A 115,343-nucleotide genomic window follows, 5' to 3' on the forward strand; every position below is an offset into this window, starting at 1 on the left:
TGTCTTCCTGAAGCTTACAAGGGTACAGACCGAGACGAAGCGTTCCTCCGAGATCCTCGACATCTTTTTGTTCAGGAAGAAGGTCAATGATCGGATAAGGAGTGGACGGATCGATCTCCGCAGAGTGAGCCCCTTCCAGACCTAATACGTTTCGCGCATATTCAATAGATGCAATCTGCATACCGAGGCAAATGCCGAAGAACGGAATTTTATTTTCACGCGCGTACTTGGCGGCGATGATTTTTCCTTCTACACCGCGGTCTCCGAAACCGCCGGGCACGATGATTCCGTCTGTGCCGTCAGTCAGCTCTTGAATATTGCTTTCTGTCACTTCTTCGGCGTTAATCCATTTGATCTTCACATCAGCGTCAAACGCATAGCCCGCATGGCGCAGTGATTCAACGACTGAAATGTAAGCGTCCTGAAGCTCGACGTATTTTCCGACGAGGCTGATTGTAATGGTTTTAGACAAGTTTTTCACTCTTGTGACAAGGTCTTTCCATTCCGTCATATCCGGATCTTTGCACTCTAATTTCATATGATCGCAGACAAGCTTATCGAGTCCCTGCTCCTGAAGGTTAAGCGGGATGGAGTAAAGGTTGTCCGCATCTTCACATTCAATAACCGCTTTCGTGTCAATATCGCAGAAGAGCGCGATTTTATCTTTCATATCTTGAGAAATCGGCATTTCTGTGCGCACGACGATGATATTAGGCTGAATGCCGAGGCTTCTCAGCTCTTTTACGCTGTGCTGCGTCGGTTTTGTTTTCAGCTCGCCCGCCGCTTTGATGTACGGAACAAGCGTACAGTGAATGTACATTACGTTTTCATGACCGATGTCGCTTTTCATTTGACGGATGGCTTCAAGGAACGGAAGGGATTCGATATCTCCCACAGTTCCGCCGATCTCAGTAATGACTACATCTGCATTTGTTTCTTTGCCGGCGCGGTAAACGCGGTCTTTCAATTCATTTGTGATATGCGGAATGACCTGAACCGTTCCCCCGAGGTAGTCCCCGCGGCGTTCTTTCTTCAATACAGCAGAGTAGATTTTACCGGTCGTCACGTTGCTGAATCTGTTCAGATTAATGTCAATGAAACGCTCGTAGTGCCCTAAGTCAAGGTCAGTCTCAGCGCCGTCATCGGTTACGAACACCTCACCGTGCTGGTACGGGCTCATCGTTCCCGGGTCAACGTTGATATAAGGGTCAAATTTTTGGATGGTGACGCTCATGCCTCTGTTTTTCAACAGGCGGCCCAGTGATGCTGCCACAATTCCTTTTCCGAGTGAAGATACAACTCCCCCGGTTACAAAAATATATTTCGTCATTTCGTTTGCTCCTCTCTTCGGTCTGCGCTACATTCTTTAAAATGTGCCGTTTTATAGAAAATCATTTCACTAAAAACAAATGATGTATAAAAGAATTTGGGAGATGAAAATAAGAAAGCTCCCTTTCAATTTCTTGAAAGGGAGCGTAGCACTCTTATGAATTCTCTTCTTTTTGAAGAGCCCAAAATACATACTACATAGTTCGACAATGAAAGTCAAGATCGTTTTGCTGCTATGAAATCAGCGTTTTTGATCCTCGTCTTCATCCTCATCATCTTCCTCATCTTCTTCAAGCATATCCTCTTCGATCTCAAGATCGTCGTCATCTTCTTCATCGTCGATATCTTCGTCGTCAAAGCTGTCTGCTTCAAGATCAATATCTTCTTCCAATTCATCGAGATCGATGTCATCTTCATCAACTTCCTCGAATTCGTCAAGATCAAGATCTTCCTCAACGGCTTTTTTCGCTTTTTTCTTTTTCGCTTTTACAGTCGGCTGTGTTTCTTCGTCCAGCTGATCGTACGGATACCAGCTGCGAAGCCCCCAAGTCTGATCTGACAGAGCAATAAAGCGGCCGTCAATGTTGAGGTCGGTATAAAATTGGGCGATGCGGTCACCCAGTTCCTCTTTCGTAACACCGAGCAAGGAAGTAATTTCATTCAGCAGCTCCTGGAACGGAACCGGTTTTTTATGTTCTGAGAAAATTTCGTGAGCGATTTCAACTAAAGCCATCTGCTTCAGCTGTTCCTGAGAATATTGTTTGATACTCAAGGTCGGACACTCCCTTTCTATTACTTATATGTATCTGTTTCTATCCTATAATAAGAACGATTTTGTATTGTTTTGTTCATAAACCATACCTCTCATTATAAACAAATTAAAACAGAATATGCTACCCTTAACAGTGTAATTTAAGAAATTTTAGAGGCGTCCCTTCATAATTCGGCCGATGTGCGAAAACAAAGCCGCCGGCATATGCGCGGGCGGCCTGCTTCTCTCTATGAAGACTCTTGTTTTTCCGTACCGAATACAGACATGGCGAGCAATTCACTGACATCATAAGTGCCGATCGCGTCTTCGGCTTCTTTCGCTTTTGTACCGTCACCGAGCATGGTCAGGCAGTAAGGGCAGCCGGAGCTGATGACCGTCGGGCTGACAGAAAGCGCCTGCTCAGTCCGGGCCGTGTTGATTCTCACTCCCGTTTCTTCTTCCATCCACATGAGGCCTCCCCCGGCGCCGCAGCACATTCCGTTTTCGCGGCTGCGCTCCATTTCTTTCAATTGAACGCCCGGGATGGCTTTTAAGATCGCTCTCGGCGGCTCATACACTTCATTGTATCTGCCTAAATAGCATGAGTCATGGAAGGTGATCGTTTCATTCACCGGATGAAGCGGTTTTAGTTTCCCCTGCGACACCAGCTCGGCTAATAATTCAGTATGATGATAGACTTCAGCCTGGAATCCGAAATCCGGATATTCATTTTTGAACATATTATAGGCGTGCGGGTCAATCGTGACGATTTTTTTGATCCCGTGTTTTTCAAATTCGCCGATGTTGTGTTCCGCCAGCTCTTGGAACAGAAACTCGTTGCCTAAACGGCGCGGCGTATCGCCTGAGTTTTTTTCTTTATTGCCGAGTATCGCAAAGGATACGCCCGCTTCATTGAGCAGTTTTGCAAATGAGACGGCGATCTTTTGGCTTCTGTTGTCATAAGAACCCATTGAACCGACCCAAAACAAATATTCAAACTCTTTCTCTTGTTTTTTCATTTCTTTCACTGTCGGAATCTCTGTATCCGTCTGCTCCCGCCAGTTTTCCCGCTCTTTCCGGTTTAAGCCCCACGGGTTTCCCTGTCTTTCAATGCTTGTCATGGCCCGCTGCGCGTCGCTGTCCATCTTCCCTTCCGTAAGCACAAGATAGCGGCGCAGATCGATAATTTTATCAACGTGTTCATTCATGACCGGACATTGATCTTCACAGTTGCGGCATGTGGTGCACGCCCAGATTTCCTCTTCCGTAATGACCTCGCCGATTAAGCTTGGGTTGTAGTCAATGGCTGCCGCCGCTTCACGCGATCCTCCCCCTGAGGAAGCCGCGGCGAGCTGATTCGCCTTCGTGTGCTGAAAAACGGGCGCGGGCACCCACGGAGATTTTGATGTCACGGCAGCGCCCTTTTCCGTCAGGTGGTCTCTCAGCTTTAAGATGAGATCCATCGGTGAAAGCATTTTGCCCGTACCGGAAGCAGGACACATATTTGTACAGCGGCCGCATTCGACGCAGGCATAAAGATCGACAAGCTGGGAGCGGCGGAAGTCTTCAATCTTTCCGACACCGTAGCTTTCTTTCGTTTCATCGGTGAAATCAATTTTTTCCAGTTTCCCTTTTGAATCCAGCCTGCTGAGGAACACATTCGCCGGACCCGCAATTAAGTGTGCATGCTTTGACTGCGGCACGTACACTAAAAAGCTGAGCAAAAACAACAGATGAAGCCACCATGAAACATAAAACACGGCGGCTGCGGCCGGTGCTGAAAGACCGCCGAGCACAAACGCAATGGAGGAAGCGATCGGCTCCGTCCAGGACAAAGAATGATCGTGCCATAAAAGGTTCATGGCGTTCCCGAGAAGCACCGTCACCATCAGTCCGCCGATGAACAGCAGGACAAGCCCCGCTTTAAACCCGCGTTTCAGTCTGACGAGTTTTTCAATGTAGCGCCGATAAAACGCCCAAACCACAGCGATTAAAATAAGAAACGTGACGATTTCCTGAAAAAAGGTAAACGCCGGATAAAGCGGGCCGAACGGCAAATGCCGGTCGGGAAGCAGCCCTTTCAGAATAAAATCAATTGCGCCGAACTGAACAAGTATAAATCCGTAAAAAAACAGAACGTGGATGATTCCGCTTTTTTTATCTTTCAGCAATTTTTTCTGTCCGAACACATTCACCCATATCATTTGCAGACGTTCTTTCAGGCGTTTATCAAATTCTTCCCTTTGGCCGAGCTTAATATAAGCGATCCTCGTTCTGATCAGGTAAACGAATAAATAAACGGCGTAAGCGGTTACAGCTAAGAACAGCAGCGCGTTTACCATGAGAAAAGCGTTCATCTTGTCTCCCCCTTTGTTCTGATTCCCCTCTGCATTGTCATATCTTTACTTTATCATAAATAATGAATGAGTGTTCAGTCAATAATTAAATTCGCATTCTCAGGGCACACTACGGATACTTCGGAAAGGAGCGTCGGTATGAAGGTCTTTGTTGTGTTGCTTATCATTTTCATCATATTAATCGCACTTATGCTGCTTGATATGCTGCTTGGCCGGGCGGCGTACAAAAAACAGGCGTATGAGCCCGTCTTTGACCCGAAAAAGAGTGATATCAGACTCATTCACTGCGGCGGCGAGCTTGTGCAGCAAATGACGGCCGATATCCGCCAAGCCGTCTCTTCTATTCATATGATGTTTTTTATTATGAAGAACGACCAAGTCTGCCTTGATATGTTTCATTTATTGAAAGAAAAGGCGCAGGCCGGCGTCTCCGTATATCTGCTGCTTGATTGGGCGGGCAGCCGCCAAGTGAAAAAGCCTTCTATTCAAACGATGAAAAAAGCCGGCGTTCACGTTCATTTTCTGAACAAACCCGGATTTCCGTTTCTTTTTTTCAGGCTGCAAAAACGGAATCACCGGAAAGTAACCGTCATTGACGGCAAAATCGGCTATGTAGGCGGATTCAACATCGCGGAAGAGTATCTCGGCAAAAAAGCGAAGTTCGGAAACTGGGAGGATTATCATCTGCGGATGACCGGCGAAGGCACGGCGGATCTCCAGACTCTTTTTTTAAGCGACCTGAAACGAAACACCGGAAAAACACCCGAGTCACCCGAAGTTTATCCGCCGTTGCCGGAAGGGAATATCTCTCATAGGACATATGCGTCGGACGGCTTTTCGCTTGAATCGCATTATGAAAACTGCATCCTTAAGGCGGAGAAAAAAATCATAATCGGCACGCCTTATTATGTACCGAGCAAAAGGCTTCAGGCAGCGCTTATTGCAGCCTGCCGAAAAGGCGTCAAAGTCACCTTGATCGTGCCGATGAAGTCAGACCATCCGCTCGTTCGGGAAACAGCGTTTACCTATTATCCCGAGCTTTTGAAAGCCGGCTGTCTCATCTACCGGTATTATCAAGGCTTTTATCACGTCAAAGCCTTCATTATAGACGACCGCATCAGCATTATCGGTACGCCGAATTTTGATAAACGGAGCCTGTTCTTGAATGAAGAAGTGAATGTCATCATTAACGATGAGGCCTTTACGGAAGAAGTGCTCTCAACCATAAAGCAGGACATCGAAAAATCCGAGCTTCTCACATTAGAAAAAGTGAAACAGCGCTCCTTCAGACAGCTTCCTGCAGAATGGCTGGGAAAAGCCATATCTTATTTTTTATAAAGGAGAAACCATATGCTGTTCAGATTCGGTTTCGTTTCAAACGCCATGTGCCTTTGGGACGCATCCCCCGCCAAAACCTTAACATATGCGCGCTATACAAAACTTTCACCCGGCGAGCGGAAAGAGGCCCTGCTTTCTGTGACGAAAGCAAATCTTACCAACACGCTGCGCACCCTCCACTATGCGGTCGGACACGGCATCCCTTTGTACAGGTTCTCAAGCTCGATTGTGCCGCTCGCCACGCACCCGGATGTACTGTGGGATTTTGTCACGCCGTTTCGCCAGGAGTTCCGTGAGATCGGCGGGCTGGTCAGAAAATATGATCTCAGAACGAGCTTTCACCCGAACCAATTCACCCTTTTCACAAGCCCGAAACGGGAGATTACCGCTAATACGGTCAAGGATATGGCCTATCATTATGACATGCTGGACGCCATGGGCATCGCGGACCGCTCCGTCATTAACATTCATATCGGAGGCGCTTATGGCGACAAACAAAGCGCGCTTGACCGTTTCAGCATGAATCTGAAAGAACTCCCCGATATCATCAAACAGCGGATGACTTTGGAAAACGATGATAAAACGTATACATCTGAAGAAACACTCAGTGTATGTGAACAAGAGGGCATTCCGTTTGTGTTTGATTATCATCATTTTTACGCCAATCCGACCGATGACGCTGATTTAGATGACATTCTCCCGCGGATGATGAAAACGTGGCAGCGGATCGGCTTAAAGCCGAAGGTCCACCTCTCCTCGCCAAAATCAGAAGCAGCCGTGCGCAGTCATGCGGACTATGTGGATGCGAATTTTATTCTGCCGGTGCTGGAGCGGTTCAGACAATGGGAGACGGACATCGACTTTATGATTGAAGCGAAAGAGAAAGACCGGGCGCTGCTTCGGCTCGTCGAAGAATTAAGCGCTATCCGCGGAGTCAAACGTCTGGCGGGAGGCGTGCTGAGGTGGAAAGCATAACCAGGTTTATCACCGGTTTATATGGGGAATTTCCGAAATAACAGACCATCAGACGGAGGAGAAAACACATGAAAAACATTACATCTTTGAAAATAGCCGCTAAGAAGTTCACTTTACGAAATATGCTTCAGCTTTATCAGCTTTGCCACACGGGAGGCCACGAGCTGTATATCTACTCTAAAAAAATGATGTGCAAAATCAAAGACATCATCGAACTGGAAACGTTCAGAATGGCGCATAAAGAACAAGAATATTTAATTGTAGTGGAAGGAAAGAAAGCGGTGCAGCTCATTGACCGTTTCAAACATATCATCGAACCTGCGCATAAAGAAGCCCATTAAATACGGACTACATAAAAAAGGATAGACAGGAGGCGCCTCGGCCCCCGTTCGTCTATCCTTTTTCTATATTAATGAATCAGTTCGCCGAATTGCGCCTGATGGAGTCTTTGGTACATGCCGCCGGATGCCAGAAGTTCCTTGTGGTGCCCTTGTTCGGCGATGCCTTCTTTCGTGACGACGACGATCCGGTCCGCATCCTTAACCGTAGCCAGCCGATGGGCGATTACAAGTGTCGTGCGGCCTTCAGAAAGTTCCTGCAGAGACTTTTGAATGGCGGCTTCTGTCTCTGTATCGAGAGCCGATGTAGCCTCATCCAAAATTAAGATCGGCGGGTTTTTCAAAAACATTCTGGCGATGGAAAGCCGCTGCTTCTGTCCGCCTGACAGCTTCACTCCGCGTTCGCCGATCACCGTGTCTAAACCGGCAGGATACCCGTTTACCAAATCCTCTAAATGCGCCTGGCGGACGGCCTGCCAGATTTCTTCCTCGGACGCGTCCAGCCGTCCGTAAGCAATGTTTTCCCGCAATGTGCCGGAAAACAGAAAGACATCCTGCTGGACGACGCCGATTTGTCCGCGCAGAGATGACAGCGTCATGTCTTTAATATCAATTCCGTCTATGGAAATCGCGCCTTCAGACGGTTCATAAAAACGCGGCAGCAGACTTGTCAGCGTTGATTTCCCCGCTCCCGAAGGCCCGACAAATGCAACCGTCTCCCCCGCTTGAATGGACAAATTAATACCGGACAGCACCGGATTGTTTTCTTCATAGCCGAATGACACATGATCATAGCGGATATTCCCTTTTAAACCCGACACATGTTTCGCATTCGGGGCATCCTTGATGTCAGGCTCCGTTTCCAGAATTTCCATAAAGCTTTTAAAACCGGCAATGCCTCGCGGGTACATCTCAATAATCGCGTTGATTTTATCAATCGGACGGAAGAGAACGTTTGTCAACAGCACGAAAGCGACGAATTCCCCGTAGGATAATGATCCGCGGATGACAAACCATGTGCCGCACAACAGGACGAACAGCGTGACGAATCTTGTCAGCATGTAACTGATTGAGCCGTTTTTCGCCATGATTTTATATGACGTCAGCTTTGTTTTGCGGAAACGCTGATTGTTCACGTCAAACCGCTGCTGTTCAAACGCTTCATTACTGAAAGCCTGGACAAGGCGGATGCCGCCGATATTGTTTTCGACCCTCGCGCTGAAATCCCCGACGTCTTTGTTCAGTTTTGTAAATGCAGAGGTCATTTTTTTATTGAAATATAAAGCGAGCCAAATGACGACCGGCATGATGATAAACGTCAACAGCGCGAGCTGCCAGTTAATGAACAGCATGACGCCGAACGCGCCCAAAATCGTCATGATGGCGATAAACAGATCTTCGGGCCCGTGGTGGGCGGTTTCTCCGATATACATCAAATCATTGGTGAGCTTGGACATTAAACTGCCCGTTTTGTTGTTATCGTAAAATTTGAAGGAAAGCTTTTGCAGATGGTCAAAAAGCTTTTTCCGCATATCGGTTTCAATGTTAATGCCGAGCATATGGCCCCAATACGTCACAACATACTGAAGTGCCGAGCTGAGGGCGTAGACCCCAAATAAAGCAGCGGAAGTCAAAATAATCAGACTCCAATCCCGGCCCGGGAGCAATGTATCGATAAAGTAATTGACAATCAGAGGAAAACTCAGCTCCATTAATCCGCCGGCAATGGCAGAAAAGAAGTCGAGAAAAAACAGCTTTTTGTACGGTTTATAATAAGAAAAAAATTGTCGCAGCACGATTCCGTCCTCCTTGTGCCTCGTTCCTAATGATAATATTTCTCAATTATACTATACACAAGGAGTTTTAAAAGCGTTTTTTATAAAACGCCGGAAAATAACCGCGCGAAGGATTCCTTCGTTCTTTCCCATAATGTGCGCTTATAGAAACGGACGGGGCTGATTTTCTCAGACTCTCTCATATCCTCCAGATAATGCGCTTCAAGATCTTTGATCGCCTTTTGATCTGTAAAAAAGACATTGACTTCAAAGTTCAGCTGAAAGCTTCTCATGTCCATATTCGCCGTCCCGACAGAAGCGAGGTTTCCGTCAGTGATGAGCACCTTTTGATGCATAAAGCCTTTTTGATAGGAATAGACTTCGATTCCTTCGCGAAGAAGCTCGGGGAAATACGATCTCGTCGCGTACTGGGTTAAAAACCCGTCATTGGTTTCCGGCACCATAACACGCACCTCTACGCCTCTGGCAGCTGCCTCCTTTAACGCTGTGCGGATCGGCTCATTCGGTACGAAATAAGGCGTCGCAATCCATACAGACGATTCGGCTGCCGCAATCATGGCATAATACAGATCGCTCATCCGCTCCTTCATATCAGGGCCTGTCGGAACGACTTGATAGATGCCGCCGCTTTCTGCAGGGACCGGGCAGCTGTATGCTTTCTGATCAATCAGCACCTCATCCGAAACGTATTCCCAATCAAGCATAAAAATGCTGTGGAGCGTCTGAACAATTTCTCCTTCGACTTTCATATGGGTGTCACGCCAAAAACCGACATTTCTGTCTTTGCTGATATATTCCTTGCCGACATTCAGCCCGCCGACAAAACCGGTTTTCCCGTCAACGATCACGATCTTGCGGTGATTTCGGAAATTGAATTTCTGGTTGAAAAAGCCGTATTTCAGCGGCAGAAACGGGACGATATTCACACCCGCATGTTTCAGTTTTTTAATGTCTTTTCCGGCCAGCTTCAAGCTGCCGGCCGCGTCGAACAAAAACCGCACTTCCACGCCTTCACGGGCTTTTTCCATCATAATCTCCATCATCTTGTGCCCGAGCATGTCTGATTTGAACATGTAATACTCAATATGTATAAATGACGTTGCTGCCCGAAGCGCCTCAAACAGCTCAGGGAATGTTTCATCCCCGTTTTTGAGCACCGTCAGCCTGCTTTTTGTATTGATATTCATATGAGCCGCTTTGATTGAATACTGAAAGAAACGCTTTTGATTTCCTTTCAATCCGGACAAGTCGGGAGTTTGCTCCATATCAAATATCGTCCTCAGCTTTTCCCGGTTATATGTCCGTTTCGACCTGAACAGCTTGCCTTTTTCATAAAGCTGGCCGGAAAAAAGGTAAAATAAGTACCCGGCGATCGGAAAAAAGACAAGAATGTGAATCCATAACAGCGTGTGCTGCGAGGTGCGGTTTTCTAGGATTAACGAATAAATGCTGAACAAAATAATGCTTGCATAGCAAAGCAATCCGCCGTAAAACTCAAGCCTGGAAACCGGAAAAAACCATATGACATATGCTCCGATAAGCATCATATATAAAAAGCAAAATTCCAGTCTCCTTTTCAGCATCCCGACTCTCCCCCATCTGATCCGATATCTCTGTATACCCTCTGTTTTCCGGCCTGTAAACATATGAAAAAGCCTCTCCGAACGAGCGGAAAGGCTTACGATGAGGCTTCCTGTGATTGCCCCGGCGTGAGGTTATGAAGCAAAACCGGCTTGAGGGAGCTGCTGTTTTTGATTTTATTTTTAAAAATGCCGATGATCAGGCCCGTGACCGCAATCGACACTAAGGAGAAGATCCCTCTCAGCAATCCGACGGAAAAAATGCCCGCCAGCACTACGCCAAAATCGAAAAGGAAATTAACAGCACCCGGATTCCATCCGCAGCGCTTTTGCAGAAATAAAGCGAGGATATTGGCGCCGCCGAGCGATGCCTGATGGTAAAACATGAGCGACAGGCCGAACCCGATCAGCGATCCTCCGCAAATCGCCCCGGCAAGCGGTGAAACAGAGAACGGCGGCAGCCAGTGATCTGCGCCTGTAAACATAGTCAGCACTGTGACTGCAAAAACGGTAGATAGAGTGAATTTAATGCCCATTCTGATGAGAGAAAATACATAAAATGGGATATTAATCAGAAAGAAGATAACGGCAAACGAGGATGGAAACAAATATGACAAGCTTAGTGACAGTCCGGCCGTGCCGCCGGTTAATATATGAGAATGTCTGAGTGTCAGGATGCCGGCGCTTGTCATGAGACAAGCAGCTACAATGAAGAAAACCCGCTTCATTCTTCACTCTCCTTTTTTGCATGTTATTTCACATCAAACATAACAGGAATCCCGGCCGCCCAGCCATTACATTGGCAGAAAATATCTTATATTTTTATTTTTTTCATCATAAAAATCCCCCTCTTGCAAGGGGGATTTTCATGAGCGTTTCCGATAAACAACATAGCTGCGGGTCAAATACTTGAGCGGCAGGCTGAACACATGAACCAATCTTGTAAACGGCCAGAGGATAAAAACAACATACCCAATGATGATATGAAACTTAAACCATAGCGGGACACTCTCCATCAAAGAAGCGTCAGGCCGGAACAAAACGATTTCCCTGAACCACGGCCCGACTGTCGCCCTGTAATCAAAGCCTTTCGAATCAATGTTGAGAAACGTGGCCGCAACGCCTGACAGCATCATGAACAGAAGCAGGATGAGCGTAAGGATATCCGATGGCGAGCTGGTTTTGCGGATTCTTTTGTCAAACAGCCTTCTGTACGTCAGGATCACTAGTCCGGTACATGCCGCAATCCCTGCCGGCAGTCCCGCGCCAATCGCTATTTTGTGATACATATGCTCTGAAATGCCAAGTGCAGTATACACGCCTTCCGGAATCAGAATTCCCATGACATGTCCGCCGACAACGAACAGCAGTCCCCAATGAAAAAGTGTGCTGCCCGCCGCGAGTTTTTTCTTTTCTAACAGCTCGCTTGATTTCGCCGTCCAGCCAAACTGGTCATGCTGATAGCGGTAAATATGCCCGCCGATAAAAATCGTCAATACAATGTACGGCATAATCCCCCACAGGATCCGCTCGCTCATGCCTGAACAGCCCCTTCTTCAATGCATTCACGCACGCCGAGAATGTCCAGCGCGGCCAGCAGGGCATGCAGGAGCACGGCGTATATGCTGTCATTTTTTTCGAGGCGGGATGCCAGCTCCCTCACATTGAACAGATATTTCTCAAACACGCTTCTCGCCGCTTCAGTCTCCGCAGCAGCCGCAAATTCCAGCATCAGCGGCAGGTAATCAGGCAGTTCTTTCTCTGTCGGCAGGAAACCGGATTGCTGGTATGCGTTCTTCAGCTGCAGCAGTTCAATCCCGCGCTCCCTTTGCTCGCCTGAGTTAAAGTAGGTGACGTACATATTCGTTTTTTTCCCGAAATCGAACGTATAGACATAGTGTTCAATCAGCGCTTCCGGAGAAAATCCGGCTGCCGCCTCTAAAAAGTGCAGCAGCTTCTCCCTGATTTTCCGGTTGCTGATTTCAACAATAAGAGACTTCCAATCAGGAAGCTCGGCTCTCCATTCTTCATCAGGATAAGAGAGAAGACAGGAAAGAGCAGAAAACGTAATTTGCCGGTCCATGGTGTTCATCTTGTTCCACCTCATTTATCAAAAGTTAGAAACAAGAGCCGGGGCCGCCTGAAAATGATAAGCCGCAGCTCCCTTGTTCAGCGTATAAATCAGACACTTCTTCCCGATGGCTGCTCGGGATCACAAAGCGGTCATCATATTTGGCGATCGCAAGTAGCCGGTACATGTCTTCAATTTTCTTTTCTGTTAAGCCGACACTGGAGATCAGTGCCGGGTCGATGATTTTATTCGTCTGGACTGCTCTCATATACTGGCGCATGACAGACATTTTCTTTAACGTTGACCGAATATGATCCGTATCACCAGCTGTTAATAGCTGCGCCAAATAGTCAATCGGAATTCTCATTTGGTCGATAGCCGGGAAAATATCTTCCGCTGTTTGCTGGCTGCCTTTTCCTTCAAAGAGATTCATAATCGGGCTCAGCGGCGGAATGTACCAAACCATCGGCAGTGTGCGGTACTCTGGATGAAGCGGCAGCGCAATCTTCCAATCGATGATCATTTTATAGATTGGCGATTGCTGCGCGGCCTCTATCCATTCAGCCGGGATGCCTTGTTCTTTTGCCAGTTTGGCAACCTCAGGATCATTCGGATCAAGAAAAACGTCCAATTGGGAATGGTAGAGATCCTTTTCATTTTCAACAGATGCCGCTTCCTCGACTTTGTCCGCGTCATACAGCATGACACCGAGATAGCGGATTCTGCCGACACATGTCTCGGAGCAGATGGTCGGCAGCCCCGCCTCTAAGCGCGGGAAGCAGAGTGTGCATTTTTCCGCTTTGTTCGTTTGCCAGTTAAAATAGACTTTTTTATAAGGACACGATGACACGCAATATCTCCATGAACGGCACGCGTTTTGATCCACGAGCACAATGCCATCTTCTTCGCGTTTGTACATGGCGCCGGACGGACAGGATGACACGCATGCCGGATTGATGCAGTGTTCGCAAATACGCGGCAGGTACATCATAAAGACCTCATCGAACTCCGTTTTGATCGATTCCTCCATTTTTTGAACGTTTGGATCTTCAAGCCCTGTAATGTGGCCGCCCGCGAGATCATCCTCCCAGTTCGGGCCCCATTCGATATTCATGAAATCCCCCGTCAGTGACGATTTCGGCCGTGCCACAGGCTGGTGTTTTTTCTGCGGACTGTTTGTTAATGTTTCATAATCATAGTTCCAAGGTTCATAGTAATCATCAATCGTCGGCTGATTCGGATTATAAAAAAGGCCTGCAAGCCGGTTTGTTTTCGGGCCGGATTTCAGTTCAAGCTTCCCTTTTTTCAATGTCCAGCCGCCTTTATATTTGCCCTGGTCCTCCCATTGCTTCGGGTAGCCGATGCCCGGCTTTGTTTCTACATTATTGAAGTACATATATTCCGCACCGGAACGGTTTGTCCACGTGTTTTTGCAGGTGACGCTGCATGTGTGGCAGCCGATACATTTATCCAAGTTCATGACCATCCCGATTTGCGCTTTAATCTTCAAGCCAATCGACCTCCTTTAGCTTGCGGATGACGACATTCAGGTCGCGCTGGTTCCCCGTCGGGCCGTAATAGTTAAAGCCGTAGCTGAGCTGGGCGTAGCCCCCGATCATCTGTGTCGGCTTGACGTGAATCCTTGTCGGGCTGTTATGGGTGCCGCCGCGGTTATTTGTCAGTTTTGTGCCGGGCACGTTGATATGGCGGTCTTGGGCATGGTGCATAAACGCCATTCCTTTAGGAATCCGGTGAGACAAAACCGCCCTCGCCACGACAACGCCGTTTCGGTTAAAGCATTCAATCCAATCGTTGTCTTTGATATCCGTATCCGCGGCGTCATCTTTATTCATCCACACGGTCGGCCCGCCGCGGAACAGCGTCAGCATCGGCAGGGAATCAAAATACATGCTGTGGACGGACCATTTATTATGCGGCGTCAAGTAATTAAGGACGATTTCTTTGCCCTCTTGGTCAGGCCGTTTGCTTAGAAACGGGCGATGCTGGAGGATCGGTTTAAATGTCGCCATCGTTTCACCGAATTCCATCATCAGTTCATGATCGACATAATAAGATTGTCTGCCGGTCAGTGTCCGCCACGGAATTAATTTTTCTACATTCGTCGTAAACGGCGAGTACCTGCGTCCCCCTTTTTCTGAGCCGGTAAAGGCCGGAGAGGTGATGACCGTTTTCGGCTGGGCTGTAATTTGTTCGAACGTAAAGCATTCTTCCTCCCGTTCTTCCGCCAGGTCTTTCAGCTCCAGATTGGTGACGTTTTCAAGTGATTCCCATGCTTTTACGGCGACTTTTCCATTGGAGGTGGACGACAGGGTTAAAATCGCTTCCGCCGCCTGCTTCGCTTCACTTATATTCGGACACCCCTTTGCGACGCTGTCCGAGGTGATTTCTCCAAGTCTCTTTTTGAGTGATTCATATTCATCGGCTATCGACCAGCTCATGCCTTTCGTTCCGCTCGGTTTTAAACCGGTGTAAGGCCCGAGCGCGGTCATTTTATGAAAGATGTGCTTGTAATCCCGTTCAACAACATGGATGTTCGGCATTGTTTTTCCCGGAATGGCTTCACATTCGCCTTTGCTCCAGTCATTGACTTTGCCGAACGGCTGGGCCAATTCCTGCATCGTGTCGTGGAGGAGCGGCGTTGCAACCACTTCTTTCACCGGCTCCATCTCGACTTCTTCCGCCAGATCGGAAACGGCTTTTGACAGTGCCTTGAAAATATCCCAGTCTGACTTCGATTCCCACGGTGCCGAGATCGCCGGAGCAAAAGGATGGATGAACGGATGCATATCCGTGCTGCTGAGATCGTGTTTTTCATACCATGTCGCCGCCGGCAGCACGATATCGGAATACAGCGCCGTACCCGCCATTCGAAAATCGAGATTGATTAATAAGTCGAGCTTCCCTTCCGGCGCCTGCTCCCGCCATTTAATTTCTTCAGGGCGGATGCTGTCGCTGTCGTCATTCATCAAACCGTTCGTCGTCCCCAGCAGATGCTTGAGAAAATATTCATGCCCTTTTCCTGAGCTTGAGATCAGATTGGCCCGCCATACGAAGAGATTCCTTGGGAAATTGGCTTCATTGTCAGGATCTTCAATCGCAAATTTCAGCTTTTTGTTTTGAAGCTGTGAGGCTATATACACACCAACGTCTTCAGGTGTCTCCGCCCCCGCTTTTTCAGCTTCTTTGTACAGGTCAATGCCGTTTTTATCGAAAGTCGGGTAGGACGGCAGCCACCCTAATCGCGCCGCCAGCACATTGTAATCGGCGTGATGCTTGTAGCGGGATGAAGAAGCGATCGGTGAAGCCAAGTCACTGATCGGCTGGTCTTCGTAACGCCACTGGTCTGTCGCAAAGTAGAAAAATGAGGTGCCGTTTTGCAGCTTAGGCACGCCTTCCCAGTCCTTTGCATTTGCGATCGTTTGCCACCCTTCAGCAGGACGGAGCTTTTCCTGACCGACATAATGAGCCCAGCCTCCGCCGTTTACGCCTTGTGCGCCTACCAATAAAACAAGATTTAACACCGCGCGGTAGATTGTGTCGGAATTGAACCAGTGGTTAATCCCCGCTCCGACGATAATCATGGACCGGCCGTCTGTATCAATCGCATTTTGAGCAAACTCCCTGGCAATCTGTATAACGGCTTCTCTTTTAATTCCTGTGATCTGTTCCTGCCAGGCAGGTGTAAACGGACGAGGATCATCATAGGATACAGCTGATTGTCCGCCGATACTCCGGTTCACGCCGTAATTGGCCAATATCAAGTCAAACACGGTCGTGACACACACCTCTTCGCCGTTCAGGTCCAATTTTTTAATAGGAAGATCCCGCTTGAGCACTTTGTTTCCGTCATTTGAAAAATACGGAATGCGCACCGAGCCGATTTCGTCCTCCATTCCAAGCACAGAGAGTCGGGGTTCAATCGGTTCCCCGGTGTCTTCATCGATCATATGCAGGTTCCATTTCTGCCGTCCGTCCCAGCGGGAACCCATTGTTCCTTGCGGTATGGCAAGAGCGCCTGTCTGATCATTCCAGACCGCAGGCTTCCATTGATCATGCTTTGTCTGCCGCCCGATGTCCTTCGCATGCAGAAACCGGCCCGCTGTGTATACACCGTTTTCTTTTGACAGAGTGACGAGGAATGGAAAATCCGTGTATTGCTTCGCATACTTGATAAACCGCTCCGTCTCTTGATTCACGTAAAATTCCTGCAAAATGACATGCCCCATTGCCATCGCAAGCGCCCCGTCAGTCCCTTGGCGGATACTGAGCCAGTCATCGGCGAACTTTGAGGATTCCGCAAAATCCGGACTGATCGAAATGACCTTAGCGCCTTTATAGCGGGCTTCCGCCAAAAAATGTGCGTCAGGCGTTCTCGTTAACGGAACGTTGGAACCCCATGTGATGATATAGCCTGAATTGTACCAATCACTGCTTTCCGGAACGTCCGTCTGGTCGCCCCAAATTTGCGGGGACGCCGGCGGAAGATCCGCATACCAGTCATAGAAACTGAGCATAGGGCCGCCGATTAAAGACATGAATCGCGAACCTGATGCGTGGCTGATCATGGACATCGCCGGAATCGGAGAAAAGCCGACATTCCGGTCAGGCCCGTATTTCATGACTGTATACAGCAGAGAGGCTGAAATCAGCTTCAGCACCTCAGACCATTCAGCGCGCACAAATCCGCCTTTCCCTCTTGCCTGTTTATAAGACTTCGCTTTTTCAGGATTTTCAACAATTGATTTCCAGGCATCAAGCGGATTTTGATGCGCCTGCAGTGCTTCCCGCCACAAATTGACCAGCACACCGCGCACGTACGGATATTTCACACGGAGCGGGCTGTAGATGTACCACGAAAAACTGGCGCCCCGCGGACAGCCTCTCGGTTCGAAATCAGGCATATCCGGGCCTGTTGATGGATAATTCAAGTTTTGTCCTTCCCACGTGACAATTCCGTTTTTCACGTAAATATTCCAGCTGCAAGAACCCGTGCAGTTGACGCCGTGGGTGGAGCGAACGACTTTGTCGTACTGCCATCTGTTTCTGTATACATTCTCCCAATCACGATCTTCGCTAGTGGTTTGGCTATGTTTATTTGAATGATGTTCGATAGGAGAAAAATAGTTTAATCTCCTGAACAGCGGACTCATTTTCTTTTTCTTCATGATCGTTCACTCCTTCCGAGTCAGGTGATGCTACGTACACTATAAACAGAGAGAGCGCATTTCCTTGTGAACTATGTCACACACTCTGCTTTTTTCACAAAACATTCACACAAAGGAGCAGGAAAGACGGCGGCGTTCATGGCAGGACGTTTTCTTTCAAAGAAAAAAACCGGTCCTCTTTAAGAACCGGGTTCAGCGTTTTCATCGCGTGATGTATGCAGATACCTCAAAAACAACTGATAGGAACAAAAGACATTTTGCTGAAGCATCGCCAAAAAATTCATTTGCAGCCGCGGATGGTAAGACATCATCTGCTTAAAAATGGAATATGGAATATGTAGTGCCAGAATGTCCGGTGAGGCATTGACTGAGATAAAAGGCGATAAAGAATGCCCGCCTTTTTCATCAATCGGAAACACATCGCCTTTTTCCCACAGCGCAACAGTTTGCGATCCTTCAGGCAGCCTGCTGTCCTTAAAACGGATACTGCCTTTTAATACAATATAAACGGATTGTGAATGAAGAAAGGATGGGGACTGATCAGATGAGCCGCTGATAAACGTCCCGTTTTTCAGCAAAGTTTCGACAATGGACAGGGGCACTTCGTTAAACATAGGAAGTTGTTTCAGAAATAATAAATAGTGACACTGATTCATAGGAAAGCCTCCTGTGCTATTGATAGCTTTAGTGTAGCCCGATTGAGCCCGCGCGGCAGTGATGTATTTCACAGCTTGTATGATGAATATCACTTATCAGGAGGATGCCTGCATTTATAATGACATATAAAAGGAGGATTTCGATGAAGGTGATGATTCCGAATCAGCACGGCGCATGGGCGATGCTGCTGATTCCGTTTTTACTCGGCATGGTCAAAGGAGGCCCGGTTTTTTGGCATATTCCGCTCTTTCTGGGCTGGCTTTTCCTTTACTTGGCGGTTTATCCCGTTTCGCTCGCCTTGAAAAAGAAACGGCTCAACCCCTATCAAAAGTGGATATCTATTTACGGTTTTCCGGCATGCTGCTTTTTGATCATTTCTATCTATCATAAACCGCAGCTCGTCTGGGTCGGCCTTTCTTTATTGCCGCTGTTTCTTATCCATATGCATTATGCCCGCCAAAAAAACGAACGGGCGCTCGTGAATGATATGGCAGGTGTTCTGTTCTTTTGTTCAGGCGGGCTTGCGAGCTGCTGGCTGGGGACGGGAACCCTTGACGGCTGGGCTTGGTTTATTCTCTCTCAATCTGCTTTATTTTTTATCGGAAGTTCCTTTTATGTGAAGTCGGTCATCCGGGAGAGAAAAAACAGAACATTTGCGTACTGTTCATGGGGATATCATTTGCTGCTCCCCTTTTTATCGTGTCTTCTCGGAGCAGGCTGGGCATTTCTCGCTTTTATCCCCAGCAGTTTGCGGGCGTGGTTTTTTCACGGGAGAAATTGGCCCGCGAAAACGATCGGCATTCTGGAAATCTCAAATGCCGGCTTCTTTTTCGCCGTCATGTGTATATGTATCACAAATTGAAAAACAAGGACACCGGCTGTCCTTGTTTTTTCAGTCAATATTACAGATTTCCAGCGGACAGTTTTCACATTCAATCTCACACCGTAAATAGTCCCGCTTGTGCAAAATAATTTTTCCGGTTTCGTCTATCGAAATAACCCCTTGTTTGCGCAGATCTCCCAGCATGCGGTTGACACTTTCCCGTGCCGCCGCACAAAACTTTGCCAAATCCTGATTTGTCAGCACAATGTTAATCAGAATCCCGTCGCTTCGTTCCACCCCGTAGCTGTTTGACAGACGGATAAGGGTGGAATAGAGCGCCCCTTTTTTGCCGTGAAGAAGCAGATCCCTGATCTTAGACTGGATTTTTCTCAGATGGGTGCTCATCCATTTCATAAATTCAAACGTCAAATTACCGTTTTGAATCAATTCCTTTTCCAGCTTGTTTTTATTAATGACGAGCACCTCGCCGTCCTCTAACACTTTTGCACTGAGCATATACCTCGGCTCTTCTGTGAACAGTGTCAGTTCCCCGACGATATCGTGTTTCTGGCAGATTCTAAGTGTCAGGTCTTTTCCGTCAGACGTCAGCTTGCCGATTTCAATGAGCCCCGATTGAATCAGATAAAGCTCTTCTGCATCCATTCCTTCTTGAAACAAATAGGTGTGTTTTTTCATTTTCTTTTTCGTGCTGATTGATTCCAGCAATTCATGCAGTTCACGGGAAAGAAGTTCTTTATCAGATTTTCGGACAGAGAGAATATTCATGAGCTCACCTCGAAGAAAGTCACGTTGCGTATATATATTGTAACGTGACTTGATTTGCACTCACCCAGAAAAAACTAACAATCTTGTGAATGGATCATTATGAATTGAGGCTCCGACTGTTTCTCTCCGTATGTGTTTTCATTCTTTCCTGCCAATACAGCCAGATCACAAGAACAAAGCTGGCTAACGCAACCTCTGAAAGCGCCATGAACCCGATCGCGTATTGGCCCGTTGCCTGAAATACACTTGCCAGAATCAGCGGAGGGAAAAAACCGCCCAGCCCTCCCATAGCAGACACAATACCGTTGGCAATCCCCGCCTGCTTCGAAAAATAGAAAGGCACCAGTTTAAATACCGTCCCGTTTCCAATCCCTGAGCAGACTGCCACCGTCAGTGATCCGAACGCATAGAGGCCGATCGCCGGCGAGAAAGACAGCATAACGCCTGACAGCGTAAGCCCTGCGAAAACGAACATCAAAATGCGGAGCGGGTTCATTTTATCGGCAAGAAATCCTCCCGCTGGCCTGAGCAGCGTAGAGACCGCAATAAAGCCGGCCGTCCGCAGCCCTGCATCCGCGGGGCTCAGCCTGAAATGCTCAACCAAAAAGTTCGGCAGATAGATGGTAAAGGCGACAAAAGCGCCAAACGTAATAAAATAAAACATGCTCAAAAACCACAGCACATGATTTCGGTAAACGGCTTTGATTTGGGTTTTCACGGAAACTTTGGCCTTCTTCTCATGCCGGTCGCCGAACAAAACGTGCAGTAATGCGAAAACAGCCAGCAAAACGAGATACATCTGAACGGCTGCTCTCCATCCCGCGGCCTGAGCGATAACCGGCGCCGCAAAAGTGGTAATGGCGGTTCCGATGTTTCCGGCACCGTAAATCCCATTGACGGCACCGTGCTTTTCTTTCGGATAATATTTCGGAAGCGACGTCACTCCGATGGAGAATACCGCCCCTCCGATCCCTAAGAAAAAGCCGCCCGCGATTAAATCAAACAGAGAATCCGCCATACTGATCCAAAACACGGGAAACAAAAGCAGGATGAAGCTGATCATGAACATCAGCCTCGCGCCGTACCTGTTCGTTAAATACCCTAAAGGAATGCGGAGAAGCGATCCTAGAATAACGGGAATCGCCGTCACCAATGAAATCTCGCCTTTGGTTAAATGAATATCTGATGTCATTTGGGAAATGAGCGATGAAATCAGCACCCACACCATAAACCCCGCCACTAAGCTTAATGACTGCAACGATAATTGAATATGTTGACGATTGATCATTCGGCTTGCCCCTTTCACTGATTCAATATCAGTCTTATCATACAAAAACTCGGTGTGCGGGATTGTGAAGTACATCACACGTTTTATATACAAAAAAAAGACAAAGCCCGAAGACTTTGTCCTATCATAATGATTACATTTTTTCCGGAGCCGATACGCCGATCAGCTGAAGCGCGTTGTTCAGCGTAATTTGCGTCGCCTTCATTAAAGAAAGGCGCGCGCGGCTCTTCTCTTCATTTTCCGGATCGATGACTTTCTCCGCATTGTAGAAACTGTGCAGAGCGGAAGCCAGATCATAAATATAATTTGTGACACGGTGCGGGATTCGCTTTTCCGCCGCTTCCGCCACTGCCTCAGGGAAGCCGCCGATCGTTTTCAGCAAGTCATATTCTTTTTCTGATTGAATATGGCTGAAATCAAGATCCGCCGCCGGTTTAAGCCCCTGCTCCTCCCCTTGGCGAAGCATGCTGCAAATACGGGCATGTGCGTATTGCGCGTAATACACAGGGTTTTCGTTAGATGTCGATACGGCAAGGTCCAAGTCAAAATCCATATGCGTATCAGCGCTGCGCATCGCGAAGAAATAACGGACTGCGTCAAGGCCGACCTCTTCAATCAGATCACGCATCGTGACGGCTTTCCCCGTACGTTTGCTCATCTTCATTTTTTCGCCGTCTTTATATAAATGAACGAGCTGAATGATTTCAACTTCCAATGTGCCTTTTTCGTAACCGAGCGCTTCAATTGCCGCTTTCATACGCGGAATATAGCCGTGGTGATCCGCGCCCCATACATTGATGAGCTTGTCGAATCCGCGGTCAAGTTTGTCTTTATGGTATGCGATATCCGGCAGCAGATAAGTGTATGAGCCGTCTTTTTTGATCAGCACGCGGTCTTTGTCGTCGCCGAACGTTGTGGAGCGGAACCATGTCGCGCCGTCCTCTTCGTATACATGGCCCTTTTCGCGAAGCGCCTCGAGCGCCTGATCAATTTTTCCGTTTTCGTACAGTGACGTTTCAGAATACCATACGTCAAACGGCACGCGGAAATTCTCCAGGTCGGAGCGGAGTTTATCAAGCTCGTACTTTAAGCCGTATTCACGGAAAAATGCCCGGCGTTCGCTCTCCTCTTCATGGACGAAGCGGTCGCCGAAATCTTCGGCAAGCTTTTTCCCGATAGCGATAATATCTTCCCCGCGGTAGCCGTCTTCCGGCATCGGTTTTTCGAGACCGAGCGCTTCAAAATAACGGACTTCAACGGAAAGCGCCAGATTGTTAATCTGGTTGCCCGCATCATTAATATAGTATTCGCGGCTCACATCATAGCCCGCTTTAGAAAGCACGCTGCACAGCGCGTCACCTACCGCCGCGCCGCGCGCATGGCCTAAGTGAAGATCTCCCGTCGGGTTGGCGGACACGAATTCAACCTGAATCTTTTCGCCCTGTCCGACGTTTGTCTCACCGTAATGTTCACCCGCTTCAAGCACGGACGGGATCAGTTTTGTTAAGTAGCTGTTGTTCATGTAAAAGTTGATAAAGCCCGGTCCCGCAATATCCATTTTTTCAATGGAAGCCTTTCCTTTATCAAATGACGCCACGATCTCCTCGGCGATTTGGCGCGGCGCTTTTTTTGCGATTCTCGCCAGCTGCATCGCCATGTTTGTGGAATAATCACCGTGTGTTTTGTCTTTCGGTGTTTCTAACAGTACGCTTGGAATCTGGCTTTCTTCCGCCAGGCCCGCTTTCAGAACGGCCGCTTTGATTTCTTCCTTCAGCACGTCCTTCATTTGTTCCGCAATGTTCATGCGTGAGTTCCTCCCTCATACGTGATCGTCATATTATGTAAATGCTGCTGCTCGTCTCCGACATGCATGTCATATGCGATGCTGATTCGGCCTTTTTCTTCACCGAGATCAGATTGAATCGATTTTGTGCTTGTTTCCAGCTCAAGCTCACCAAATGACATTTTATATTTCGCAATTGTGGAAGCTCCCGTTATGAAACGCTGATTCATTTTAACAGCACCTGACCTCATGATCAGGACTTCGCCTTCGCTCACCTTCACAATCGTTTTTACTTTGCCTAGGTCGTGTTCTTCATAATAAGATAGATACACTTTTTGTTGTTTTACATAGTAAAATCCGGTAGTACGGAATTCGATGACTTCCTCATTTCCGTCATCCTCGATCACAGACTTCACATGGAGTGTTATCGGTGTCTCTTGCTTCATTTTGACACGTCCTTTTCATCATTCCACTTTGACTTGAATAGTATAATCATTCAGCTTGTAAACTTCAACTGCTTCTATCTTACCATCATTGCTCATTAGATTTGAAGATAAACCTCATAAAAAGCAGTTCCTTATAAGAAGAGAAAATCATATCACTATGTCACCCAATCCGTGAAAAACATGACAGCAGCTTTTCAGAAACTCACACAGTCTCATCGAAGCTGCTGCGACTTCCGGCAACATAGATTGTGCAGCAGCTATGCCAACGATGTCAAAGCGCTGCGTGTTCGAAATCGTCAAAGCCGTCCCTTTCCGCTTTCACACGCCCCTTGCCGTATTAATGGGACTCGCGGTGTTACTGATTCGGCTCATTTATTTATAAACGATTGTCTTATCGCAGCTCTGCTTCTCTCAACCTATGAAATAAGCTACATTGCAATCGCAGATGGACCCGCGCCAACCGGGATCACCGTCACAGCTGTATAATCGCTCGTGCGGTACACGGTCACGGTATTGTCGTCGGGCTGCGCTGCATAAATGTACTGATTATCAGGTGTTACGGCGAGGTCAGAAGCGCCGGGGAGAGACACGTTTGCAATGATCCTCTGTCTAGCCGTATTAACTACGTATAAGTTATTAATGAGGAACGGTTCACTATATGGCTCTAGAAAATAAGCCCTAGTGCTATCGCGAGAAAATACAATCGTCCTCAGAGTTTCAAATAAACGGTTGAAGTCGCCTCCCCTGCTTAATGGTGACAAACTGATCTCCGTTACACCTTTCGGCAGCAGCTCACCATTCAACACATACGCAAAATTTCCAGCGTAAGGAGTGGCAATTAAACTGGGAAATTCAAATGTATCTATGATACTTTCTACCAACTGCCCAGTATTTACATCATATTTATCAACCGACCAACTGCTTCCATTAGCGGTATAGACATACTGTCCATTCGGATCAAGAGCAAAGTCTAAAGCGCCGGGTATCGGAATGACATCAATGACCGATTGAGAGGCCATGTTGATCATATATATAGATCCGGCGGCCATCACGTACGCGAACTCATCTGTTGAATCAAATTCAACCTTTCTCGGCCCTTCTCCAACAGTAATGGTATTTATGATGGTTAATGTTTTATTATCTAGCACTGAGACAAGGTTGGTATTCCCATGGAGGACAAACGTGAAAGCTTTATCAAAAGTAACGCCTAGATGAGTTGGCACGTCAGAAAAAGGGATTGTTTTTACAACAGTGTTTAAATCTGCATCAATAACCGAAACCGTGCTGTCTCCTGAATTGGCTGTAAACACATACGATTGAGGGTCTGGCGATGGCGGTAAAACAAGTGTCCCGGTCACCGTAAGCGGACTGCCGTAGAAAGGCGGTACAATGAGAAGATCTTCCACTGTTATTTGACTGAAATCAGGACAGCGGCCAGACTGCGCTGCATAATAAACGACTTGATCAATCTCTTCAGTATGAATCACAGAAACAGACCCGTCCCCTTGTCCATATTGATTTCGTACAGGCGACACACTGACAAGAAGCGTAACTGTACCTTTTACTCTCACGGCATATCGAACACCGATATCTTCTGGTTCCGGCCCAGTCTGGATTAAGCAAGGCTCACTGATACATAATAAATGAGCAGTACTCCATGTAACCGCCGCAGCTGCTTCGGCAGAATCAATAGTGAACCCCTCGGGAATGTCAATCGGCACTTGAAACGGCGCTTCTCTGCTAATTTCCTCATCACAAAAACAGAAACAATTTTCCTGTAAAGCAGAAAGATCATTCTTTTTCATGAATTCACGTCCTTTTAGAAATGTACAGCATGCAGTTGGTTAAATCACAATATCTCCCGGTGAAACCCCAAGAGATATCACAGTTACCACAGAATTATCATCCGTGTTGTAAACAGTGATGTTCTGCTCTAAAAAATGAGCAGCATACAGAAATTCGCCATTCGGAGTAAACGCAAAGTCTCTTGCCGATTGCGGAACATTTCCTATAACGCCTGCACCATTCGGACTGACAGCATATAAATTGCCAGTGAAGCTGTCATGTAAATACACCCCTGATCCACTCGTAAACATTACATATTGGCCATCAGGCTCCAGCTCTTGGGTAATGCTGACCGTAAACGTATTTAAGTCAATAACCGTCAAATAATTGAACAAGAATTCTTGTTCTAAGACATACGCATACCGCTCCGGCCAATTTGTTTCTATGGATGATACGATAAGCTCTCGTTCAATCGTTCCTGTGACTTCACCGGTGAATAGGTCCACTTTTTGCACTGAACCAAAATCAAGAACATAGGCGAATAACCCATTGGGATCAATTGCAAAATCAAACCCTTCCACAGGAATCGACCTATCCACAGTTAACGTATCAATTCCAATCACATAAATCGCAGTAACGCCGAGAACATAAGCAAACTCATGATTTGGGATACATTTTATCGATCTAGGCGGCTGATCCAGCAGTACGGATGCTGTCACTGTTAAAGTGTCATAATCGATGACAGAAATCACATTATTGTCGAAGTGCAAAACAAACACAGCGCTTTTATCCGGAGTTATTTCAATACCTGTCGGCCGGTACGGCAGAGCAATCGTTGTCACAACAGTATGAGTGTTTGTATCAATCACAGAAACTGATTGATCATTTGGATTCGCTGTAAACGCATAAACGGGTTCCGGCTCAGGAACAAACACAATCGTGCCCGTCACCGATAAAGGACTGCCATAGAATGGCGGAACGACAACAAGGTTCTCGATGGTAATGTCACTGACATCCGGGCAATCATCGGGTTCATCAGAATAATAGACGACTTGGTCAATCTCTGCATTGCGGATGACAGAAACAGACCCGTTCCCTTGTCCATATTGATTTCGCACTGGTGAGACACTGACGAGAAGCGTAACAGTTCCCTGCAGGCGCACTGCGAATTGAACACCGATTTCATCAGGCTCAGGCCCCGTCTCAATGAAACAGCGTTCAATGACACAAGAAAGGCTGTCTGCATTCCACGTCACGTTTGCAACAGCTTCAGCCGGATCAACGACAAACCCCTCAGGCAATTCAATTGGCGCTTGAAACATCGCTTCACGGCTTGCTTCTTCCTCGCAAAAACATAAACATTCTTCTTGTGCGGCTCCTGCTTTTTCTTTAAAGGAAAGCTTGTTAGTTCTCATATCTTCACTTCCTTTTCAGACATACACTGCTCACGCAGATACAACAGAATATGGAAGATGCACTTGTTTGCTTGTACAAATTGTCGGGGATCATAGCGGATTTTTGAAATGATATCCGCAGACATGCAGTTTTAACGAAAGAAAACATTGCGGTTTTTTTGCGCTATCCTTCCGAATGAAAATGATAAAATATGTCATATACATAACGTGGAAGGGAGGGATTCGGAATAGTGGCGAGTGTTGTATCGTCTTCAGCGGTTGGAGAAAAAATCAACGAATGGTATATGTATATTCGAAGGTTCAGCATCCCGGACGCCGAGTACTTGCGGAGAGAAATCAAAGAAGAGCTTGCAAGCCTGGAAGATGACCAGGATCTTCATCTGTACTATTCTCTCATGGAATTCCGCCACAATCTGATGCTCGAATACCTCGAACCGCTGGAATCGCAGCGGATAGAAGAACAGCCGAGACTATCGGATCTGCTCGCGGATATTGATAAAAAGCAGGCCCGGCTGACCGGACGCCTTGATTATTATTTTAATTTTTTCCGGGGGATGTATGAGCTGGAATGCCGTGAGTATCTTTCAGCTATTCAGTTTTTTAAGAAAGCTGAAAGCAAATTGACGTACGTTACAGATCAGATAGAAAAAGCGGAATTTTACTTTAAGATGTCAGAAGTCTATTACTATATGAAACAAACTTATGTTTCAATGGACTATGCGCGGCAAGCTTATTTAATTTATAAAAATGGGGATAATTATAGCATTAGGTTGACTCAGTGCCATTCTTTGTTTGGCGCTAATTATCTTGATGTAAAGCAATATGATCATGCAATATCCCACTTTCAAAAAGCATATACGATGGCTGAACTGGATCAGCAGCCTCAATTAATGGGGAGAACACTTTTTAACATCGCTTTATGCTACAATAATCAAAATAATAAAGATGAAGCCATTCCTCATTTAAAAGAAGCCATAGCTGTTTTTGAAAAAGCTCAAATGAGTCATTCACTTCCGCAGCCCTACTTCTTACTTACACAGATTTATTTTAAGTTAGAAAATATAGATAACGCGTACGATTATCATAAAAAAGGTATCTCAATATGTAAGGAAATAGATGATATAATTTACGAGGAAAAGTTTAAATTTTTGGAATGTTTGTATATGCCGGATCCAAGAGATACGTTAATAAACGATTGTCTGCATTTTCTTGAAAGTAAATTGATGTATGCTGATATTGAGGAATTAGCCCTTGATGTAGCTAAATATTATTACACAAAAGAAGAATATAAAAAAGCTTCTGTATACTTTTTAAAAGTTGAAGAAGCCAGACAGCAGATCGAAGGAGGAGTGAATTTATATGAAATTGAAGTATAAATTACTTATAGTCTGTTTTGCTGTGAGTACGCTATTAGTATCAGCAGGAATAACGAATAGTTTAACTCCTCATTATTATATATCTGAACGTGCAATGATCTGAATTTATAATGAAAGATTTCACTTTAGGTTTGCGGTGACAATTCCCTTGAGTTTTTTTATTCAAGAGATAGATTCTATTACAAAAACCCGGAACAAAGGCTTCTTCTGCCCTATTATTCCGGGTTTTTTTCTTTCTACTTCACAAACCCAAGCAGCATTTCACGAATCATCTTGCTTGCCGTGTTTGCGGTTTGTTCTGAGTGGTCATAGACCGGTGCGACTTCTACGAGGTCAGCGCCTTTTACGTTGACTTCTGAGCGCGCGATTTCATGGATGGAGGCGAGCAATTCCTTAGACGTGATGCCTCCTGCGTCAACCGTGCCCGTTCCCGGCGCATGAGCGGGGTCAAGAACGTCAATATCAATGGTGACGTAAACAGGACGGCCCGCGAGCTGCGGCAGCACTTTTTTCAGCGGCTCAAGCACTTCAAACTTAGAAATGTGCATGCCGTTTTCTTTCGCCCATTCAAATTCTTCCTTCATTCCGGAACGGATGCCGAATGAAAATACGTTCTGCGGCCCGATGAGCTCGGCCGCTTTGCGGATCGGAGTAGAGTGGGAAAGCGGTTCGCCTTCATAATCCGTGCGCAGGTCAGTGTGCGCGTCAAAATGAATGATGGCAAGGTCCGGAAACTTCTTATACATAGCTTTTATGACAGGCCATGATACAAGGTGCTCCCCTCCCATGCCGAGCGGGAACTTTCCTTTTTCTAAAATGCTGTCCACGTATTCCTCAATCATATCAAGACTTCTTTGCGGATTGCCGAACGGAAGCGGAATGTCGCCGGCGTCAAAGAAATTCAAATCAGCCAGATCACGGTCGAGATACGGGCTGTATTCTTCAAGACCGATAGACACCTCGCGAATTCTGTTTGGGCCAAAGCGTGAGCCCGGGCGATAACTGACCGTCCAATCCATCGGCATGCCGTAAAGGATGGCGTCCGCCTCTTTCCAGTCGGGACGGCTTGCGATAAATACTTTTCCTGAATAAGCTTCATCAAATCTCATCTATAATACCCTCGCTTTCCTGTAAAAAAGCGCAAGATTCGCTCCTGCGCCATACATTTTTATTTGATTAAGTCGCTCACAAATTTCGGAAGAACAAATGCCGCTTTGTGAAGCTCTTTCGTGTAATACTTCGTATCGATGTCGAAGAAACGGCTGTCCTCCACTTCAAGCGGATCGTACTTTTTAGAACCGATTGTAAATGTCCACAGACCGCTTGGGTACGTCGGGATATTTGCCGTATACAGGCGGGTGATCGGGAAGATTTCTTTCACGTCACGCTGTACGTTTGTAATCAGTTCCGGCGTAAACCACGGGTTGTCCGTCTGCGCGACGAAGATGCCGTCTTCTTTTAACGCCTTGGAAATTCCGGCATAGAAGCCTTTTGAGAACAGATTGACGGCCGGTCCGACCGGCTCTGTTGAATCAACCATGATGACGTCATACTCATTTTCTGATTTTGCGATGTGCATGAAGCCGTCATCGACTCTTACGTCGACGCGCGGGTCATCAAGTTTGCCCGCAATGGACGGAAGAAATTTTTTAGAGTATTCAATGACCTTGCCGTCAATGTCGACAAGCGTCGCTTTTTTTACGCCCGGGTGCTTCAAAATCTCTCTGATGACACCGCCGTCTCCGCCGCCCACAACGAGGACGTTTTCCGGATTCGGGTGCGTAAATAAGGGTACGTGCGCAACCATTTCATGATAAACGAATTCGTCTTTTTCAGAAGTCATGACCATTCCGTCTAAGAACAGCATGTTTCCGAATTCTTCTGTCTCTACCATTTCCAGATGCTGAAATTCAGTCTGTTCAGTATGTAATGTTTGCTTCACCTTTAATGTAATGCCGAAATTCTTCGTCTGCTTCTCCGTATACCAAAGCTCGCTCAATTGTCATCTCCCTTTCAAGGCTTATTTCATTTATTGTAAGCGTCTGTTTCGCTTTTATTCCGGTTAAAATCTCATTTTCACCTAAGGAAAAAGTATAGAGGATGGAGGGGAAAAAGTAAAGAAGTGTCCGGTTTGATATGTTTAAAAAACCCCCTTTTTTCACATAATAATAGAATCATGAAAAAGGGGGTTCCCAAAAGTGGATAAAGTATCTGGAAAACAGCTCAGAATCACGCTCAAAATCATCCGCGCCTGCATCTTTCTGACACTGATCGGCGGAATGCTGGCCGGTGTCTGCTTCACATCCGTTCTTCTTGCAGCGAAATGGCAGGGCGCCCCCTCCGTCCGGGTCCCTCAGTCTACGATTCTTTATGCAAATGACGGCTCAAAGCTGGGAGAGACCGATTTCGGTGAAAAACGCTATTGGGTCCGGTTAAAAGATATTAATCCGGTGGCGGTGCAGGCCGCCATTGCGGTAGAGGATCAAAACTTTTACAGCCACCACGGATTTGATTACCGGCGGATGGCCGCTGCCGCGCTTGCTGACATAAAAGCAATGGCCAAGGTTCAGGGCGCCAGCACCATCACCCAGCAATACGCAAGAAACCTCTATCTTGAGCATGATAAGACATGGAAACGAAAATGGAATGAAGCATTTTATACGATCCGCCTTGAACAGAACTATTCTAAAAACGAGATTTTAGAAGGTTATGTAAATACGATATATTACGGCCACGGCGCATACGGAATTGAAGCCGCCTCCCGCCTGTATTTCGGCAAACACGCCAAAGATCTGAACGATGCGGAAGCCGTGCTTTTGGCAGGCATACCGAAAGGCCCGTCCGGCTATTCGCCTTATGTCAGTGAAAAGAAGGCCAAACAGCGCCAGGAAACGATTCTCCGATTGATGACCGAACAGAAAATGATCTCAAAAGAAAAGGCGGAAAAACTCAAGAAAACACCGCTTGCCTATCAGCCGCTGAAAAACAGAACCGCGGCAAAAACAGCGCCTTATTTTTACGATGATGCGATGAAAGAACTCGAGAAAAAGCTCGGGATGACGCGCGAACAGCTGACAACGAGCGGGCTGCGTGTTTATACAACGCTTGATAAGCGCATGCAGCGGATCGCAGAAAACACTGTGGCACATACGATCCGTACCGGCTCTGACATTCAGGTCGGCTTTTCCGCGATTGATCCGGCAACAGGGCGCGTACTTGCGCTGATCGGCGGACGTGATTACGAAAAAAGCCCGTTTGACCGGGCGACACAGGCGAAACGCCAGCCGGCTTCCACGATCAAGCCGCTTTTATACTACAAAGCGATTCAAAGCGGCTTTACTCCGGTCACGCTGATGAAAAGCGAAGAAACAGAGTTTCAGATTGACGATAATGGAGATACTTATTCTCCAAGCAATTACAACGGCTACTACGCCAATAAACCGATTACGCTGCTTCAGGCGCTTGCGTTATCAGACAACATCTATGCCGTGAAGACCCACCTCTTTCTCGGCATGAATAAGCTCGTGTCGGCGGCAAAGGAATTCGGCATCAGCGAACATTTAAAGCCCCTTCCGTCTCTGGCGCTCGGAACTGAACCCGTGCGCCCGATTGAAATGGTCAATGCCTACGCGATGCTCGCAAACGGGGGGAAACAAATCACCCCTTCCTTTATCACAAAAGTAACGGATACTGCCGGCAATATCTTGTATGAACAGCCGCGCAGACATCAGCAGGCGCTCGATAAAAAAGCCGCATTTGTGACGGCGAGCATGATGACGGGCATGTTTGATCAGGATTTAAACGGCTATACTTCCGTCACAGGGCGCACCATTTCAGACAGGCTGACCCGGACGTACGGCGGGAAATCAGGCACCACAAGCGCAGACAGCTGGATGATCGGCTTTAATCCCGCTCTTGCCGCCGGTGTTTGGACAGGCTATGACAAAAGCAGCACGATTGATTCCGTAGAGGAAAAAAGCTATGCAAAGACGATTTGGGCGGACTTTATGGAGAAGGCGCTCGAAGGAGAACCGGAAATAGCGCTTAAACCGCCGAAGGGCGTCACGGGCGTCTATATCGATCCCGCATCCGGCTACACTTCCGGACCCGGATGCGCCGCAAAGCATTATACGTATTTCATCGCAGGCACTGAGCCCGCGGATGTGTGCTATGGACCGGAACCGTCTAAAAAAGAAAAGGAACACGCTCCCGCCCGCAAGGAACCTCCGCGCAGAAAGTGGTGGGATAAGTGGCTCGGCAAAAAAGACTAAGCCCGGTGCATCGTGCGCCGGGCTTTACTCCGCTTCTTCCTCAAGCACCCACGGGAGCAAGAGTGAAAAGTCGAGATGGATAATAGGATCGGGAAAATCCTTCGGTATAAAAAATGTTGTACTCGGCAAAGAAAATGAAAAGCGGATATCTCCCGCTCTCTCAATATGATACTCCGGACAGCCTTCCCTAAGCCTGCCGACAATCGGATAACTGCCCGCATAATGATGCAGGCCGTTTTCCTTTCCATGCTCCCCCAAGTCGTGACAGACAGCCGGACGAATCCCAAACTGTGTAAACAGCCTTGTTTTCTCAGCGGGAAGGAGATTCATCGCCTCGGAAAAGTTCCGGCAGCTCCCGCAATCGCAAGGTTCAGCCCATGATTTTTCATATTGTTTTCTCGTTTCCGCCGCATCTGCTTCAATGACCCAAGGCCCGATTTCAAATACGGTGAACATGATGAAACCTCCGCTAAACATGAAAAACCCCGAGTCTTGGTTCGGCTCGGGACTTTCCATGTCCTGATTCTGTATCAACAGTTTACTCAGTAAAAATGTAAAATAGTGCAAATATTTATAAAGTTCACAAAAAGTTCACAAATTATTTTTCTTCCGGAAGCAGACCCGTCTTCAATTCATCAGATGAACGGTCCCAGAGCCCTTGGTCATGCTTCTGAAGAAATTCAGCAAGCACCTGCTTTGAGCTGTCATCCATTTTATCCACGATAATGCGGCGCTTCATTGATTTATCCATTAAATTCACATGCTCCGGCAATGACTTATAACCTCTGCGGATACTTCTGTCCACGGTCATTTCACAAGCCGTCACACCCGCGTAATAAGGGCCTTCTTCTTTTCTGTCAATGGTGACCCACACGAGCCAGTACGGTTTTCCGTTCGGCACTTCATCCTTGTTCGGCAGGAATTTGATCCCTTTTTCTACGACACTGCGGGCGTGCATGGCGCCGATATCGACGAAGGCTTCCTTCTCTTCCACATCGACAAATACCGGAGAAATATTGTCAAGGCTCAGCGATCCGGCGCCGAAACCGCCATGTCCGTCGGTCGGATCACTTTTAATGATATTAAATCCGATTGTTTTTTTCTTTTTTTCTTCCATGAAAATACCCTCCTACAAAAGCGGTTGAAATATAATGGCAAAAACCTTGAGAATCCAGTCTCTACCCTCGCTTAACAGCGGCCACACGACATAGGAGCCGACCGGTGTCACAAACAAAACGAGAAACACGATGATCCCGTAGCTCTCAAATTGAGTCATTTTCGCGCGCACCCGCGGCGGCACGAGATCCTCAATAATCCGGTAGCCGTCAAGCGGAGGAAGCGGCAGCAGGTTGAATAAACAAAGCGCGAGATTCAGCTGAATCCATATAGAGAAAAAGCGGTCAAGCCCCATGCTGAATGCCGAAAGCAGCTCCATTCCGTAAGCATGCATCAACACTAGCAAAAAGAAACCGATAAAGGCAAGAAGCAGGTTGCTTACAGGCCCGGCGACGGAAACCAGCACCCCGGCCAGCCGCGGTCTTTTAAAGGCGCGGCGGTTCACCGGCACCGGACGGGCCCAGCCGAAACCCGCGACCAAAATAAGAATGGTTCCGAAAACATCAAGATGTTTAATCGGATTGAGCGTTAATCTTCCCTGTCTCGCCGCTGTATCATCACCGAACCGATACGCGACATACGCGTGCGCCAGTTCATGCATCGTAAATGCCACGATCAGCGTAATGACGACATAGGGCATAAGCTCCAACGGATAATATAAAAATCTGTCCAAATGTAAAAATCCCCTTTTTTAAAAAATGCAAGATTGTCCTTCATTCAGTATACTATAAGTGATCTCTCTTCCAAAGAGAGGAAACGATAAAGGAGGATCAGCACCATGCCGCTCGTAACCGTTAAAATGCTTGAAGGCCGCACAGATGAACAAAAACGGAATCTGGTTGAAAAAGTAACAGAAGCCGTCAAAGAAACGACAGGCGCAGCCGAAGAAAAGATCATTGTCATGATTGAAGAAATGAGAAAGGATCATTACGCCGTCGCCGGCAAACGGATCAGCGATACGGAGTAATCCTTGATAAAGGCCGGCAATGCTGTACGCAGGCCGGCTTATTTCACAATCTTTTCAACCAGGCTGAAAAAGATTTTCTTTTCTTCCTCTGTCAATGCTTCGAACAGTTCGTCAATCAGCAGCTGCCGGTTTTCAATCATTTGCATGGCCGCCATTTTTCCCGATTCGGAAAGCGTCATCCATACCGTGCGGCGGTCTTCGTTGTTTCTCGACCTTTCTACGAACCCTTCTTTTTCTAAATGATTGAGAGCGGTTGTCGTGGCGGAAGGTGATAATGTAACCTCCTGCAATATATCTTTAATCGTACACGTGCCGTGCCGGTAAATAATCCTCAGAATAAATCCTCTGATATTATTGATACTCTTCGGAATTGTCGCCTCATCAAGCTTTTTCGTGCTCTTTAAATACTTTGTAAGAGCGTAATCCAGTACATTTGCTTGTAAGTTATCGTGCTTCATGCAGAAACTCCCCATTTCAAGATGCATCCATCATCATTTGTTAGTTTTTTATTACATTTTACTGATACCTTACGGAGAAAGTCAAAATTCCGGCCGGAATGCCCGCAACTTTTATCCTGCCTCGTACAGACTTTTGTCTCCCTCTTTTTTACCATATCCTTTTATGCAATGCTGGTTTTATAGACACGATTCAGGTAAAATCATAAAGGTGGCTGATCTGATCGGATGCGGCAGACAATATGATTGGAAAAGAAACGAAACAGACAGGGAAACAGAACACAGGATTGTTGATTACACAGAAGATGTGACACGGGTAAAAGCCAAAGAGCTCCTCTTGGTTTTTGCTTTCGGATGGAGGGATGCGTGTTGCGGAATATCCTACAAAAAAAAGACATCACCCAGCTGCTTGAACAAAGCAGAAACAGGCAGACTGCCAAAACGATGGGTGGATTTGATTTAACATTACTGGGCATCGGCGCCGTCATCGGGACGGGTGTCATGGTCCTTACAGGCATTACGGCCGCGAAAAACGCCGGGCCTTCCGTTATCTTTTCTTTTATCATTGCAGCCGTTGTCTGCAGCCTTGCAGCATTATGTTACGCCGAAATCGCTTCTGTTCTCCCGGTTTACGGAAGTGCTTATATTTACTCTTACACGACGATGGGAGAAATTATCGGCCATTTAATGGGCTGGACGCTCTTATCCGTTTATATGGTGACGGCATCCGCGGTCGCAAGCGGCTGGTCAAGCTATTTCAATAATCTGTTAGCCGAAATCGGCATGCCTTTGCCGGACAGTCTGCTGCACGTGCCGAGCCAGGGAGGCATCGTCAACCTTCCTGCCATCATCATTACTCTATTAATTGCGGTCGTTCTGTCACGCGGCTCCAAAGAGAGCAAAACATTTAATAATATAATGGTTCTCGTAAAAATCGGAATTGTTTTGCTGTTTATCATCACAGGCAGCTTTTTTGTAAAGCCGGGCAATTGGCATCCTTTTATGCCTTTTGGAATGAAAGGCGTCATCACAGGGGCTTCTGCCGTCTTTTTTGCGTTTCTCGGGTTTGACGCGATTTCCGCTTCGGCTGAAGAGGTCAAAAAACCGCAGCGCAACCTGCCGATCGGCATTATCGGTTCACTGGTGATCTGTACATTAGTATACGTCATTGTCTGTCTCGTCATGACGGGGATGGTTCCGTATACACAGCTAAATGTGCCGGAAGCCATGTCTTATGTATTGCAGACTGTCGGACAAAATGCGGTGGCGGGCGTGATCGCTGCAGGAGCGGTGATCGGGCTGATGGCCGTCATTCTCGCGCATACGTATGCAGCGACCCGCATATCCTTGGCGATGGCAAGAGACGGAATGCTGCCGAAAGTCTTTACCATTGTCGGAAAGAAATCGGGAGCGCCGATCTTTAATACGTGGCTGATCGGACTGATCAGTGCATGCATTGCGGGTTTTGTTGATCTGAAAGAACTGTCGGATCTCTCAAACATCGGCGCATTGCTGACATTCGCCATGGTCAGTCTGTCCGTGCTGATTCTGCGCCGCACTCATAAGGATCTGCCTCGGGGATTTAAAGTGCCTTTCGTTCCCGTACTGCCGATTTTGGCCATTATCTGCTGTTTGTTTTTAATGGTCAATCTGCCGCTGAAAACGTGGCTTTATTTTGCCGCCTGGCTGATCATCGGCGTGATCGTTTACTTTTTATATTCGTACAAGCACAGCAAATTGAGACAATAAACAAAACCAGGCCCGCATGTTGCGGCCTGGTTTTTACATAAAAAAAGACGAAAGCCATCGCCTTTAACAAATGTGTTTCAGCTCTTCTATGTAGTGAAGCGCCTCATCATATTCTTCATCTGTATATTTCTGCTTGCTCTTTATCGTAAACACTTTCTCTTTCTTTTCCTCAGCTTCAAGGCCGTCAAAATACAAAATCGTAGACACCAGCTCCAGAAACCGGGATGAACGGCTGTTGACGCTGTCGATGTACTTCTTCATATCCGGCATCGTCAGCTCCGCGTGATGTAAAAACTCAGCGCCCGTCTCCGTCAGCGAATACCGGTATTGAAAGTAGCCGCCCTTTTTTTCCTTCACCTCATCCAGAAACCCAAGATTGCACAGCTCTTCAATTCGAAGCGTCAGTTCTTCGGAATACGGGCCGTAAAAATGAAAATCATATTTTTCGTAGAAAGGATACTGCATTTTCTTCGCGATATAAATGATTTTCTGCAGCTTTTTCCGCCCGATGATTTCTCCAGAATCCGAGAACACCTTCATCAGTTTTGCATGTTCTTTCAACAAATTCCCGACATCTCCTTTTCCTTCTTTACCAAAATCCTTTTATGTCAGTCCCAGCAGCTGCCGGATTTTTAATTTCGCTTCAGGGTTTTCTGAATCGTCAAAAATGAGGTCCATCGGATAGTACAGCTTATGATCCGTCCGCAGTTTCCCCGAAATGGATTCGACAATGGCGGACTGCCTGGACAGCTCTTTGATCTGGCCGTTCTGCGTTAACAGATGAATCGGCAGACGCTCCTCCTCTTCACCCGGTCGGTAAAAATCATACGGCAGATCCGATGAAGAATCGACCACCAAATAATAATTGGGATCAATTCCCGCCTCTTTAAACAGAGCAGTCAGTTCAAAATAAGCCGACATTTCCTCATTCGGGTTAAATTCGGCATACTGAAACAGCTGGCGGTTAATAAAGCGGCGGCACAAGTCGGACAGAATCTGATCCTCTTCATCCTCCCAAGCCTGGAAATAATATAAAATGATAGCTTCATCTAACTTCAGATAATCCTCAAGCGTCAGCTTCCCTTCAAAGATGGAATAAAAATGAACGGGAGCATGCGTGAAGATATACCCTTCTTCATGGAGCTGCTTCGCACGGTGGAGGATTTTCGTCAAAATGACTTCAGCGCTTCTCGTCACGGGATGAAAATACACCTGCCAATACATTTGATAGCGGCTCATAATATAGTCTTCGACGGCGTGCATGCCGCTTTGCTTAATGACGATCTGGTCCTCACGCGGACGCATCACCCTTAAAATCCGTTCCATATCAAAATGTCCGTAGCTGACGCCCGTATAGTACGCGTCCCGCTGAAGATAATCCATCCGGTCGGCGTCAATCTGGCTCGAAATCAGGCTGACCACCTGTTTGTTTCTGTATGTTTTAGCAATGACTTCTGCAACATCCTGCGGAAATCCGGGACCCGCCTTTCTGAGAACCTGATTCACCTCGGTATCGCCGAGAATAATTTCTCTCGTAAAGTCTTCATGATCCAGATGAAAAACCTTTTCAAAGGAATGCGAAAACGGCCCATGTCCCAAATCGTGCAAAAGCGCGGCGCTGAGACAGAGTTCGCGTTCATTGTCATCCCATTCAGGGCGCCCTTTAAAAACATCGTCAACCATTCTTCTGACAATCTCATAGACGCCGAGAGAATGGTTAAAACGGCTGTGTTCCGCGCCGTGAAACGTCAAATACGTCGTACCGAGCTGTTTGATCCGGCGCAGCCGCTGAAATTCACGGGTGCCGATCAAATCCCAGATCAGCTTGTCCCGCACATGTACATAGCGGTGAACGGGATCTTTAAACACTTTTTCTTCTGATAATTTTCCATTTGGATACGCCATCGTCATTCCCTCTTTTTTTTAGCCGTGATTCTATTATATCGGCTCAGTCTTTTGAAAACATCCTTGAATTTGTCCGGCGTTTTGTTCCACTTTTTCCGAAACTGATTTTTTTGAAGCAAAAAAGCCTGACCCATCGGGCGAGGCTGTCGAAACACACATTTACTTTTTGATCTTCTTTTTCACTTTCTCAATCAGCTCGTCCTCAGTCGGCGCCGACAGCGGGCGGTTGTTTACGAAAGCAAACGATTTTTTGCGTCCGGGCCCGCAATATGACTGACAGCCGACCTCCACTTTTGCATCCGGGTCAGCTTCTTTTAAACGCGGCAGCAATGTCTTAATATTGGTGGCTTGGCAATCATCACACACTCGGAATTCATTAGCCATGATGTACGCTTCCCTTCATTCAATGTTCCTCTATGTTAAATCTTAATTTTAAAAACGAAAAAAATCACATCACATCTCATTGTACAAGGATTCATCTTATCCTGCAAGGCTCTGCGTATCTCTCATTCTTTCAGCCAATTTGTATAAATATTTTCCAATCTGGACATTCTAATACCATCAAAGATATTGGGGGTTGAGAACATTGACAAAACAAAGACAGGACGCCTGGTCAGAAGAAAACGACCTGCTGCTTGCGGAAACCGTGCTCCGTCACGTTCGGGAAGGAAGCACGCAGCTGAACGCCTTTGAAGAGGTAGGCGATAAGTTAAACAGAACGTCGGCAGCGTGCGGATTCAGATGGAATGCCGTCGTCCGCCATCAATACGAAAAAGCGCTTCAGCTCGCCAAAAAACAGCGGAAACAGCGGATGCGCGCGCTCGGAAACGGACAGCCGGCCAAGAAGAAACTATTATATCAGCCGCCTGCTCCGGAAGCGGATATCATGCAGGAAACCGCAGCCGAAGAGACGGTTCAAGCAGAAGCGCCTAAAGAAGACCGGCAAGCCGTCATGTCCGGCGAACATATGCCTTATGTCGATGAAAGCTTCAAGGAAGAGTTAGCTAGTTTATCACATTTGCTGGCGCCTCAGCAGCCGAGCCAAAAGGCGGAGCTCACAATGGCAGACGTCATTCAATTTCTGCAGAGCTATGAAGGCAGCGGAAAGCAAACTTCCGCCCTGCAAATGGAAAATGACCGTTTAAAACGGGAAAACAAAGAATTGCAGTCTAAAACCGAGCAGCTGGAAGCGGCCGTCGAAAAGCTTGAAAAAGACCAAAAAACCATTCAGGAAGACTACGAAACCTTGGTTAAAATTATGAACAGAGCCAGAAAACTAGTTTTATTTGAAGAAGACGAACACGCCTCCCCGTCCTTCAAAATGGACCGGAACGGCAATTTAGAAAAAATGGCCGAATAACGGAAAAACCCCCTTTCCTTGTCATGGAAAAAGGGGTTTTTGCCATTTGTCAATGACGTACAACCTGATCTATATTAATGTAAACATTGTTCATGAGGTCTTCTTCCCGCAAGGCCTGCATATCTCGGTTCCCGTCCGCACATAAGCATAAAGATTCAATTCCTCGCCCCAAATGGTTCTTGGGAATTATTGCTTGATTTACTACTGTGCAATACACTGTATAAATAATACAATTATTAGATATGATGGGAATGATAGTAAATGAGTAGCCAATTACGAAAAGGAGCGTTGGAACTTTGTGTGTTATCCCTGCTTCTTTATGAAGATTTATATGGTTATGAATTAATCAAGATCATAAGTGAAACGTTCCCTGTATCGGAGGGCACCATCTACCCCATATTACGAAGACTCACAAAAAATAACTATTTAAAAACGTATACAGCAGCTTCAGATCAAGGCCCGTCACGCAAATATTACAAAGTAACAGAAGAAGGCGCCTTTTATCATCACACATTAAAATCGGAATGGCTTGACCTGTCCGAAAAAGTGAACAGCATCATTAAGGAGGGAAAATGAATGTGTAAAGACCAATATTTAAAACATCTCCGGCGGGAAATAAAAGATCTGCCGGAATTTGAACAAAAAGAGATACTCGCGGATATCAGCGAAATATTTGACATGGGCGGGGCTGAAGGAAAAAGCGATGAACAAATCGCCGGCAATTTAGGTCATCCAAAAACACTTGCGCGCACTCTAAAAGCGGATATTTTCATCAATAATGCCCAGGAGCAGAAGACATGGCGCTCCTTTTTCAAGGCATTCGGTCTGCTGCTGGGTATGGGCATGTTCAACTTCATGTTTACGCTGACACCGTTTCTTTTTGCCTCTGTTACGGTGTTAAGTTTGATGGCGATCGGCCTTATGCTGATGACCGGATCATTCTTTCTCCTCGTAAAAGTGCCGATTATAACAGCCATCTTTAACGGATGTATTGTCCTCGGAGCCGGTATGGCAGTGTTTATGGCCGGATTTGATCTTTCGAAACTGATATTCCGCATCTTTTTGCGCTATTTCAAATGGAATGTCAGCGTTGTAAGGAGGGAAACCATTGAATCGCAAAATGTGGTATAGCATTGCTCTCATTTTAATCGCAGCCGGTCTGATCGGAAGCATGTTCTTCGGTTTTGACGGCTTTTATCCTAATTCATAAGGAAGGTGTGCAAATATTATGACTGAACCGGCCCTGATATTGAAAAATGTTTCTAAAACCATCAATCATACTCCGATTGTACAGTCAATTTCTTTCGATGTGAGAAAAGGTGAGATTTTCGGCCTTCTCGGACCGAACGGCTCGGGAAAAACCACTATTTTCAGAATGATCGTACAGCTTATTAAAAAAACGGAAGGAACCATTTCGTTCAGGGGCAGACCGGACAGCGACTTTGAATATTTTATGAATCATATCGGGGTTATCATCGAAGGCCCGGACATGTATCCGAATATGACCGCTTTGCAAAACCTGAAATATTTCACCAGACTGCGGAGCACCTCGCTGAAAACGGATGACCTCATGAATATCCTTGCAAAAGTCGGATTAGAGCAGGCTGCCCGTAAAAAAGTGAAACATTTCTCATTAGGTATGAAACAGCGCTTGGGGCTCGCTTATTCTCTTCTTCACAATCCCGGGTTATTAATTCTGGATGAACCGATGAACGGCCTCGATCCTAAAGGAATGAGAGAATTGCGCACTATTCTTTCTGATTTAGCGAAGCAAGGGGTTTCTATTTTATTATCAAGCCATTTATTATCTGAAATAGAGGAAATTTGCGACAGAGTTGCCTATATCAAAAAGGGCCGGATTTTAGGAATTGAAGAAATGAAGAAAAGAAATGACCCTGCCCAGAAAAAGCTGTTTACCATCACGGTCAATCACTCTGAAAGGGCGAAAGAAATTTTGGAACAGGAAGGTATTCTTCAAGTACAGCAAAAAGACAGCCGCATTATTGAATTGGAAGCGGAAGAAGATACCATCCCGTATGTCATTAAATCTTTGGCAGAGAAAGAGATTCTGATTTCCCGCGTTTCTGCAAGAACTTTGTCATTGGAAGAAAAATACATGATGATTACAGATCAGGAGGACGCGGTATGAGCATATTTCATCTGGCGCAGAACGAATTCATAAAAATAACCCGAAAAAAAAGCACGCTTTTATCTCTTTTTTTCCTGTTTCTCATCGTTTTGCTGGCCGGCCTTATTATGAATCATGAGTTAGATGCTTCCTCGGATAACAATTGGAAGGAACGGCTTCTCACCGAAAAAAAACAGGAAGAAATTGATAAACCGGCTGAAACGACAGGCGTTTATTATTCTGCTGATGTTAAGAATAAAGACTATTACTTGGAGCATAACATCAACCCCTATGAATGGAACGGCTGGAGGTTTTTCGGCACGGTTACTTCAAACGGTCTTGAGATTTTCGTAAGCTTAACCGCGATTTTAACCGTCTGCGGGGTTGTTTCTAAAGAGTTTGCCCTTGGGACGATTAAGTTTATCGCCACAAGCCCGAACCGAAGATGGCGGATCTTAGCATCAAAATTTCTCGCGTCCCTTCTGTTTACCGGTATGGTTTATTTGTTTTACTGTGTGAGCTGTTTGCTGATCGGCGGCGTGTTATTCGGTTTTTCCAATGCTTCATATCCGCTCGTCTATACTCATTTAAATGACAGTCTGTATACCATCAGTTCCATAAAAGCATCAGGGATCATCCTTCTTTTGCGTTTCATTTCAATTATAAGTATTGTCACCATCGCGTTCACTTTGTCAGTATTGTTCAAAAGTCAGGCTCTCTCCCTTTGCTTATCCGTTTTACTGCTGTTTGCCGGCAGTATATTGGGCGGAACAGATTTGCTTGCACAATTTACGTGGTATAAATTCACACTATTTCCGCATTTAAATCTCGTTGCTTATGTAAATAAAAGCGCGGGTGATGCAATTTCAACGTTAAACATTCCCTATTCCGTGACGGTTATAGCGATCTACTTTCTTATTTGTTTATTGATTTCTTTTTCCGTCTTTCAAAGGAGAGACATTACAGCATAGACAAAGAGGCGGCGGCATAATGAGCGGACGGCAGAAAATACTGACGGTCCAGCAATTTGCCGCTGGCCTTCCCTTGATCCATCGCTAATGGATTCAAATAACCGAAGCTCCCGCTGCTTCGCTGCTGAAAGCGTAGAAATTCCCGCCCTTCCTGTATAAAAAGAGCCTCATCGAATCGAAGAAATTTCATAATGGCTGTGTATTTCGCAACGGCATCAATGTGATACTTTCTGCACTCGGCTAACATTAAACCTGAGAAAGCAAAGTCCGATGTTTTGTACCATTTTGTGAGAAAAGGCTGTAATTCTTTCATTTGCAAATAAGAGACGGCATAAAGGGCATCTGCCTGTTCTTCCTGCATGCCGCCCGGTGCCGTGAGCAAATCGGCCTCCCGTTTCATTGCAGTTTCTAAGAAAATGATCAGCTCTTCCGGGGTCACTGCCCCAAAATAAGCTGCTAACACCATGAGGATCATAGAGGCGGGCTCTGATTTCAGTTCCTCTTGTAAACCGCGGACCATTTGTTCAAATCCGTTATGAAAAAAAATGCTTTTTGCGGCATCCATCCTGCGGTAAACATGATACGCATACGCGAACAGGACCGGGTGGCATTCATGTGTTTTTTCTCCGAAATAACGGTCTAGGAATAGAATAACTTCTTCTGTATCCTTTCTGCTTTCAAAATGATGACATGCCGCTAAACCGCAAAACAGGTGCATAAGGTCATCAGCTTCCATCTCTTCCGGCTGCAGCTGAAGGTTCTTCCAAAAACCCAGCAGCCATTCTTCTGTTTTTTTTATATTAAAATGTCCCTTTACTATCTGCATGTTCCACACTCCAGATTCAGAATCTCAATCGCCGGCAGAAGAGCCGGAGCACATTGAATGGATGGATTCTCGTTATTTATGTAATGAAGGGCTGCTTGACAGCCATAAAAAAAAGGATCGATACACGATTGGATCAATAACATAGTGCAAAGCTGTTTCATTTTTCGGCTGCTGAGACAAAACACAAGCCATTTTTGAATGGAAGCCTTCAAGCCGGGATGAAGCTGATGCTCCCCCTTATTCAAATGAAGAAGACAGTACTCAATAAACTCAAGCTCGTTTTCAGCTGTTCTTTTCCATGCGTCGCGGAGCAAAGGCTGAAACATCGAATTTTTGTAAAAACGGACTTTTTCCTGATCAAATGGCATTTCCAGTTCGTTCAGCAAACCGACTAATTCGGCGTATTTAAAATAAGGCCATTCTTTTTTTGTAAGATATCCGTTTTGCAATCCATGACGTATGATCTGATCATCCGCTTGCAATCCCTGCTTCTTTTTATAAGTTTTTGATGTTAAATAGATATGAATCAATTCATTGACTATGGCCGTATTGCAGTGAAACAGATCCTCCCAGCATGACTTATCAACGAAGGCTGCCGCAATCCTTTCAATATGTTCTTTTAGAACGGAAGAATGGCTCGTCTTCCTGTAGTATTTGCAGAAGCCGGCAAACAGCTGAATGCTCTTCATATCCGGAAGCGATTGTTCAGCAAAAGATAATAAAAATTGTTCTGTCTCTTCAGCTAATCTATTCAAGTTAATCGTTCCTTTCTGCTCTAAGACAAGCATGCGCGGCACCCGCGGCGACAAGTGTTGTATGGTAGCAGTGTTTAAACACATCTTCTCTTTGCTGTTCACCTTTCAAACCGGGTTTATGTTGATAGGTGATGCTCGGGATATTCCCTTCTTTCATTCGGCCCTGAAATATTTTATTCCAGGCTGCCTCATAGAGCGGTTTATGATTTTCTTTTTCCATGTCGATATGTAAAAAAGAGCTGCACATCAATAATTCACTGGTAATATCTAAATTCTCAAGACATATATAAATCCCGAGAAATTTCAGGACCTTTTCTTTTAAGGAGGGCAGATGATACTCTTTATCTGTAAGCGAAGAACATCCCATATCTGTTATATAAAAAATCGTATGAGTGATACTGTACGCATCATGGTCAGTCATATATGTATTTGGGATATTTTGACCGGCTGCCGTGTAGCAGTATAAATCAGAAAAATCCGGCATTTCTAAATTTACGCCTGCTCTTTGCAGACTGTACTTCAGATCCATTTTTCGAAAAGGAATTTTAGCAAGGCTTTCATCAAAACGAGACGCCGTGAATTTTTCCAGCTCCCATATCACTGAAGCCCGTGTCGGGTGATCAGTTAAGACAAGAAATTCACCTGCAATAGCCAATCCGGCAAGGCCGTCCGGATCAAAATGAATAAATTCTTCAAGCTGATCATTACGGAGCCTTTCTGTAATAAATTCCGTTAAAACAGCAACTTCCTTATCATCTGCCTGATTTCTGATCAGGTAATTGGTAAGAAAAATAAGCTCTATAAATGTTTTAAGCCGCCATCTGAAATCGTTCGCTACTTTATGATTCATATCAAAATAATGGATATTCTCAACAATCCATGACAGTGCTCCCCGCTTAATTTCTCTTATATACTCTTGTGTCAAACTCTCACCGCCTTTTCTAAGATGCGTAGGTTCCAAACGGTTGAATCTAATTCTGAACGGCTAAATCATTGAAATTCAAATTCGGGTTTTGATTGTCTTCTTGGCTTGGTACTACAAGCACCCAGCCGCTCCAAGCAAAGCTATTGCCTGATTGCTCAGCATCTCCGGCTAACAAATGTGTCGGGATCGTGATTCTTTTTTCCTCTTTTATTTTTTTAAAATTCATATCTCCATCTCCTCTAGTTTATAGAATTATTTGGAGCCTACAACAATATATTAATCAAATAAGGGATAAATTGTAAACTAGTTTTAGAATAACGATTCTTTTTTCACTATAACTAATTAGTATATAATTACTAAAAATAAAAAAGCCCGGACCTAGTCCAAGCTTTCCTGCGTACCGAACACCTTCTCATTCCGTTCCAGCATTCGGGTCAGATTTTTTTCAAATACCATTTCTTCTTCCGGCGATAATCCGGCTGCATACAGGCGGCCGCTGCGTTCCTTCAGTTCGGTTAAAAGTGACAGCATTAAGTCCTGCACGGTAATGTCCGTTTGCAGCAATTCGCTTAAGGAAGCCATCGTTTCAGGCCGGATGTCGGGGTACACGCCTTTTATGTCATTACTTTTGTCTTTTAAAGCGGCTTGATAGAAACGTCTGATCAAATCGGCGCGTTCGCTTCCGCTTTTATCAGCGCAGAGGTAAATCTGAACTGCGGTTCCGCCCCGCAGGCGCCTTTGTGAGATTCCCGCGAATTTCCGCCCGCCGATGCTGAGATCATAGCTGCCCGGACAATACGATCCTTTAATTTCATATGCTTCAATTTCAGCATTGTACGAACGCAGCATCCGCCGCACAAGCTCCGTCATCGCCTCGTAGCCTCTGTCGATGTCGATGCCTTTTTTCTCATCTTCAAAAATAAGCGAGATATTCAATACGCCTTCATCGAGAACGACCGCGAGGCCTCCTGAATTGCGGACAATTACACGATAGCCTTCGTCCTCCAGCAATTTCACGCCGTCCTCTAAAAACGGCAGGCGTGTGTCCTGAATGCCGAGCACGATCGTCCGGTGGTGCACCCACGAGCGTGCTGTCGCAGGCGATTCCCCTTTGCCTACGGAGGCGCACAGCGTATCATCCATTGCGAATGACTGCTTCGCATCAAAATAAGGACCGAGGCTGGATTGGTCAATGATTCTCCAGCTCGGCTGCATCAATAAATCAATCGGTTGCTTTCCCATCTATATTAAATCCCTTTCGTCATAGGCTCTCCATGCATTTATTATATCATTCCGCTTAAGATGATTGAAATTGACTTTTCAAAAGAGCGATGAAGATTTCTTTGTTTTTTGTGTTCTCCATAATGGAAGATTGAATGATAGACAGTTTCCGCTTTAAGGAAAATCCTTTGATCTGAAGCACGGAAATGCTGCCGTGAAGCAGATCCTTTTGCAGTACGCTTTTTGACAGAACGGAAAGACCCATTCCACTGATCACAGCTTCCTTGACGCCCTGGTTGCTGCTGATCGTCATCATGGATTTCGGCCGCAGTCCGTTTGAATGCAGGACATGGTCCAAATATTCCCTCGTCCCCGAACCCTTCTCCCTCGTCACCCACGCTTGATTTTGCAAGTCGGTGACCGGGATGTTTTTTCTGCCGGCGAGCGGGTGCCCGTTCGGAGCAGCAATGCATAATTCATCCTCCATGAACGGCTGAATGTCGAGCTCGTTTTTCCCCGTATGTCCTTCTATTAATCCGATATCGGCTTGAAGCATCCGAACTGCTTCGCTGACCTCCTCCGTGTTCCCGATCATGACGTCAAGGTTCAGTTCGGGATACTCGTCATGAAGCTTTGCAAGAAGCGGCGGCAGAATATATTCGCCGATGGTAAAGCTCGCGGCGATTTTGAGCTTCCCTTTGACATAATGATGATGGGCGTAAATTTCGGTTTTCGCCTGCTCGTACAAGAAGACCATTTGCTTGGCGCGCTGATAGAGAATGTCCCCCGTCGGCGTAGTCGTAAAGTGCTTCGGGGAGCGGTTCAGCAAGGCGGTTTGGAATTCTTTCTCCAGATTTTTAATGTGAAGGCTGACGCTCGGCTGAGAAATCATCAGCTTCTGCGCCGCTTTTGTAAAGTTTTTTTCTTCCACGACGGCAATGAATGTTTTCAGTTCCCCATAATACAAAAAGCATCGCCCCTTATCATTATTTTTCCTAATTGTTTAGATCATATAAATATATTTTACTAATGATTAAGACCGCAGTAAAGTGGAGTTATCAACCTAACGGGAAGTGACGGAGATGAAGATGGTAAAGGGTGTTTCAGTTACCGCAGGAATTGCGTTTGCGGCTTTCTATGCCAGCCGCCTGCCGTTTTTAAATTTGCTCGGAATGCTTGTCCTCGCGATGCTGATCGGAATGGTCTGGCGCGCCGTTTTCGGACAGCAGGCGGCATTGGAGCCGGGGATTCGATTCTCAAGCAAATACTTGCTTAAAGCCGGTATTATCCTGCTTGGCATGAGACTGAACTTGACGGATATCTATCATGCCGGCTGGCACGTATTTGCAATTGCCGTCTGCTGTATGATGGTTGCGGGTGCGGTCGTATACGGACTGTCCCGGCTGTTTCGCATTGATCAGACACTCAGCATGTTAACAGCCTGCGGCACAGCGATCTGCGGGGCGGCTGCCATTGCCGCGATCGCGCCGCAGATCAGGTCAAACGAAAATGCGACAGCCATCAGTGCAGCCGCCGTTTCGTTATTAGGAACCGTTTTTACTGTTGTATATTCTCTTTCTTATCATGTATTGGGCTTTTCTCCTGCTGCTTACGGCGCCTTTTGCGGGGCAACGCTTCATGAGGTGGCGCATGCGGCGGCGGCCGGAAGCGCCGGAGGAAAAGCAGCCGTCGAGATGGCGGTGATCGTCAAGCTGACTCGGGTCGCGCTGCTCGTCCCGGCCGCATTCATGCTTGGAATGCGGGCGCGCCGCAGCGGGAAATCAGAGACGGTCTCTGCTGCTTCACTGCCGATCCCTTGGTTTATCTTCGGATTTCTCGGAATGAGCGCCATCCACACATCAGGCATCATTTCCGCCGCGCATTCCGCGTTTCTTGTTCAAGTGTCCTATGTTTTAATCGGCATGGCAATGGCGGGTCTCGGTTTGAACGTTCATATATCGGCGTTTCGTCATAATGGCTGGCGGGCGCTCGCGGCTGGCTTGATCGGCTCTCTCTGTTTATCGCTGTTCGGCTGGGCCGCAGTGGCTTTCTTTCTATAAAAAAAGCCGGCCTTCTTAAAAGGCCGGCTTTTTCCGGATTACAGCGCTTGAGCAGCCGTAATTAACGCAAGATTGTAGACGTCTTCCGCATTACATCCTCTGGAAAGATCGTTTACAGGCATATTTAATCCTTGCAGAATCGGTCCGACCGCTTCAAAGCCGCCTAAACGCTGAGCGATTTTGTAGCCGATGTTTCCTGCTTCAAGGCTTGGGAATACAAATACATTCGCGTCTCCTTTAATATCGGAGTCCGGCGCTTTCTTCTCCGCAACAGACGGCACAAATGCAGCGTCAAATTGGAATTCGCCGTCAAGCGTAAGCTCAGGCGCTTTTTCCTTCGCGATTTTCACCGCTTCTGACACTTTTTCCGTCTCATCAGATTTTGCCGATCCTTTTGTAGAGAAGCTGAGCATGGCAACGCGCGGGTCAATATCAAACATTTGAGCCGTATTGGCGCTTTCAATGGCGATTTCAGCAAGGTCCTGGCTGTCAGGGGCAATGTTGATCGCGCAATCAGCGAACACATATTGCTCGTCACCGCGGGCCATGATGAAGACGCCTGATGTTTTTTTCACGCCTTCTTTTGTTTTGATAATTTGCAGTGCAGGGCGCACCGTATCGGCAGTAGAATGTGCAGCTCCGCTGACAAGTCCGTCCGCGAGACCTTTGTACACAAGCATCGTGCCGAAATAGTTCTCGTCTAACAAAGCTTTGCGGGCCTGTTCTTCCGTCGCTTTGCCTTTGCGGCGTTCTACGAAAGCCTGAACGAGTTCTTCCATGCCTTCATATGTATGCGGGTCAAAAATGTCAACGCCGTCAAGTGTAAGATTTAATTCTTTCGCTTTTGCTTGAATGTCTTCTTTATTGCCGACTACGATCGGCTTTAATACCTTGTTGCCCGCCAAATTGTTGACCGCAACCAGGATACGTTCGTCCAACCCCTCAGGAAATACGATTTTCACATCTTTTCCTGCTACTTTTTCTTGTACTTTTGTAAATAAATCTGCCACGATATACCCTCCTCTATGTTGACAAAAAACGCTTACTTTTACAGCATACTCTTCTTCCAGCTAAATTCAAATAACCAACTTCTATTATAGCGCTTTCAATAAGAAATCTTATTTTTCTAACTAATTTAACTGACGGGTAGTTTACGGCTTAGTTTCTGATACAAGGGGTGGGATTATTCAAGGTTTCTCCACAGCCGAAACGGTTAAACTGTGATATAGTGAAGGCATCAATGAAAAGATATAGGAGTGAAGATACATGAGTGAGCAGCAAAAAACGAACGAGGCCGCACAAACGCTTGACGGCTGGTATGCGCTTCACGATTTCCGCACAATGGACTGGACGTCATGGAAGCAGTTATCCAGCGATGAGCGCCTGTCGATTATACACGAATTTACGGGACTGCTTGAAAAATGGGGCGTCGCCCAAAAAGAAGGCAAAGGCTCGCAAACCATCTACAGCATCGTCGGACAGAAAGCTGATTTTATGCTGATGATTCTTCGCCCGACAATGGAAGAGCTGAACGAAATCGAGCTTGAATTTAATAAATCAAAGCTTGCTGAATTTACAATCCCGGCTTATTCTTACGTGTCCGTGGTTGAGCTGAGCAACTATCTGGCAAGCGGAGAAGGCGATCCGTATGAAAATCCGCATGTCCGCGCCCGCCTGTATCCTGAGCTGCCGGAAGCGAAATATGTCTGCTTCTACCCGATGGATAAGAGAAGAAGCGGAAATGACAACTGGTACATGCTTTCTATGGATGAACGCAGAAACCTGATGAGAAGCCACGGCTTAATCGGACGGAGCTACGCAGGCAAAGTCAAACAGATTATCACGGGATCTGTCGGTTTTGACGATTATGAATGGGGCGTCACGCTCTTCAGTGATGATGTGCTTCAGTTCAAAAAGCTTGTCTATGAAATGCGTTTTGACGAGGTCAGCGCGCGCTACGGCGAATTCGGCTCATTCTTTGTCGGAAACCGATTGTCTCTCGACACGCTTCCGAAGTTTTTGCACGTGTAACACCCACCCGCCTATCCGGCGGGTTTTTTCATTTGTCAGAATTTAAATAAGATTTGCTGTTTTAATCATTTTTTTTTACGATGTTAAGGAGATTCCATTTTGTAAAGGGGTGCAGACAGTTGTCAAAACGAACCGCATTTATTATGGGCGCCAGTCAGGGGATCGGCAAAGCGATTGCTTTGAAACTGGCGGACAATGGCTTTCATACCGTCATTAATTCACGGGTTCCCGAAAATATTGAATCGGTAAAAGAGGAGATCCTCGCCAAGCATCCGGATGCGGGCGTCACCGTTCTGGCCGGGGATATGTCGGACCAGAAGACGAGAACCGGCATTTTTGAGGACATCAGATCAAAATGCGGACGGCTTGATGTATTGATCAACAACATTCCCGGCGGTGCGCCGGATACCTTTGAAAACTGTGATATAGAGAATATGACCAATACTTTTACGAATAAAACAATCGCCTATATCGACTCTATGAAAACGGCCGCAGCGATCATGAAGCAGCACGAATCCGGCAGAATCATTAATATCGTCGGAAACCTATGGAAAGAACCCGGCGCCGACATGTTCACCAACAGCATGATGAACGCCGCTTTAATTAATGCCAGCAAAAATATCGCCACTCAGCTTGCGCCTTTTCACATCACTGTCAACTGTCTGAATCCCGGCTTTATCGCCACGGATCGTTATCACCAATTTGTGCAGAACATGATGAAGCAAAACGGAATTTCCGAGGCGGAAGCGGAAGCACGGATTGCCTCGGGCGTTCCGATGAAGCGTGTCGGAACCGCCGAAGAAACCGCGGCGCTGGCTGCCTTTCTCGCCTCGGAAGAAGCTTCTTATATTACGGGACAGCAGGTATCGGCCGACGGCGGAAGCATGAAAAGCATATAAAAAAACATCCCGCTGTCAGCGGGGTGTTTCTTATAAACTTTATTTACCGATACAATGATTGATCGGCCCTATACTCATAACTGCCATATCTTCTGTAAGCAAAAACGCTGAGGACAAAGCCGATGAGGGTGACGGCCGCACAGATAAACCCGACAGCTGCATATCCGTATCCGACATAGATCGGACCCATGACAGCCGAGCCCAAGGTCACGGCCAAATTGGACGCCAGACTGTAAAATGCCATGATTTTGCCGCGGCGGCTATGTGAGCAATCGCTTAAAATGGTGCTGAGCAAGGTCACCGTCAGGCTTTGCATCAAGCCCCAGATGAATAACCCGATGACCAAAATCGGCATTGATGACGGCGCATAGGCGAGACAGGCAAGCCATATGCTGATCACGGCCAATGCCGCGATCAAAGAGCGCATTTTCCCCGCCTTGTCTGCGATTTTCCCCGTGAACACGCTCATGGAAAAACCGATTCCGTACACCATGATCAGCAGCCCGGAAGCGGTATTTCCCCCCGGCAGCACGCGGTGAAGATATGTGCCGAGAAAGGAATACATGCCGTAAAAACCGATCATGTTGCAGAAGGTGATCGTGAGGTATACAGGGACACGGGGCACCTTCAGCGCATCCCGGAAGGTGCCTGCCTGCCGTCCGCTTTCCTCTTCTGTTTTGCCCCCCTCCGCCGTGCTGCGGCGCGCCTCAATGAAAATGAGCGAAGCAACGAGGACAGACATCAAAGCGAAAATCCAAAACGTCCACCGCCAATTCAAAACGCCGCCGATAAAAGAGCCGATCGGAACGCCGAAAATCAAAGCGAGCGACCAGCTTGAAACGATCAGACCCATCACCTTGCCGCGGTACGCATAAGGCACACGGTCGCCGACGACTGCATATGCTGTCGGCACAAACGCCCCCGCCGCAAGTCCGGAAAGCGCTCTGCCCAGAAAGAAGAAAAAGAGATTGGGCGCCAGCGCGCAGATCACCGTTCCGGCCGTAAAGATAAGCAGCCCCGCCATCAGACTGAGTTCCCGGGAATATTTATCGCCAAGGGGAACAAGAAGCGGTGCGCCGATAAAAATCATTACTCCGTAAATACTGATGGAAAGCGCCAGCACACTGATATCCGAGCTGAAAGCCCGCGCTAAATCCGGGAGCAGCGGGGATATCACCAGCTCTTCAGAACCCGCGGCAAATACGCCTAATGTCAAAGCAAGCGCGAGACAGACCGGAAATCGGCGTTTCATTTCAATGTGATCGGTTTGTTTGCTGTTCATGCTCTTTGAACACCTCCTCCGTAAAACTTTTCTATCTTTTGTTATTTCATAGTTTAGCATCCTTATTTTCCATTTTACATTTCATTCGAAAAAGAATTATATTTTTTTATTTACATTCAGATTTTAAATAATCTATTTATTTTATATTCGATAAACGATATAAAATATGCCTTCCGGTTATGCTATAGTGATAGAATCATTTGTTAAGGTGGGTCATGGAATGAATAACGCTGGTTCAAAGGCCGCCCGCGCAAGCCTCGGGATGGTATTGATTCTCGGGACGCTCGCTTCATTCGGGCCGCTTTCGCTCGATATGTATCTGCCCGCTTTGCCTGAAGTGGCGGCCGATCTCCATACAACAGCGTCCCTTGCGCAGCTGAGCCTGACGTTTTGTCTTTTGGGGCTGGCGGTCGGCCAAATCGTTGTCGGGCCGCTCAGTGATATGATCGGGCGCCGGAAACCGCTGATTCTGTCATTGCTGCTTTATACGCTGGCATCTTTATTATGCGCCTTCAGCCCTTCTGTTTCGTTTTTAATTGTCATGAGGTTTATTCAAGGATTCACAGGAGCGGCCGGCATTGTCATCGCACGGGCTTCCGCGCGCGATATGTATTCCGGAAAAGAATTGACGGCTTTTTTCTCATTGCTGATGCTCGTCAATGGGGCGGCGCCGATTTTAGCGCCGATTACAGGGGGATTTATCCTTCAGTTTGCCGGCTGGAAAATCGTATTTATCGTGCTGGCGGTGATCGGCTGTATCATTTTTGCAGCCGTGCTTACGGCATTGCCTGAATCACTCCCGCCGGAAAGGCGGACAAGCGGCGGACTCCGGGAGACGCTGATGACGTTTCGCGGCCTGCTCGGTGACAGGATGTTTATGGGATTTGCGCTCAGCCAGGCATTTGTGATGACCGGCATGTTCGCATATATTGCCGGGTCGCCGTTTGTGCTGCAAAATATCTACGGCGTATCGGCGCAAATGTTCAGCCTGCTGTTTGCCGTAAACGGCGCGGGAATCATATGCGCCACCCAAATGACGGGACGGATGGCCAAAACACATGATGAACGGAAGCTGTTTGTCTCCGGATTGGTCATTGCCGTCATCGGGAGCGTCGCTTTGCTTTTATCGCTTGCTTTCGGTTTGAGTCTGACGGCGGTCTGCATTTCTTTATTTATTATTGTTTCTTCTGTCGGGATCGTCACGACGACAGGGTTTTCTTTGGCTATGCAGAAACAGGAGAAAGGCGCGGGAAGCGCAGCGGCTCTTCTCGGACTCCTGCCCTTTATCGGCGGCGCGCTTGCCGCTCCCCTGGTCGGTATTGCCGGAGAAGAAAACGCCTGGCCGATGGCTGTCAGCATTTTCGGTTTTCAGCTCTTTGCCGTTCTTTCCTACGTGCTGTCGGCAAAACGAAAAACAAAGTAAAGCCCGCCGCTTTTTACGGAGGGCTTTTTTTCTTATCCTGCTGCGCCTTTTTCCGAAGAAGCCGGCTCACGTTTCAGGCGTTTTTTGATACCGAAGTGGTAATACGCGTAACAGATGATCATCAACGGGACGCCGCAGTACAGGCCGATACGCTGGTCCGGAATAAAAATGAGACTGATTAAGATAAGACCGTAAACTGAAAATCCGAGGATAGGCACGATCGGATAAAGAGGCGTTTTAAATGCCAGGTCTTTCAGATTTCCTCCCTCAGCCAGAAAGCGTCTCCGGAAAACGAATTGTGAAGCGCAGATTGACATCCACGCGACGACGGTAATCATACCCGAGATGGAAATGAGCCACACGTACACCGTTTCAGCCGCGACTACACTTGTCAGCAGCGATAAACCTGAGATGGCGATGGTGATGAACAAGGCTTTCAGAGGCACGCCTTTTTTCGTCAGTTTTGTTAAGGAAGCGGGGCCCATTTTACTTTTTGATAGAGACCACATCATTCTGGACGAAGCGTACAGCCCGGAGTTCGCCACCGACAGCATGGCGGTCAAAATGACAAAGTTCATGATGTCAGCCGCATAGGGTACGCCGATTTTATCCAGCACAGCGACAAACGGGCTTTCGATGACCCCTGCCGTTTGGTACGGCAAAATGGACACGAGAACAAACATCGCCAGCACGAAGAAAAACAGCGTGCGCCATATGACGTTTCGGATTGAGCGGGGAAGCGTCTTTTCCGGATTTTCGCTTTCTCCCGAGGCGATTCCGACCAGTTCGGTTCCTTGGAATGAAAAATTCACCATGACAAGCGTAAACAGCACGGCCTGAGCCCCGTTCGGGAAAAGCCCTTTGTCCGTCGTAAAGTTTGACAGATACGGCGCCGTCTGCCCGCCGTTAAAACCGACAAAGCCGAATACGGCAGCGCAGCCGAGAATAATAAATAATACAATAGCCATAACCTTAACGCTGGAAAACCAAAATTCCATTTCCGCAAAACTCCGTGCCGACAGCGCATTAATGGAGAAAATGACGACGCCGAATACAAGGCACCACACCCAAATCGGAATGGCCGGAAACCACCGCTGCATTAAAATCCCCGCCGACGTCAGCTCAAGCCCCACTGTATTGGCCCAGCTGAATGCGTACATCCACCCGATCGTAAAACCAGTAGACGGCCCGAGAAACTTTGCCGCATACGCCTGAAATGATCCTGCGACCGGCATGGCGACTGCAAGCTCCCCCAAACAAAGCATCACCAGATACATTAAGAATCCGCCGATCACATAAGCCAATATCGCGCCGATCGGTCCAGCTTCACTGATCGTAAAACCGGAGCCCATAAACAGCCCCGTCCCGATCACGCCGCCGAGTGCGATCATAAACAAATGCCGGCCCTTCATCGTGCGCTGCAATTCATTTTGATTGGTATCTCCCTGCATATACATCCCCCTTATTCCGTTATGTCAGCCTTTTGTGCGATGTCTAATCGATAGCTGTGCAAAAGGTGCAGCGTCGTCTGCTGAATGAGTTTCGGCAGAACATGGAATGTGTACGGTTTATACACCCGTTCCGTCCATTTATGGCCATCCTTGCCGTATACCCCCATATTGACTGACGGAATATTTAATTCCCTTATTTCTTTAAAAGGAATCGTCCCGATGACATCCCAGCCCGGAAAATTATCGGTAAAGGCGGCGACCTCCGCGTCTGTTTCATGCAGCGATAAAAAGCTTCCGTCCGCTAAATAAGGAAAAAACTTTTTAAAGATGAATGTTTCCCCCGTTGACGCCGCTGTTTTATCGACGGCTTCTTGAATGACATGCTGCAAAAGCCGGTCCCGCGTGCTCTCTTTCTTCAGATAATTGTGCGGAAGGTAAGGCGGCGCATAAAAAATAATAACCTTGGCGCCCTGCTCAGGATCCAGTTTTTGCAGTTCCTCGACGGCTTTAAAGCATCTCATCCGCAGTTCAAGATGTTCATATGTTTTAAATGCCTGCTCTATACACTGCGCAGGGTCGATGCCGCGGCTTCTCAGCCTTTTCAAGTAATCTTCCAGACTGTACACTTGAACGTTCCATGTGATGTCTTTTTTCGGGAGGCTCGTTCTCTCACAGTATTCGTCATAATAATCAGATAATTTTTGTTCTGTCTCTTTACAGGCTTCCTCAGCCACGGCAGTCAGCTGATCCATGACTTCTTTGGCGGTTTTTTCGTAAATAAAGTAATTAAAATAGACATGGCTGCTGACGGCGGTCTGCACGTTATACGCTTCCTTGTTATCACGCTGGTAGAGGCAGGTCGGCGGCAGCACAAGCTCACCTTCAATGTTTTCCGTCATATGAATATTGTTGTGGATTCTTCTGGTGATTTCTGAGGCGATCAAATTCGGGTCAATGCCGGACAGTGTATCACCGACATGCACTTCCCGCCCGTAAATCGCAAAGCAAGGCAAAAGCTTTCCTGCCGCGCCCGTGTAGATATACCTTGTCGTGTCACCTTCATACAGCGGGGTGATGAAGTCGTTATTAATCGCTGCTAAATATCGAAGCTGCTTTTCTCGTTTCAGCCGTTTTAATTCAGAAATGCTCGTTAAAATGCCGGAATGCTGGCTTTCTTCATCCGGGTTTGCCATGAACAGAATATGGCCCGGCAGCTGATCGCGCCGTTCAGAAAAGTGAAGCAGATTGGTGAGATGAACGGCAATACCGCTCTGCATATCAACAGAACCCCTTCCGAACATCCACTCGCCTGAGCGGGCGTCCCGCTGCACGTCCCGATCAAATTCATAGCTTGAGAAATATTCCGCGAGACGATCGGAATCAAAAGCGATATCTTTTAAAGGGCCGAAGTCTTCTATGCCGACCGTATCAAGATGAGCGTGATAAATGACCGTATTCAGGCTGTCACCGTTTCCTTCAATAAACGCGAAGATATTCTTGCGGCCGTAAGGGTCCTCAGGAATCGCCTGCTCCCACACATGTGACGGGTTTTCCTGAAAGTAGGGAAAGCTCTTGATCATATCTTTGATATAGTCGGCTTTTTTTCCTTCTCCCAATGTGCCGTTGATGCTGTTTAACGCCACCAGTGATTTCGTAATGGCTTCTATTTTCTCCTCCGGAAGCATCTTGCTGAGCTGCTGATACATGTTCCATCCTCCTTACCCTCATATAGAGAAAATAGCGCGACTCTTTTTTCATCGCGCTATTTCCGAAAGATTAATAGGCTTCAGACGTTGTTTTCGCCTGCATATGAAGAATCAGATAGTCAGGTCCCCCGGCTTTTGAATCCGTTCCTGACATATTGAAGCCGCCGAACGGCTGGTATCCGACAATCGCTCCGGTACAGCCGCGGTTGAAGTATAGATTTCCGACGTGAAAATCTTCACGGGCGCGTTCAATGTGCGCGCGGGTTTTCGATAACAGTGCACCTGTCAGTCCGTAATCCGTATTATTGGCGATCTCAAGCATATGGTCGAAATCCCGGGCTTTTGAGATCGCGACGACCGGCCCGAAAATTTCCTCCTGCATCAGGCGGGCGTTTTCATCAACATCCGCAAAAATGGTCGGCTGAATAAAATATCCTTTCGAATCATCACCTTCGCCTCCCGTCAGAAGCTTTCCTTCTGTTTTGCCGATTTCGATATACTTCATGACTTTATTATAAGACGCTTCATGGATGACAGGCCCCATGTATGTATCAAAATCTTCCGGACTTCCGACAGTGAGTGACTTCGTTAAAGCGACGGCTTTTTCGACAACTTCATCATAAACGTCCTGATGAATCACCGCACGGGAACCGGCTGAACATTTTTGGCCTGAAAATCCGAAGGCGGAATACACGATTGAGGAAGCGGCAAGATCAAGATCAGCATCTCTGTCTACGAGCACCGTATCTTTTCCGCCCATTTCGGCGATGACCCGTTTCAGCCATTTTTGGCCCGGCTGCACTTTTGCGGCTCGTTCATAAATGCGGCATCCGACCGCGCGGGAGCCTGTAAACGACACAAATCTCGTTTTCGGATGCTCAACCAGGTAGTCGCCGATTTCTCCTCCGTCGCCCGGTATGAATTGGAGCACGCCGTCCGGCAGGCCCGCTTCCTTCATCACTTCAACGAATTTCGCCGCCACGACAGGCGCCGCATCCGCCGGTTTCAGCAGTATCGTGTTGCCTGTTACGATGGCTGCCGCCGCCGTTCCGGCCATGATCGCAAGCGGGAAGTTGAATGGAGAAATGACGATTCCCACCCCAAGCGGCTCATAGTGATACTGATTATATTCTCCGTCACGGCTCTTTACAGGAGAACCGTCTTTCAGTTTCAGCATCTGACGGGCGTAATACTCTAAAAAGTCGATCGCTTCCGCCGTATCCGCATCCGCTTCCTTCCACGGTTTTCCGGCTTCTTTCACTAGATACGCGGAGAATTCATGCTTTCTTCTGCGGATGATCGCCGCCGCTTTAAACAGCACATTCGCACGGTGTTCCGGCCGTACTTTTTTCCATGTTTGAAATGTCTGCAGCGCAGCCTGCATGGCCTTTTCCGCATGTTCTTTTCCGGCCGCCGATACAGAGCCGATCACTTCTTTTTTATCAGCCGGATTGACGGAAATGATCTTTTTATCCGTCTCAATCGCTTCACCGTTGATGATAAGCGGATAATGCTTGCCGAGCTGTGAATTCACATAAGCAAGCGCTTCTTGAAACGATTGTTTATTTGTCCCTTCCTGAAAATTTGTAAAGGGTTCGTGTGCGTATGAAACTGTCATTAGAATTCCTCCCTGTATTTTGTAATGTGTGCTCACGCTTTATGAAGATGCAAGAAGCATACCAGCATAACAATTAGCCGAAAGCAGACGAAGCTTGTCTGAATCTGTCGGCTGATTCAGGTGATGCAAAGAAATTTTGCAATCTCCTATATAAAAGGCGCAAAATATTTTTGCGGATCACACTTATACCCAGCCGCGGAATCGGGCCGCTTCAGCCGATTTTCTGATGCCTGTCATATAGGCGGCCAAGCGCATATCGACTTTGTGGGTATGCGCTGTCTGATAAATGGATTCGAACGAATTCACCATGACGCTGCGCAGTTTTCCGGCGACTTCTTCCTCAGACCAGTAAAAGCCTTGATTATTTTGCACCCATTCAAAATAAGACACCGTCACGCCGCCGGCGCTTGCCAAAATATCCGGCACGAGAAGCACGCCTCTTTCATTCAGAATTTTCGTGGCGTCTATCGTTGTCGGCCCGTTCGCTGCTTCCACAATGATTGAGGCTTTAATGTGATGGGCGTTTTCAGCTGTAATCTGATTGGAGATTGCGGCAGGCACGAGAATATCACAGTCTTTCTCCAGCAGTTCCCGGTTCGTTATGATATCTGAGAAGAGATTCGTCACCGTGCCGAAGCTGTCCCGCTTATCCAGCAAGTAATTAACGTCAAGGCCCTCAGGATCATACAAAGCGCCATGGGCGTCTGAGATGCCGATCACCTTGGCGCCGGCGTCATGCATAAATTTAGCGAGAAAGCTCCCCGCATTTCCGAACCCTTGAATGATGATGCGCGCATTTTCCAATGGAATCCCTTTTTTCTTAACGGCTTCCTCAATACAAATCGTGACGCCTTGCGCGGTCGCCGTTTCCCGCCCTTGTGAACCGCCGAGAACGATCGGCTTTCCCGTAATGAATCCCGGTGAATCAAATTCTCTCAGGCGGCTGTATTCGTCCATCATCCAAGCCATAATCTGCGAGTTGGTATATACGTCGGGAGCCGGAATATCCTTTGTCGGACCGACAATCTGGCTGATCGCCCGCACATATCCGCGGCTCAGCCGTTCCAGCTCACCGAAAGACATTGTCCGCGGATCACAAATGATGCCGCCTTTTCCGCCCCCGTAAGGAAGGTTTGTGATGCCGCATTTTAAGGTCATCCAGATGGAAAGCGCCTTGACCTCTTCCTCACTGACTTCCGGGTGAAACCGCACGCCCCCTTTTGTCGGGCCGACAGCGTCATTGTGCTGCGAGCGGTAGCCCGTGAAAACCTGTACTGATCCATTGTCCATTTTGACAGGGATGCGGACGGTCAAAAGCCGCATCGGCTCTTTCATCAGGTCATACATATTGTCAGGATAGCCCAGTTTGCGCAGGGCCTCTTTTATGATCGATTGTGTTGACAGGAACAAATCAAGAACTTCTTTTTCTTCGTCTTTCTGATTGCTTTTAGAAAGCGGGTTGGCTGACATGTTTTATCACCTCATCGTATTTTACGTGTAAGCTTCAATTACCGGCAGAACAAATTGTAAGCGTTTTTACACCAAGACCCATCAGTCCCTTTCACATAGTCGTTACGTCCCTTTTTATATGCAAGATTCATGCCAGCCTTTTGTGCATAAAAAAAGAGACTGTTGTCAGCCTCTCAGATTAAAGAGAAAGGAAGATTTGAAGACGTATACAGAAGAAACATTATTGCTTTTATTAAAATCTAATACGTCTTAAACGTACAGAAAACGTTGTTTCTTTGAAGGGAACACTATTTAGAGATATACTTCCTTCCATTTGCTCTACTAATCTCTTAGTAATTGTCAGCCCCAATCCGCTTCCCTGATAATTGGTGTTTCTCGAGTCCTCTAATGTGTACATTCGTTCAAAGACACGGTCTTTATGCATTTCATTTATCCCTTTTCCTTTATCTGATATTTCTACAAAAACATCATGATCAGTTATTCTGATCTTTAAACCCACCATCTTACCATCAGAACCATATTGAATTGCATTCGTAATTAAATTATTTAGAACCCTCTCAATTGCATCTTCATCTCCGCTAACAAATACAGGATCATCGGGTATATCAATCACTACTTCAAATTCTTTGCTTATTAAAATTTCGTAGTAATCCAAAATTATTTTTCGGCTGACTTCACATATGTCAATTCGTGAAGAATTTAATTTTTTATCTCCTGACTCTAATTTTACAAGTTCAAAAAAACGGTTTATTAACGCTAATACCTCGACTGTTTTTAAATTAACTGTTTTTAGTAAACTCATAATCTTTTCCGAAGTCAGACTTTTATCGTTATTTATAATTTCAATATAACCTAGTATAACTGTTAAAGGCGTCTTTAAATCGTGTGAAATATTTGATAACATTTTTCGCATGGACAGTTCAATACTATTGTAGTTCCCTTTGATCTTTTGATTATGGTCTAAAAGACGGTTTATTTGAATTAACAAGGATTTTATATATTTATCATCCGTGTTAAGCAATAATCTTTCTCCTGTCTCTTCATTAACAACTTTTCGAAGTTTATTTCTAATATATTTAATCTCAGTCCTTAGATGTAATCGGCTTCGGAAAAGAAATATATTTACTGCTGCAGAGGATATGAATAAAATAACCAACATATAAAACAATTTAAAAATCTCCCAACTTATAACCGATTCCCCACAAAGTTTTTATGTACATTGGATGAGATGGATCGTCCTCAATTTTCTCTCTAAGCCGTCTAATATGAACATTAATTACATTCTCATCTCCATGATACTCATCTTCCCATACGGATTTATAAAGTTGAGCCTTAGTATATACTTGTGAAGGATTAGAAATAAAGAGTTTTAAAATATTAAATTCTTTTGCCGTGAGATTAATCTTTTCATTGAATTTTTTAACAGAAAAGCCATGCAGGTCAACACTCAAATCACCTATTTTAATGATTTTTTCTTCCTTTGGAGACAGGGAGCTCTTATAGTGTCTTTCTCTTCTAATGGTTGCTTTAATTCTAGCTAATACTTCCAGCATAGAAAAAGGTTTAGAAATATAATCATCAGCTCCAAGGCCGAGACCAAGTGCCTTATCTACATCTTCCTCTTTTGCAGACATGATAAGAACTGGAATCATGCTTTTAGAACGAATCATTCTTAAACATTCCATACCATCTATCTTCGGAAGCATTAAATCCAATAATATAACCTCAAACTTTTGTGTGTTCAATATGTCTAAAGCTTCTTCACCGTCAAAAGCTGCTGTTACTTCAAACCCTTCTTTTGTTAAGCTTTCGCTTACCATATGGCTTATGAATTGGTCGTCTTCTACAATTAATATTTTGTAACCCAAGCTTTCCGCTCCTTAAATATAAAACTGATATTCTTATTTCACTGTTTATTTCAATCAATATACAGATAATTAATCTCATTATAATTCTTTTTTATCCAAAAGGAGATAAATACTCCAAAACATTTTAAATACAAACAAATAAGACAACCATTCTTCAATAGCGGGAATTGTTGTCTTGTGTTTTTCTCTTTTTATCTAACCTTTATCTAACCATCTTCACTAAATAGACTTACTTTATTTCTTCCCGCGCCAATTTCACCTTTTTTCAGTTTTACGCCATCATCTAGATCAAGCGTTACATCAGAATTACTCTGAGCAAAAACAGCAAGTGAAGTTGGCGCTTTTTTATAAGATACACCTATATCTCCTGATTTCGTATTTACTGATAAAGATTTTCCTTTTGTTATGTCCTTGATTGAAACCGTCCCATCTATAGAAGAAACCTTTACATTAGAACTACTGGGTTATTTCAATATTGTTCATACCTGAATCGGGAACATTAATATAGATTGTGCCGCCCTGTTTTCCAAAAGTAAATCCTTTAAAAAAACCGCTATTTTTTTGCTCTTTTTGACTAATGACCAAATTGGTTCCGTCTTTTTGAAATGTAACCGAAGCTTTATCTTTCTGTCTCCCCTCAGCAGCTGCTGTAACCTCATTTGAATTACTCTTTTTAAACTTCACATCCCATGAGTCAGTATATACTTTTAAAGTATCAATTTTTTCAACATTGTAGGACACGTTCTTTTTAAAGTTTTTTGTATCTGTCTTATAAAGGCTTAAAACAATTCCGCCGATTACGATTAACACTGCACATGATGCTATAATCTTCTTCATTGTATAATTTCTCCTTTTATCTACAATAAATCTTTCTGATCCACCTTACGGTAAGAAAGATAACCCACTAAAAGACCAAATAAACAAAGTATAATTGGAATGATAATAAATTGACTTAAACTGACTGTTTCTCCTCCGTCGGAAACTGTTGCATTAATAAAGAACCCGATTATGACAGCCCAAGTGATTGCAGCAGCAGTTGATTTTTTTCTCATGCCGAAAAATAAAGGAATCAGACTCACTCCTCCCATCATAAAAGCGGTGAGAAGAGTCGATGGCATAGCGGAAATAACTTCACTCATTTCAACAGGCTTCTCGAATAAATATAAGTGCGGACTCACGAAGAGAATTAACAAGTTAATAACAAAAGTAGCAATAACAATACTTACAAAGCAGAATAGGAAGACAATAGATAGTTTAGCTTGCATTAATTTTTTTCTTTGTAAAGGATAAGTAAACAGCAATTGTATTGTTTTATTTTTATATTCATCAATAACTAAACGGGATAAAATCACAGCAGAAAAACTAATAAACACAATTCTAATAAGAATATTAGTTAGAGATATAAAATCTGCATAATCACGAAACATAAGTTCATTTTCATTTTTAGATTCCCATCCCATAAGAGCCGCTAAGGCAAAGATGATTAATATCCAAAGTGCCACCCATTTAAAATACTGTGATAAGTGATGTTTTTTGTACTCTAATTTCATAAGTTTTAACATGCTAATAGCCTCCAGCAGAAGAATTTAAGACAATGCAAATAAAGTGCATAACACAGACGGGCATTCTATCTAGTGTGTATTCCCTCTCCATTCATAGAATTTAAGAAGTATTCTTCTAAAGAACTGTGTTTTTTATTTATACTTTCTATACCAATGTCATTCAGAATAAGTGCTTTAGAGATTTCTTGTTGTGTAACTGCTGTTTCATAGATCCGAATTAATTGTTGATCAATCATTTTAAAATTTCTTATCCCCAGATTTTGCTCTAAAATATATAACGCTTTTTTTATATTTTGGACTTTTACCTCTATATACTCTGTTTGTTTTCCGTTTATACTCTTCATAGAAACTTCTTTTATTAACTTGCCATTCTGTATGATACCAATAGTATCTGACATTTGTTCCATTTCGGCTAAAATGTGACTGGAGACTAATAATGTAATTCCATATTCTCTGCAAAGTAACTTAAAGAGATCCCTCAACTCTTTTATACCTATTGGATCCAGGCCATTAATTGGCTCGTCTAAAATGAGAAGTTCTGGTCTTGTAGAAATAGCTCTGGCTATTCCTAACCTTTGTTTCATTCCTAAAGAAAACTCTTTCACTTTTTTATTATCAATATTATGTAACTTTACAAGCTCGATAGCGTGGTCGATGGATTTTTTATCGTAATAGCCCATATATTCACAATGGAAATCTAAATTTTCTTTAGCAGTGAGGTTGTCATAGAAAATGGGATATTCAATAATGGTGCCCATTCTTTTTAAAACTTCAAATGATGTATCTGTTAATTTCTCACCGAAAATTTCGATTTCACCGCTTGTAGGCTTGATTAAATTTGTAATCATTTTCATAATGGTTGTTTTACCTGCCCCATTGGGACCCAAGAATCCATAAATCTCCCCTTTTTTCACGTGCATATTAACTCCGGAAACAACTTCTTTTCCTTTAAATGATTTTGTAAGCTGACTCGTTTTTAAGATGTATGTCATTCGCTTTCCCCTTTCCCTATATACTCCTACTATATAAAGGAAAGTTCTCTTTTCTCTTAAGCAAATATTACTTTTTTCTTAAGATTTTTCTAATTAAATCCGATCTCCATTCTATAAATCATTTTTTGTTTTTTTAGGATGCATGATGTCCATAGGAGAAGAAAGGGAGGATCTCTTAAATTTCAGGTCCCTAACTGACCGCCATCTTCCAAGACATTTTTGATGAAATTGTTCTTCAGGCCAGCAATCATGATATAGCGGGCGGTCGTCTCTTATTCACCGGCAAACACAAAAACGAAGACATCCGCTGTCTTCGTCTTGTACGCTACCGATGGGCCGTCTGCCAGTCAAATCCGATGGTGTCATCATTCCATGGGATTCTTTTTTCATCCGGCTGATCCGGATTGTAGGACATTGTCGTGAAATAAATAATGGTCAGCGGCGTTTCTCCCAGCACTCTGTACCCGTGCGCGACACCTTTGGGAATGAGAAGCAGCATCGGATTGTCTTCTCCCATGTAGTAGACATCCGTTTCTCCCTTGGTTGCTGACTCTTCGCGAAGGTCATGCAGCACGACCTGGGCGTGGCCCGTCGGGAAAAACCACAGGTCATCCTGTTTCTCGTGATAGTGAAATGCTTTAATGACGCCGGGATAGCTTTTGGACCAGGAAGCCTGCCCGAATCGCTCCAAGAGATGTTCATCGTCGCGGACGAGTTCTGAAAAGAAACCCCGGTCGTCACTGTGTTTGGTCAGCTTTTTGATTTTTACGCCTTCGATCACTTGCATTGCCCCTCCCTTTGTAAATAATCCCGCAGCGCATCCCGCCAGTGCCTCATACCGAGCCCCTGCCGTTCGATCGACTCAAGGCTTAACACCGAGTAAGCGGGACGCGGCGTCTCATTTCCGTATTCCTCCGTCGTCACGGGCAGCACGGCGGCGTTCCTGCCGCTTTCTTCAAAAATGGCCTTGGCGAATTCATACCAGCTGCACACTCCGCTGTTTGCGGCGTGGTACGTGCCCGGCGGCCTGTCAAACAGACCGATCACCGTTTCGGCTAAATCCTTTGTATACGTCGGCGAGCCGACTTGGTCATTGACGACACGCACTTGTTTATGTGTATCCGCAAGCCTGAGCATTGTATTGACAAAGTTATGCCCGCCGCTGCCGTACACCCACGATGTTCTGATAATGGTATGATTTTTTCCTGTTAACCGGATCAGTTCTTCACCGAGTTTTTTGCTTTTTCCGTAAATCGTGCCGGGGTCTGCGGGATCATCCGTCTGATAAGGCCGTGTTCCTTTGCCGCTGAAAACGTAATCGGTGCTGATGTGAATGAATCTCGCTCCGGTGTTTTCAGCCTCAAGCGCGGCATAATAAGCGCCGATTCCGTTTATTAAATATGCTTTGTCGAGCTCCGTTTCACATTTGTCAACGGAGGTGTATGCCGCCGTATTGACGACGATATCCGGCTTGTAATGGCTGAATGAGTGCCGTACCGAACGCTGGTCGGATATATTCATCATCGCTTTTGTCAGGGCGATCACCTCATACCCTTCCCGCTTCAGCAGGCGGCATAACTCCCGCCCCAGCTGGCCGGCAGCTCCGGTTACTAATACCTTCGTCAATCGGATCCCCTTCTTTCCGATCAGTCTTGGCTGTCTGTATACCAGCGAATGGTTCTTCTCATTCCTTCTTCAAATGTGACCTGCTGCCGCCAGCCCAGCTCATTTTTCAGCTTTGAGGCATTGATGGCGTAACGGCGGTCATGCCCTTTTCTGTCTTCGACATGAACAAACCGCTCCTCCACTCCGAGCTCCTTCATGATAAATGCCGCCAGATCTTTATTCGTCCGTTCATTTCCGCCGCCGATATTGTAAATGTCACCGAGCGTTCCATTTTCCAGCACGAGCTTAATGGCGCGGCAATGATCCTCGGCAAACAGCCAGTCTCTGATCTGCATCCCGTCGCCGTACAGCGGAACCGGCGTGCCGTTTACCGCGTGCCTGATAATGGTCGGAATCATTTTCTCGTGATGCTGGTAAGGCCCGTAATTGTTGCTGCATCTCGTGATGATCGCAGGGAGCTTATGGGTTTTCACATAAGACATGACGAGCAGGTCTGAGCCCGCCTTGCTTGCGGAATACGGATTGTTCGGAGAAAGCGGCGTCGTCTCTGTGAAAGCGGGATCATCCGGCCCCAAATCTCCGTACACCTCGTCTGTGGAAATGTGAATCAGCCTGCCGGCTTTGCCCTGTAACACCGCGTCCGCCAGTCTGTATGTGCCCATCACATTTGTTGTGATAAACGGCTCTGCCTGATTAATGCTTCTGTCCACATGGGATTCAGCCGCAAAATGAATGACAGCGTCATACATTTGAGAAAAGGCTTTATCAATGTCTTCTTTTTTGGTGATGTCACCTTTGATAAAACGGAAACGGCCGTGCTTTTTTAAGGCTTCTATTTCAAGCGGCCTGCTTGCATACGTGAGATTATCCAGAACGGTAATCTGCGCGTCCGTTTCTTTCAGCATCATGTTTGTAAAGGTAAGGCCGATAAATCCTGCGCCGCCTGTAATTAAATATGATTTTGGCATGATTAATGTTCCTGTCCTTTCTGTATTGCCTGCTGCGCCAGGCTTCCGGCGAGATAGAGCGATTCATGCGTGCCCGCATCCACCCACCAGCCCGTTAACACATCATACGTCAGCTCGCTGTGTTCAATGTATAAATTATTGACATCGGTAATTTCCAGTTCGCCGCGTTTTGATGGAGAAATTTGTTCAATATAAGAAAACACTTCTGCGTCATACATGTAAATCCCTGTGACACATAAGCTGGTCGGCGGATGCTCCGGCTTTTCAATGATCGACTTGATCCGTTTGTTTTCTTCATCAATCTCGGCGATGCCGAAGCGCTCCGGATCGTCAACTTCTTTCAGCAGCACTTTTGCCCCTTTTCCCTGCTGTGCGAAACGTTCCGTATAAGGTTTTAATGAATCTTCGAAAATATTATCTCCTAAAAGCAGGACGAAGGGGTCGCGTCCGGTGAACCGCTTTGCGTACGATAAACCGTCCGAAATCCCTGATGCGGCGGGCTGAACCTGGTATGTGATCGACACGCCGAGCTCTTCTCCGGTTTCAAGAAGCTTATGAAATTGCGGAATATACTCTTTTTGCGTAATCAGCAATATATCCGTAATTCCCGCTTCTTCCAGCTTCATGATCGACCAGTAAATCATCGGGTACGGACCGACAGGGAGTAAATGCTTATTAACCGCTTTCGTCAGCGGCATAAGGCGCGAGCCAGTACCTCCGGCTAAGATAACACCTTTCACATGAACACTTCCTTACGTGTGGTTTTATCACAAATCATAAAGAATCGCCGCCGCCCGTTTGATGCCTCTCCCGTCAACCAGCGGCGTTCCGTTCTGATGAAGCCCGAGCCGTCTCGGATAATCCGCAGCCAGCTCAGACATATGCCGAGCGAGCACGTCCGCCGGGGTGTGTTCTCCCAGGCCGAGATGAACGGCGGCGCCCCGTGCGGCGAATTTTTCAGCCGTCACGGTTTGATGCGCCACTTGAGAAAGAACGATGCAGGGCACACCCGTACAAATGGTTTCATATAAAGTGATGCCGCCGGACACGACGGCCATATCAGCCCTCGTAAGAAGCGCGGCCATGTCATTTGTCTGCCTTACCATCTCGGCATAAGGCATTTGCGCGATAATCGTGCGCACGTCATCAGCGTGAGCTGCGGCCCCGCCCATGACAATAATCACTTGTTTTCGATGAATATCCGGAATCCGGCGGCATGCTTCTATCACTTTAAAGACAAGCTTCTTCGGATCGCTTCCTCCTAAAGAAACCAAAATGGTCCGGCATTCTTTTCTCAGCTGATAGTGCTGTTTGGCTTTTTCAAATTCCGGATGAAGAATGATATATTCCGGGCCTTCATATATAACGGCTCTGCCCATTTTCATTGTCCGGCTTTTCAGCCCGCCATATATGCCGTTTATGACGGCATCACATAAATGAATGACATGCTCCCGCTTTTCTTCAAATAAGACGATGCGTGCCGATGAATGCCGTCTGATTTCTTCAAGCCAGTCAGAAGGCATATCAAGCAGGTCGAATATGAGCAGGTCAGGAGCCTGCCTGTTTATTTCCCGGACAATAAATTCCTTCTGTCCCTTGTCAGGCTTGATGATCACTTCCCATTGATCAGCAGACAGGTATGAAGAAGCCTCTTTATTGGTGTAAAACGTGATTGAGCATTTATTCAAAATGGCGCCGGCAAGCAGCTTCATCCTGACGGCGTGCCCCATACCGATTTCACGGCCCCCGTCTGCGAATATCAAAACCCGCATCCTATCAGCCTCTTTTTGCCGGATCATTTGATTAATCGCCCTGAGCTCAGGATCGCTATTCAGCAGATGAATCAATTCTTTTGCCGGAATATCAGGGTGCGAGCCTGCTTTTTCGTATAGCTCGCGTGCCAGCCTGTAGTCCTCTTCGGTATCGACGGTCAGCCGCAAATGAGGAGCCCGGAGTTCCTGCGGGGGTTCGGGAAAGAGCAGCCGGTACCTCTCAGGAGATTCTCTAATCAAAAGCGTGACATGCTCCTGATATTTGTCTGCCAGCGTTTTGTCGGCATTGATCTCCGTTAGGAGGCGCGCGTTAACCGCCTCGCCGCCGATGCCGAGCGGCGTACCGCTGATATACGTGTAGTCTGCATGCTGGTCTGAATGCGATTGAATCAGGACATCGAGCAGCGAAGGGTCGACAAACGGGTTATCTCCCGTCAGTCTGACTGCGATGGCCGGTTTTACTTGTTCAATGACTTGCGCAAACCGGTCAAGCACGTGCTGTTCGCTGCCGCGGTGCACCCGGTAGTGCTTGCTGAGGCAGTGCGCGTACAGAATGTCGTCGGTCTTGCTGTCGGACGTGGCCACGATCAGATTATCCCGCGCTTGATCGTAATACGCGCTTTGCCGAACCCTTTTGACAATCATATCGAGGATGGTATACCCGCCGATCGGTTTCAGCACTTTGCCGGGAAGACGCCCGCTCCCCATCCGCGCCTGAATGATGAACAAAATGTCAGTCATCATAAGAGCTGCCTTTCGTCAAAAGGTCATCCCAAGTGATACCCGTGTCGGCAGGGATATCCCTGACCGCACGCGCCCCGTCAATTAAAAGCTCAAAATACCTCGGGTGAAGCCCCTGCGGTTTTTGGCCGGGACGAAGGACGGCAAGATTATCCGCCGTAAAACATTCCCCTTTTTGAATCGGCGCTGTTGAAAAAATGCCTCTATAAGCAAATTTTCTGATATCCCCTTCAATCGGTGTCGTGGTCTTATGGGAGCTTCCCGACAGCATTTCCGGCACCGGAGCGTGATGCCCCTGCCGCAGCTCTTGTTCAACTGACCGGATCGCCGCAACCATTTCTTTTAATTCATCCGGGTTAAGGGCGAAGGAGTGATCAGCGCCGGGCAGATTTTTGTCGATCGTAAAATGCTTTTCAATCAGTTTCGCTCCGAGCCTGACAGCCGCGCACGGCACATCATACGGATGCACGCTGTGGTCAGAAAAACCGATCACAGCATCAGGGAAAGCGGCGGCAAGCATGGGAATGACGCTCAGATTGCTGTGTTCAGGCGGAGCGGGATATTTCGCCACACAGTGCATGATTGCAATTTCTTTGTTCCCCTCGCCGGTAATGGTTTGATAAGCCTCCTGAATATCTGAAATATCAGCACCCGCGGTTGAAAAGATAATCGGGGTCTTCAGCCCCGCCACATATTTCAATAACGGCAGATGATTCAGCTCGTAGGAGGCGATTTTAAAGGCGGGCGGGGAAGTCGCATAGAGTAAGTCGGCAGAGCCTTCGTCACATACCGTGCTTAAAAACAGCACGCCTTTTTTCTTACAATATTCAAGCAGCGGTTCGATCCATTCAGCGGGCATTTCCATTGATTGCACGAGTGAAAAAATAGAGACGTCTTTTCCCGCAGCGGTTTTGTATAGACCGGGGTCTTTCTGATACATTTTGTCAGCCTGAAACATTTGGAACTTGACCGCATCCGCGCCGGCCTCACTGGCCGCGTCTATCAATTCAAACGCCTGGTTCAGCTTTCCGTCATGATTAATTCCGGCTTCGGCGATAATGAAAACGGGCGAATCTCCGCCGATTGACTTCGATCCGATTTTGCATGATGCCATCAGTCCGCCCCCTTCCCGGGCCACACATGATAGTAATAATAAGATGCATCCGCTTTAAAGCCCATTCGTTCATACAAACGGATGGCTCTTACATTGTGGAGCTGCGTGCCCGCTGATACAGTCTTATGCTGAAAGCGCAGTGATTGTTCAATAATGCGCGCCGCTAAATGGTATCCCGCTCCTTTTCCTTCAAATCCCGGCTTTACCGCCATCAGATCAAGGACGAATTCATCGCCTTTAGAAAGCCCCTGCACAAAGCCCACGGTCTCTCCCTTATATTTGGCGGCGAATTGTAACGAAGCCCTGCCTTCCGCGTTATTCCGCGCCCACTCTTCAAACAGGCGGTTTGCACTTTCATAGCTGAGATGGGGGTCCTGGTAATACCTGCTTTTTGTAAAAGCATCTCGGGCCAGCCGGCTGATCGCTTCCGCGTCGCCGGGACCGGCTTCTGCAATCTCAAATGGCGGCGTGCTGTTAAATACACGCACCGGGCTGACGAGTTTGAACAGACTCCCGACAAAACAAGCATTTGGAAGCTGCTGCACGACCTGCATCGCGCCGACATCCTCAGCCGGTATTTTAATAAATATAAAATCAGTGCCGTCCGCCCGCCTTGACGCGTAAAATTCCTGAAACAGCCTTTTGAGCTGACCGGTGCTGTTTGCGGCTGCAAGCTTCACATTGATGATTTTTTTTTGGAACAATTGACTTTCCCACGAAGAGCTCTCATATAAAATCACGCCTTGAAGGCTGTTTTCTTCCAATAAACAGAGTGACGACTCATAGGCCTCCGGCTGAATGCCCTTCTGTTGCAGAAAAGCTTGAATCACATCCTGTGCAAGATTTTTCTTCAGTCTGTACACCTAATCAGCCCCTTTGATGATATCCGTAACGGCCGCAATGACGTATTCAACATCGTCATCTGTCATTGACGGATAAAGAGGGAGTGATACGGTGCGGTGATAATACGCGGCCGCGGCCGGAAAATCAGTTTCCTTATATCCGTACGTTTTTTGATAATACGGATGAAACGGAACCGGAATAAAATGAACGCTTGTGCCGATGTTATATTGATCTTTTAAAGCGGAAATCAGATCGTTCCGGCTGATCCCGGTTTCCTGCTCCTCTATTTGAAGAACATACAAATGCCATGCATGCCGCCCGTCATCACTGACATATGGGACGGTCAGCCCTTTCATGTCTCTGAAAGCGTCCTGGTAGCGGCTTGCAATTTCAGCCCTTCTTTGCTGCATGCTGTCAATCCGTTTCAGCTGGTGAAGCCCAAGCGCTGCCTGGAGGTCAAACATATTCATTTTATAGCCGGGCGCTTCGACCTCGTAATACCAGCTTCCGTTTGAAGAATAGCGGTTCCACGCGCCTTTGCTCATCCCGTGAAGGCTGAGCACCCTGATCTGATCGGCAAGCCCGTCATCATCGGTCGTCAGCATGCCGCCTTCACCGGTTGCCAGGTTCTTTGTTGCGTAGAAACTGAATGCCGTCGCGTCCCCGATTGATCCGACCATTTTCTGTTTATACGTGGTGTACACGGCATGTGCGGCATCCTCTAAGACAAACAGCTGATGCTTTTTAGCGATGGCCAGAATCCGATCCATATCACACGACTGGCCGGCGAAATGAACGGGTACAATCGCCTTTGTCCGCGGGGTGACGGCCGCTTCAATGTTCTCAGGGTCCGCATTCAGCGTAAGCGGGTCAATATCAACAAACACCGGAACGGCGCCTGTATGCACGATGGTATTGGCTGTTGAACTGAACGTCACGGCAGACGTGATGACCTCGTCGCCGGGACCGATTCCTTTCGCTTTCAAGGCCAAAAACAAAGCGGCGGTACATGAGTTCAGCGCGATCGCGTGCTTTGCTCCCGTCCAGGCGGCAAAAGCTTTTTCAAACGCCTCCACTTTCGGTCCCTTTGAAAGCCAGCCCGTTTCTAGCGTATCAATAACCTCCTGAATTTCGTCCTTCCCGATCATGGGCAATGAATAGGGAAGAAAAGCTGATCTTTTTTGCACCATTTTCTTTGCGCTCCTATCGTTTTTATGACGAGTCAGCCTTTTTGAAGCCGACTCCGGTTTTTTCCTGAAGCACCTGACATAAAGCCGCAAGCGAATCCTGTACCGGGTAGTTCGCCGCGATAAAAGCCCGGCGCGCCTGTTCCGCTTTTTGATATGCTGCGGGGCTTTCGCATACCCGGATTAATTCCTGAGCCAGTGCCTGCGGGTCCTCAAAGGCAAATTCCCCGAGTGAATGGTAATAAGGGTATTGGCGGGTTCCCGCTGATTTTCCGATCAGCACGGGTTTTTGAAACAGCATCGCTTCAAGACCGACCGTTGATGTCTGTGTCACCGCGGCGTCAACATACGGGAGAATATCGTAAAGCCCCATTTCCTTCTTGATGATTTTGCCGGCTTTGTATTTCCGCAGCACCTGATTGTAAGCATCCAGCTTGTTTTTGCCGATTTCCCACGGATGCGGTTTAATAATGAGCTGCATGTTCTTATGCTTGACAAGTTCATCAAGCACCCCCGTGTAAAAGTCATCAGAGAACGGCTGCGTGGCGATCAGCACCGTCCGCTGCGACGGGAGAAAGGAAAGCTTGCGGTAAAACGTGTCTTTATCTATCGGTTCTCTTGAGAAGATCTCATCGAAGCGGGGATGCCCCGTGATGATGATTTGTTCATCCCTGCAGCCCTTCGCTTTATACCACTCCGCTTCATAAGCCCCGAATACAGCCTGGTAGTCCGTAAACACGGGCAGAAACGCTTCATCTCCCATGAGCGCTCCGTGCTGAAGACAGATGCTGACGGCGTTTTTTTTCGCGCACATCAGCGCCAGCACACGGCTGTAAATATCCTCTGTCGTGCCGACCACAACGGCGGAAATGGGCTCAGCCGTAAACAAACTATCAAGCGCATCAATCGCTTCAATAAATAACGGAATATCTTTATATAATCGCTCCTGAAATTCTCTGTTTCCGAAAGCGGGATGGCTGTGCAGCTCTCTCAGAATGGCATGGGCTTTTTCAATATAGGGGACGGGGTTCCCTTTTTGGCCCATTCCCGCCAGTTCCAATTTGCAGATAACTGGCAGCCCATGGTGGTCAGGCAGACTCCATCTCGCCAGTACCGCTGTTTTTGCCGGATCAAATTGCCGGTAATTTTCCTCGGTGAACCGAAGATGGTCGAAATGCAGAATGAGTTTTCCGTTTACCGGTTTCTCACCTGTTTTCTTAATGGATTGCTTCTTTTGATCAAAATAAGACTGAATATCGGCTTCAGGAATATGCCGGTCGGCGGAACCGAAAAGCTCTGGGTTCTGTTCCATGCTCTCACGAAGCGCCGGGCTGATATATTGATAAAAATTACTGATCAACGCGAGCGGAATGTCTTTGTAGCGAAGTGACTGAAAAAGGTCAATATACTGCCGGTACAGCACCCAATAGTTCGCTAAGTATGCCGACAAGCCCTCACCCCTTTCCAAGCTTTTTTAATGATTCCCTCAGCTCCCGGCACGTGGCCTGCTGCGGAAGGCTGCTCACAAACTCATTTTTTTCCGCCGCGAAAAGCTGATAATGAATGGATTGATCGGTAATATAATTGATATCAAGCTCCTCAGAAATCGGGTGAAACGGATAAAAATGATTCACCCTCCAGAAGAAACGGGCATCACCGATGCGGTAAAACGCGGGGCTTTCATCCCAATAGGAACCGAATGCCGATTTGACCTGTTCCAGCACGGAAAACCGATGCATGACTGAGCAATGGTCAATGGCGCACGGCGCATTCCATACGATCCGGTCGGCGGGCCTGGCCGTTTCCTTCACCGTCTCCTTCTGCTGATTCAGATGATAGGTTTTGGAACTTGAATACACAACGGCTTTTTCCGGGTCGGCATCAAGCTCTTTCACCATTTTCTCAAGCCGGTCCGGCACATATGTGTTGTCGTCGGTCGCATACGTCACGTACTCGCCCTCCGCCATTTCTATTGCCTGATTAATCAAGGCGGCGTAGCGTGTTTTTTCCGTCCTTTCTTTGACGCCCGATACAGCGCTTTGATAAAACCGGACACGGGGATCGGTGAGAAAAGGGCGTATTTCCGCCAATGTCGCTTCGTTTGAGTTGTCATCCATAATAAAAAGCTCAAAGTCTGTAAACGTCTGGGACAGAATACTTTTAATAGAGCGGGCCACATAGTCACTTTTGTTATAGCTCGTCATGATCACTGACACTTTAGGCAACTCGTCACCCCCTTTACGTACCTGAAACTACCGCTATCATATGTTTCTTATGTCAAAGATGCGCTAGGATTACAGACTATTGTGTGAAAAGTCAGCTTTTCTTCACACAAAAAAGCCGGCTTTGATGGCCGGACTAAAGGAAGCGTGTTTCTTTTTTTGCATAAATCTTTCTATGGGCTCATATGGTGGAATAGATAAAAACGGCAGCCGATTTAAGGCTGTCTGATACTTGTCAGGAGGTTCCAGCACCAAGAGGTTTTCATCAAAGGAGGAACAATATGAAACCGAAAAAGAATCAATATCAGCAAATGCAGGGGATGGGGATGGGAATGGATATGCAGGGATACCAGCCGCAGCTCGGGCCTAATCCTTATCCGCAGCCTCAGGGCCAAGGATCACAGATGATGCCGATGCAGCAGCAAATGCCAATGCCGATGCAGCAAAGCCAGCAGGGCTTCGGCGGAGGGTTCTCCGGCCAGCCGCAGCAGCAGGGCGGCGGGTTTCAGATCCCGTCGGGTCCATCATCATCACAAAGCGTTCCCGGCATGCTGCCGATTGAAGAATCATACATTGAAAATATTCTGCGGTTGAACCGGGGCAAAACAGCGACGATTTATATGACATTTGAAAACAGCAAAGAATGGAATTCAAAGATTTTCCGCGGTGTGATTGAGGCGGCGGGGCGTGACCATATCATTATCAGCGACCCGAAAACGGGCACCCGCTATCTGCTTTTGACCATTTACCTTGATTACATCACGTTTGATGAAGAAATTGCCTATACTTACCCGTTCTCCATGTCTTCCTATTCTCCGAGATAAAGCAAAAAGCCAATCGCTCACTTGGCAGAGGATTGGCTTTTTTTCTTTATAAATATTTGACGGCTGCGACGATAATCATAATCCATGAAATAATAAACGCCACGCCGCCGAGCGGTGTAATCGCTCCGAGAATGGAAATCTGAGTCACGCTCAATACGTACAGGCTTCCTGAAAACAGAACGATGCCCGCGAACATCAGCCAGCCTGCAACCGACACGCTGCCTGCGCCGGAGAGCTTCTCGGCCAAAAAGGCGACAGCCAGAAGGCCGAGCGCGTGATACATATGATATTGCACGCCTGTGTGCCATACCTGCAGATATTTATCGGGGATTTTCCCTTCAAGCCCGTGTGCGCCGAAAGCGCCCAGCGCCACTGCCAATAAGGCGTTAATCGCGCCCAGAATAATAAACACTTTCATCTATTTTCTCCCGCCTTTTCGTTAAAGTTTCCATTTCAATCATAACCCAACATCGGCAAAATTCAACGTCCGTCCTCCGATGACACGAGATTGTCGGATTTTTTCTTTTTGATAAGCTGGGTTCGGTCAATCGCGATCGCCAGCAGCGTCCCCAGCACAAGGCCGTTGCTTAAGAGCGAAATCAGGATCGGGTGCATCCCTGATAATGCGCTCTCCGGCACAAACATCACCCCGACTCCCGTCAGAAGCGCCAGACCGATGATGGAACGGATTCGTTTTTGCTCCGCTTTCTCATAAGAGTCAAACTCTGTAAAGGCAAGACCCGCCATTGTTGAGAAAACGACGAAGTTTACCGCAAAGCCGACCGGTGAGGGCAGACTCGCAAACGCATTCATAAATAATGGGATCATACTGATGATGATGACAAATACACTGCCCAAAAGAAACGGCTTTTTCGAAGGAAGCTTCGTCGTCTCAATAAAACCGGCCGCCCCTGAGATCGGCACAGGCGCAATGCCTCCCGAAAGTCCGCTTAAAAGGTGGCTGATCGAGGCCGCAAACCCGGCCGGACGCTCACGCCGCTTCCCCACGGTGCCGCCGAATTTTTTCACAGCCGCTTCAACAACTCTGATGCTCGCGAGCATATTGACAATCAAAAGCACTGTAATGAAGAGTGACGTAATGATCAGACCGCTGTCGAACGCAGGCTTTCCAAACGGAAAGAGAGTCGGAAGCTGAATCATGCGGTCCGGTATTTGAATCGGTCTGGCAGCGCCGAAAACGGCAAACAAGAGCCAGCCGCCGGCAAGCGAAAGAAGAATCGCATACTGCCTTAAAAAAGTAACATTTGATCGGGACATGATGAACATCGCAGCCGTCACAACCATGGCGAGCCCGAAGACAAGACCGTCGACGCTGTTTTTTAAATAGCCGATGCCCAAAAGGCCTTTTACAATCGGCTGACTCAGCTGCATGACCAAAAGCAGCAGATACACGCCCGTCACTACCGGTGTAAACAACACGGCCAGCCGTTCAATCACTTTAAAAAGGCTGAACAAAAAGAAAAAGACAGCGCTTAATAACAGCGCCCCCTGCAGCGCCCGCAGCGTCTCGCCGAATGTCGCAAACACCGTGCCCGTCAATCCGCCGTAAATCGTGTATACGCCCCACCATAAGCCTGCCGGACTTTCATTAATCGGCAGACGATGGCCTTGAAGACATTGGATGACCGCAGCGACGCCAAGCACAAAAAATGTGCTCTGAATCAATACGGCAGAATCAGCATGGTTCAAGTGAAATGATTGTGCGATGGCGACAGGAACCACAATTGCAGCCGCAATCATGAATGCCGTCCATTGCAACCCCCCGAGTATCAGTTTCAAATCAATCAACCTCTCCTGTTAAAAATCGAAAATGGAATCCCCGTTTCCGTCTTCCTCACGTTCGTCTTTCGCTTTTTTCTGATATTGGCTCAGCCCGGCGCTGCCCATCATTTTTTCAAGCAGAAGCGGGTCTGTCGAAGGTGACGCGGAAGGCTTCGGCGCCGCTTTCGGTATCGGATTCTGCACAGGCGCCTGAGCGGTATCCGTCTGGGTGCCGAGCACGACGTCACACAAAGAGCGGATGGCGGCCGCGTGCATTTTGACATCCTCGGCGCGGGATGCCGTTTTCGCCTGCCTCAGTTCTTCTTCCATCTTCTGAATCAAAGCAGAGATATGTATGTTCATGAGTAAATCCTCCAGCAGTAATTTGTCTTCTTCCTGCATTTTATCAAATTTCTGAACCAATCGCAGAATTGAGTTTGTTATTTTTTCTGACAACATACCGCCCGGAACGTCAAAAAAGACGCTTCCGCCGGGCGGAAGCGCCTCAAAACACCATTTATTGCGGCAAGTCGGGAATGCACCAGTCGATCGGCTGTTCCCCCATTTTTTCAAGGGCGGCGTTTGTCCGGGAAAACGGTCTGCTCCCGAAAAAACCGTTCCTTGCCGAAAACGGGCTCGGATGAGTCGATTCGATAATAATGTGTTTCGATGTGTCAATACGCTCTTTTTTCATCTGTGCGTGACGTCCCCACAGGATAAAGACGATCGGCTTTTCTCTTTCATTCACCACATCAATAATGCGGTCAGTGAGCCGCTCCCACCCCTTGCCTTTGTGGGAATTGGCCTGACCGCGGCGAACCGTAAGCACTGTGTTTAACAACAGCACTCCCTGCTCCGCCCAGCTGACAAGTGATCCGTGATTCGGTACGGGGCAGCCGATATCATCCTGAAGCTCTATGAAAATATTTTTCAAAGACGGCGGCTGTCTGACGCCGGGCTGAACGGAAAAACTAAGCCCGTGCGCCTGTCCGGGCCCGTGATACGGATCCTGCCCGAGAATGACCGCTTTTACATCCTCATAGGACGTATAATGCAAGGCATTAAAAATATCATGGCTGTCAGGATACACCGTTTGGCTGCGGTATTCTTGTTTCAGCATCTCTCTCAGCTCTTGATAATACGGTTTGTCGAATTCATCTTTCAGCTGATTCCACCAGCTGTCCTTTAAAAGCTGTTTCAAACTGTCCGTCCCCCCTTATGAAGTGTGCAGTCTTGAATAGACGGGCTTTCCGTCCCACACAATGTCCGTCGGCGCCTCCCGCCTCTTCATGTCCGGCTCTTCAAGAAGAACCGCGAAATTTTTCGTCGGGAGCTCCCCAAGCCCGTGCTTTTCGCTTAGCCGGTCTAAGTACTGCTTCCGTTTTGCGCCGAGGTCCGCAGACTGATTGCCGCCTCCCTCAAAAAACGCATATATGACGCTCGCGCAAGGAACACGCTTCACACAGTGCTGTTTCGCAGCGCGTAAATAAAAATCCCAATCCCAGTAATTATGGACATCCGGATCAAAATATCCTAACGTGTCATGCAGAGAACGCCTGTACATGCTGCCTGACGGGACATACGTGGAAAACACCCGCATATCCTCATAATCGGCCGTATAGGCGAATGGCTTTCGTGAAACCGGAAATCTCGTGTTGTCCCGTTCTTCAAATGACACAATTTCCGCATCAGAATGAACCAAGTCAGCATCAGCGAGCTCAGCCGCCATTCTTTCCAAATGGCCAGGCGTAATGAAATCATCATCATCGCACAGCATGATACAATCACCTGACGCTTTTTTCACACCGGCGTTCCGCGCTTCCACATGTCCGGCATTCTGTTCTAAATCAATAATCTGAATCGGCAGATCGCTGTACAGCTTCTTCGCCTCCTCGACTGATTCCCCGGCATCATTTACGATGATTACTTCATAAGGCTTTACGGTCTGCCTGGAAATCGACTCCAGCAGCTCACATAAAGCCGGAATCCGATTATACGTGACTATGACAATTGATATATTCATGATCCGCTCCTTCTGCTTTTTCTCATGTTCTATTAAAACATAAAGCGGCGGAGAGATCAGGGGGGATTTTTGATTTCAGCCCATTCAGAAACAAATCATGGTCATGCCCGCCAGCAAAACCAGAATGATCAGAAGATCTCCCCAAACAGCGCAAACCGCCTTGGCATTAAGTCTGCCCGCCTCCATGACATTCCAAAGTTTTGATTGATAAACAGGCACCAACACCATCGCATAGCACGTGCACAAACAGACAAAAGCCGGCGGGACAAGCGCGCATCCCTCACTGTCAAATCATTCCTCTAAGCCTTTCGTATTGTGATCGGGAGAAATTCTAACTATAATGAGGTATAAAACACTGATGGAGGCCATTGATATGTCAATGCACAAAGCACTTACTATTGCCGGTTCTGATTCCAGCGGCGGCGCGGGAATTCAGGCCGATTTAAAAACATTTCAAGAAAAAAACGTATACGGAATGACGGCTTTGACCGTTATCGTAGCGATGGACCCGGAAAACAGCTGGGATCATCAAGTATTTCCGATCGATGCCGGCACGATCCGCGCACAGCTTGCGACGATCGTTGACGGAATCGGCGTAGACGCCATGAAAACAGGCATGCTTCCTACCGTGGAGATCATTGAGCTTGCGGCGAAAACGATTAAAGAAAAACAGCTGAAAAATGTCGTTATCGATCCGGTCATGGTCTGCAAAGGAGCGAACGAAGTGCTGTATCCGGAGCACGCCGAAGCGCTACGCACCCAATTGGCCCCGCTGGCAACCGTCATCACGCCAAACCTGTTCGAAGCAAGCCAGCTGAGCGGCATGGATGAATTAAAAACGGTGGAAGACATGAAAGAAGCGGCCAAGAAAATTCACGAACTCGGCGCGAAATATGTATTAATTACAGGCGGAGGCAAGCTGAAACATGAAAAAGCGGTCGACGTGCTGTATGACGGGGAAACCGCGGAAGTATTAGAAAGCGAAATGATTGATACGCCTTACACGCACGGAGCCGGATGCACATTCTCCGCCGCCGTTACGGCAGAATTGGCCAAAGGCGCTGAAGTGAAGGAAGCCATCTACGCGGCAAAAGAATTTATCACCGCTGCCATCAAAGAGTCCTTCCCGCTGAACCAATACATCGGTCCGACTAAACATTCGGCGATGCGTCTTAGCGGAAAATAAAATAAATATCCCCCTCATCACCGAGGGGGGATTATTTCATTTTTTTCGCAGATGAACGTAAAAACATCTCAATCGATTGCACAAACAGCGCATATTCCTTCATCTGTTCATATGTATGACTCAGCCGATCACTCCATTCGTTGTGCGGCTCGGCTCTCCTGAGCATGCGTTTCAGCTGAAGCAATACTTCTTTATATTCTTCCCGCTTATCTTCCACTTGCTCTGCGGCTTTGATAAGTAAACATTTCGGCGTCATCTTCTGATTATTCAAAACTGAGAAAACAACTCCTTTTATTCCTGAAAATAGTAGTCTTTCGTTGAAGATTAGCACAGATGGCATAGGTTTCACATAAGAAAAAAGAACGATTTTCTACAAAAGTGTCCAAATAGAGGCAGTTATTTCCGTTCTTCCTCTCGATGTAACCGTTACCTCATCATTTCCCGGGAAAGGAAAATATCTGGCGCTGAATACCTCTTCTCCGTCATTTAAAAACAATTCGATGGAGGATGCATCCAAAAAGAGCTGGACGGAACGCACCTCACTGATGGCGCAGCTTCTCGTTTCTTTTTCTTCTCCGCTGAAAGCGGTGCGCTCCAGCACGGCAAGCCCCTCTTCCTGATGAAATATAAACCGGGCCGCGCCCCGAATAGAGATTTCAAAACCCGATTCATGAGTCATGTCTTCAAGCAGCACTTCAGCCCGGGAAGCCTCTTTCACCGGGAGGGTTTCTGACGAGCGATTCAATTGAAGACGGCGCTTTTGCTCATCCGTGCGGCGTAATTTCATTTCCTGAAGCGGACGCTGTATGATTCTGCCGTTTGACAGTGAAAGCTCTCTCGGCATCGTCAAGCAGTGAACCCAGTGATACGCATGTGTCGGATGTTTGTCCTCCTGCTGATCGGGGACACCCATCCACGCGAACAGAATCCTCCGTCCCTTATCGTCTTCCAGCGTCTGCGCCGCGTAAAAATCAAATCCCCTGTCAAGCTCCGTGAATTCACCGTGCTTAAACTCAAGCGGCTCTGTATCCAGTCTGCCGAGGAAATAGCCCGCCTGATGGCTGTTATGATATTTTATCCCGTCAGCTTCAAGCCCCTGCGGACATACGAGCAGCACGTCGGTTCCGTCCAAAGAAAACAAGTCCGGGCATTCCCACATATAGCCGAATGACCCGAGACCGCCGAAATCCGCCCCCGCAATCGCACCGAGAAACGTCCAATCCGTCAAGTTCTCTGATGTGAACAGCACAGCGCTTCCGGTGAGATTTTCTGTCTGCGCGCCGAGCACCATGTAATACGTCCCGTCCTTCTTCCAAACCTTCGGATCACGGAAATGAGCGGTATAGCCTTCCGGGAGACGCGCAACGACTCCTTTTTTTTCAAACATTTTTCCGTCTTCGGATACAGCGAGGCATTGATATGTTTCACGATTGCCTTCTCCGTCACGGACATTGCCTGTGTACAACAGGCAGAGCCGGCCGTCTTTTTCAATGGCGCTTCCGGAATAACAGCCGTTCTTGTCATACCATTCGCCCGGCGCAAGCGCGATTTCTTCCTCTTTCCACTCAACAAAATCCTTCGTCGTCACATGCGCCCAAAATTTCGCGCCATGCCCCGTATGAAATGGCTGCCATTGAAAAAACAAGTGATACTCGCCGTGCCATTGGATCACGCCGTTCGGATCGTTTAAAAGCCCGACCGGCGGCATAATATGATAGTTCTGGCGGTATGGATCTGATGCAGCGGTTTCTCGGCGCTTCTTCTTTGCTTCCTCAGCCTGCATGCGCAGCTCTTGATCCAGTGTACTCATTTGGCGGCCTCCTTTTCTTTAGCTCCCATAATGTAAGCGGCAATAAACGCCGTCACAGAGGCGATGCCCATTCCGATCAGATAGTTTATGAGATTTCCTAAACCGAGCGGAGCCGTGATGGCAATCATCGGAATTCCGCTCAGACCGTAGGCATTGGCGGCGACACCGGTCACCACGACATAGGCGCCTCCCAGCGCTCCGCCGATCATTCCCGCGATAAACGGCTTGCGGTATCTTAGGTTCACTCCGAAAATGACGGGCTCGGTTACGCCGAGAAAAGCGGAAAATGCGGCAGGCAGAGCGATTTCTTTCATTTTCACTTTTTTCGTCAGGAAAAATACAGCCAGTCCCGCCGCTCCTTGGGCGACATTCGCCATCGACCAGATCGGAAGGATATAGTTTCTGCCCAAATCAGCGATGAGGCCGGCCTCAATCGCATGAAAGCTGTGATGCACACCGGTAAGCACAATAAGCGGATAAGCCCCTCCGAAAAGAAGTCCTGCAACAATGCCCGCATGATCATACACATACATCAGCGAGACGGTAATGCCTGATCCAATCGCCCTGCCAAGCGGACCGATTGCGATAAAGGTGATAAATCCGGTCACCATCACCGTGACAAACGGCGTGACCAATAAATCTAAAGCGTGAGGCACAATTTTCCTCGTGCCTTTTTCCACCTTGCTCATAATATAAACGGCTAACAGTACGGGGATGACCGTTCCTTGGTAGCCGAGAAGCGCAATGTGGAAGCCGAAGAGTTCCATAAAATCAGGCGCTGAATCCGCAAGCCCCCACGGATTCAAAAGCGCCGGATGAATCATAATTCCGCCGAGCACCGCCCCGAGATAGGGATTTCCGCCAAATTCCTTTGCAGCGCTGAACCCGATGAATATAGGCAGAAAGAGAAAAGCCGCGCTTGAAAACATGTTGAGAAGAATAAACAGCGGAGATTGTTCAGACACCCAATGAAAGGCCTTCATCATGCCGAGCAGTCCCATTAAAAGACCGCTTGCCACGATAGCCGGAATGATGGGAACGAATATGTTAGACAGTGTTTTCGCCAATCTTGCGGCCGGGTTCAGCTTTTTTTTCGCTGCGTCCTGATGGGTCTCACGATCTTCCCGCCCCAAATCGGCTTCTTTTGAAAAAGCGTCATACACTTTATTCACGAGGCCGGTGCCGAATATAATCTGATATTGTCCCGAGCTGCTGAAAGCTCCTTTTACGCCCTCTATTTCTTCAATGCCGGCCTGGCTGATCTTCTGTTCATCCTGAATGACAAGCCTGAGCCGCGTCGCGCAATGTGTCGCGCTGATGACGTTTGATTCCCCTCCGATATGGTTGATAAGCTGTTTTGCCGTTTTTTGATAATCCAATACGTTTCCCCCTTTCCAAAATCAAATAAGACCTAAAATTCGCCAACGAAAAAGGTAAGCATGATCCCTTTTTCATGTACGCAAATTTTAGGTCTTGCCTGCATAACCAGTCACAATCCCGCCGGATTCAGTTTTATAATGCGCTATCATTTTATTTCATGACAGCGCTTTCGTCAATATATTTTCAAAAAAAAGTCTGTTTCTCCAAACAGACATGTTATTCCGGGTTTTTTTGAAGACGCTGGACATGCAGCGTAATATAGCCGGCCTCGGATTCCGGCAGTTCCAAATCATATTCATTTTTTAAAAACGCCGCCAGTTCAAGCGCACACCGATAAGCAAACGGATACTTTTTTTGGATGAAATAAAGCATCTCCTCGTCCATGGAGTGAAGAGCTTCATTTGAATCCAACCGGCTGACCGCATACCGCAAATGCGTGACGAGGCGCTGATAGGAAATACTGTCTTCATCAACCTTCTGTTCAAAAAAGGATTCGATCTTTTCGATCATTTCTTTGATCATGGTTGTATGCTTCATCGCCGAATACATGCTTTTGGCATCCGCCTTGGCAGTGTGGATATGAAGCGCGATATACCCCGCCTCATCGTCAGGCAATGATATACCGAGGGTTCGTTTCACGTGTTCGACCGCCCAACGGCCGATTTCATATTCTTTTTTATAGAGCGCCTTAATTTCATGAAGCAATCGGTTATGCACCTGAAAGCCGTTTTGAATCCTTTCGATCGCAAAGGATAAATGGTCCGCCAGCGCAATGTGGATATGATCGCTCAAAGGCGCCGCAAGCTCTCCCTCCGCATGGCTGATGATATCCTCAGCCGCTTCTATATGCTCTTCGGGAAGCGTTTCTAACACTTGTTTGAACTTTTCATTTTCGTCGTGCACGACAAATATTTTTTCAATTTTATGTCTTTGAATCACATCATTTTTTCTCTTTTGAAAAGCGATTCCGGGACCCATTACGATCTTTTCCCGTCCGTCTTCTTTTATTAACGCCGCATTGTTATTTAATACTTTGTCTATTCTCAAGAGGTTCGCTCCCGTTCATATGTTTAGTGGGATTGTACCCTCTTTTTCATATGATGTAAAGGCACCGGACCTGCGCGCTCCCGTTTCGGCAATTCTTTGCGGACCGGCACCCACCGGTTTTTATCCAGCCTGCCGCAGGACGATTTCGTCTCATCGGTCAGATCCGCCGATCGGACTCGGCTCACAAACGAAAATGCCCCAGCCGTCCGTTTCGCTTTCTTATGATAGACAGCTTGGTTCCCGTACACAGCAGCTAATTGATATCTTCCGTTATCCGGCGCCATCCAGTTCATCAGAAAGACCATCCACACCCGTAAAGATACCAGCAAACGTTTCATTGCAAATCATCCCTCCGCTTCTTTTTGACAGACAGCTTGTTCGCAGGCCTGTTTTCTCTCCGCTTTAACGGAAAAGGCGGCCGATCCTTCTCCGCTAAAAACTAGCGGGTCTAGCAACCCTATGACTCTATGATAGACGCGGCCGGGCGAATTGTTTGTCACAATATGAGTGAAAAAACAAACTAGTTTTCAGAAGTTTTGTTGAAAGCTGATGGAAATGACCTGAAAAATGGAGAAGCGCTTAAAAAAGTTATACACACTTTATCCCTTGGTTAAGCACAGCTTAAACACAGGCGATATCCACATATCCACAAACCCGATCTATATTTTGTATAGGAACATTCGTTCCCAACAATATATATACACAAATTTATTCAGTTATGCACAGGATTCTGTGTATAACTCCCTCCTTATTCACAGACCAATTTCCAGAAATGAGTCCTATGTCACAAGGAATATTTTGAATTTTCGAGAAATATATACTAGATTTCTAATTTAGATAAAGAAAAAGGGGGAAACACGATTGAAAAAAGGAATCATCCGTTATCTTCTTCCGGCTTTTGTCTTATCCTTTACCTTATCCACAAGTTCACAGGCGGCGCCGGCTTCAAAATCTCAAGCACCGGATCTTGAGAAGGCAGAGGTGTTCGGTGACATTGATATGACCACCGGCAAACAAACGACGGTCATCGTAGAACTGAAGGAAAAGTCACTGGCGGAAGCAAAGGAACTCGGTAAAACACAATCAAAAAGCAAGCTGAAAAGCGAACGCGCAAAAGTAAAAAACAAAGCGCTCAAAACCATTAAACACGGAAAGATCAACAGGGAATATGAGCAAGTGTTTTCCGGTTTCTCCATGAAACTCCCGGCCAATGAAATCCCGAAACTGCTGAGTGATCAGGATGTCAAAGCGGTTTATCCGAATGTCACCTATCATACCGATCAGCTGAAAGATAAAGATATCCCCCTTGCTAAAGATGCCGTGTCTCCGCAGATGGATGACAGCGCGCCTTATATCGGGGCAAATGACGCGTGGAAGCTCGGCTATACGGGTAAAGGCGTCAAAGTTGCCATTATTGATACGGGCGTCGAATATAAACACCCTGACTTAAAGAAAAATTTCGGACAATATAAAGGATATGATTTTGTGGATAACGATTACGATCCTGAAGAAACGCCGTCCGGTGATCCGAGAGGCGCGGCGACTGACCACGGAACTCACGTCGCGGGCACAGTAGCCGCAAATGGAACGATTAAAGGCATCGCGCCTGATGCAACGCTCCTTGCCTACCGTGTGCTCGGTCCCGGCGGAAGCGGAACAACTGAGAACGTCATCGCCGGCATCGAACGCGCCGTACAGGACGGAGCAAATGTCATGAACCTCTCGCTCGGCAATTCTGTGAATAACCCGGACTGGGCGACAAGCACGGCGCTTGACTGGGCGATATCAGAAGGCGTCACGGCCGTTACATCAAACGGAAACAGCGGGCCGAACAATTGGACCGTCGGCTCTCCGGGAACGTCCAGAGAAGCCATCTCCGTCGGAGCGACACAGCTGCCGCTGAATGAATACGCCGTCTCCTTCGGTTCTTATTCCTCAGCGAAAGTGATGGGCTATAACAAAGAAGATGACATAAAAGCACTGAATAAAAAAGAAACAGAGCTCATAGAAGCGGGTATCGGCGAGCAAAAGGATTTTGAAGGAAAAGATCTGAAAGGAAAAGTCGCGGTCGTCAAACGGGGCAGCATCGCCTTTGTGGATAAAGCCGACAACGCCAAAAAAGCGGGCGCGATCGGTATGGTTGTGTATAACAATGCCCCGGGAGAAATTGAAGCCAACGTACCGGGCATGTCCGTGCCGACGATTAAGCTTTCATCAGAAGACGGCGAAAAGCTCGTCAGCCAATTAAAAGCGGGCAGCACAAAAGCGACATTCAATTTATCAGTGGCTAAATCGCTCACTGAACAAATGGCAGACTTCTCGTCTCGCGGTCCTGTTATGGACACATGGATGATTAAACCGGATGTCTCAGCTCCCGGCGTAAACATCGTCAGCACCATTCCGACGCATGATCCTGCCAACCCGTACGGCTACGGATCGAAGCAGGGAACGAGCATGGCCTCCCCGCACGTAGCCGGCGCAGCTGCCGTCATCAAACAGGCCAAACCGAAATGGAGTCCGGAACAAATAAAAGCCGCTCTCATGAATACGGCAGAAACCTTAACGGACGCGGACGGTGATGTATACCCGCATAATGCGCAAGGTGCCGGAAGCATCAGAATCATGAAGGCAATTAAAGCAGACTCCCTTGTCACCCCGGGAAGTTATTCTTACGGAACGTTTATGAAAGACAAAGGCAACGAAACGAAAAAAGAAACCTTTACGATTGAAAACCAATCGTCCATCAGAAAATCATATCAGCTCGAGTACTCTTTCAACGGCACGGGCATTACCGTTTCGGGCACAGACCGGGCCGTGATCCCCGCTCATCAAACCGGAAAGTTCAATGCGAAGGTAAAGGTCAATGCCAAAAAAGTAAAGGCAGGGACCTATGAGGGAACAGTCACAGTGCGTGAAGGCGGAAAAACAGTCGCAAAAGTGCCGACGCTGCTGATTGTAAAAGAGCCGGACTATCCGCGGGTAACGTCAATCGACGTGCAGGACGGCACAACACAGGGAACCTACCAAATTGAAACCTATCTTCCGGCGGGAGCCGAAGAGCTTGCCTTCCTTGTATATGACAGCAATCTTGACTTTGTCGGCCAAGCCGGCATCTACAAAAAGCAGGATAAAGGCTATCAATATTTCAACTGGAACGGCAAAGTCAACGGTGACACCGCACTGCCGGCAGGAGAATATTACATGCTGGCCTATGCCGCGAACAAAGGGAAATCGAGCCAGGTGCTGGCTGAAAAACCTTTTATCATTGAATAACCAAACAACCCTGCTGAAGCATCAGCAGGGTTTCTTTCTGATCAATCGGCGAAGGCTTCGCGAAGCAGCCGGTACGACTGAAGTTTATCTTCAAAATGATGAGTAATGGTCACAGCCATCACTTCTTCCGTTCCGTATGCTTTACTGAGAGCCAGAATCTGTTCTTTCACTTGCTGCTTTGTTCCGATGATCATTCGATTCCGATTATCGGCAATTCGTCTTTGTTCATACGGTGTATACGTATTGCCGCGGACGGTTTCGTAAGACGGTACGCCGTGAATCGGAATCCCCTGTTCACCCGCAAGAAGCGTATAATCCATGACGGCCGCGAGTTCCTCCGCTTTCTCTTCAGTGTCCGCGCAGAGTACAAATACCGCCACGGCCGTTTTTGGTTCTTTTCCTAATACAGAAGGTTTAAATCGGCGCTTATATTGTGCCGTCGTGCTTTCTCCGCCTTCTCCATTAATAAAATGGGCAAACATATAGCCCGCTCCCGTTTCTGCGCTCAGAAGCGCGCTTTCCCCCGAAGAACCGAGAAGCCAGACTTCCGGCGCCGTCTTAATGAGTGGTGATGCCGTCAGATTCGGAAAACGGTGATTTTCGTCGGCAGCATCATGCAAATACATCGCCAGCTCACGAATCTGCTGCGGGTATTGATCAGCATTCCGCTTCCCGCCGTCATTCAGCGCCCATGACGCGATCGGCATTCCGCCCGGCGCCCGTCCCAATCCGAGATCGATTCTGTCCGGCGTCAAACCTTCAAGCACGCGGAAATTCTCCGCCACCTTATATGCGCTGTAATGCGGAAGCATGACACCGCCCGAGCCTACACGGATTCTGTTCGTTTTCGCCGCAATATGGCTGATCAGCACTTCAGGGCTTGAACCCGCCAACCGCTCTGAAAAATGATGCTCTGACACCCAAAACCTCTTATATCCGAGCTTCTCCGCCTCCTGTGCGAGCCTCACCGTATCCCGCAGCGCACTCTCTGCAGTACTCCCTTCTGATACAGGAGATTGGTCTAATATACTTAATGAAATCATCACTGTCACCTCCTCAACATCGTACCACTGCTAAGCCGATCATATGAAGTCTGGCGACTTTCTTCGTCATCTTGGTTTGTTATTACGATGATTTAGCTTCCTCGCGACCTCACAAATGCCAAACGGACTGCCTTTATCTTTAACCTCTAGGAATACTGCAATACCACCTGATTGCTTCTTTTGTTTCCATTACAAGCGATATCGGCATGCTGGCTGTGTGTCCGTAGACGAGTGGCCCGGAACTTCAGCCATGTTAACATTTACAAAGAGGGAGATTTTAAGAAATTATCTTAACCTGACATCTTGTTGTCAAGTTTTAATGGATATACTAAAAACCCAGAGGTGAGTGGATGCAAATCAGCAGATTATTTCAAGTGATTTATATTTTATTGGAAAATGGAACCGTTACGGCACCAGAGCTGGCTGAGCGATTTGAGGTGTCTGTCAGAACGATCTATAGGGATGTTGAGGCTTTAAGCCAAGCTGGAATTCCGATTTATACCGTACAAGGGAAAGGGGGCGGCATTTCCCTTTCCGACAGGTTTGTTCTGAACAAATCTATGCTTACCGACAAGGAGCAGGATGAGATCCTTTTTGCTCTCCAAAGCTTAGCCGCTGCCCAATACCCTGATTCCAATGCGATTTTTGAGAAATTGAGCAGCCTTTTCAGGAAAAACAGCATCAACTGGATTGAAGTGGATTTTTCCTCATGGGGAAGCGGGCAAAAACAAAAAGAGCTGTTTGTACTTCTGAAACAGGCAATCTTGGAGCAGAAATTGATTTCATTTACCTATTTGAGTGCTGCCGGAGAACAAAAAAGCCGGAGAGCCGCGCCAATGAAACTGCTTTTTAAAGATAGAGCGTGGTACATTGAAGCCTTCAGTTTCGAAAAAAACGCTTTAAGAACCTTTAAAATTAACAGAATGTCGAATGTTCGACTTTTAAACGGAGAGGAGATGGGACTTCACCTTCAGCATGGCTGGTCGGAGCCTTCCGTGACTTCTTCTGCAGAAGAATCGGTTAAAAAACCGCAGAGAATCCCTCTGGTATTAAAAATAGACCAAGCGGGAGCCTATCGAATCGTGGATGAGTTTAAAGAAGAGGACATTTTAAAACTGGAAGACGGGTCTTTCCGGGTCACTTCAGAGATTCCTCCCGGTGAATGGCTTTATCACTATCTACTTTCCTTTGGAGATTTACTGGAAGTCATTGAGCCGGCATCTGTCAGACTTGAAATGAAAAACCGCACTGCCAGAATGGCCGAAAAATATTTGAGGTAACTGGACACGATGCTGTCAGGTTCTGTTGATTAAACTAGCCTTGTACTCAACATTTGAAGGAGGATTCAGCAGAACGATGGAAAACAGTCCGTACTTATTAAATATGAACAAAGAATTTGCAGGTAAACGGGTCCTAGTGACCGGCGGAACACGTGGAATCGGCAGAGCCATCGTCAAACGTCTGCATGCGGCAGGAGCTGAAGTTATAGCTACGGCAAGATCATTACCCGAGGCATTGCCTGAAGGCGCAGGGTTTATTCAGGCCGATGTCTGCCTTCCAGAAGGCGCAGATCATATCATTAAGGAAACGATTCATAAACTCGGCGGTCTGGATATTTTGATTAATAATGTCGGAGGTTCCTCAAGTAGCACGGCAGGGGCTTTAGCTTTAACAGACGAGGATTGGCAAACAGCGTTTAACGCAAACCTGTTTTCTTCTGTCCGCCTCGATCGCGGATTTCTGCCTTACATGGTCAAGCAGCAAAGCGGAGTGATTGTCCATATATCATCTATTCAACGAAAGCTGCCGGGCAACATGACCATGCCTTATTCGGCTGCCAAAGCTGCACTAGTTAACTACAGTAAAAACCTGGCGACCCAATTCGGCCCTGAGGGGATAAGAATCAACGCGCTAGCACCGGGATTTACCGAAACAGAAGCAGCTGAACAATTAATTGAGAGAATGGCTAAACAAGCCGGAACCGACTATCTAGCCGCCCGTCAGCAGTTAATGGACGAGCTTGGCGGCATTCCCCTCGGCCGTCCGGCTCAACCTGAGGAGGTTGCCGAGCTTGCCGCATTCCTTGCGTCAAGCAGAGCCTCTTATGTAACGGGTTGTGAATATGTTATTGACGGCGGAACCATCCGCACCGTTTAACGAAATGACAAAGGAGTTGATTTTATGGAGCCTAGTGCTCTTCCGCAAGTTATACAAGATTTTATAGCCGCTTCCAATAAACCCGATCCGGATGCCTATATCAACTGTTTTTCGGAGGATGCTTTGATTTTTGATGAAGGTAAAGTGTGGGCAGGCAAATCCGCTATAAGAAAATGGAGTGACGAACATCATTTTGATGCAAACGTAACGCTTGACCTACAAAGGCATAGACAGGATAAGGCGGAAATCACGGCGGTTTTTAAGGTTGACGGCGATTTTGACAAAACCAGCCTGCCGAACCCTCTCTATTTAGATTTTTATTTTCAGATTCATAACCACAAGATTAAGCAGCTTGCGATCCAGCTTTCTAAAGGACCCGAACAAACAGAAACGCTAATCCAGGTAAGAAACCAGGAGGAACATAAAAATGATAGTAAATAACGTGCTGCTGAAGCTGAAGGACATGAGCCCAGAGCATATCAAGCAAGTTCAAACCGTTCTGCTGGGCATGAAGGGAAAAATAGACGTTCTTCTCGATGTTCAGGTTGAAGCTAACATTCGCCCTGCCCCTTCAGGATATGATTTGATTCTGATCACTAAGTTTGCTTCCTTGGGGGATATGGAAGAGTACCTTACACACCCGGTTCATCAAGACATCGCTAAGTTTATTAGCACGGTTCTGGAGACGCAGGCGTCCGTTTGCTATGAATTATAATAAGACGATGAGGAATGACTGCCAATTAAGTAACTTTACTTATATACAGAGATCAGCCGTATTCATGTTATTCTCTGTTTTAGAACTTCGGATCAAGGATGTGCTAAGGCAAACAGAGCAGCTCTGTTGTGTATTGAATGTAGTCTCGATTATTAATGAAAAAAAGACGATATGTGAAAGTTCAAAACCCGGAACGGCAACTCATCAAATTTTGGAACTGTACATCATCGCAGATGTTCCATTTTGTCGAAATATGTTACACGTGAAACATGAAAAAAACCTCTCCTGACAGGAGAGGTTTTTTCTTAATTTTTTTGAAAACCTTTATCTTTTACATATTGATTTAAATACGTTCTCGGTTTTTGTTTCATGAACTGCAGAATTTGATCAGACCATGTTTCAACCCGCTTGCCGTTTGTCCGTTTATCATAATAAGCGGAGATGGTTTCATCATATTCCTTCATATAACTGCGGAAGTTTTCTTCATTCGTATCGTACGTGTTTTCATGATATACGGCTTGTTTCGGCAAACGCGGCTTTTGACCTGACGGATGAGCGGGGTGGCCGACTACCAGACCGAACAGCGGCAGCACATGGTCAGGCGTACCGAGCACTTCCGTCACCTGATCAAGTTCATTCCGAATGCCTCCGATGTAACAAATGCCAAGGCCCATTGATTCTGCGGCAACACTTACGTTTTGTGCAGCAAGTGCGGCATCAATGACGCTGACCATAAACATTTCCGTATTCTCAAGAAGCTCAGTAATGTTTTCGCCTTTTTCTTCAGCAAGTTTTTTATGACGGTACAAATCAGCGCAAAACACAAACAAGTGCCCGTTATTCTCGACGTAAGGCTGATTTCCGGCCAGCGCCGCCAGCTTTTGCTTTTTCTCCGGATCGGTTACGCCGATGATGGAGTAAGCCTGCACGTAACTGGATGTTGACGCCGCCTGGGCGCTTTTCACTAATGTATCTATCTCTTCTGCTGTCAGCAGCTCGTCAGTAAATGATCGGATCGACCGATGATTAAGTATAGTTTCGATGGTATTGTTCATATAAAAGCCTCCTTCTCTATATATCATATCCCAAAGAGAATCATGTCAAAAGCAAAATGCTCTGAACAAAAAAAGACAGCCCGAAAAACGAGCCGTCTGACATTATGAATTGAACAAATAACTTTTATATTTCGTCAGCTGCACACTTGCATTATATACAATCCCGAAGCTGATCAATGTAGATAGCACCGAGCTCCCTCCATAGCTGACAAACAGAAGCGGAATTCCGGTAACCGGCATAATGCCGATATTCATCCCGATGTTCTGGAAGGTATGAATCACGATAAGTGCAGTAAATCCTACGCAAAAGAATGCGCCGAATCGGTTAAAGGCATGCAGACGGTCAATCAGCACCACAAGCCTGTAAATTAAAAAGAAAAACATGACAACCGCAATGGCACAGCCTAAAAACCCAAAACTTTCACCCAAAATCGCAAAGATAAAGTCGGTCTGTCCTTCAGGCACGTACACTTTCAGATTATGAACACCGTTTCCGGTAATACCGCCCGATCCGATCGCCATAACGGCCTGATCCACCTGCCAGCTTTTGTCACTCTCTGCCTGTGTCGTAGCCGCGCTTGAATCAGACATCCACGATGTAATCCGGTTAATTTGATAGTCCGCAATGCCGATTGAATTCGCCACATGGGGAAATTCAATTACGAGCGCTAAGAAAAGGGCGACAACAAGGGCGGCTGATCCGCCGATAATGGTGATCAGCTTCCAGTTCACACCCGACATAAACACCATCACCATAACAATAAACAGACAGATCGCTCCCGTTCCGGCATCCTGCAAAACGATCAGTCCGATCGGAATCACTGTCCATGCCGCAATTTTCAAAAGCAGATTCACATCTTCCCGAAGTGATCTTTGATCTTTCGGGCTTGCCTTCGATATAATGGACGCGACCATCATCATAATTCCTATTTTCGTAAACTCAGATGGCTGGAGGGTAAAGCTTCCGATTTTAAACCAGCTTTTTGCCCCGTTCTTAATCGGGGCGATGGATTCCGGTGCGACACGCAAAAGAAGCAGTGACAGCACGCCGGCAATTAATACGTACAGACTCAGTTTTTCAAGCTGCTCTAAATCAAAATACATAATACCGACCATGAGACCGGCTCCGATGACATAAAAGACGATCTGTCTCATCCAGGCATCACTTCCATACTGCCCGAACTGTCCGGCCGCATAAATCGCCGCAACACTAATTATTAAAAACACACCAAATATAAAAATCAAATCCCCCTGATAATAGGGATTTTGCTGTTTCTTATATCGACTCATTCTATCCCGCCTTACATTTTCATCGGAAGTCACTATTGTTTATTATACATGAACACCGTTCAAGAAAACATGATGAGGTTGTTTCTTTTTACGGTTTGGGGACTACACGACATATGACGTGTCAGAAAAGGAAATGTTTCGGTCATGATGAAACTTTTCCGATAAAAAACCCCTTCTCGTCAGAAAGGGGGTTTCATCTCATGTTTAATGTCATAAACAAACTGTTCGGATCCTCATTGTAGTCCGCAAACGGTCCGCAATATTGAAACCCGGCTTTTTCATACAGGCGTCTGGCGGGGAGAAAAGCATCCATAGAACCGGTTTCCAAGCTGATCCGCTGATAGCCTCTTCGCTTTGCTTCTTCAATTATATGGTGAAGGATTCGTTTGGCCGCGCCTTTTCTGACATGCTGCGGAGAGGTTTTCATTGATTTCACCTCACCGTGCCGGCTGTTCAGCTCCTTTAAGGCTCCGCAGCCGAGCAGGACGCCGTCGTCTTCCCTCGCACTCCAAAACGTCACGTCAGGCTGGCGCAGGCGGTCCGCATTGAGCGCGTGTATACTCTCCGGGGGAGAATGCAGGGTCATGCTCTTCAGATGCGCCTGCAAAAGCGCAATGACATCCGGCGCTGTTACATCTTCTTTCCTTACGTGCACTTCAACCACCCTTGCTGTGCATATTTTCTTTGACCATAGCAAAGGTTCACAGCCTGCGCCATTCCCTTGTACGGAAATGTGACAGGGTATTTGACCTTTCCGGTTTCTTGTACCTATCCAAAAATGAGGCAATAGTTGCAATACATTTTTCGAAAAAGCGGTATCAAAAATTGGAAAACATGGTATAATAATTGTAACAAAATGTTCAAAAAACGACCACAAAACAGACACATTTTATTCTCTGTATTTCATTTTGGAAACGTTGCCATAAAATGAAAGGAGACATGTAAGATGGACATGTTTTTTGCTTATTTACTGGTCGCAAGCGCAACACCCCTCTTTATCTGGCTGGATAACAAAAAAGTGGCCCTCTCGGCCATACCGCCAATCATTTTAATGTGGGTTTTCTTCTACTTTTACGCAACCAGCAGTCTATCCCCTCTCGGCCACACACTCATGATCATCCTGTTTGCCGTCAACGTCATCGTTGCCCATATCGCCGCCTTTATCATTTACGGTCTTCCGCACCTGCGCCGGAGAAGAAGCCGATAAAGGCACAAAAAACCCTCTTCGCCTGAACGAAGAGGGTTTCTTTTTATTCCTGATGTTCGGAATGTTGTTTCGCACCGCCTGGAGGGTTTCCATCCATATGGTCACCGTGTTGGTAGTGCGCCGCAAAGATCCAGATGGAACCAAGGATGATAACAATCGCTCCGAAAAATCCGAAGAGCGTGTTTCCGACTTGAATTCCGCCGTTTTCGCTTTCTGTCATGTGCATGAACATGAGAAGCTGCAGGCCGGCTTGAATAAATGCGAATCCGAAAATGATCCAAAGTTTTGCTGATGAGCTTAAATCTGTATATACCGCAACCCAAAGGGCCAGCAGGGTCAGAATAATAGACAACGCAAAACCTACGATATGCTTCCACGGAAAGTGGCTGTGTTCAGCAGATTTGTTTGCCATATTATAGTCCCCCCAATCCGATGAGATAGACGCCTGTAAAGATGAAAATCCAAACAACGTCTAAGAAGTGCCAATATAAACTTGAGATAAAGATTTTTGAAGACGTCTGCGGCGTTAATCCGCGTTTCTTCAATTGCAGTAAGATGCCGGTAATCCAGAAGATACCGATCGTTACGTGCGTTCCGTGCGTTCCCAGAAGGACGAAGAATCCGGACCAGAAAGCACTTGTACCGAGAGATGCTCCTTCATGTACATAGTGGATGAACTCGTTAAGCTCACATCCGACGAAGCCTGCGCCGAGAAGAAGCGTAATGATCGTCCAAATGACGACGCCTTTTAAACTTCCGCGACGCATTTCATGAACAGCGATCCCGCAGGTGAAACTGCTGATCAGAAGCAGGAATGTCATGATCATGACAAGCTTCACTTCAAATAATTCAGCCGGTAAGACCCCTCCTGCTGTTCTTCTTTGAAGAACGAAGAAGGTTGCAAATAGTGTTGAGAACAACACAATCTCTGCCCCTAAAAAGATCCAAAACCCGAGAATATTGAGTCTGCCGGTTTCAGATTGATATTCCATAGGCGCGTTAGAATTGCCGTGTTCTGCATGTTCCATAAATCACGCCTCCTTTATTCGGAAATCTTTCTTTCCGTCTCTTTTATTTCCTCAACAGGTATATAGTAGCCGTTGTCATATTCAAATGAACGAAGCACCATGCAAAGCAGAATGCCGATCAAGCCGACAATGCCCATCCAGAACCATTCAAATACAAGTCCAAATCCTGCAAAACCGAACGCCACTGACATAATAAGCGGTCTGCCGGAGTTGTGTGGCATATGGATTTTCTTGAATTTGCTTTCCGGATGAATATCCGTTTTGTCTTCTTTCAATTGCAGGTACGCATCTTGAGATTTCACTTCAGGAAGCACCGCAAAGTTGTAGTGCGGCGGAATCGCAGATGAAGTCGCCCACTCAAGCGTACGTCCCACGCCCCATGAATCTCCGCTGATCTCGCGAGTAGAGTAGCGGAAGCTGTAGTAGATGTTGTAGCAAAGGATTAAGAATCCGACACCCATCATGAAGGCTCCGACAGTTGAAATAAAGTTTAATGTAGTCCATCCGTCATTCGGTCCGTAAGTGTAAATACGGCGAGGCATACCTTGCAGCCCCAGGAAGTATTGAGGGAAGAAACATACATTAAATCCGATCATAAAGATCCAGAAGAACCATTTTCCGATTCTTTCGTTCAGCTTGTGGCCGAACATTTTCGGATACCAGAAAATAAATCCTGCGAAACACGCAAATACCGTACCCGCGATCAGCACATAGTGGAAGTGAGATACAAGGAAGTACGTATTATGGTATTGATAATCCGCTGCAGCCATCGCGAGCATAACCCCTGTTACCCCGCCGACAACGAAGTTCGGGATGAACGCAAGCGCCCACAGCATCGGTGTTGTAAAACTGATTCGGCCTTTATACATCGTAAAGAGCCAGTTAAAGATTTTAACCCCGGTCGGAACCGAAATCGCCATCGTTGTAATCGAGAAGAAAGAGTTAACAGACGCACTGTTCCCCATTGTGAAGAAGTGGTGTGTCCATACAAGGAAACTCAGGACGGAAATGGCGATAATAGAGCCGACCATCGCTTTGTAACCGAATAACTGCTTTCTTGCAAAAGCTGAAATAATTTCAGAGAAAATACCGAATGCCGGTAAGATAACGATATAAACTTCAGGGTGTCCCCAAATCCAGAATAAGTTAGCCCAAAGCATCGGCATACCGCCGGCTTCCAGCGTGAAGAAGTGAGCGCCGAACAAACGGTCAAATGATAAGAGCGCCAATGCCACTGTCAGAACAGGGAAGGCGAATACGATAATAACCATTGTAATCAGCGTCGTCCATGTGAACATCGGCATACGCATCAGCGTCATGCCTTTCGTACGCATTTTCAGGATTGTCACCATAAAGTTGATACCCGTCATCAGCGTACCGATACCGGCAATCTGAAGACCGAGCAGGTAGAAGTTCTCACCAGGCCCAGGGCTCATGTCGTTGCTTGCCAGCGGCATGTAACTCGTCCAGCCTGCGTTCGGAGAACCCCCGATAACGAAAGAAATATTGAATAGCATCGCACCTACGAAGAACGTCCAGAAACTCAGGTTGTTCAAGTACGGGAATGCTACGTCGCGCGCACCGATCTGCAAAGGTACGACAACGTTGATCAGACCGATTAAAAACGGCATCGCCATGAAGATAATCATGATCGTACCGTGAGTCGTAAAGATCTCATTATAGTGGTTTGAGTCTAAAAAATTGTTATTAGGAAGCGCTAACTGGGCACGCATCATCAAACCGTCTACCCCGCCGCGGAACAGCATGATAACAGCAGAGATAATGTACATGATTCCAAGTTTCTTATGGTCTACGGACGTAAGCCATTCAGACCAGAGCCACTTCCACTTTTTGAAGTATGTGAGTACAACGATGATAGCAATAGTGGAAAGCGCAATGGAAACTTGTGCGCCCAGAATTAATGGGTCACCTGTTACAAAAAATTCATCCCATCTCAATTTCATTCGGGCTTCCTCCTTTCTTGTTCAATTTCAATCTTGTTTATCGTCGGATACTTTAAATTCGTTTTTCTTTACATTTTCCCACGGATCTGTTTTAGAGTGCGGTGATACGGCTTTGTAGCCAAGGCGTTTGCGCGCCTCCATCGCATATTCGGCATCTTGGCCGTGGTCAACGTATTTTAAGTGTGTAGAAGAGAACGTTAATTTACCGACATTCTCCGGAAGCATCAGTTCGTCATACTTCTCTTTCGTCAGCTTTGGAGAATTGCTCTGGGCCTTTTTCACCCAGCTGTTAAAGTCTTTTTGCGTAACGGCTTTTACGTTGAATTTCTGGTCGGCAAAGTGTTCGCCGGTGAAGTTCGCGTTGCGGCCTTCATATGTTCCCACTTTGTCAGCCTGTAAGTATTGATCCATCAGCATTCCCGCCATCGCGTATTTTTGTCCCCCAAGCTGAGGAATCCATAGCGACGCCATTGAATCTGCTGAAGAAATTTTAAATAATACCGGACGGTCTACAGGAATGTTCAGGTAATTTACCGTCTCAATATCCTGCTCAGGGTAGCTGAATACCCATTTCCAGTCTACCGAAGTAGCATAAACGACAAGCGGTTCTTTATCCTTGGTCGCTTCAGGCGCTTTTTCTAACGAATATATCGTCTGTACGGTAGGCACAGAAAGTGCAATGACAATTAAAATTGGGATCACTGTCCAGACTACTTCTAAGAACGTGTTGCCGTGCATCTCAGGCTTGTAATTTCCGCTGTCTTTGCCTTTGCGGTCGCGGTATTTCACTAAAATGATTGTAAATAGTACGAATACGACGCCGACAATGAACAGCATAAATCCGATTGACAAGAGAATCAGATCTTTTTGCTGGTCTGCTACAGGTCCTTTCGGATCTAACACGGAAATGTCGCTGCATCCGCCCAGTACGAAAACAACAGCCAACATCGCTAATAAAAGTAACGGTTTAAATGCTCTGAACAAGAAGATCACCATCCTTCCTATTGATGTAGTGAATCTGAAATGTACTTTCTCAAAATCTTTTCTCTATCTACCTTGTTATGCTATCAAAATCTGCTCTTATTAGCTTTATTTTTTTCTAAAGTTCATCTTTTTTTCGCCCTAATGTCACAAAATCGTCAAAAAATGCATGAACTTTTTTCACTTGCGTAAATCAAACATAAAAAGTTTTAGATCATTTAGCATATATAGAGAAAAAAGATAGTGAGAATGAATAATACCAAATAAAGGTTTACCACAATAAAAAACGCGGGTCAACAAAAAGTTTCATTTTGTTAACCATTCCATAAAGAAAATATTTTTCCCTTTGCTCTCACCTTTTCACACGGTTACCATTTTAACGCAACGCATAGGGAAAAAAAAGACCGGAACGCGCCTTGATATGTTCATTATAAAAAACACATTCCTATGTTTAATATAGACAAAACGAAGGAATCATATAGGCATAAATAATAAAAAATAGGAAGTGATATTTATGAGTTTTATCGTATCTCTGATTGTTGCCATTATTATCGGCTGGATCGGAAGTTTATTTGTAAAAGGAAGTATGCCCGGGGGGATTATCGGGTCAATGATCGCAGGTCTGATCGGCGCATGGATCGGGCACGGCCTGCTCGGCACATGGGGCCCGCACCTTGCCGGCTTTGCCATCATTCCGGCAATCATCGGAGCGGCGATCGTGGTATTCTTGTTCAGCCTGATCGCCAGAAGCAGAGGATAAAAAAAAGCCTCGTCCCTTAAGGGATGAGGCTTTTTTCAGGCAGAGCGTGCAAATGGCCGATAAACCGCCGGAAAGCCGCTCTGCCTTCTTCTGTCTGTTTAAAGACGCCGGCATGCTCCAATATCCGCGCAAAGACATGGCCGATTTCTTCTTTTAGAATCTGTTCCGCGTTTTCTTTCGTTACCTTCCGCTTATGCAGCACGCCGAGCGCCCAATCTTTATGCTTGGCCGCAAAAGGATCGGCCGTTAAGGCCGCATCCGGATCCGGTGAGCACAGCGCTTCAGCCGTGCGTTTCAACTCTTGTTCAAGACGCCCCGGCAGAATCGCCAGCCCCATCACCTCAATCAGTCCGATATTTTCTTTTTTCAGATGATGAACTTCCTGATGGGGATGAAAAATTCCCAGCGGATGTTCATCAGAGGTGCGATTATTTCTGAGGACGAGATCTAATTCGAATAAACCGTTTCTCCGCCGGGCTATCGGCGTAATTGTATTGTGCGGTGTTTCTCCTGAATAAGCGAGGATATCCGCCGCTTCATCGGTATAGCCGCGCCATGCCCGCAGGATGGTGTCCGCCGCGTCAGATAGCTCAGATGCGCTCTCGCTTTGCAGACGGATGACCGACATCGGCCACTTCACAATGCCCATCTTCGTCTTCGGATAATCAGGCAGCCTGTAACGGCTTTCTGTCTCCGCCTGCGCCATGGGAAATTCATGATCGCCGCCCTGAAAATGATCGTGGCTTAAAATACTGCCGCCGACAATCGGCAAATCAGCATTGGAACCGAGAAAATAGTGAGGGTACTGGCTGACGAACGCCAGCAGCCTGTCAAACGTTTTTTTGCTGATCTTCATCGGTTCGTGCCGGTCTTTCAATACGATGCAATGCTCCCGGTAATACACATACGGAGAAAATTGCAGAAACCACTGCTCCTCGCCGAGAATCACCGGAATGACGCGAAGGTTTTGACGGGCGGGGTGATCCGGCCTCCCTTCGTACCCGACGTTTTCTTTACAGAGAACACATCTCGGATACTCGGATTGAGGCTGCTCTTTGGCAGCGGCAATTGCTTTCGGATCTTTTTCAGGTTTTGAAAGGTTGATCGTGATATCCAGCTTTCCGTAAGCTGTCTCAGCCGTCCACCCGATATTCCGCTGAATTCTGTCCGAACGGATATAATACACATCCTCTGAAAATCGGTAAAATGCCTTTGTCGCCTGCTCCGGCCCGTGCACCGCCTTTGTTTCTTCAAAGCGCCGGACAATCTCAGACGGCTGCGGGGCAAAGCAGCCCATGATCTTCGCACTCAGCAGATCGCGATATGTGTCTGTATCGGCTGCAATCCGGCCTGTTGCTGCCGCCCATTCGTAAATCGGGGCCAGTATGTCCGGCAGAGATGCCTCCGATTCATTTTCCGTCCGTGCTGATGGCGCCGGATGGGTGATATGCAAAGTTTCATATAAACGGTTTCTTGTATATTCAATATCAAGAAAGGAAATCAGCTCTTTTTGCAGTCCGTACCGGATTAAACGTTCCACATGCCGCTCAATCGCCATCGTCATCCCCCCTTAGTTCTCTCGCTCCGGCTCCGATGTCCGCCGTATAAAAATCGGCCTTTCCCCCGGTCTGTTCCTCATAGCAGGCTCCTGCCGTTTCAATAAAATCTGAAACCGCATCATCCTTGACGATACTGACCGTACAGCCTCCGAAACCGGCTCCCGTCATCCTTGACCCGACAACCCCCTCGTGGCGCCAGGCCGCTTCAGCCAGTGTGTCCAGCTCAAAACTTGTCACCTCGTAATCATCGCGTAACGAGAGATGCGAATCCCTCATTAATTCACCGATATGATGAAGCTGATTGTTACTGAACATGCCGGCTGCCTTTTTGGTGCGGTGATTTTCATAGACGGCGTGTTTCGCCCGGCGCCTGTTCACTTCATTCTGAATCAGCTCCGCATGCGAATCAAAAGCGGAGGGAGACAGCTCCCCCAGCGACTGAATGGAAAGGTGCTTCTGCAGATCATAAAGCGCTTCCCGGCACTCCTTGAGCCTCGTATTATAGCCTGAGTCTGCAAGCGTCCGTTTTTTATTGGTATTCGCAATCACGATCGACAGTCCCGACATCCCGAGTCTAATATATTCAAAGGCGAGCGTTCCACAATTCAGCAGGATCGCATGATCTTTCTTTCCCATCCCGACGGCGAATTGATCCATAATGCCGCAGCTGACGCCGATAAAGGAATTTTCCGCCGCTTGAGCCAGTTTCACCAAATCGGGCATATCCGCATCAAGCTCATGACATTCCTTGAGAATGACCGCCGTGACAAGTTCAATAGAAGCTGATGATGACAGCCCTGCGCCGTTCGGGATATTTCCCCAGAATACAATATCGAAGCCGTGCGGAAGGGAAAAACCGCTGCGGAGGCATTCCGCCATGACCCCTTTCGGATAATTGGCCCACCCGTCCTCTTTCTGATAGCGGATATCATCGAGACTGCATTCTTTTATGCCTGCTTCCTTAAGATTGTGAGAGTACATTCTGACGAGCCTGTCCCCTCTTTCTCTGACGGCTGCATATGTACCGATCGTCAGCGCGCACGGAAAGACGCAGCCCCCGTTATAATCTGTGTGCTCCCCGATAAGATTCACTCTGCCGGGCGCAAAGAAAAGACGCAGGCCTTCCGATTCCCCGAATACATCCGCAAACGCTTTCTTTATTTTGTGTTTCATACGCATCCCCTTTCACCGTTACTCTTTCCCCCCAGGCGCGGAAAGAAACCGTTATGACACGCCCCCTTCTTTTGCTTTTCTGAAAACAATCCACTTGCTGGCAGCATAGTTGACGACTACGATGATGACGTTATCGGCGATTTTCGCCAACGTTTCGTTCATGTGAAATTGACTGACCAAAAGAATCATCATCGCGAGATCTATGCCGAGAGACAAAACCCGCACGCTGAAAAAGGCAGTCAATTCTTTCATCAGACTCCGCATCCCCGCGGTTTTTTGCTGAAATACATACAGTTTATTCGTGACATATGCAAATAGAACGGACAGAACCCAAGCGGCGACGGTCGCCGCCTTGTAATCCATCTCAAATACCGCCGTCAGAATGTAAAAACTGACGATGTTCACGATCGTCGTGAACACACCCATAATGATATACATCATAATTTCTCTGTAACGCATGGCAGTTCCTCGCTTTCTGAAAAACTTTTCTAAACCTTTTGTCAAATCAAGAAGAACGTTACCCTGATTTTCTGCCGCTGACAAAAACATAGAACGCGTCAAACATGCTGCGGAAAGTAACCGGCCTTCCCAGCACATTGGATTGCTTAATCATCCCGTCGATGAGCGCGCACATCATGTTAGCGGTATGCTCGGTATCTATATGGTCTTCTATTAAATTTCTCGATTTGAGCCAATTTATGTACATGGCGCTTTCTTCTATCCATAACTTATACAGGCGGATATACGCCTCATATTCACTGACGACTTTGTAAGTAGGCATATGAACGGCAAAAGACACCACATTCCAGGCAGGCTTGCTGTTTACAAACCGCATCAACAGGCTTGCTGCGCTTGCCGCGGCTTCACAAAGCGTCAACGGCCGCGCTGTTTGCTTTTCTAATTCGTCGAGATAGCCCGTGATGATCCTTTTTTTAATCTGACGCCTGTCTAACAAATGCTTCAGAAAATCTTCCTTGCTTTCAAAATGAACGTAAAACGCGCCTTTGCTGAACCCCGCCGCTTTACTGATGTCATCGATTGAGACTGAATCGTAAGCTCTGTCAATCAGGAGATGAAGGCCTGCGTCAATAAAACTTTCAAATGTTTCTTCTCTCTTAATTTGAAATTTGTTTTTTTTCATTTTTTACCCCAGCTGTTTGATCATTCACTTTATCTTACACCGAATCATTCTTTTGCGGTATTTTTTATACAAAAAGAATATGCTAGTCGACGATCAAAGGGTAAATGTTAATAGGTCATATGATTTATTTTTATTTACATACTATCCAGTCAGTATTTATTTGTTTATTATTATACGTAAGAATTCTTGAAGGATTTTGGTTATTTCAGTCATTTTTTTAGGGAATAGGTAGGTGAATTCATCTTCAATTTGGGATTACCGGCCAACTATGTGTGATATTTGTTACACATCGGCTGCTGTAGCTGGGCAAATCATTTTTTCAATTGGAGGTTCTTATGAAAACTCATGTAATGAAGAATATAGATCAAGATTGGCAATTGTTAATTCAAGAAGCTAGAATCATGGGTTTGCACATTGACGATGTAAGGCGATTCTTAAATACTGAAAAAGCGGTGAAGAAAAAAACACCAATGAAAAACACCATCCGCCAGCAGTAAGATTTACAGGCGGATCCTTTCACCCGAGTTTTCAAAGGAACACTGCCATCTTAAGAGGGGAATCAGAGTACAAAACCGTGAACGGACAACCATTCCCGCCCCATTCCGCTACCTGAACAGCCAAACATGGTGATATGAGATCCCCCCGCTGCATATCTTGTGTATTATGCCCATTTATGAGGTGATACACGGATGGATACGAATCCCTATTATGATGAAAAACAACAGAGCTACTACGAAGGCCTGAATCCTTATTTATTAAACAAAATAGACAAAAACTGGCGGACAGTGCTCGATGTCGGCTGCGGCACGGGCAATTTAGGCACGGCGATTGAAGACCGCGGAATAACGGTTTACGGCATTGAAGCGTCTCCTGAAGCAGCAAAAAAGGCGGAAAGTAAATTGAGCCATGTGTTTTGCGGCGACATTGAATCCGCCATTCTTCCGTACGAATCAGAACAATTCGATTGTATGCTGTTCGGAGACGTTCTGGAGCATCTTGTCGACCCGTGGTCAGTGCTGAAAAAGCTTCGCCCGTATGTCAAAAAAGACGGCACGGTGCTTGCATGCATACCGAATGTCGGCCACATCTCAGTGGTGCTGGAGCTTTTAGCCGGCAAATGGACTTACAGGGACGCCGGGTTAATGGATCAGACCCACCTGCGTTTTTTTACCCGAGAAGAAACTCTTTTATTATTTAAAGCGGCAGGCTACGAGGTGAAACGCATTGAGGCGATCCGCGTTGATCATCCCTCTTATCACCGGGCCATCGCCTCATTGCACGAAGTATGCGTACAGCTTGGCATAAGACATGATTTTCTGACAGAAGCATCGGCCTATCAATACGTGATTGAGGCCGAGAGGAGCATGTAATGGATGCACATTCATTTCTGTTTGTCATTTGCGTGAATGATGAGTCGCTCTACTCCCGATGCAAAAACCATATTCTGAAGCTTACCGTTCCCCCTTCACATTCCGTTGATATCATGCCGAAATACGATTCAGAAAGCATGGCCTCCTCCTACAACAAAGCGCTGAAACACCCTTCCAAAATATAAAATGTATCTGCATCAGGATACATTTATCATTCATCAGCATTTCCTGCGAGACATGCTTCATATCTTTCAATCTCACCGTGAGCTCGGTCTTCTCGGTGTCGCGGGCTGCAAAACGCTTCCGCCGAACGGCATTTGGCGGGAAAGCGGGCAGCGGATTGGGAAAGCGCGGGAATGCTTACCATCCGCTTGAATTCGAGAACGGTGATGAAGACGGACTGTTTATGCCCGCTGACGCCATTGACGGATTGTTAATGGCCGCTCAATATGACATGGAGTGGCGAGAGGATTTGTTTCAAGGCTTTCATTTTTATGACACATCACAGTCGCTCGAATTTCAAAAACACGGCTATCAAGTCGGTGTCGCCTGCCAGAAAGACCCTTGGTGCCTTCATTTTTGCGGTGACTCCTTTGACGCCGCGGCGTATGAAGCGGACAGACAAATATTTGTCCAACACTATATGGGAAAGCCCTCTTGCTGATGCAAAGAGGGCTTTTTACGGATTAACGTTTATTCAATTCCCGTTCAATGATTTGTTCGAAAATTTCCTTTCCCGCGACGCCCGGGATTCTTTCATCGCCGATGATAAACGTCGGCACTGCTGTAATTCCGGCTTCCTCATAGGCATGGCGGAGCGCTTCCCGCTGCATGTCCCTGTACGCTCTTGTCTCAAGCGCCTCTTTGAACGCGACGCCGTCAAGTCCGGCTTCTTCCGCGAGCTTTGTCAGCACGTCTATGTCACCGATATTTTGTTCTTCCTGAAAGAATGCCTGAAAAATGCGTGTATGGTATTCGCTATCTTTCCCATATTCCTTCGCAAAATGAAAACCTTCAAACGCCAAATCCGTATAGGGATGCGGTGATACGCGTGGGAATGTCATCTCAACGCCTAAAGACTGTGCCATCGGTTCAATTGAATTTTTCCACATCTGCCGCTTTGCGGGATCATTTACCGGATCAAGTTTCGGTGAGGGACTCGGACGCAATTCAAACGGCATCCATTCCACCTGTACGTCCTTGTCCTTGATTGCTTCTTCAAACGCCGCTTTGCCGACAAAGCAAAACGGACATACATAATCAGTATATACTTTAATCTGCAGTGTCATTGTATGTCTCCTTTCCTTTTTATTTTATGTTGTAACAAAAATAGTTACAAGAGTTTTTTAAAAACACCTTCTATATGGAAGGTGTCACGATTCCAGCAGCTTCTGGGCGATATATTCTCCTTTTTTACAGCCTCCGGGACAGGCGAATAAAGAAGAGCCGATCGTTTGTGTGTATTCATTCAGCGCATCCTTTGCCGCCAAAGCTTTCAGCATCGGGACAAATTGGCGGTCCGGGTCTTTTTGAAAGCTGATAAACAGCAGGCCTGCGTCAACATAGCCCGTCTTCGGGTCGATTCCGTCCGTATAAGAAAACGCCCGCCGCAGAATCTGTCTGCCGGTTGATTTCGCCACGCTGACATGCGAGTCGGCGGGAATTTGATTCAGCTTGACGGGATCAGTCTCCTTTTTTTGTCCGAAAGGAGCGCCCGAGCTTTTCACTCGCCCAAACGTATCCTCTTGTTCCTTCAAGGATGAACGGTCCCATATTTCTAAAAACATTTTAATTTTCCTAAACGCCATGTACGTGCCGCCCGTCATCCAGTCCGGCTCCCCTGATTGAACCCAAACGATTGAATTCATCAGATTTTCATCCTTTGTGCTTTGGTTGCCGGTGCCGTCTTTGAAACCGAAAAGGTTGCGCGGGGTTTCGCCGTTTTTCCCGCCGCTTAAGAAACCTTTATTGAGAAAACGGACTTCACACACGCCGACAGCCTGTTTAATCAGATTGCGCACCGCGTGGAACGCCGTTTGTTCATTATCCGCACAGACCTGAATGACGATATCACCGCCGCCTTGTTTCTGATCGAGCTTGTCGTTAGGCATCGGCGAAATGTCAGCGAGGTGCTTCGGTTTTTTATCCTTCAGCCCAAAGCGGTCCTTCCCGTCTTTTTCAAAAAATCCGGCGCCGAAGCCGAAGGTAACGGTTAAATTCGCCGGTGCCAGATCCTGCGACTCCCCGGTATCCTGCGGAGGCATATATTTATTTTTTTGCTCGCCTGACAAAGCGGCGCCTGAGGTCAGCAGCTGCGTCAGACTGGTCCAATTTCTGAAGAGGGAGATGACATTAGCTTTGTCGCTTGACTTGACATCAAGCGCCGCAAAATACACATACGTCTGATGCGCCGTTGTGATTCCCGCTTGGTGCTTCCCGTAAAAAGGAACGATTTGTTCATTATCACTTTTTCCTTCACTCTTCTTTGAAGCGGTGGCCGCCGGTTTGAAGAGCGGAGCGAGTCCTCCGAGGCCGCTCGCTCCCACAGCGACGGCGGCGCCCGCTACGGCGCCCCACTTCAGGACATCCCGTCTGTGGATCTGTTTTTCCTTGTTTAGTTCATCGCTCATGCTGTGTCATAACTCCTTTTAAAGCACATCGGCAATCTTCGACATGGTTTCAGAAAGGGCCGTCAGCTTCGTGCTTATCTCTCTGATTTGATCTTTACTTAATTTATCATAAGGCGTATACGAATGATCGCCTGTTTTGTATTTCGACATCAAAACTTCAAATTCGCTGAATTCCGTATCAAGTTTTTCCGTGACGCCGGAATGATCTTTCACAAGCGCGCTTTTCACTGTTTCATAGACGGCTTTTGAGCCTTCGACGTTGGCGGCCAGATCTGTTAAATCAATCCGGGAGTAACGTTCTTCTTCACCCGTGATTTTTGAGATGCCCGCTTCATTCAGAAGCTCCATGGCGCCAGCGACGATTTGTTCAGGTGTCAGTTTGAGAGAATCGATAGAACCGTCAAGCTTCTTCACATCCTTTAACAGGACGGAGGCCGTTTCTTTTTCGCCAGAAATCTGATTGTCCTTCCAGAGCGCTTTTTCAAGCTTGTGGAAGCCCGTCCATTTGCCGCCTTCTTCCACATCATTTTCTCGGGCATCGATTTTCGGATCAAGCGTGCCGAGGCTTTCGGCAATCGGTTCAATTCGCTCATAATAGACGCGCGCCTTCGGATAAAGTTGTTTCGCTTGATCGATGTTCCCCGCCTTGACGGCGTCTGTGAACGCTTCGGTCGATTTTACAAGCTGATCGCTCTGTTCTTTGACATATGTTTTATAGTCACCCGCCGCTTTCTTGAGCTGGTCACTGGCCTTTTTGCTGCTTTTTCCAGCGCCCGTCAGCTCCTCCAGCGAGGCTGTCAGCGATATAGATTCCGATTTAATCTTCTCTGTATCAGGCTTATCTTTTTGTGCTTCTGTATAAATCGGCTGCAGGTGCTTTTCGATATCCGTGTATTCAAACGGATAATCTCCGCGGATTTTATTTTCAAATGAGAGCCAGTAGCTGTTCAGTTCTTTTCCTTTTTGCTGAATGCCTTTCCGGTCTTGTTTTTTAACGGATTCATTCAGTTTGGTCAGAATATCCTCCATTTTGTCCACTGATGCTTTGATGTCCTGGTTAACACTGGTTTTTTCGGCTCCTTTGTCAGACGCTGACTGCTGAGCGCCGCAGCCCGAGCACAGAGCGAGGAGTAAGCCGGCTGATAAAGCCGCTTTCCGGATCTGTTTCATTTTGCAACTTCCCTTCTATTCGACTTTAATTTTACGGCTTCCATGATGAGTGCTGCGGCTAAAAAGCCAATGATGAACAGCTGCGGAATGGTGCTGAAAACCGACGGATAGATGCCGAGAAACGATACTGACGGAAGCCAGCTTTCAGCGTCAGACGGGAGAATATCCGCCAGCTGCAGGCTGTGGATGCCCGTACCGAGAAATTTCACGCACATATACAAAACGACGGCCATGGACAGCAGAAAGAACGGCTTTAACGGCATCCGCATTCCGAGTTTAATCATGAGAAAACCCGCTGCCGCAAGGATCAGCAATCCCGCTGCGGTTCCTCCTATTAATTCGGTAAGCGGCAGCTTGCCGACGAGGCCGATAAAAAAGATTACTGTTTCAAGCCCTTCTCTGACGACTGCCAAAAAGGCGATCAGCGCGAAGGACAGCAGACTTCCTTTTTTAAGCGCCTGCGATTTTTGTGTGTTGATTTTTTCCCGCCATTTATCCATTGAAGCGTTGCGGTGGAGCCAGACTCCGACAAACAGGAGCATCACGGCAGACAGAATGCCGGTCACGCCGCCGAGCAGAAAATTGTTTTCTCCGAAAATGTTTGAGGAAAACAGCAGGGTGACGCCGACTCCCGCCCCGAGAGAGACGAGCATGCCGAGTGACGCTCCGCCCCAGATCCAAGCGGATGAACGGGTGACACGGGCTTTTTTCGTCATCGTCAACAGCGCGCCGATCACAAGAAGCGCCTCCATTCCCTCTCTTATCGGGATAAGAGCGGCGTCCAGCCAGCTGTAGCTGCTTGACGCAATCGGCTCAAGGAGCTGAATCATTTCGTCAATATGTTTAACGGCCTGATCCGGGCGGTTTTCGGCTTCCGCCTTCATGAGTGCCAGATTCTCTTCTGAGGTCGTGTAGGCCGTTTTGGATTGGGATACGACGTCTCCTTCGACAGCCAGCCAATTCGTGACAAGCTGATCGATTTTTGCTTGGGCTTCAGCACTTTGGCTGCTTTTGATCAGCTGTTTCGTCTCTTTTAAGCTTTGAATATAGGCTGAGAGTGTAAGCCTTGAGCTCCCGACGGCTGCACCTTTTAATGTGACGGCCTGCCGGTAGGTTTCTAAATGGGACCCAAGCTCAGAAAGCTCCACCTGTACCTTTTTGGTGTCTTTATTAAGCAAAGAAAGTGAAATCATTGCGATATTGGAGTTCATTTTTGAATAGGAAGATAGATTTTCTTTTTTAATAGCAGGCTCTTCTTTTTTCCATACTGTTTTGAATTGTGAAAATGTTTTTTCGGCGGATTGCAGGTTTCCGTCCTTTGCAGATTGAATCATTTGCTGATTCAGGCTGATAAGTGAAGCGATGGGATCGGCGCCTTTCGCCACGGCAGAAGAACTGGCTATGACGAGCAGGCTGAATAACATGAAAGCAAGCTTCCGTGCCATCATGCACCTCCTGTAGTTGAAAATGATTATCATTATATATCATAATCATAGTCCGATCTCGCCCTTTGTCAATAAAAAGTTGCGCATACAAAAAAAGGGCCGTCCTCCCCGGACAGCCCTCCTGACAGAAACATGTCAGCTTTTTGCTTTGGAACGCTGAATTTCTTCAAAAAATCTGCGCGCCGCCTCTTTTGGATCATCGGCTTGGCTGATGGCGCTGATCATGCTGACGCCGTCTGCTCCCGCTTTAATGACGAGCGCCGCATTCGCCGCCGTAATGCCGCCGATTCCCACAATCGGAATCGTGATGCCCTGACGCCGCACTTCTTCAATCAATGTAACGCCCTGCACAGCTTCAGCATCTTTTTTCGTTTCGGTCGGATAGACCGGTCCCATTCCGACGTAATCGGCTCCGGCAGCTTCCGCCCGCTTCACCTCGGAGACATTATGTGCTGATACACCGAGAATCATATCACCGATTGCCGCTCTCGTTTCTGCAGCGTCTGCATCATCCTGGCCGATATGCACTCCGTCCGCCTTAAGGCGCAAGGCCAATTCAACATCATCATTAATGATGAAAGGAATGCCGGCCTGTCTGCAGACATCCTGCACCTGCTTTGCAAACAGGACACGTTCCTCCCCTGTTAAAGAACCGCTCCCCTTTTCCCGAAATTGAAAAAGCGTAGCGCCGCCCTCTATGGCTTTTTTCACCACAGACACGGGGTCTGCGTCAGTATTATTTGATCCCATAATAAAATAAACCGATAACATATCCTTCATCATTTCCCGAGAAATACGCGTCATTTTTCTGTCATCCTTTCAATTGCAGCAAGCTCGGCCGCTTCTTGTTCTGAAATGCTTGCCAGCTTGTTTAAAAGCTCAATCTGGAAGCTGCCCGGGCCCTTGTGAGACGTGTCCAAAGCGGCAAGCTGAGCGGCGCTTCCGTATACAGAAACGGCTGAAACCGCCGCTTGCAGAACATCCTGGCCCGCTGCGCAGAACGCTCCGATTACAGACGTCAGCAGGCATCCCGCCCCCGTCACCTTCGTCAGCAGTTTATCACCGTTATGAACGGCGTATGTGTCGGTGCCGTCAGAGATGATGTCAGTTTTTCCGGTAATCGCAATGACCGTTTTCAGCCCGCTTGCAGCCGTCTTGGCGAGCTGAAGCGTATCTCCTCCGCCTTCCCCAGCATCCACGCCTCTTATCTTCCAATCGGATACGTCGGCAATATTGGCGATTTCCGCGGCATTTCCGCGAATGACGGACAAGCGGACCTCCTGTATGATTTTGCGGGCTGATGCCGTCCGAAACGGCGTGGCGCCGGCGCCTACCGGATCAAAAATGACCGGAACGCCGTTTTCGTTGGCTGATTTTCCCGCGGCGATCATAGCTTCAACCGATGCCGGACTGAGGGTGCCTATATTCAGGACGAGCGCTCCGGCGATTTTCGCCATGTCGGCGGCCTCCTCAATTGCATAAGCCATAACGGGTGATGCGCCGAGCGCGAGCAGGCCGTTAGCGGTGAAGTTCGTGACGACGTTATTGGTGATACTGTGAACGAGCGGGCATTGCTCCCGCACTTTACTCAAGTGTTGAGCTGCGGTTTGTGCATCCATGCTTAATCATCCTTTTTTCTCTTTTTCGGATTCCACAAGTACGATTTTGTATGTTCCAGCCAGGCTCTGGCGGCAAAGGACATGTAGCGGTCCTTCCGCCAAATGATGGCTAAATGCCACGGAATGACCGGGTGAACGAGCGGAATGGTTTTGACTTTCTCAGGATCAAGGCCGCGGCAGATTCTTTCCGGCAGCAGGCCGATGCCGAGATTGGCCGATACCATTTCGCTGATAAAGTCCCACTGTGACGTTTCATAAATGACGTGCGGCCTGAACCCGGCTTTCACACATTCCGTCATAATTCGATTGTGAAGGACAAAATCCTCCCTGAAAAAGATGAACGGCTCTTCTTTCAATTCGTGAAGACTGCATTCTTTCTCGTCCGCGAGCCGATGTAACGGATGGACGACGAGCATGAGGGTTTCCTTTACGATTGTAAACGTATGAAAAATCTCTTCATTCGCGGGAAGCACGACGACCCCGATATCAAGCGAGCCGTCCTCCACACCTTGCTGCACTTTAATAGAGCCGTCTTCTACGAGCTGAAACGTCACATCGGGATATGTGACGCGGAAGTCACCGAGCACTCTCGGGAAAAAGCCCGACCCGATCATCGGCGGCAATCCGATGCGGACATGCCCTTTCTTTACCTCCATAATATCATTCAGCTCTGATGTCAGGTTTTGAAATGACTTTGTGATTTCCTGCGCCTGCACATACATGCTCTGTCCGGCATCAGTCAGTTCAACCTGCCGGCCATTGCGGTAAAACAGCTTGATGCCGAGCTCCGTCTCCAGATTTTTAATCATTTTTGAAATTGTCGGCTGTGAAACATACAGTGACTGCGAAGCCTTCGTAAAACTTTTCAAACGGGCCACTTCCAAGAAGTACGTTAAGTGCCGGATGTCCATTTCATTTCATCCTTTCTATAGACAAAAGGAATACATATTATTCTTTATATATATTTTACCTATAGCAAAACCTTATGTACAATATAAATATAAGGGAGGCATCATTATGAAAAAATTGTTGCTTACCGTTATTCAAATCGCTCTGCTGTTTATATTTGCGCGTCTGATCAATTGGGTCACGGCGGCTCTTCATATAAATATTCCCGGCAGTATAATCGGGATTGTGATTCTTTTCACATTGTTGCATTTCAAGATTATCAAGCTTGAATGGATCGAGCTTGGCGCAGCATGGCTCCTTGGTGAGCTGCTGTTGTTTTTCATCCCGTCTGCCGTCGGAGTGATTGAATACGGAGATATTATGTCTAAATTCGGTGTAAGCATTTTACTTGTCGTCATCATCAGCACATTTGTCGTGATGGTTTCAACAGGTACGCTTACACAGCTGATAGCAAAAAGAAAGGAGAAAAAACAAACGTGTTCATCGGAATCATAAGTTTATTCTTAACTGTCTTAGTGTATTTGGGCGCGAAAAAACTCTACATTCGTTTTCCGCGGGTGTATACGTCGCCGCTTCTGATTACGCCCGCTGTTTTGGTCGTACTGCTGCTTCTTGTCAATGTCCCGTATCAGACATACAATCTCGGCGGCGGACTGCTGACCGATATGCTTCAGCCGGCAACAGTGGCGTTCGCCATCCCGCTTTATAAATATTTCCCGATTTTAAAGAAATACGCCGTGGAAATTATTTTGAACGTAGCGGTCGGTTCATGTATCGCCATTCTGTCAACGGCCTTTATCGCAAAATGGTTCCATCTCGGCAGCAGCTTAGTCGACAGTCTCGTGCCGCGATCAGTGACGACGCCGATTGCCATGAACGTATCAGAAATGATCGGCGGGATGCCGGCCGTTACAGCGGTTTTCGTCATTTTAACCGCTTTATTGGGAACGATCATCGGGCCGATGGTCATCCGCTATTTCCGCATTGATAACGAAATTGCCCGGGGCGTGCTGCTCGGAACAAGCGCGCACGGAGCGGGAACATCTAAAGCATTTGAGCTCAGCTCCGTTTCAGGTACGATCTCAAGCGTGTCCATGATTCTCGCCGCGATTATGACGCTGTGCGCGGCCCCGATTTTGCTTTCGTTTATGTCATAAAAGACTGCTCCTGACAGAGCGGTCTTTTTTATTTGCCAGAGATCAATCAGCCTGTCCTTCATAAAAAGACGAAAACACGAT

Annotated in this window: 114 protein-coding genes and 3 pseudogenes (1 of these 117 cut by a window edge); 33 read left to right on the forward strand and 84 right to left on the reverse strand. The window is 46.9% G+C overall.

Annotation, left to right across the window (positions count from 1 at the left end; genetic code table 11):
* The 3 genes from pyrG to AADZ70_RS13255 all read right to left on the reverse strand — a co-directional run.
* Window positions 1-1,330 carry the 5' portion of a CTP synthase (glutamine hydrolyzing) gene (gene pyrG, locus AADZ70_RS13245; protein WP_016937615.1) on the reverse strand. It extends 278 nt beyond the left edge of the window, so only the first 1,330 of its 1,608 coding nucleotides appear in the window; its start codon is at window positions 1,328-1,330; the stop codon falls past the left edge of the window.
* A 240-nt stretch (window positions 1,331-1,570) separates the two neighbouring features.
* Window positions 1,571-2,101, reverse strand: a complete 531-nt coding sequence (rpoE, locus tag AADZ70_RS13250; RefSeq protein WP_016937614.1) for a DNA-directed RNA polymerase subunit delta — start codon at window positions 2,099-2,101, stop codon at window positions 1,571-1,573.
* Window positions 2,102-2,328: 227 nt separating this feature from the next.
* Entirely contained in the window at window positions 2,329-4,437 is a 2,109-nt protein-coding gene (locus tag AADZ70_RS13255; RefSeq protein ID WP_064777912.1) for a (Fe-S)-binding protein, read from the reverse strand.
* A 138-nt stretch (window positions 4,438-4,575) separates the two neighbouring features.
* Between AADZ70_RS13255 and cls (AADZ70_RS13260) the strand changes: the two genes are divergently transcribed.
* The 3 genes from cls (AADZ70_RS13260) (at window position 4,576) to AADZ70_RS13270 (ending at window position 7,091) form a co-directional block, all read left to right on the forward strand.
* Complete coding sequence (gene cls / locus AADZ70_RS13260) at window positions 4,576-5,775, forward strand: cardiolipin synthase (protein WP_342007156.1); 1,200 nt, start codon at window positions 4,576-4,578, stop codon at window positions 5,773-5,775.
* A 12-nt stretch (window positions 5,776-5,787) separates the two neighbouring features.
* Window positions 5,788-6,750: a UV DNA damage repair endonuclease UvsE gene (gene uvsE / locus AADZ70_RS13265; RefSeq protein WP_342007157.1), complete on the forward strand. Its 963-nt coding sequence runs from the start codon at window positions 5,788-5,790 to the stop codon at window positions 6,748-6,750.
* 68 nt (window positions 6,751-6,818) lie between these two features.
* On the forward strand, window positions 6,819-7,091 hold the full coding sequence (locus AADZ70_RS13270) for a hypothetical protein (protein ID WP_342007158.1): 273 nt from the start codon (window positions 6,819-6,821) through the stop codon (window positions 7,089-7,091).
* A gap of 68 nt (window positions 7,092-7,159) precedes the next feature.
* On the opposite strand, the gene AADZ70_RS13275 is transcribed toward AADZ70_RS13270, so the two are convergent.
* The 8 genes from AADZ70_RS13275 to AADZ70_RS13310 form a co-directional block, all read right to left on the reverse strand.
* On the reverse strand, window positions 7,160-8,884 hold the full coding sequence (locus AADZ70_RS13275; protein WP_016937609.1) for an ABC transporter ATP-binding protein: 1,725 nt from the start codon (window positions 8,882-8,884) through the stop codon (window positions 7,160-7,162).
* An 80-nt stretch (window positions 8,885-8,964) separates the two neighbouring features.
* Complete coding sequence (gene cls / locus AADZ70_RS13280) at window positions 8,965-10,467, reverse strand: cardiolipin synthase (protein WP_342007159.1); 1,503 nt, start codon at window positions 10,465-10,467, stop codon at window positions 8,965-8,967.
* 95 nt (window positions 10,468-10,562) lie between these two features.
* On the reverse strand, window positions 10,563-11,192 hold the full coding sequence (locus AADZ70_RS13285) for a YitT family protein (RefSeq protein WP_342007160.1): 630 nt from the start codon (window positions 11,190-11,192) through the stop codon (window positions 10,563-10,565).
* A 138-nt stretch (window positions 11,193-11,330) separates the two neighbouring features.
* Window positions 11,331-12,002, reverse strand: a complete 672-nt coding sequence (narI, locus tag AADZ70_RS13290; RefSeq protein ID WP_016937606.1) for a respiratory nitrate reductase subunit gamma — start codon at window positions 12,000-12,002, stop codon at window positions 11,331-11,333.
* The gene (narJ, locus tag AADZ70_RS13295; protein WP_342007161.1) at window positions 11,999-12,556 is read right to left on the reverse strand and encodes a nitrate reductase molybdenum cofactor assembly chaperone; all 558 of its coding nucleotides are present in this window, start codon (window positions 12,554-12,556) and stop codon (window positions 11,999-12,001) included. Before narJ ends, narI begins: the two co-directional genes overlap by 4 nt.
* A 25-nt stretch (window positions 12,557-12,581) precedes the next feature.
* Entirely contained in the window at window positions 12,582-14,045 is a 1,464-nt protein-coding gene (gene narH / locus AADZ70_RS13300; RefSeq protein WP_327814771.1) for a nitrate reductase subunit beta, read from the reverse strand.
* On the reverse strand, window positions 14,035-17,721 hold the full coding sequence (locus tag AADZ70_RS13305; protein WP_342007162.1) for a nitrate reductase subunit alpha: 3,687 nt from the start codon (window positions 17,719-17,721) through the stop codon (window positions 14,035-14,037). Before AADZ70_RS13305 ends, narH begins: the two co-directional genes overlap by 11 nt.
* Window positions 17,722-17,900: 179 nt before the next feature.
* Window positions 17,901-18,377, reverse strand: a complete 477-nt coding sequence (locus tag AADZ70_RS13310) for a Crp/Fnr family transcriptional regulator (protein WP_342007163.1) — start codon at window positions 18,375-18,377, stop codon at window positions 17,901-17,903.
* A gap of 143 nt (window positions 18,378-18,520) precedes the next feature.
* Between AADZ70_RS13310 and AADZ70_RS13315 the strand changes: the two genes are divergently transcribed.
* Window positions 18,521-19,240 carry a YwiC-like family protein gene (locus AADZ70_RS13315; protein ID WP_342007164.1) on the forward strand — a complete coding sequence of 240 codons (720 nt, stop codon included), beginning with the start codon at window positions 18,521-18,523 and terminating at the stop codon, window positions 19,238-19,240.
* Between the two features lie 30 nt (window positions 19,241-19,270).
* Here the strand turns inward: AADZ70_RS13315 and fnr are convergent, their stop codons facing one another.
* From fnr to AADZ70_RS13335, 4 genes are all read right to left on the reverse strand, one after another.
* A complete protein-coding gene (gene fnr, locus AADZ70_RS13320) occupies window positions 19,271-19,987 on the reverse strand; it encodes a fumarate/nitrate reduction transcriptional regulator Fnr (protein WP_016937599.1) in 717 nt (238 codons plus the stop codon).
* Window positions 19,988-20,084: 97 nt separating this feature from the next.
* Window positions 20,085-21,275, reverse strand: coding sequence for a nitrate/nitrite transporter (locus tag AADZ70_RS13325; protein ID WP_342007165.1), 1,191 nt, complete (start codon window positions 21,273-21,275; stop codon window positions 20,085-20,087).
* A 133-nt stretch (window positions 21,276-21,408) separates the two neighbouring features.
* Window positions 21,409-23,079, reverse strand: coding sequence for an arginine--tRNA ligase (argS, locus tag AADZ70_RS13330; protein WP_016937597.1), 1,671 nt, complete (start codon window positions 23,077-23,079; stop codon window positions 21,409-21,411).
* Entirely contained in the window at window positions 23,076-23,504 is a 429-nt protein-coding gene (locus AADZ70_RS13335) for a DUF1934 domain-containing protein (protein WP_016937596.1), read from the reverse strand. Before AADZ70_RS13335 ends, argS begins: the two co-directional genes overlap by 4 nt.
* A gap of 153 nt (window positions 23,505-23,657) precedes the next feature.
* Between AADZ70_RS13335 and AADZ70_RS13340 the strand changes: the two are divergent.
* A pseudogene (locus AADZ70_RS13340) lies at window positions 23,658-23,926 on the forward strand (hypothetical protein); the annotation flags it as partial.
* Window positions 23,927-23,932: 6 nt separating this feature from the next.
* On the opposite strand, the gene AADZ70_RS13345 reads toward AADZ70_RS13340, so the two are convergent.
* Both AADZ70_RS13345 and AADZ70_RS13350 read right to left on the reverse strand, forming a co-directional pair.
* Window positions 23,933-25,309, reverse strand: coding sequence for a YncE family protein (locus AADZ70_RS13345; protein ID WP_016937595.1), 1,377 nt, complete (start codon window positions 25,307-25,309; stop codon window positions 23,933-23,935).
* Window positions 25,310-25,348: 39 nt separating this feature from the next.
* A complete protein-coding gene (locus tag AADZ70_RS13350) occupies window positions 25,349-26,704 on the reverse strand; it encodes a YncE family protein (RefSeq protein ID WP_342007166.1) in 1,356 nt (451 codons plus the stop codon).
* Window positions 26,705-26,934: 230 nt separating this feature from the next.
* Here AADZ70_RS13350 and AADZ70_RS13355 point away from each other — a divergent pair, with 230 nt between their 5' ends.
* The gene (locus AADZ70_RS13355) at window positions 26,935-28,080 is read left to right on the forward strand and encodes a tetratricopeptide repeat protein (RefSeq protein ID WP_016937593.1); all 1,146 of its coding nucleotides are present in this window, start codon (window positions 26,935-26,937) and stop codon (window positions 28,078-28,080) included.
* Window positions 28,064-28,183, forward strand: a complete 120-nt coding sequence (locus AADZ70_RS13360; protein WP_115996635.1) for a PhrC/PhrF family phosphatase-inhibitory pheromone — start codon at window positions 28,064-28,066, stop codon at window positions 28,181-28,183. The genes AADZ70_RS13355 and AADZ70_RS13360 overlap by 17 nt, the downstream gene beginning before the upstream one ends.
* Window positions 28,184-28,316: 133 nt before the next feature.
* On the opposite strand, the gene speB is transcribed toward AADZ70_RS13360, so the two are convergent.
* Together speB and speE are read right to left on the reverse strand one after the other, a co-directional pair.
* A complete protein-coding gene (gene speB / locus AADZ70_RS13365; RefSeq protein WP_016937592.1) occupies window positions 28,317-29,189 on the reverse strand; it encodes an agmatinase in 873 nt (290 codons plus the stop codon).
* 59 nt (window positions 29,190-29,248) lie between these two features.
* A complete protein-coding gene (gene speE / locus AADZ70_RS13370) occupies window positions 29,249-30,079 on the reverse strand; it encodes a spermidine synthase (protein WP_013353957.1) in 831 nt (276 codons plus the stop codon).
* A 199-nt stretch (window positions 30,080-30,278) separates the two neighbouring features.
* Here speE and AADZ70_RS13375 point away from each other — a divergent pair, with 199 nt between their 5' ends.
* The gene (locus AADZ70_RS13375) at window positions 30,279-32,351 is read left to right on the forward strand and encodes a transglycosylase domain-containing protein (RefSeq protein ID WP_188154328.1); all 2,073 of its coding nucleotides are present in this window, start codon (window positions 30,279-30,281) and stop codon (window positions 32,349-32,351) included.
* Between the two features lie 24 nt (window positions 32,352-32,375).
* Here AADZ70_RS13375 and AADZ70_RS13380 read toward each other — a convergent pair whose 3' ends face one another.
* From AADZ70_RS13380 to AADZ70_RS13390, 3 genes are all read right to left on the reverse strand, one after another.
* The gene (locus AADZ70_RS13380; RefSeq protein WP_188154327.1) at window positions 32,376-32,807 is read right to left on the reverse strand and encodes a hypothetical protein; all 432 of its coding nucleotides are present in this window, start codon (window positions 32,805-32,807) and stop codon (window positions 32,376-32,378) included.
* 142 nt (window positions 32,808-32,949) lie between these two features.
* Complete coding sequence (locus tag AADZ70_RS13385) at window positions 32,950-33,468, reverse strand: YwhD family protein (protein ID WP_016937589.1); 519 nt, start codon at window positions 33,466-33,468, stop codon at window positions 32,950-32,952.
* 12 nt (window positions 33,469-33,480) lie between these two features.
* Window positions 33,481-34,140 (reverse strand): site-2 protease family protein, encoded by a 660-nt coding sequence (locus AADZ70_RS13390; protein WP_003151043.1) that lies wholly within the window; start codon window positions 34,138-34,140, stop codon window positions 33,481-33,483.
* Between the two features lie 105 nt (window positions 34,141-34,245).
* On the opposite strand from AADZ70_RS13390, the gene AADZ70_RS13395 reads away from it, so the two are divergent.
* A complete protein-coding gene (locus AADZ70_RS13395; protein WP_003151042.1) occupies window positions 34,246-34,434 on the forward strand; it encodes a 2-hydroxymuconate tautomerase in 189 nt (62 codons plus the stop codon).
* Between the two features lie 38 nt (window positions 34,435-34,472).
* Here the strand turns inward: AADZ70_RS13395 and AADZ70_RS13400 are convergent, their stop codons facing one another.
* Window positions 34,473-34,892 carry a MarR family transcriptional regulator gene (locus AADZ70_RS13400; protein WP_016937588.1) on the reverse strand — a complete coding sequence of 140 codons (420 nt, stop codon included), beginning with the start codon at window positions 34,890-34,892 and terminating at the stop codon, window positions 34,473-34,475.
* Window positions 34,893-35,258: 366 nt separating this feature from the next.
* Here AADZ70_RS13400 and AADZ70_RS13405 point away from each other — a divergent pair, with 366 nt between their 5' ends.
* Window positions 35,259-36,638 carry an amino acid permease gene (locus AADZ70_RS13405; RefSeq protein ID WP_016937587.1) on the forward strand — a complete coding sequence of 460 codons (1,380 nt, stop codon included), beginning with the start codon at window positions 35,259-35,261 and terminating at the stop codon, window positions 36,636-36,638.
* A gap of 63 nt (window positions 36,639-36,701) precedes the next feature.
* On the opposite strand, the gene AADZ70_RS13410 is transcribed toward AADZ70_RS13405, so the two are convergent.
* The 3 genes from AADZ70_RS13410 to AADZ70_RS13420 all read right to left on the reverse strand — a co-directional run bounded on the left by AADZ70_RS13410 (window position 36,702) and on the right by AADZ70_RS13420 (window position 38,927).
* Window positions 36,702-37,202 (reverse strand): YwgA family protein, encoded by a 501-nt coding sequence (locus AADZ70_RS13410; protein ID WP_007407653.1) that lies wholly within the window; start codon window positions 37,200-37,202, stop codon window positions 36,702-36,704.
* Window positions 37,203-37,241: 39 nt separating this feature from the next.
* On the reverse strand, window positions 37,242-38,543 hold the full coding sequence (locus tag AADZ70_RS13415) for an HD domain-containing protein (protein ID WP_016937586.1): 1,302 nt from the start codon (window positions 38,541-38,543) through the stop codon (window positions 37,242-37,244).
* 159 nt (window positions 38,544-38,702) lie between these two features.
* Window positions 38,703-38,927, reverse strand: coding sequence for a DUF1450 domain-containing protein (locus AADZ70_RS13420; RefSeq protein WP_003151034.1), 225 nt, complete (start codon window positions 38,925-38,927; stop codon window positions 38,703-38,705).
* Between the two features lie 202 nt (window positions 38,928-39,129).
* Here AADZ70_RS13420 and AADZ70_RS13425 point away from each other — a divergent pair, with 202 nt between their 5' ends.
* The 5 genes from AADZ70_RS13425 to AADZ70_RS13445 all read left to right on the forward strand — a co-directional run bounded on the left by AADZ70_RS13425 (window position 39,130) and on the right by AADZ70_RS13445 (window position 43,002).
* On the forward strand, window positions 39,130-39,903 hold the full coding sequence (locus AADZ70_RS13425) for an RsfA family transcriptional regulator (protein WP_016937584.1): 774 nt from the start codon (window positions 39,130-39,132) through the stop codon (window positions 39,901-39,903).
* A 261-nt stretch (window positions 39,904-40,164) separates the two neighbouring features.
* Complete coding sequence (locus AADZ70_RS13430; protein WP_012118696.1) at window positions 40,165-40,479, forward strand: PadR family transcriptional regulator; 315 nt, start codon at window positions 40,165-40,167, stop codon at window positions 40,477-40,479.
* Window positions 40,480-41,034 (forward strand): DUF1700 domain-containing protein, encoded by a 555-nt coding sequence (locus AADZ70_RS13435; RefSeq protein WP_342007167.1) that lies wholly within the window; start codon window positions 40,480-40,482, stop codon window positions 41,032-41,034. It begins immediately after the preceding gene.
* 97 nt (window positions 41,035-41,131) lie between these two features.
* Entirely contained in the window at window positions 41,132-42,052 is a 921-nt protein-coding gene (locus AADZ70_RS13440) for an ATP-binding cassette domain-containing protein (protein ID WP_342007168.1), read from the forward strand.
* Complete coding sequence (locus AADZ70_RS13445) at window positions 42,049-43,002, forward strand: ABC transporter permease (RefSeq protein ID WP_342007169.1); 954 nt, start codon at window positions 42,049-42,051, stop codon at window positions 43,000-43,002. Before AADZ70_RS13440 ends, AADZ70_RS13445 begins: the two co-directional genes overlap by 4 nt.
* Here AADZ70_RS13445 and AADZ70_RS13450 read toward each other — a convergent pair.
* The 6 genes from AADZ70_RS13450 to AADZ70_RS13475 form a co-directional block, all read right to left on the reverse strand.
* Window positions 42,992-43,828, reverse strand: coding sequence for a hypothetical protein (locus AADZ70_RS13450; RefSeq protein WP_342007170.1), 837 nt, complete (start codon window positions 43,826-43,828; stop codon window positions 42,992-42,994). The two genes, AADZ70_RS13445 and AADZ70_RS13450, sit on opposite strands and share 11 nt — an antisense overlap.
* A complete protein-coding gene (locus tag AADZ70_RS13455; RefSeq protein ID WP_342007171.1) occupies window positions 43,819-44,616 on the reverse strand; it encodes a hypothetical protein in 798 nt (265 codons plus the stop codon). Before AADZ70_RS13455 ends, AADZ70_RS13450 begins: the two co-directional genes overlap by 10 nt.
* A complete protein-coding gene (locus AADZ70_RS13460; RefSeq protein ID WP_016937576.1) occupies window positions 44,585-45,508 on the reverse strand; it encodes a hypothetical protein in 924 nt (307 codons plus the stop codon). Before AADZ70_RS13460 ends, AADZ70_RS13455 begins: the two co-directional genes overlap by 32 nt.
* Window positions 45,509-45,554: 46 nt before the next feature.
* Window positions 45,555-45,734: a hypothetical protein gene (locus AADZ70_RS13465; protein WP_016937575.1), complete on the reverse strand. Its 180-nt coding sequence runs from the start codon at window positions 45,732-45,734 to the stop codon at window positions 45,555-45,557.
* Between the two features lie 152 nt (window positions 45,735-45,886).
* The gene (locus AADZ70_RS13470; protein ID WP_342007172.1) at window positions 45,887-46,750 is read right to left on the reverse strand and encodes a biotin/lipoate A/B protein ligase family protein; all 864 of its coding nucleotides are present in this window, start codon (window positions 46,748-46,750) and stop codon (window positions 45,887-45,889) included.
* A 55-nt stretch (window positions 46,751-46,805) separates the two neighbouring features.
* Window positions 46,806-47,696 carry a LysR family transcriptional regulator gene (locus tag AADZ70_RS13475; RefSeq protein ID WP_016937573.1) on the reverse strand — a complete coding sequence of 297 codons (891 nt, stop codon included), beginning with the start codon at window positions 47,694-47,696 and terminating at the stop codon, window positions 46,806-46,808.
* 115 nt (window positions 47,697-47,811) lie between these two features.
* On the opposite strand from AADZ70_RS13475, the gene AADZ70_RS13480 reads away from it, so the two are divergent.
* Window positions 47,812-48,789, forward strand: coding sequence for a putative sulfate exporter family transporter (locus AADZ70_RS13480; RefSeq protein ID WP_342007173.1), 978 nt, complete (start codon window positions 47,812-47,814; stop codon window positions 48,787-48,789).
* A gap of 38 nt (window positions 48,790-48,827) precedes the next feature.
* On the opposite strand, the gene pta is transcribed toward AADZ70_RS13480, so the two are convergent.
* Complete coding sequence (gene pta, locus AADZ70_RS13485; protein WP_045926607.1) at window positions 48,828-49,799, reverse strand: phosphate acetyltransferase; 972 nt, start codon at window positions 49,797-49,799, stop codon at window positions 48,828-48,830.
* A 256-nt stretch (window positions 49,800-50,055) separates the two neighbouring features.
* Between pta and hemQ the strand changes: the two genes are divergently transcribed.
* The gene (hemQ, locus tag AADZ70_RS13490) at window positions 50,056-50,820 is read left to right on the forward strand and encodes a hydrogen peroxide-dependent heme synthase (protein ID WP_016937570.1); all 765 of its coding nucleotides are present in this window, start codon (window positions 50,056-50,058) and stop codon (window positions 50,818-50,820) included.
* A gap of 119 nt (window positions 50,821-50,939) precedes the next feature.
* Entirely contained in the window at window positions 50,940-51,719 is a 780-nt protein-coding gene (locus tag AADZ70_RS13495) for an SDR family oxidoreductase (protein WP_342007174.1), read from the forward strand.
* A gap of 43 nt (window positions 51,720-51,762) precedes the next feature.
* Here the strand turns inward: AADZ70_RS13495 and AADZ70_RS13500 are convergent, their stop codons facing one another.
* Window positions 51,763-53,001 carry an MFS transporter gene (locus AADZ70_RS13500; RefSeq protein WP_045925787.1) on the reverse strand — a complete coding sequence of 413 codons (1,239 nt, stop codon included), beginning with the start codon at window positions 52,999-53,001 and terminating at the stop codon, window positions 51,763-51,765.
* 220 nt (window positions 53,002-53,221) lie between these two features.
* Between AADZ70_RS13500 and AADZ70_RS13505 the strand changes: the two genes are divergently transcribed.
* Window positions 53,222-54,424: a multidrug effflux MFS transporter gene (locus AADZ70_RS13505; RefSeq protein WP_047475904.1), complete on the forward strand. Its 1,203-nt coding sequence runs from the start codon at window positions 53,222-53,224 to the stop codon at window positions 54,422-54,424.
* 32 nt (window positions 54,425-54,456) lie between these two features.
* Here AADZ70_RS13505 and AADZ70_RS13510 read toward each other — a convergent pair whose 3' ends face one another.
* The 21 genes and pseudogenes from AADZ70_RS13510 to AADZ70_RS13610 all read right to left on the reverse strand — a co-directional run bounded on the left by AADZ70_RS13510 (window position 54,457) and on the right by AADZ70_RS13610 (window position 75,567).
* On the reverse strand, window positions 54,457-55,875 hold the full coding sequence (locus AADZ70_RS13510) for an amino acid permease (RefSeq protein WP_047475905.1): 1,419 nt from the start codon (window positions 55,873-55,875) through the stop codon (window positions 54,457-54,459).
* 11 nt (window positions 55,876-55,886) lie between these two features.
* Window positions 55,887-57,581, reverse strand: coding sequence for a M20/M25/M40 family metallo-hydrolase (locus tag AADZ70_RS13515; RefSeq protein ID WP_342007175.1), 1,695 nt, complete (start codon window positions 57,579-57,581; stop codon window positions 55,887-55,889).
* 70 nt (window positions 57,582-57,651) lie between these two features.
* Entirely contained in the window at window positions 57,652-59,199 is a 1,548-nt protein-coding gene (gene pruA / locus AADZ70_RS13520) for an L-glutamate gamma-semialdehyde dehydrogenase (protein WP_342007176.1), read from the reverse strand.
* A 183-nt stretch (window positions 59,200-59,382) separates the two neighbouring features.
* The gene (locus AADZ70_RS13525) at window positions 59,383-60,669 is read right to left on the reverse strand and encodes a Glu/Leu/Phe/Val dehydrogenase (protein ID WP_342007177.1); all 1,287 of its coding nucleotides are present in this window, start codon (window positions 60,667-60,669) and stop codon (window positions 59,383-59,385) included.
* A 232-nt stretch (window positions 60,670-60,901) separates the two neighbouring features.
* The gene (locus AADZ70_RS13530; protein WP_016937557.1) at window positions 60,902-61,837 is read right to left on the reverse strand and encodes a sensor histidine kinase; all 936 of its coding nucleotides are present in this window, start codon (window positions 61,835-61,837) and stop codon (window positions 60,902-60,904) included.
* Window position 61,838: 1 nt separating this feature from the next.
* The gene (locus tag AADZ70_RS13535) at window positions 61,839-62,537 is read right to left on the reverse strand and encodes a response regulator transcription factor (RefSeq protein ID WP_342007178.1); all 699 of its coding nucleotides are present in this window, start codon (window positions 62,535-62,537) and stop codon (window positions 61,839-61,841) included.
* Window positions 62,538-62,743: 206 nt separating this feature from the next.
* Entirely contained in the window at window positions 62,744-62,971 is a 228-nt protein-coding gene (locus AADZ70_RS13540; protein ID WP_342008064.1) for a DUF4097 family beta strand repeat-containing protein, read from the reverse strand.
* Between the two features lie 22 nt (window positions 62,972-62,993).
* Entirely contained in the window at window positions 62,994-63,374 is a 381-nt protein-coding gene (locus tag AADZ70_RS13545; protein ID WP_342007179.1) for a DUF4097 family beta strand repeat-containing protein, read from the reverse strand.
* A gap of 20 nt (window positions 63,375-63,394) precedes the next feature.
* Window positions 63,395-64,099, reverse strand: coding sequence for an ABC transporter permease (locus AADZ70_RS13550; protein ID WP_342007180.1), 705 nt, complete (start codon window positions 64,097-64,099; stop codon window positions 63,395-63,397).
* Window positions 64,100-64,164: 65 nt separating this feature from the next.
* Window positions 64,165-65,091, reverse strand: coding sequence for an ABC transporter ATP-binding protein (locus AADZ70_RS13555; protein ID WP_016937554.1), 927 nt, complete (start codon window positions 65,089-65,091; stop codon window positions 64,165-64,167).
* A 325-nt stretch (window positions 65,092-65,416) separates the two neighbouring features.
* Window positions 65,417-65,872 (reverse strand): dTDP-4-dehydrorhamnose 3,5-epimerase family protein, encoded by a 456-nt coding sequence (locus tag AADZ70_RS13560; protein WP_047476039.1) that lies wholly within the window; start codon window positions 65,870-65,872, stop codon window positions 65,417-65,419.
* Window positions 65,869-66,717, reverse strand: a complete 849-nt coding sequence (gene rfbD / locus AADZ70_RS13565) for a dTDP-4-dehydrorhamnose reductase (RefSeq protein WP_064777876.1) — start codon at window positions 66,715-66,717, stop codon at window positions 65,869-65,871. Before rfbD ends, AADZ70_RS13560 begins: the two co-directional genes overlap by 4 nt.
* 20 nt (window positions 66,718-66,737) lie before the next feature.
* Window positions 66,738-67,685 carry a dTDP-glucose 4,6-dehydratase gene (gene rfbB / locus AADZ70_RS13570; RefSeq protein ID WP_342007181.1) on the reverse strand — a complete coding sequence of 316 codons (948 nt, stop codon included), beginning with the start codon at window positions 67,683-67,685 and terminating at the stop codon, window positions 66,738-66,740.
* A gap of 2 nt (window positions 67,686-67,687) precedes the next feature.
* On the reverse strand, window positions 67,688-68,425 hold the full coding sequence (locus tag AADZ70_RS13575) for a sugar phosphate nucleotidyltransferase (RefSeq protein WP_016937550.1): 738 nt from the start codon (window positions 68,423-68,425) through the stop codon (window positions 67,688-67,690).
* Between the two features lie 27 nt (window positions 68,426-68,452).
* The gene (locus tag AADZ70_RS13580) at window positions 68,453-69,457 is read right to left on the reverse strand and encodes a glycosyltransferase (protein WP_342008065.1); all 1,005 of its coding nucleotides are present in this window, start codon (window positions 69,455-69,457) and stop codon (window positions 68,453-68,455) included.
* 3 nt (window positions 69,458-69,460) lie between these two features.
* A pseudogene (locus tag AADZ70_RS13585) lies at window positions 69,461-70,198 on the reverse strand (spore coat protein); the annotation flags it as partial.
* On the reverse strand, window positions 70,191-71,312 hold the full coding sequence (locus AADZ70_RS13590) for an N-acetylneuraminate synthase family protein (RefSeq protein WP_342007182.1): 1,122 nt from the start codon (window positions 71,310-71,312) through the stop codon (window positions 70,191-70,193). The pseudogene AADZ70_RS13585 and the gene AADZ70_RS13590, both read right to left, overlap by 8 nt.
* Window positions 71,312-72,175 (reverse strand): GNAT family N-acetyltransferase, encoded by an 864-nt coding sequence (locus AADZ70_RS13595; RefSeq protein ID WP_342007183.1) that lies wholly within the window; start codon window positions 72,173-72,175, stop codon window positions 71,312-71,314. Before AADZ70_RS13595 ends, AADZ70_RS13590 begins: the two co-directional genes overlap by 1 nt.
* Window positions 72,176-73,345, reverse strand: coding sequence for a DegT/DnrJ/EryC1/StrS family aminotransferase (locus tag AADZ70_RS13600; RefSeq protein WP_016937545.1), 1,170 nt, complete (start codon window positions 73,343-73,345; stop codon window positions 72,176-72,178). It lies immediately after the preceding gene.
* A gap of 22 nt (window positions 73,346-73,367) precedes the next feature.
* Entirely contained in the window at window positions 73,368-74,792 is a 1,425-nt protein-coding gene (locus AADZ70_RS13605; protein ID WP_342007184.1) for a CDP-glycerol glycerophosphotransferase family protein, read from the reverse strand.
* A gap of 4 nt (window positions 74,793-74,796) precedes the next feature.
* Window positions 74,797-75,567: a glycosyltransferase family 2 protein gene (locus AADZ70_RS13610; RefSeq protein ID WP_342007185.1), complete on the reverse strand. Its 771-nt coding sequence runs from the start codon at window positions 75,565-75,567 to the stop codon at window positions 74,797-74,799.
* Window positions 75,568-75,845: 278 nt separating this feature from the next.
* Between AADZ70_RS13610 and gerQ the strand changes: the two genes are divergently transcribed.
* Window positions 75,846-76,388 carry a spore coat protein GerQ gene (gerQ, locus tag AADZ70_RS13615; RefSeq protein WP_060963983.1) on the forward strand — a complete coding sequence of 181 codons (543 nt, stop codon included), beginning with the start codon at window positions 75,846-75,848 and terminating at the stop codon, window positions 76,386-76,388.
* Window positions 76,389-76,434: 46 nt separating this feature from the next.
* Here the strand turns inward: gerQ and AADZ70_RS13620 are convergent, their stop codons facing one another.
* From AADZ70_RS13620 to AADZ70_RS13640, 5 genes are all read right to left on the reverse strand, one after another.
* The gene (locus AADZ70_RS13620) at window positions 76,435-76,806 is read right to left on the reverse strand and encodes a DUF423 domain-containing protein (protein WP_003150969.1); all 372 of its coding nucleotides are present in this window, start codon (window positions 76,804-76,806) and stop codon (window positions 76,435-76,437) included.
* Between the two features lie 62 nt (window positions 76,807-76,868).
* On the reverse strand, window positions 76,869-78,188 hold the full coding sequence (locus AADZ70_RS13625; protein WP_016937541.1) for a purine/pyrimidine permease: 1,320 nt from the start codon (window positions 78,186-78,188) through the stop codon (window positions 76,869-76,871).
* 18 nt (window positions 78,189-78,206) lie between these two features.
* A complete protein-coding gene (locus AADZ70_RS13630; RefSeq protein WP_095241166.1) occupies window positions 78,207-78,629 on the reverse strand; it encodes a YwdI family protein in 423 nt (140 codons plus the stop codon).
* Window positions 78,630-78,687: 58 nt separating this feature from the next.
* On the reverse strand, window positions 78,688-79,371 hold the full coding sequence (locus AADZ70_RS13635; RefSeq protein WP_016937539.1) for a uracil-DNA glycosylase: 684 nt from the start codon (window positions 79,369-79,371) through the stop codon (window positions 78,688-78,690).
* Window positions 79,372-79,386: 15 nt separating this feature from the next.
* A complete protein-coding gene (locus tag AADZ70_RS13640; RefSeq protein WP_342007186.1) occupies window positions 79,387-80,193 on the reverse strand; it encodes a glycosyltransferase family 2 protein in 807 nt (268 codons plus the stop codon).
* 373 nt (window positions 80,194-80,566) lie between these two features.
* Between AADZ70_RS13640 and AADZ70_RS13645 the strand changes: the two genes are divergently transcribed.
* Entirely contained in the window at window positions 80,567-81,379 is an 813-nt protein-coding gene (locus AADZ70_RS13645) for a bifunctional hydroxymethylpyrimidine kinase/phosphomethylpyrimidine kinase (protein ID WP_045925768.1), read from the forward strand.
* 31 nt (window positions 81,380-81,410) lie between these two features.
* Here AADZ70_RS13645 and AADZ70_RS13650 read toward each other — a convergent pair whose 3' ends face one another.
* The 5 genes from AADZ70_RS13650 to AADZ70_RS13670 form a co-directional block, all read right to left on the reverse strand.
* A complete protein-coding gene (locus AADZ70_RS13650) occupies window positions 81,411-81,635 on the reverse strand; it encodes a hypothetical protein (protein WP_032864818.1) in 225 nt (74 codons plus the stop codon).
* Between the two features lie 114 nt (window positions 81,636-81,749).
* Entirely contained in the window at window positions 81,750-83,189 is a 1,440-nt protein-coding gene (locus AADZ70_RS13655) for a sucrose-6-phosphate hydrolase (protein WP_342007187.1), read from the reverse strand.
* Window positions 83,186-84,568, reverse strand: a complete 1,383-nt coding sequence (locus AADZ70_RS13660; protein ID WP_342007188.1) for a sucrose-specific PTS transporter subunit IIBC — start codon at window positions 84,566-84,568, stop codon at window positions 83,186-83,188. The genes AADZ70_RS13655 and AADZ70_RS13660 overlap by 4 nt, the downstream gene beginning before the upstream one ends.
* Before the next feature lie 217 nt (window positions 84,569-84,785).
* Window positions 84,786-85,616: a transcription antiterminator gene (locus AADZ70_RS13665; protein ID WP_045925765.1), complete on the reverse strand. Its 831-nt coding sequence runs from the start codon at window positions 85,614-85,616 to the stop codon at window positions 84,786-84,788.
* 23 nt (window positions 85,617-85,639) lie between these two features.
* On the reverse strand, window positions 85,640-85,954 hold the full coding sequence (locus AADZ70_RS13670; RefSeq protein WP_342007189.1) for a hypothetical protein: 315 nt from the start codon (window positions 85,952-85,954) through the stop codon (window positions 85,640-85,642).
* A gap of 523 nt (window positions 85,955-86,477) precedes the next feature.
* On the opposite strand from AADZ70_RS13670, the gene AADZ70_RS13675 reads away from it, so the two are divergent.
* Complete coding sequence (locus tag AADZ70_RS13675; protein ID WP_342007190.1) at window positions 86,478-88,889, forward strand: S8 family serine peptidase; 2,412 nt, start codon at window positions 86,478-86,480, stop codon at window positions 88,887-88,889.
* A 41-nt stretch (window positions 88,890-88,930) separates the two neighbouring features.
* Here AADZ70_RS13675 and AADZ70_RS13680 read toward each other — a convergent pair whose 3' ends face one another.
* A complete protein-coding gene (locus AADZ70_RS13680; RefSeq protein WP_342007191.1) occupies window positions 88,931-89,932 on the reverse strand; it encodes an LLM class flavin-dependent oxidoreductase in 1,002 nt (333 codons plus the stop codon).
* Between the two features lie 350 nt (window positions 89,933-90,282).
* Between AADZ70_RS13680 and AADZ70_RS13685 the strand changes: the two genes are divergently transcribed.
* The 4 genes from AADZ70_RS13685 to AADZ70_RS13700 all read left to right on the forward strand — a co-directional run bounded on the left by AADZ70_RS13685 (window position 90,283) and on the right by AADZ70_RS13700 (window position 92,804).
* Window positions 90,283-91,212, forward strand: coding sequence for a YafY family protein (locus AADZ70_RS13685; RefSeq protein ID WP_016937529.1), 930 nt, complete (start codon window positions 90,283-90,285; stop codon window positions 91,210-91,212).
* A 76-nt stretch (window positions 91,213-91,288) separates the two neighbouring features.
* Window positions 91,289-92,089: an SDR family oxidoreductase gene (locus tag AADZ70_RS13690; protein ID WP_342007192.1), complete on the forward strand. Its 801-nt coding sequence runs from the start codon at window positions 91,289-91,291 to the stop codon at window positions 92,087-92,089.
* Window positions 92,090-92,113: 24 nt separating this feature from the next.
* Window positions 92,114-92,530 (forward strand): hypothetical protein, encoded by a 417-nt coding sequence (locus AADZ70_RS13695; protein ID WP_016937527.1) that lies wholly within the window; start codon window positions 92,114-92,116, stop codon window positions 92,528-92,530.
* Window positions 92,517-92,804 (forward strand): Dabb family protein, encoded by a 288-nt coding sequence (locus AADZ70_RS13700; protein ID WP_016937526.1) that lies wholly within the window; start codon window positions 92,517-92,519, stop codon window positions 92,802-92,804. Before AADZ70_RS13695 ends, AADZ70_RS13700 begins: the two co-directional genes overlap by 14 nt.
* Window positions 92,805-93,109: 305 nt before the next feature.
* Here the strand turns inward: AADZ70_RS13700 and nfsA are convergent, their stop codons facing one another.
* The 3 genes from nfsA to AADZ70_RS13715 all read right to left on the reverse strand — a co-directional run bounded on the left by nfsA (window position 93,110) and on the right by AADZ70_RS13715 (window position 95,804).
* Window positions 93,110-93,859: an oxygen-insensitive NADPH nitroreductase gene (gene nfsA, locus AADZ70_RS13705; protein ID WP_016937525.1), complete on the reverse strand. Its 750-nt coding sequence runs from the start codon at window positions 93,857-93,859 to the stop codon at window positions 93,110-93,112.
* 102 nt (window positions 93,860-93,961) lie between these two features.
* Window positions 93,962-95,149 carry an FtsW/RodA/SpoVE family cell cycle protein gene (locus AADZ70_RS13710; RefSeq protein ID WP_016937524.1) on the reverse strand — a complete coding sequence of 396 codons (1,188 nt, stop codon included), beginning with the start codon at window positions 95,147-95,149 and terminating at the stop codon, window positions 93,962-93,964.
* A gap of 193 nt (window positions 95,150-95,342) precedes the next feature.
* On the reverse strand, window positions 95,343-95,804 hold the full coding sequence (locus AADZ70_RS13715) for a GNAT family N-acetyltransferase (RefSeq protein ID WP_045925759.1): 462 nt from the start codon (window positions 95,802-95,804) through the stop codon (window positions 95,343-95,345).
* A 291-nt stretch (window positions 95,805-96,095) separates the two neighbouring features.
* Between AADZ70_RS13715 and ywcE the strand changes: the two genes are divergently transcribed.
* Entirely contained in the window at window positions 96,096-96,356 is a 261-nt protein-coding gene (gene ywcE / locus AADZ70_RS13720) for a spore morphogenesis/germination protein YwcE (protein ID WP_016937522.1), read from the forward strand.
* Between the two features lie 43 nt (window positions 96,357-96,399).
* Here the strand turns inward: ywcE and qoxD are convergent, their stop codons facing one another.
* From qoxD to qoxA, 4 genes are read right to left on the reverse strand one after another with little or no spacing between them, the layout of a single operon-like run.
* The gene (gene qoxD, locus AADZ70_RS13725) at window positions 96,400-96,768 is read right to left on the reverse strand and encodes a cytochrome aa3 quinol oxidase subunit IV (RefSeq protein ID WP_045925758.1); all 369 of its coding nucleotides are present in this window, start codon (window positions 96,766-96,768) and stop codon (window positions 96,400-96,402) included.
* 1 nt (window position 96,769) lies between these two features.
* Window positions 96,770-97,384, reverse strand: a complete 615-nt coding sequence (gene qoxC / locus AADZ70_RS13730) for a cytochrome aa3 quinol oxidase subunit III (protein WP_013354030.1) — start codon at window positions 97,382-97,384, stop codon at window positions 96,770-96,772.
* 14 nt (window positions 97,385-97,398) lie between these two features.
* Window positions 97,399-99,348, reverse strand: coding sequence for a cytochrome aa3 quinol oxidase subunit I (gene qoxB / locus AADZ70_RS13735; RefSeq protein WP_016937520.1), 1,950 nt, complete (start codon window positions 99,346-99,348; stop codon window positions 97,399-97,401).
* A 27-nt stretch (window positions 99,349-99,375) separates the two neighbouring features.
* Entirely contained in the window at window positions 99,376-100,341 is a 966-nt protein-coding gene (gene qoxA / locus AADZ70_RS13740) for a cytochrome aa3 quinol oxidase subunit II (protein WP_095241275.1), read from the reverse strand.
* A gap of 502 nt (window positions 100,342-100,843) precedes the next feature.
* Here qoxA and AADZ70_RS13745 point away from each other — a divergent pair.
* Window positions 100,844-101,089 carry a GlsB/YeaQ/YmgE family stress response membrane protein gene (locus tag AADZ70_RS13745; protein ID WP_014419187.1) on the forward strand — a complete coding sequence of 82 codons (246 nt, stop codon included), beginning with the start codon at window positions 100,844-100,846 and terminating at the stop codon, window positions 101,087-101,089.
* A 16-nt stretch (window positions 101,090-101,105) separates the two neighbouring features.
* On the opposite strand, the gene galT is transcribed toward AADZ70_RS13745, so the two are convergent.
* The 4 genes from galT to AADZ70_RS13765 all read right to left on the reverse strand — a co-directional run bounded on the left by galT (window position 101,106) and on the right by AADZ70_RS13765 (window position 104,962).
* Entirely contained in the window at window positions 101,106-102,647 is a 1,542-nt protein-coding gene (gene galT, locus AADZ70_RS13750; protein WP_342007193.1) for a UDP-glucose--hexose-1-phosphate uridylyltransferase, read from the reverse strand.
* Complete coding sequence (locus AADZ70_RS13755; protein WP_342007194.1) at window positions 102,637-103,821, reverse strand: galactokinase; 1,185 nt, start codon at window positions 103,819-103,821, stop codon at window positions 102,637-102,639. Before AADZ70_RS13755 ends, galT begins: the two co-directional genes overlap by 11 nt.
* A 51-nt stretch (window positions 103,822-103,872) precedes the next feature.
* Entirely contained in the window at window positions 103,873-104,259 is a 387-nt protein-coding gene (locus tag AADZ70_RS13760; RefSeq protein WP_032864817.1) for a GtrA family protein, read from the reverse strand.
* 79 nt (window positions 104,260-104,338) lie between these two features.
* Window positions 104,339-104,962 carry a TetR/AcrR family transcriptional regulator gene (locus tag AADZ70_RS13765; protein ID WP_045925755.1) on the reverse strand — a complete coding sequence of 208 codons (624 nt, stop codon included), beginning with the start codon at window positions 104,960-104,962 and terminating at the stop codon, window positions 104,339-104,341.
* A 335-nt stretch (window positions 104,963-105,297) separates the two neighbouring features.
* Between AADZ70_RS13765 and AADZ70_RS13770 the strand changes: the two genes are divergently transcribed.
* The 3 genes and pseudogenes from AADZ70_RS13770 (at window position 105,298) to AADZ70_RS13780 (ending at window position 106,996) form a co-directional block, all read left to right on the forward strand.
* Window positions 105,298-105,459 (forward strand): anti-repressor SinI family protein, encoded by a 162-nt coding sequence (locus tag AADZ70_RS13770; RefSeq protein WP_016937514.1) that lies wholly within the window; start codon window positions 105,298-105,300, stop codon window positions 105,457-105,459.
* A gap of 192 nt (window positions 105,460-105,651) precedes the next feature.
* On the forward strand, window positions 105,652-106,332 hold the full coding sequence (locus AADZ70_RS13775; protein ID WP_342007195.1) for a class I SAM-dependent methyltransferase: 681 nt from the start codon (window positions 105,652-105,654) through the stop codon (window positions 106,330-106,332).
* Window positions 106,332-106,996 (forward strand): annotated as a pseudogene (locus AADZ70_RS13780) (glycosyltransferase family protein). The gene AADZ70_RS13775 and the pseudogene AADZ70_RS13780 overlap by 1 nt, the downstream one beginning before the upstream one ends.
* 22 nt (window positions 106,997-107,018) lie before the next feature.
* On the opposite strand, the gene AADZ70_RS13785 reads toward AADZ70_RS13780, so the two are convergent.
* The 7 genes from AADZ70_RS13785 to AADZ70_RS13815 all read right to left on the reverse strand — a co-directional run bounded on the left by AADZ70_RS13785 (window position 107,019) and on the right by AADZ70_RS13815 (window position 114,107).
* Window positions 107,019-107,621, reverse strand: coding sequence for a DsbA family oxidoreductase (locus AADZ70_RS13785; protein ID WP_342007196.1), 603 nt, complete (start codon window positions 107,619-107,621; stop codon window positions 107,019-107,021).
* Window positions 107,622-107,705: 84 nt separating this feature from the next.
* The gene (efeB, locus tag AADZ70_RS13790; protein ID WP_342007197.1) at window positions 107,706-108,962 is read right to left on the reverse strand and encodes an iron uptake transporter deferrochelatase/peroxidase subunit; all 1,257 of its coding nucleotides are present in this window, start codon (window positions 108,960-108,962) and stop codon (window positions 107,706-107,708) included.
* A gap of 18 nt (window positions 108,963-108,980) precedes the next feature.
* Entirely contained in the window at window positions 108,981-110,132 is a 1,152-nt protein-coding gene (efeO, locus tag AADZ70_RS13795) for an iron uptake system protein EfeO (RefSeq protein WP_342007198.1), read from the reverse strand.
* Entirely contained in the window at window positions 110,129-111,577 is a 1,449-nt protein-coding gene (locus AADZ70_RS13800) for an FTR1 family protein (RefSeq protein WP_342007199.1), read from the reverse strand. The genes efeO and AADZ70_RS13800 overlap by 4 nt, the downstream gene beginning before the upstream one ends.
* A gap of 135 nt (window positions 111,578-111,712) precedes the next feature.
* Complete coding sequence (gene thiE, locus AADZ70_RS13805; RefSeq protein WP_342007200.1) at window positions 111,713-112,381, reverse strand: thiamine phosphate synthase; 669 nt, start codon at window positions 112,379-112,381, stop codon at window positions 111,713-111,715.
* Window positions 112,378-113,196 (reverse strand): hydroxyethylthiazole kinase, encoded by an 819-nt coding sequence (gene thiM / locus AADZ70_RS13810; protein ID WP_342007201.1) that lies wholly within the window; start codon window positions 113,194-113,196, stop codon window positions 112,378-112,380. Before thiM ends, thiE begins: the two co-directional genes overlap by 4 nt.
* Window positions 113,197-113,198: 2 nt before the next feature.
* Entirely contained in the window at window positions 113,199-114,107 is a 909-nt protein-coding gene (locus tag AADZ70_RS13815) for a LysR family transcriptional regulator (protein WP_016937506.1), read from the reverse strand.
* A 106-nt stretch (window positions 114,108-114,213) separates the two neighbouring features.
* Between AADZ70_RS13815 and AADZ70_RS13820 the strand changes: the two genes are divergently transcribed.
* Window positions 114,214-114,600 (forward strand): CidA/LrgA family holin-like protein, encoded by a 387-nt coding sequence (locus AADZ70_RS13820; protein ID WP_016937505.1) that lies wholly within the window; start codon window positions 114,214-114,216, stop codon window positions 114,598-114,600.
* Entirely contained in the window at window positions 114,582-115,262 is a 681-nt protein-coding gene (locus AADZ70_RS13825) for a CidB/LrgB family autolysis modulator (RefSeq protein WP_012118753.1), read from the forward strand. Before AADZ70_RS13820 ends, AADZ70_RS13825 begins: the two co-directional genes overlap by 19 nt.
* Window positions 115,263-115,343: the final 81 nt, after the last annotated feature.

Origin of the sequence: Bacillus sp. YBsi01 (assembly GCF_038406745.1) — a bacterium.
Taxonomy (GTDB): Bacteria; Bacillota; Bacilli; order Bacillales; family Bacillaceae; genus Bacillus; species Bacillus siamensis.

Bases quoted from the DNA above. Each gene is read 5' to 3' on its own strand.
- narJ (WP_342007161.1), bottom strand. From the start codon at position 12,556: ATGAACACCATGGACCGGCAAATTACGTTTTCTGCTCTTTCCTGTCTT.
- AADZ70_RS13385 (WP_016937589.1), bottom strand. From the start codon at position 33,468: ATGGAAGAAAAAAAGAAAAAAACAATCGGATTTAATATCATTAAAAGT.
- efeO (WP_342007198.1), bottom strand. From the start codon at position 110,132: ATGAAACAGATCCGGAAAGCGGCTTTATCAGCCGGCTTACTCCTCGCT.
- AADZ70_RS13785 (WP_342007196.1), bottom strand. From the start codon at position 107,621: ATGACACTGCAGATTAAAGTATATACTGATTATGTATGTCCGTTTTGC.
- AADZ70_RS13255 (WP_064777912.1), bottom strand. From the start codon at position 4,437: ATGAACGCTTTTCTCATGGTAAACGCGCTGCTGTTCTTAGCTGTAACC.
- AADZ70_RS13315 (WP_342007164.1), top strand. From the start codon at position 18,521: ATGAAGGTGATGATTCCGAATCAGCACGGCGCATGGGCGATGCTGCTG.
- AADZ70_RS13745 (WP_014419187.1), top strand. From the start codon at position 100,844: ATGAGTTTTATCGTATCTCTGATTGTTGCCATTATTATCGGCTGGATC.
- AADZ70_RS13350 (WP_342007166.1), bottom strand. From the start codon at position 26,704: ATGAGAACTAACAAGCTTTCCTTTAAAGAAAAAGCAGGAGCCGCACAA.
- AADZ70_RS13500 (WP_045925787.1), bottom strand. From the start codon at position 53,001: ATGAACAGCAAACAAACCGATCACATTGAAATGAAACGCCGATTTCCG.
- AADZ70_RS13775 (WP_342007195.1), top strand. From the start codon at position 105,652: ATGGATACGAATCCCTATTATGATGAAAAACAACAGAGCTACTACGAA.
- ywcE (WP_016937522.1), top strand. From the start codon at position 96,096: ATGGACATGTTTTTTGCTTATTTACTGGTCGCAAGCGCAACACCCCTC.
- nfsA (WP_016937525.1), bottom strand. From the start codon at position 93,859: ATGAACAATACCATCGAAACTATACTTAATCATCGGTCGATCCGATCA.
- AADZ70_RS13440 (WP_342007168.1), top strand. From the start codon at position 41,132: ATGACTGAACCGGCCCTGATATTGAAAAATGTTTCTAAAACCATCAAT.
- AADZ70_RS13415 (WP_016937586.1), bottom strand. From the start codon at position 38,543: ATGGCGTATCCAAATGGAAAATTATCAGAAGAAAAAGTGTTTAAAGAT.
- AADZ70_RS13555 (WP_016937554.1), bottom strand. From the start codon at position 65,091: ATGACATACATCTTAAAAACGAGTCAGCTTACAAAATCATTTAAAGGA.
- AADZ70_RS13455 (WP_342007171.1), bottom strand. From the start codon at position 44,616: ATGCTTGTCTTAGAGCAGAAAGGAACGATTAACTTGAATAGATTAGCT.
- cls (WP_342007159.1), bottom strand. From the start codon at position 10,467: ATGCTGAAAAGGAGACTGGAATTTTGCTTTTTATATATGATGCTTATC.
- AADZ70_RS13420 (WP_003151034.1), bottom strand. From the start codon at position 38,927: ATGGCTAATGAATTCCGAGTGTGTGATGATTGCCAAGCCACCAATATT.
- AADZ70_RS13310 (WP_342007163.1), bottom strand. From the start codon at position 18,377: ATGAATCAGTGTCACTATTTATTATTTCTGAAACAACTTCCTATGTTT.
- AADZ70_RS13450 (WP_342007170.1), bottom strand. From the start codon at position 43,828: ATGCAGATAGTAAAGGGACATTTTAATATAAAAAAAACAGAAGAATGG.
- AADZ70_RS13470 (WP_342007172.1), bottom strand. From the start codon at position 46,750: ATGGGAAAGCAACCGATTGATTTATTGATGCAGCCGAGCTGGAGAATC.
- thiE (WP_342007200.1), bottom strand. From the start codon at position 112,381: ATGACGCGTATTTCTCGGGAAATGATGAAGGATATGTTATCGGTTTAT.
- AADZ70_RS13655 (WP_342007187.1), bottom strand. From the start codon at position 83,189: ATGAGTACACTGGATCAAGAGCTGCGCATGCAGGCTGAGGAAGCAAAG.
- AADZ70_RS13360 (WP_115996635.1), top strand. From the start codon at position 28,064: ATGAAATTGAAGTATAAATTACTTATAGTCTGTTTTGCTGTGAGTACG.
- hemQ (WP_016937570.1), top strand. From the start codon at position 50,056: ATGAGTGAGCAGCAAAAAACGAACGAGGCCGCACAAACGCTTGACGGC.
- AADZ70_RS13400 (WP_016937588.1), bottom strand. From the start codon at position 34,892: ATGAAGCACGATAACTTACAAGCAAATGTACTGGATTACGCTCTTACA.
- AADZ70_RS13770 (WP_016937514.1), top strand. From the start codon at position 105,298: ATGAAAACTCATGTAATGAAGAATATAGATCAAGATTGGCAATTGTTA.
- qoxC (WP_013354030.1), bottom strand. From the start codon at position 97,384: ATGGAACATGCAGAACACGGCAATTCTAACGCGCCTATGGAATATCAA.
- AADZ70_RS13590 (WP_342007182.1), bottom strand. From the start codon at position 71,312: ATGGCATCATGCAAAATCGGATCGAAGTCAATCGGCGGAGATTCGCCC.
- cls (WP_342007156.1), top strand. From the start codon at position 4,576: ATGAAGGTCTTTGTTGTGTTGCTTATCATTTTCATCATATTAATCGCA.
- AADZ70_RS13430 (WP_012118696.1), top strand. From the start codon at position 40,165: ATGAGTAGCCAATTACGAAAAGGAGCGTTGGAACTTTGTGTGTTATCC.
- AADZ70_RS13580 (WP_342008065.1), bottom strand. From the start codon at position 69,457: ATGCGGGTTTTGATATTCGCAGACGGGGGCCGTGAAATCGGTATGGGG.
- AADZ70_RS13525 (WP_342007177.1), bottom strand. From the start codon at position 60,669: ATGTCAGCCAACCCGCTTTCTAAAAGCAATCAGAAAGACGAAGAAAAA.
- speB (WP_016937592.1), bottom strand. From the start codon at position 29,189: ATGAGATTTGATGAAGCTTATTCAGGAAAAGTATTTATCGCAAGCCGT.
- gerQ (WP_060963983.1), top strand. From the start codon at position 75,846: ATGAAACCGAAAAAGAATCAATATCAGCAAATGCAGGGGATGGGGATG.
- efeB (WP_342007197.1), bottom strand. From the start codon at position 108,962: ATGAGCGATGAACTAAACAAGGAAAAACAGATCCACAGACGGGATGTC.
- AADZ70_RS13685 (WP_016937529.1), top strand. From the start codon at position 90,283: ATGCAAATCAGCAGATTATTTCAAGTGATTTATATTTTATTGGAAAAT.
- AADZ70_RS13690 (WP_342007192.1), top strand. From the start codon at position 91,289: ATGGAAAACAGTCCGTACTTATTAAATATGAACAAAGAATTTGCAGGT.
- AADZ70_RS13395 (WP_003151042.1), top strand. From the start codon at position 34,246: ATGCCGCTCGTAACCGTTAAAATGCTTGAAGGCCGCACAGATGAACAA.
- uvsE (WP_342007157.1), top strand. From the start codon at position 5,788: ATGCTGTTCAGATTCGGTTTCGTTTCAAACGCCATGTGCCTTTGGGAC.
- AADZ70_RS13380 (WP_188154327.1), bottom strand. From the start codon at position 32,807: ATGTTCACCGTATTTGAAATCGGGCCTTGGGTCATTGAAGCAGATGCG.
- AADZ70_RS13620 (WP_003150969.1), bottom strand. From the start codon at position 76,806: ATGAAAGTGTTTATTATTCTGGGCGCGATTAACGCCTTATTGGCAGTG.
- AADZ70_RS13670 (WP_342007189.1), bottom strand. From the start codon at position 85,954: ATGAAACGTTTGCTGGTATCTTTACGGGTGTGGATGGTCTTTCTGATG.
- AADZ70_RS13505 (WP_047475904.1), top strand. From the start codon at position 53,222: ATGAATAACGCTGGTTCAAAGGCCGCCCGCGCAAGCCTCGGGATGGTA.
- pruA (WP_342007176.1), bottom strand. From the start codon at position 59,199: ATGACAGTTTCATACGCACACGAACCCTTTACAAATTTTCAGGAAGGG.
- AADZ70_RS13650 (WP_032864818.1), bottom strand. From the start codon at position 81,635: ATGACGCCGAAATGTTTACTTATCAAAGCCGCAGAGCAAGTGGAAGAT.
- AADZ70_RS13710 (WP_016937524.1), bottom strand. From the start codon at position 95,149: ATGAGTCGATATAAGAAACAGCAAAATCCCTATTATCAGGGGGATTTG.
- AADZ70_RS13270 (WP_342007158.1), top strand. From the start codon at position 6,819: ATGAAAAACATTACATCTTTGAAAATAGCCGCTAAGAAGTTCACTTTA.
- AADZ70_RS13630 (WP_095241166.1), bottom strand. From the start codon at position 78,629: ATGTTGTCAGAAAAAATAACAAACTCAATTCTGCGATTGGTTCAGAAA.
- narI (WP_016937606.1), bottom strand. From the start codon at position 12,002: ATGAGCGAGCGGATCCTGTGGGGGATTATGCCGTACATTGTATTGACG.
- rfbB (WP_342007181.1), bottom strand. From the start codon at position 67,685: ATGCCAAAATCATATTTAATTACAGGCGGCGCAGGATTTATCGGCCTT.
- AADZ70_RS13325 (WP_342007165.1), bottom strand. From the start codon at position 21,275: ATGATCAATCGTCAACATATTCAATTATCGTTGCAGTCATTAAGCTTA.
- AADZ70_RS13760 (WP_032864817.1), bottom strand. From the start codon at position 104,259: ATGTATATCATTATGGGTGTGTTCACGACGATCGTGAACATCGTCAGT.
- galT (WP_342007193.1), bottom strand. From the start codon at position 102,647: ATGGCGATTGAGCGGCATGTGGAACGTTTAATCCGGTACGGACTGCAA.
- AADZ70_RS13305 (WP_342007162.1), bottom strand. From the start codon at position 17,721: ATGAAGAAAAAGAAAATGAGTCCGCTGTTCAGGAGATTAAACTATTTT.
- AADZ70_RS13600 (WP_016937545.1), bottom strand. From the start codon at position 73,345: ATGGTGCAAAAAAGATCAGCTTTTCTTCCCTATTCATTGCCCATGATC.
- AADZ70_RS13680 (WP_342007191.1), bottom strand. From the start codon at position 89,932: ATGATTTCATTAAGTATATTAGACCAATCTCCTGTATCAGAAGGGAGT.
- AADZ70_RS13820 (WP_016937505.1), top strand. From the start codon at position 114,214: ATGAAAAAATTGTTGCTTACCGTTATTCAAATCGCTCTGCTGTTTATA.
- AADZ70_RS13800 (WP_342007199.1), bottom strand. From the start codon at position 111,577: ATGGCACGGAAGCTTGCTTTCATGTTATTCAGCCTGCTCGTCATAGCC.
- AADZ70_RS13510 (WP_047475905.1), bottom strand. From the start codon at position 55,875: ATGCAGGGAGATACCAATCAAAATGAATTGCAGCGCACGATGAAGGGC.
- AADZ70_RS13335 (WP_016937596.1), bottom strand. From the start codon at position 23,504: ATGAAGCAAGAGACACCGATAACACTCCATGTGAAGTCTGTGATCGAG.
- AADZ70_RS13465 (WP_016937575.1), bottom strand. From the start codon at position 45,734: ATGAATTTTAAAAAAATAAAAGAGGAAAAAAGAATCACGATCCCGACA.
- AADZ70_RS13700 (WP_016937526.1), top strand. From the start codon at position 92,517: ATGATAGTAAATAACGTGCTGCTGAAGCTGAAGGACATGAGCCCAGAG.
- AADZ70_RS13515 (WP_342007175.1), bottom strand. From the start codon at position 57,581: ATGTATCAGCAGCTCAGCAAGATGCTTCCGGAGGAGAAAATAGAAGCC.
- fnr (WP_016937599.1), bottom strand. From the start codon at position 19,987: ATGAATATTCTCTCTGTCCGAAAATCTGATAAAGAACTTCTTTCCCGT.
- AADZ70_RS13755 (WP_342007194.1), bottom strand. From the start codon at position 103,821: ATGAAACACAAAATAAAGAAAGCGTTTGCGGATGTATTCGGGGAATCG.
- AADZ70_RS13695 (WP_016937527.1), top strand. From the start codon at position 92,114: ATGGAGCCTAGTGCTCTTCCGCAAGTTATACAAGATTTTATAGCCGCT.
- AADZ70_RS13550 (WP_342007180.1), bottom strand. From the start codon at position 64,099: ATGTTAAAACTTATGAAATTAGAGTACAAAAAACATCACTTATCACAG.
- AADZ70_RS13480 (WP_342007173.1), top strand. From the start codon at position 47,812: ATGAAGATGGTAAAGGGTGTTTCAGTTACCGCAGGAATTGCGTTTGCG.
- qoxB (WP_016937520.1), bottom strand. From the start codon at position 99,348: ATGAAATTGAGATGGGATGAATTTTTTGTAACAGGTGACCCATTAATT.
- AADZ70_RS13435 (WP_342007167.1), top strand. From the start codon at position 40,480: ATGTGTAAAGACCAATATTTAAAACATCTCCGGCGGGAAATAAAAGAT.
- thiM (WP_342007201.1), bottom strand. From the start codon at position 113,196: ATGGATGCACAAACCGCAGCTCAACACTTGAGTAAAGTGCGGGAGCAA.
- AADZ70_RS13765 (WP_045925755.1), bottom strand. From the start codon at position 104,962: ATGAAAAAAAACAAATTTCAAATTAAGAGAGAAGAAACATTTGAAAGT.
- AADZ70_RS13445 (WP_342007169.1), top strand. From the start codon at position 42,049: ATGAGCATATTTCATCTGGCGCAGAACGAATTCATAAAAATAACCCGA.
- qoxD (WP_045925758.1), bottom strand. From the start codon at position 96,768: ATGGCAAACAAATCTGCTGAACACAGCCACTTTCCGTGGAAGCATATC.
- AADZ70_RS13545 (WP_342007179.1), bottom strand. From the start codon at position 63,374: ATGAAGAAGATTATAGCATCATGTGCAGTGTTAATCGTAATCGGCGGA.
- AADZ70_RS13815 (WP_016937506.1), bottom strand. From the start codon at position 114,107: ATGGACATCCGGCACTTAACGTACTTCTTGGAAGTGGCCCGTTTGAAA.
- AADZ70_RS13285 (WP_342007160.1), bottom strand. From the start codon at position 11,192: ATGAAGCGGGTTTTCTTCATTGTAGCTGCTTGTCTCATGACAAGCGCC.
- AADZ70_RS13345 (WP_016937595.1), bottom strand. From the start codon at position 25,309: ATGAAAAAGAATGATCTTTCTGCTTTACAGGAAAATTGTTTCTGTTTT.
- AADZ70_RS13645 (WP_045925768.1), top strand. From the start codon at position 80,567: ATGTCAATGCACAAAGCACTTACTATTGCCGGTTCTGATTCCAGCGGC.
- AADZ70_RS13640 (WP_342007186.1), bottom strand. From the start codon at position 80,193: ATGAATATATCAATTGTCATAGTCACGTATAATCGGATTCCGGCTTTA.
- argS (WP_016937597.1), bottom strand. From the start codon at position 23,079: ATGAACATTGCGGAACAAATGAAGGACGTGCTGAAGGAAGAAATCAAA.